101 protein-coding genes and 1 pseudogene (2 of these 102 running past the window's edge) are annotated in these 115343 nt (G+C 64.6%); 56 read left to right on the top strand and 46 right to left on the bottom strand.

The window, feature by feature from the left end; genetic code table 11:
* Positions 1-512 carry the 5' portion of an FMN-binding protein gene (locus CK228_RS17090; protein ID WP_095788605.1) on the bottom strand. 325 nt of this gene lie to the left of the window's left edge, so 512 of the gene's 837 nt are visible here — the first part of the coding sequence; its start codon is at positions 510-512; the stop codon falls past the left edge of the window.
* 233 nt (positions 513-745) lie between these two features.
* Here CK228_RS17090 and CK228_RS17085 point away from each other — a divergent pair, with 233 nt between their 5' ends.
* Entirely contained in the window at positions 746-2428 is a 1683-nt protein-coding gene (locus CK228_RS17085) for a cyclic nucleotide-binding domain-containing thioredoxin-disulfide reductase (RefSeq protein ID WP_095773380.1), read from the top strand.
* A 57-nt stretch (positions 2429-2485) separates the two neighbouring features.
* Positions 2486-2794 (top strand): UBP-type zinc finger domain-containing protein, encoded by a 309-nt coding sequence (locus CK228_RS17080; RefSeq protein WP_095773379.1) that lies wholly within the window; start codon positions 2486-2488, stop codon positions 2792-2794.
* 94 nt (positions 2795-2888) lie between these two features.
* Here CK228_RS17080 and CK228_RS17075 read toward each other — a convergent pair whose 3' ends face one another.
* The 3 genes from CK228_RS17075 to CK228_RS36320 form a co-directional block, all read right to left on the bottom strand.
* A complete protein-coding gene (locus tag CK228_RS17075; RefSeq protein WP_095788604.1) occupies positions 2889-3266 on the bottom strand; it encodes a YkvA family protein in 378 nt (125 codons plus the stop codon).
* Between the two features lie 124 nt (positions 3267-3390).
* A complete protein-coding gene (locus CK228_RS17070; RefSeq protein ID WP_179295948.1) occupies positions 3391-3570 on the bottom strand; it encodes a hypothetical protein in 180 nt (59 codons plus the stop codon).
* Positions 3571-3666: 96 nt separating this feature from the next.
* Positions 3667-3792 (bottom strand): hypothetical protein, encoded by a 126-nt coding sequence (locus CK228_RS36320; protein WP_280951026.1) that lies wholly within the window; start codon positions 3790-3792, stop codon positions 3667-3669.
* 144 nt (positions 3793-3936) lie between these two features.
* Between CK228_RS36320 and CK228_RS17065 the strand changes: the two genes are divergently transcribed.
* Positions 3937-4293 (top strand): hypothetical protein, encoded by a 357-nt coding sequence (locus tag CK228_RS17065; RefSeq protein ID WP_095788684.1) that lies wholly within the window; start codon positions 3937-3939, stop codon positions 4291-4293.
* Positions 4294-4425: 132 nt separating this feature from the next.
* On the opposite strand, the gene CK228_RS17060 is transcribed toward CK228_RS17065, so the two are convergent.
* Positions 4426-5940 carry a winged helix-turn-helix domain-containing protein gene (locus CK228_RS17060; protein WP_179295947.1) on the bottom strand — a complete coding sequence of 505 codons (1515 nt, stop codon included), beginning with the start codon at positions 5938-5940 and terminating at the stop codon, positions 4426-4428.
* A 230-nt stretch (positions 5941-6170) separates the two neighbouring features.
* Between CK228_RS17060 and CK228_RS17055 the strand changes: the two genes are divergently transcribed.
* From CK228_RS17055 to CK228_RS17015, 8 genes are all read left to right on the top strand, one after another.
* Positions 6171-6413: a DUF1127 domain-containing protein gene (locus CK228_RS17055; protein ID WP_245318143.1), complete on the top strand. Its 243-nt coding sequence runs from the start codon at positions 6171-6173 to the stop codon at positions 6411-6413.
* Between the two features lie 142 nt (positions 6414-6555).
* Entirely contained in the window at positions 6556-6927 is a 372-nt protein-coding gene (locus CK228_RS17050; RefSeq protein WP_095773373.1) for a hypothetical protein, read from the top strand.
* A gap of 111 nt (positions 6928-7038) precedes the next feature.
* Positions 7039-7665, top strand: a complete 627-nt coding sequence (locus CK228_RS17045; RefSeq protein ID WP_095788602.1) for a CDGSH iron-sulfur domain-containing protein — start codon at positions 7039-7041, stop codon at positions 7663-7665.
* A 58-nt stretch (positions 7666-7723) separates the two neighbouring features.
* Positions 7724-8026, top strand: coding sequence for a cupredoxin family copper-binding protein (locus CK228_RS17040; RefSeq protein WP_095773371.1), 303 nt, complete (start codon positions 7724-7726; stop codon positions 8024-8026).
* Between the two features lie 176 nt (positions 8027-8202).
* Positions 8203-10245, top strand: a complete 2043-nt coding sequence (locus tag CK228_RS17035; protein ID WP_095788601.1) for a hydantoinase/oxoprolinase family protein — start codon at positions 8203-8205, stop codon at positions 10243-10245.
* Positions 10246-10545: 300 nt separating this feature from the next.
* Entirely contained in the window at positions 10546-12729 is a 2184-nt protein-coding gene (locus CK228_RS17025) for a malate synthase G (protein WP_095788600.1), read from the top strand.
* 379 nt (positions 12730-13108) lie between these two features.
* Complete coding sequence (locus CK228_RS17020; protein ID WP_095773368.1) at positions 13109-13699, top strand: DUF308 domain-containing protein; 591 nt, start codon at positions 13109-13111, stop codon at positions 13697-13699.
* Positions 13700-13829: 130 nt separating this feature from the next.
* On the top strand, positions 13830-14417 hold the full coding sequence (locus CK228_RS17015) for a TetR/AcrR family transcriptional regulator (protein ID WP_095788599.1): 588 nt from the start codon (positions 13830-13832) through the stop codon (positions 14415-14417).
* 60 nt (positions 14418-14477) lie between these two features.
* On the opposite strand, the gene CK228_RS17010 is transcribed toward CK228_RS17015, so the two are convergent.
* On the bottom strand, positions 14478-16010 hold the full coding sequence (locus CK228_RS17010) for a YifB family Mg chelatase-like AAA ATPase (protein ID WP_095788598.1): 1533 nt from the start codon (positions 16008-16010) through the stop codon (positions 14478-14480).
* 181 nt (positions 16011-16191) lie between these two features.
* Positions 16192-17136, bottom strand: coding sequence for a glutathione synthase (gene gshB, locus CK228_RS17005; RefSeq protein ID WP_095773365.1), 945 nt, complete (start codon positions 17134-17136; stop codon positions 16192-16194).
* 650 nt (positions 17137-17786) lie between these two features.
* Between gshB and CK228_RS16995 the strand changes: the two genes are divergently transcribed.
* From CK228_RS16995 to CK228_RS16955, 9 genes are all read left to right on the top strand, one after another.
* Positions 17787-19031: a glycosyltransferase family 2 protein gene (locus CK228_RS16995; RefSeq protein ID WP_095788596.1), complete on the top strand. Its 1245-nt coding sequence runs from the start codon at positions 17787-17789 to the stop codon at positions 19029-19031.
* Positions 19028-19435 carry a GtrA family protein gene (locus CK228_RS16990; protein ID WP_095788595.1) on the top strand — a complete coding sequence of 136 codons (408 nt, stop codon included), beginning with the start codon at positions 19028-19030 and terminating at the stop codon, positions 19433-19435. The genes CK228_RS16995 and CK228_RS16990 overlap by 4 nt, the downstream gene beginning before the upstream one ends.
* 115 nt (positions 19436-19550) lie before the next feature.
* Positions 19551-21368, top strand: a complete 1818-nt coding sequence (locus CK228_RS16985; RefSeq protein WP_095788594.1) for a polysaccharide biosynthesis protein GtrA — start codon at positions 19551-19553, stop codon at positions 21366-21368.
* 210 nt (positions 21369-21578) lie between these two features.
* Complete coding sequence (locus CK228_RS16980) at positions 21579-22928, top strand: EAL domain-containing protein (protein ID WP_095773360.1); 1350 nt, start codon at positions 21579-21581, stop codon at positions 22926-22928.
* Positions 22929-23195: 267 nt separating this feature from the next.
* The gene (locus tag CK228_RS16975) at positions 23196-23963 is read left to right on the top strand and encodes an SDR family oxidoreductase (protein WP_095788683.1); all 768 of its coding nucleotides are present in this window, start codon (positions 23196-23198) and stop codon (positions 23961-23963) included.
* Entirely contained in the window at positions 23960-24919 is a 960-nt protein-coding gene (locus tag CK228_RS16970) for a 2-dehydro-3-deoxygalactonokinase (protein ID WP_179295946.1), read from the top strand. The genes CK228_RS16975 and CK228_RS16970 overlap by 4 nt, the downstream gene beginning before the upstream one ends.
* A complete protein-coding gene (locus CK228_RS16965) occupies positions 24916-25554 on the top strand; it encodes a 2-dehydro-3-deoxy-6-phosphogalactonate aldolase (RefSeq protein WP_095788593.1) in 639 nt (212 codons plus the stop codon). Before CK228_RS16970 ends, CK228_RS16965 begins: the two co-directional genes overlap by 4 nt.
* On the top strand, positions 25551-26426 hold the full coding sequence (locus tag CK228_RS16960; protein ID WP_095788592.1) for an SMP-30/gluconolactonase/LRE family protein: 876 nt from the start codon (positions 25551-25553) through the stop codon (positions 26424-26426). Before CK228_RS16965 ends, CK228_RS16960 begins: the two co-directional genes overlap by 4 nt.
* Before the next feature lie 159 nt (positions 26427-26585).
* Entirely contained in the window at positions 26586-27659 is a 1074-nt protein-coding gene (locus CK228_RS16955; RefSeq protein WP_095788591.1) for a D-alanine:D-lactate ligase-like protein, read from the top strand.
* Between the two features lie 2 nt (positions 27660-27661).
* Here the strand turns inward: CK228_RS16955 and CK228_RS16950 are convergent, their stop codons facing one another.
* Positions 27662-28198: an autotransporter gene (locus CK228_RS16950; protein ID WP_095788590.1), complete on the bottom strand. Its 537-nt coding sequence runs from the start codon at positions 28196-28198 to the stop codon at positions 27662-27664.
* An 82-nt stretch (positions 28199-28280) separates the two neighbouring features.
* Between CK228_RS16950 and CK228_RS16945 the strand changes: the two genes are divergently transcribed.
* Positions 28281-29027 carry a GntR family transcriptional regulator gene (locus tag CK228_RS16945; protein WP_095788589.1) on the top strand — a complete coding sequence of 249 codons (747 nt, stop codon included), beginning with the start codon at positions 28281-28283 and terminating at the stop codon, positions 29025-29027.
* Positions 29028-29049: 22 nt separating this feature from the next.
* Here the strand turns inward: CK228_RS16945 and CK228_RS16940 are convergent, their stop codons facing one another.
* From CK228_RS16940 to dnaK, 6 genes are all read right to left on the bottom strand, one after another.
* A complete protein-coding gene (locus tag CK228_RS16940) occupies positions 29050-29337 on the bottom strand; it encodes a DUF1330 domain-containing protein (RefSeq protein ID WP_095773354.1) in 288 nt (95 codons plus the stop codon).
* Between the two features lie 15 nt (positions 29338-29352).
* Entirely contained in the window at positions 29353-30066 is a 714-nt protein-coding gene (gene pyrF, locus CK228_RS16935) for an orotidine-5'-phosphate decarboxylase (RefSeq protein WP_179295957.1), read from the bottom strand.
* An 11-nt stretch (positions 30067-30077) separates the two neighbouring features.
* Positions 30078-30674, bottom strand: coding sequence for an NADPH-dependent FMN reductase (locus CK228_RS16930; protein WP_095788588.1), 597 nt, complete (start codon positions 30672-30674; stop codon positions 30078-30080).
* A 153-nt stretch (positions 30675-30827) separates the two neighbouring features.
* Complete coding sequence (gene pmtA, locus CK228_RS16925) at positions 30828-31433, bottom strand: phospholipid N-methyltransferase PmtA (RefSeq protein WP_095788587.1); 606 nt, start codon at positions 31431-31433, stop codon at positions 30828-30830.
* A gap of 151 nt (positions 31434-31584) precedes the next feature.
* Positions 31585-32715, bottom strand: a complete 1131-nt coding sequence (dnaJ, locus tag CK228_RS16920) for a molecular chaperone DnaJ (protein ID WP_095788586.1) — start codon at positions 32713-32715, stop codon at positions 31585-31587.
* Positions 32716-32938: 223 nt separating this feature from the next.
* The gene (gene dnaK / locus CK228_RS16915) at positions 32939-34855 is read right to left on the bottom strand and encodes a molecular chaperone DnaK (protein WP_010912682.1); all 1917 of its coding nucleotides are present in this window, start codon (positions 34853-34855) and stop codon (positions 32939-32941) included.
* 212 nt (positions 34856-35067) lie between these two features.
* Between dnaK and CK228_RS16910 the strand changes: the two genes are divergently transcribed.
* The 5 genes from CK228_RS16910 (at position 35068) to CK228_RS16890 (ending at position 44832) form a co-directional block, all read left to right on the top strand.
* Positions 35068-37305, top strand: a complete 2238-nt coding sequence (locus CK228_RS16910) for a hypothetical protein (RefSeq protein WP_095788585.1) — start codon at positions 35068-35070, stop codon at positions 37303-37305.
* 10 nt (positions 37306-37315) lie between these two features.
* Positions 37316-41173, top strand: coding sequence for a hypothetical protein (locus CK228_RS16905; RefSeq protein ID WP_095788584.1), 3858 nt, complete (start codon positions 37316-37318; stop codon positions 41171-41173).
* A 189-nt stretch (positions 41174-41362) separates the two neighbouring features.
* Positions 41363-42040, top strand: coding sequence for a ribulose-phosphate 3-epimerase (rpe, locus tag CK228_RS16900; RefSeq protein WP_019862369.1), 678 nt, complete (start codon positions 41363-41365; stop codon positions 42038-42040).
* A 354-nt stretch (positions 42041-42394) separates the two neighbouring features.
* Positions 42395-43138 carry a GntR family transcriptional regulator gene (locus CK228_RS16895; RefSeq protein ID WP_095773348.1) on the top strand — a complete coding sequence of 248 codons (744 nt, stop codon included), beginning with the start codon at positions 42395-42397 and terminating at the stop codon, positions 43136-43138.
* Positions 43139-43317: 179 nt separating this feature from the next.
* Positions 43318-44832, top strand: a complete 1515-nt coding sequence (locus CK228_RS16890) for a malonyl-CoA synthase (protein WP_095788583.1) — start codon at positions 43318-43320, stop codon at positions 44830-44832.
* A 19-nt stretch (positions 44833-44851) separates the two neighbouring features.
* On the opposite strand, the gene CK228_RS16885 is transcribed toward CK228_RS16890, so the two are convergent.
* From CK228_RS16885 to CK228_RS16860, 6 genes are all read right to left on the bottom strand, one after another.
* Positions 44852-46909, bottom strand: coding sequence for an ABC transporter ATP-binding protein/permease (locus CK228_RS16885; protein ID WP_095788582.1), 2058 nt, complete (start codon positions 46907-46909; stop codon positions 44852-44854).
* A 75-nt stretch (positions 46910-46984) separates the two neighbouring features.
* The gene (locus CK228_RS16880) at positions 46985-48097 is read right to left on the bottom strand and encodes an NAD(P)/FAD-dependent oxidoreductase (protein WP_095788581.1); all 1113 of its coding nucleotides are present in this window, start codon (positions 48095-48097) and stop codon (positions 46985-46987) included.
* A 9-nt stretch (positions 48098-48106) separates the two neighbouring features.
* On the bottom strand, positions 48107-49279 hold the full coding sequence (gene nagA, locus CK228_RS16875; protein ID WP_095788580.1) for an N-acetylglucosamine-6-phosphate deacetylase: 1173 nt from the start codon (positions 49277-49279) through the stop codon (positions 48107-48109).
* Complete coding sequence (locus tag CK228_RS16870) at positions 49276-50310, bottom strand: SIS domain-containing protein (protein WP_095788579.1); 1035 nt, start codon at positions 50308-50310, stop codon at positions 49276-49278. The genes nagA and CK228_RS16870 overlap by 4 nt, the downstream gene beginning before the upstream one ends.
* Positions 50307-51089, bottom strand: a complete 783-nt coding sequence (locus CK228_RS16865) for a GntR family transcriptional regulator (protein WP_095773342.1) — start codon at positions 51087-51089, stop codon at positions 50307-50309. The genes CK228_RS16870 and CK228_RS16865 overlap by 4 nt, the downstream gene beginning before the upstream one ends.
* Complete coding sequence (locus tag CK228_RS16860) at positions 51086-51967, bottom strand: N-acetylglucosamine kinase (RefSeq protein WP_095773341.1); 882 nt, start codon at positions 51965-51967, stop codon at positions 51086-51088. Before CK228_RS16860 ends, CK228_RS16865 begins: the two co-directional genes overlap by 4 nt.
* 198 nt (positions 51968-52165) lie before the next feature.
* Here CK228_RS16860 and CK228_RS16855 point away from each other — a divergent pair, with 198 nt between their 5' ends.
* The 6 genes from CK228_RS16855 (at position 52166) to CK228_RS16830 (ending at position 58515) form a co-directional block, all read left to right on the top strand.
* Complete coding sequence (locus CK228_RS16855) at positions 52166-53125, top strand: N-acetylmuramic acid 6-phosphate etherase (protein ID WP_095788578.1); 960 nt, start codon at positions 52166-52168, stop codon at positions 53123-53125.
* 2 nt (positions 53126-53127) lie between these two features.
* Positions 53128-54387 (top strand): ABC transporter substrate-binding protein, encoded by a 1260-nt coding sequence (locus CK228_RS16850; RefSeq protein ID WP_010912695.1) that lies wholly within the window; start codon positions 53128-53130, stop codon positions 54385-54387.
* 234 nt (positions 54388-54621) lie between these two features.
* The gene (locus CK228_RS16845) at positions 54622-55551 is read left to right on the top strand and encodes a sugar ABC transporter permease (RefSeq protein ID WP_095788577.1); all 930 of its coding nucleotides are present in this window, start codon (positions 54622-54624) and stop codon (positions 55549-55551) included.
* A 9-nt stretch (positions 55552-55560) separates the two neighbouring features.
* Positions 55561-56400 (top strand): carbohydrate ABC transporter permease, encoded by an 840-nt coding sequence (locus tag CK228_RS16840; protein WP_010912697.1) that lies wholly within the window; start codon positions 55561-55563, stop codon positions 56398-56400.
* On the top strand, positions 56397-57458 hold the full coding sequence (locus CK228_RS16835; protein ID WP_095788576.1) for a Gfo/Idh/MocA family oxidoreductase: 1062 nt from the start codon (positions 56397-56399) through the stop codon (positions 57456-57458). The genes CK228_RS16840 and CK228_RS16835 overlap by 4 nt, the downstream gene beginning before the upstream one ends.
* 58 nt (positions 57459-57516) lie before the next feature.
* Positions 57517-58515, top strand: coding sequence for an ABC transporter ATP-binding protein (locus CK228_RS16830; protein WP_095788575.1), 999 nt, complete (start codon positions 57517-57519; stop codon positions 58513-58515).
* A gap of 211 nt (positions 58516-58726) precedes the next feature.
* Here CK228_RS16830 and CK228_RS16825 read toward each other — a convergent pair whose 3' ends face one another.
* The 5 genes from CK228_RS16825 to CK228_RS16805 all read right to left on the bottom strand — a co-directional run bounded on the left by CK228_RS16825 (position 58727) and on the right by CK228_RS16805 (position 65186).
* Positions 58727-59572: a fumarylacetoacetate hydrolase family protein gene (locus tag CK228_RS16825; RefSeq protein WP_095788574.1), complete on the bottom strand. Its 846-nt coding sequence runs from the start codon at positions 59570-59572 to the stop codon at positions 58727-58729.
* Positions 59573-59764: 192 nt separating this feature from the next.
* Positions 59765-60496: an SDR family oxidoreductase gene (locus CK228_RS16820; RefSeq protein WP_095788573.1), complete on the bottom strand. Its 732-nt coding sequence runs from the start codon at positions 60494-60496 to the stop codon at positions 59765-59767.
* A gap of 191 nt (positions 60497-60687) precedes the next feature.
* Positions 60688-63060 (bottom strand): aldehyde dehydrogenase family protein, encoded by a 2373-nt coding sequence (locus CK228_RS16815; RefSeq protein ID WP_095788572.1) that lies wholly within the window; start codon positions 63058-63060, stop codon positions 60688-60690.
* 67 nt (positions 63061-63127) lie between these two features.
* Entirely contained in the window at positions 63128-64174 is a 1047-nt protein-coding gene (gene deoC, locus CK228_RS16810; protein WP_010912704.1) for a deoxyribose-phosphate aldolase, read from the bottom strand.
* 184 nt (positions 64175-64358) lie between these two features.
* Positions 64359-65186, bottom strand: coding sequence for a ferredoxin--NADP reductase (locus CK228_RS16805; protein WP_095773334.1), 828 nt, complete (start codon positions 65184-65186; stop codon positions 64359-64361).
* A gap of 220 nt (positions 65187-65406) precedes the next feature.
* Here CK228_RS16805 and CK228_RS16800 point away from each other — a divergent pair, with 220 nt between their 5' ends.
* From CK228_RS16800 to CK228_RS16780, 4 genes are all read left to right on the top strand, one after another.
* Positions 65407-67491: a hydantoinase/oxoprolinase family protein gene (locus tag CK228_RS16800; RefSeq protein ID WP_095788571.1), complete on the top strand. Its 2085-nt coding sequence runs from the start codon at positions 65407-65409 to the stop codon at positions 67489-67491.
* A 16-nt stretch (positions 67492-67507) separates the two neighbouring features.
* Positions 67508-69193: a hydantoinase B/oxoprolinase family protein gene (locus tag CK228_RS16795; protein ID WP_095788680.1), complete on the top strand. Its 1686-nt coding sequence runs from the start codon at positions 67508-67510 to the stop codon at positions 69191-69193.
* Between the two features lie 271 nt (positions 69194-69464).
* Positions 69465-69671, top strand: coding sequence for a hypothetical protein (locus tag CK228_RS16785; protein WP_095773331.1), 207 nt, complete (start codon positions 69465-69467; stop codon positions 69669-69671).
* A gap of 3 nt (positions 69672-69674) precedes the next feature.
* The gene (locus CK228_RS16780; protein ID WP_095788569.1) at positions 69675-70235 is read left to right on the top strand and encodes a Fic family protein; all 561 of its coding nucleotides are present in this window, start codon (positions 69675-69677) and stop codon (positions 70233-70235) included.
* 9 nt (positions 70236-70244) lie between these two features.
* On the opposite strand, the gene CK228_RS16775 is transcribed toward CK228_RS16780, so the two are convergent.
* From CK228_RS16775 to CK228_RS16755, 5 genes are all read right to left on the bottom strand, one after another.
* Positions 70245-70901: a methionine ABC transporter permease gene (locus tag CK228_RS16775; protein ID WP_095773447.1), complete on the bottom strand. Its 657-nt coding sequence runs from the start codon at positions 70899-70901 to the stop codon at positions 70245-70247.
* On the bottom strand, positions 70882-71979 hold the full coding sequence (locus CK228_RS16770; RefSeq protein WP_095788568.1) for a methionine ABC transporter ATP-binding protein: 1098 nt from the start codon (positions 71977-71979) through the stop codon (positions 70882-70884). Before CK228_RS16770 ends, CK228_RS16775 begins: the two co-directional genes overlap by 20 nt.
* Before the next feature lie 92 nt (positions 71980-72071).
* On the bottom strand, positions 72072-72926 hold the full coding sequence (locus CK228_RS16765; protein ID WP_095788567.1) for a MetQ/NlpA family lipoprotein: 855 nt from the start codon (positions 72924-72926) through the stop codon (positions 72072-72074).
* A gap of 241 nt (positions 72927-73167) precedes the next feature.
* Complete coding sequence (locus CK228_RS16760; RefSeq protein WP_095788566.1) at positions 73168-74655, bottom strand: aldehyde dehydrogenase; 1488 nt, start codon at positions 74653-74655, stop codon at positions 73168-73170.
* A gap of 55 nt (positions 74656-74710) precedes the next feature.
* On the bottom strand, positions 74711-76159 hold the full coding sequence (locus tag CK228_RS16755) for an APC family permease (protein ID WP_095788565.1): 1449 nt from the start codon (positions 76157-76159) through the stop codon (positions 74711-74713).
* Between the two features lie 187 nt (positions 76160-76346).
* On the opposite strand from CK228_RS16755, the gene CK228_RS16750 reads away from it, so the two are divergent.
* The 6 genes from CK228_RS16750 to CK228_RS16725 are packed head-to-tail and all read left to right on the top strand — an operon-like array spanning position 76347 to position 82797.
* Positions 76347-77117, top strand: a complete 771-nt coding sequence (locus CK228_RS16750) for an IclR family transcriptional regulator (RefSeq protein ID WP_095788564.1) — start codon at positions 76347-76349, stop codon at positions 77115-77117.
* Complete coding sequence (locus CK228_RS16745) at positions 77117-78397, top strand: Tm-1-like ATP-binding domain-containing protein (RefSeq protein ID WP_095788563.1); 1281 nt, start codon at positions 77117-77119, stop codon at positions 78395-78397. Before CK228_RS16750 ends, CK228_RS16745 begins: the two co-directional genes overlap by 1 nt.
* On the top strand, positions 78394-79062 hold the full coding sequence (locus CK228_RS16740) for an HAD-IA family hydrolase (RefSeq protein WP_095788562.1): 669 nt from the start codon (positions 78394-78396) through the stop codon (positions 79060-79062). Before CK228_RS16745 ends, CK228_RS16740 begins: the two co-directional genes overlap by 4 nt.
* A 21-nt stretch (positions 79063-79083) precedes the next feature.
* Positions 79084-80433 (top strand): aminotransferase class III-fold pyridoxal phosphate-dependent enzyme, encoded by a 1350-nt coding sequence (locus CK228_RS16735; protein WP_095788561.1) that lies wholly within the window; start codon positions 79084-79086, stop codon positions 80431-80433.
* Positions 80434-80464: 31 nt separating this feature from the next.
* A complete protein-coding gene (locus tag CK228_RS16730) occupies positions 80465-81778 on the top strand; it encodes an aminotransferase class III-fold pyridoxal phosphate-dependent enzyme (RefSeq protein ID WP_095788560.1) in 1314 nt (437 codons plus the stop codon).
* Positions 81775-82797, top strand: coding sequence for a phosphotransferase (locus CK228_RS16725; RefSeq protein WP_095788559.1), 1023 nt, complete (start codon positions 81775-81777; stop codon positions 82795-82797). The genes CK228_RS16730 and CK228_RS16725 overlap by 4 nt, the downstream gene beginning before the upstream one ends.
* A gap of 9 nt (positions 82798-82806) precedes the next feature.
* On the opposite strand, the gene hpaH is transcribed toward CK228_RS16725, so the two are convergent.
* The 5 genes from hpaH to CK228_RS16700 all read right to left on the bottom strand — a co-directional run bounded on the left by hpaH (position 82807) and on the right by CK228_RS16700 (position 87638).
* A complete protein-coding gene (gene hpaH / locus CK228_RS16720) occupies positions 82807-83613 on the bottom strand; it encodes a 2-oxo-hept-4-ene-1,7-dioate hydratase (RefSeq protein ID WP_095788558.1) in 807 nt (268 codons plus the stop codon).
* Positions 83610-84482, bottom strand: a complete 873-nt coding sequence (locus CK228_RS16715; protein WP_095788557.1) for a fumarylacetoacetate hydrolase family protein — start codon at positions 84480-84482, stop codon at positions 83610-83612. The genes hpaH and CK228_RS16715 overlap by 4 nt, the downstream gene beginning before the upstream one ends.
* 243 nt (positions 84483-84725) lie before the next feature.
* Positions 84726-85706, bottom strand: a complete 981-nt coding sequence (gene hpaD / locus CK228_RS16710) for a 3,4-dihydroxyphenylacetate 2,3-dioxygenase (RefSeq protein WP_095788556.1) — start codon at positions 85704-85706, stop codon at positions 84726-84728.
* 15 nt (positions 85707-85721) lie between these two features.
* Positions 85722-87239, bottom strand: coding sequence for a 5-carboxymethyl-2-hydroxymuconate semialdehyde dehydrogenase (gene hpaE / locus CK228_RS16705; protein WP_095788555.1), 1518 nt, complete (start codon positions 87237-87239; stop codon positions 85722-85724).
* A gap of 12 nt (positions 87240-87251) precedes the next feature.
* Complete coding sequence (locus CK228_RS16700; RefSeq protein WP_095773317.1) at positions 87252-87638, bottom strand: 5-carboxymethyl-2-hydroxymuconate Delta-isomerase; 387 nt, start codon at positions 87636-87638, stop codon at positions 87252-87254.
* Positions 87639-87850: 212 nt separating this feature from the next.
* On the opposite strand from CK228_RS16700, the gene hpaR reads away from it, so the two are divergent.
* A complete protein-coding gene (hpaR, locus tag CK228_RS16695) occupies positions 87851-88246 on the top strand; it encodes a homoprotocatechuate degradation operon regulator HpaR (protein WP_245438054.1) in 396 nt (131 codons plus the stop codon).
* Positions 88247-88277: 31 nt separating this feature from the next.
* Here hpaR and CK228_RS16690 read toward each other — a convergent pair whose 3' ends face one another.
* Both CK228_RS16690 and CK228_RS16685 read right to left on the bottom strand, forming a co-directional pair.
* Positions 88278-88787, bottom strand: coding sequence for a flavin reductase (locus tag CK228_RS16690; RefSeq protein ID WP_095788553.1), 510 nt, complete (start codon positions 88785-88787; stop codon positions 88278-88280).
* A 6-nt stretch (positions 88788-88793) separates the two neighbouring features.
* Positions 88794-90338, bottom strand: a complete 1545-nt coding sequence (locus CK228_RS16685; protein ID WP_095773445.1) for a 4-hydroxyphenylacetate 3-hydroxylase N-terminal domain-containing protein — start codon at positions 90336-90338, stop codon at positions 88794-88796.
* 95 nt (positions 90339-90433) lie between these two features.
* Between CK228_RS16685 and CK228_RS16680 the strand changes: the two genes are divergently transcribed.
* The 8 genes from CK228_RS16680 (at position 90434) to CK228_RS16645 (ending at position 99503) form a co-directional block, all read left to right on the top strand.
* Positions 90434-91300, top strand: a complete 867-nt coding sequence (locus tag CK228_RS16680; protein ID WP_095788552.1) for a helix-turn-helix domain-containing protein — start codon at positions 90434-90436, stop codon at positions 91298-91300.
* A 152-nt stretch (positions 91301-91452) separates the two neighbouring features.
* Complete coding sequence (locus tag CK228_RS16675) at positions 91453-92547, top strand: transporter substrate-binding protein (protein WP_095788551.1); 1095 nt, start codon at positions 91453-91455, stop codon at positions 92545-92547.
* On the top strand, positions 92544-93161 hold the full coding sequence (locus tag CK228_RS16670) for an ANTAR domain-containing protein (protein ID WP_095773312.1): 618 nt from the start codon (positions 92544-92546) through the stop codon (positions 93159-93161). Before CK228_RS16675 ends, CK228_RS16670 begins: the two co-directional genes overlap by 4 nt.
* A 19-nt stretch (positions 93162-93180) precedes the next feature.
* A complete protein-coding gene (locus tag CK228_RS16665) occupies positions 93181-94047 on the top strand; it encodes an ABC transporter permease (protein WP_179295954.1) in 867 nt (288 codons plus the stop codon).
* On the top strand, positions 94044-94964 hold the full coding sequence (locus CK228_RS16660) for an ABC transporter permease (protein ID WP_095773310.1): 921 nt from the start codon (positions 94044-94046) through the stop codon (positions 94962-94964). Before CK228_RS16665 ends, CK228_RS16660 begins: the two co-directional genes overlap by 4 nt.
* A gap of 34 nt (positions 94965-94998) precedes the next feature.
* Positions 94999-96642, top strand: a complete 1644-nt coding sequence (locus CK228_RS16655) for an ABC transporter substrate-binding protein (protein WP_095788550.1) — start codon at positions 94999-95001, stop codon at positions 96640-96642.
* Entirely contained in the window at positions 96632-97576 is a 945-nt protein-coding gene (locus CK228_RS16650; protein WP_095788549.1) for an acetamidase/formamidase family protein, read from the top strand. Before CK228_RS16655 ends, CK228_RS16650 begins: the two co-directional genes overlap by 11 nt.
* 163 nt (positions 97577-97739) lie before the next feature.
* Entirely contained in the window at positions 97740-99503 is a 1764-nt protein-coding gene (locus CK228_RS16645; protein ID WP_095788548.1) for an ABC transporter ATP-binding protein, read from the top strand.
* Between the two features lie 10 nt (positions 99504-99513).
* On the opposite strand, the gene CK228_RS16640 is transcribed toward CK228_RS16645, so the two are convergent.
* The 3 genes from CK228_RS16640 to CK228_RS16630 are packed head-to-tail and all read right to left on the bottom strand — an operon-like array spanning position 99514 to position 104345.
* Positions 99514-102150 carry a glycoside hydrolase family 99-like domain-containing protein gene (locus CK228_RS16640; RefSeq protein WP_142876700.1) on the bottom strand — a complete coding sequence of 879 codons (2637 nt, stop codon included), beginning with the start codon at positions 102148-102150 and terminating at the stop codon, positions 99514-99516.
* A gap of 10 nt (positions 102151-102160) precedes the next feature.
* Positions 102161-103447, bottom strand: coding sequence for a rhamnan synthesis F family protein (locus tag CK228_RS16635; RefSeq protein ID WP_179295945.1), 1287 nt, complete (start codon positions 103445-103447; stop codon positions 102161-102163).
* Between the two features lie 22 nt (positions 103448-103469).
* The gene (locus CK228_RS16630) at positions 103470-104345 is read right to left on the bottom strand and encodes a glycosyltransferase family 2 protein (protein WP_245438051.1); all 876 of its coding nucleotides are present in this window, start codon (positions 104343-104345) and stop codon (positions 103470-103472) included.
* Between the two features lie 371 nt (positions 104346-104716).
* On the opposite strand from CK228_RS16630, the gene CK228_RS16625 reads away from it, so the two are divergent.
* Genes CK228_RS16625 through CK228_RS16605 form a run of 5 tightly spaced genes read left to right on the top strand, consistent with a single transcriptional unit; the run spans position 104717 to position 109297 of the window.
* Positions 104717-105925 (top strand): ABC transporter substrate-binding protein, encoded by a 1209-nt coding sequence (locus CK228_RS16625; protein ID WP_095788544.1) that lies wholly within the window; start codon positions 104717-104719, stop codon positions 105923-105925.
* A 12-nt stretch (positions 105926-105937) separates the two neighbouring features.
* Positions 105938-106717: an ABC transporter ATP-binding protein gene (locus CK228_RS16620; RefSeq protein WP_095788543.1), complete on the top strand. Its 780-nt coding sequence runs from the start codon at positions 105938-105940 to the stop codon at positions 106715-106717.
* Entirely contained in the window at positions 106710-107420 is a 711-nt protein-coding gene (locus CK228_RS16615; protein WP_064985307.1) for an ABC transporter ATP-binding protein, read from the top strand. Before CK228_RS16620 ends, CK228_RS16615 begins: the two co-directional genes overlap by 8 nt.
* Positions 107421-107427: 7 nt before the next feature.
* Positions 107428-108315, top strand: coding sequence for a branched-chain amino acid ABC transporter permease (locus tag CK228_RS16610; RefSeq protein WP_095788679.1), 888 nt, complete (start codon positions 107428-107430; stop codon positions 108313-108315).
* 22 nt (positions 108316-108337) lie between these two features.
* Positions 108338-109297: a branched-chain amino acid ABC transporter permease gene (locus CK228_RS16605; RefSeq protein WP_095788542.1), complete on the top strand. Its 960-nt coding sequence runs from the start codon at positions 108338-108340 to the stop codon at positions 109295-109297.
* Positions 109298-109383: 86 nt separating this feature from the next.
* Here the strand turns inward: CK228_RS16605 and CK228_RS16600 are convergent, their stop codons facing one another.
* The 6 genes and pseudogenes from CK228_RS16600 to CK228_RS16575 all read right to left on the bottom strand — a co-directional run.
* Positions 109384-109776 (bottom strand): lysozyme inhibitor LprI family protein, encoded by a 393-nt coding sequence (locus CK228_RS16600; protein ID WP_095788541.1) that lies wholly within the window; start codon positions 109774-109776, stop codon positions 109384-109386.
* A gap of 141 nt (positions 109777-109917) precedes the next feature.
* Positions 109918-110898, bottom strand: a complete 981-nt coding sequence (locus CK228_RS16595) for a 2-dehydropantoate 2-reductase (protein WP_095788540.1) — start codon at positions 110896-110898, stop codon at positions 109918-109920.
* A 2-nt stretch (positions 110899-110900) separates the two neighbouring features.
* Positions 110901-112426 (bottom strand): annotated as a pseudogene (locus CK228_RS16590) (acyl--CoA ligase).
* A 102-nt stretch (positions 112427-112528) separates the two neighbouring features.
* The gene (ggt, locus tag CK228_RS16585) at positions 112529-114115 is read right to left on the bottom strand and encodes a gamma-glutamyltransferase (protein WP_095788539.1); all 1587 of its coding nucleotides are present in this window, start codon (positions 114113-114115) and stop codon (positions 112529-112531) included.
* Positions 114116-114245: 130 nt separating this feature from the next.
* Positions 114246-114938, bottom strand: coding sequence for an ABC transporter permease (locus CK228_RS16580; protein WP_095788538.1), 693 nt, complete (start codon positions 114936-114938; stop codon positions 114246-114248).
* Positions 114935-115343, bottom strand: the 3' portion of a protein-coding gene (locus CK228_RS16575) for an ABC transporter permease subunit (RefSeq protein WP_095788537.1). 305 nt of this gene lie beyond the right edge of the window; the window shows 409 of its 714 coding nt (coding positions 306-714); its start codon lies beyond the right edge, outside the window; its stop codon occupies positions 114935-114937. The genes CK228_RS16580 and CK228_RS16575 overlap by 4 nt, the downstream gene beginning before the upstream one ends.

Here is a 115343-nt window from a genome sequence, read left to right as displayed (position 1 = left end):
ATGGCGGCCTTGAAGACCCGGGCGTGTGCTTGCGGATAATCCGGTCTCGGCTGGGGAATCGGGATATAGACGGCCGGGGTTATGGTGAAGGACGCCGTCCGCGGCGCGGCATCGGCGACAGTTTGAGCTGACGCCTGTTCTGGCTGGGCTGCGGGCGCTTGAGAAAGCCGAGGAGGGCCGGCTGAGAGCGGCGGCTTGGTCGCCTGCTGCTGCCTTGGCGCGGGCGCGGAGATCGCGGCGGTGGTTTCGCCGCCGACCGATGTCGGCGTGGTCGCGGGAGGATCGAGCCGCGCACTCTGCTGGCGGATCCCGGGCGATGGCGGTGGAGGCGCTGGAGTGGGATCAGTTTGAACGGGGCTGGCCGGAGCAGGGGGCTGCGCCACACTGTCCTCGGCGGCATTGGCGGAACCCGCCGTGTCGATCATGTCGCCGGCAGGACCCTTGCCTGCCTGGTCCCAGACATAGGCGCCCGAAGACGCGATCACGAAAAGCGACAGGGCAATCTGTTTCATTGGCTCGTTTCACCTTCAATCCCGTGCCGGCGAATCGACTTCGCGGCAATTCGGAAACAATGTCTCACGATCCAGCTGACAATTGGCTGTCAGGCGCGGACACCGTCGACAGCACCGATCCTTGAACCTCCAGTCGCACGAATGGGACGACGGCCGTCAACCAAACCTGCCCTCGCGGCTAGGCGCCGAACAAACCACTTCAAACCGGGTCGCGGCTTCGCTACGCTTGCGGCATGTCTCAATCCAGCACTGCAATCTTCGGCGCCCGGCGCGACCAGGCATTTCCCACGCTGAGCGAGGCGGACATCGACCACATGCGCCGTTTCGGCGAGGCCAGCGCCTATGCGGCCGGCGAGCACATCATCAAGGCTGGCGATGTCGCGCCCGGCCTGATCGTCGTTCTGTCGGGCAAGGTTGATATCATCCAGGATGGTCTTGGCCGGCGCGAGACGATCGTCAGCCATGGCCCGGGCAGTTTCGTCGGCGAGCTGGCGCAGCTTTCGGCCCGTCCCTCATTGGTCAATGCCGAGGCCGCCGAGCCGGTCGAGGCCTTCGTCATTCCCTCGCGGCGGGTGCGCGACCTGATGGTGCAGGAGGCCAATCTCGGCGAGCGCATCATGCGGGCGCTGATCCTGCGCCGCGTCGGGCTCCTGGAAAGCGCCACCAGCGGGCCGATCATCATCGGACCGCTCGGCAACGTCGACGTGCTGCGGCTGCAGGGCTTCCTGGCCCGCAGCGGCCAGCCGCACCGCGTGCTCGATTCCGGCAGCGATCCGTGCGCCAAAACCCTGGTCGAGCGTTTCGATGTCGATCCGCACCATTTGCCCGTCGTGTTGTGCCCGAACGGCAGGCTGCTGATGAATCCGAGCGAGAAAGACCTCGCCCGCTGCATCGGCCTGCTGCGGCCGATCGATGCCGATACGCTGTATGATGTCGCCATTGTCGGCGCCGGGCCGGCGGGGCTGGCGGCGGCGGTCTATGCGGCCTCCGAAGGGCTGTCGACCATCGTGCTCGATTGCCGGGCCTTCGGCGGGCAGGCTGGCGCCTCCTCGCGCATCGAGAACTATCTCGGCTTCCCCACCGGCATCACCGGCATGGCGCTGATGGCGCGCGCCTACAACCAGGCGCAGAAATTCGGCGTCGAAATGGTGATTCCCGACGAAGCGAAGCTTTTGAGCGCGGCGACCGACAATTCGGGCGCCGGCTACCTGCTCGATGTCGGCGACGGCGAAACGGTGCGCACGCGCAGCGTGGTGATCGCCAGCGGCGCGCGCTATCGCCGCCTCGACGTCGCCAATTTGTCGCAGTTCGAGGGCACGTCCGTGCACTATTGGGCCTCGCCGATCGAAGGCCGGCTTTGCGCCGGGCAGGAGGTCGCGCTGGTCGGCGCCGGCAATTCGGCCGGGCAGGCGGCGGTCTATCTGGCCAGCCATGCGCGCAAGGTGGCGCTGCTGGCGCGCGGCGGCAGCCTCGATGCCTCGATGTCGCGTTACCTGGTCGAGCGCATCAAGGCGCAGCCGAACATCGAGGTGCTGACCGAGACCGAAATCGAGGCGCTGGAGGGCGAGGAGGGAAATCTTGCCACTGTCCGCTGGCGCAACCGCGTCAGCGGCGAAGAGACGACACGCCCGATCCGCCACCTTTTCCTGTTCATCGGCGCCGACCCGAACACCGACTGGCTGGCGCAATGCAATGTGGCGCTGGATGCCAAGGGCTTCATCCGCACCGGATCGGAACTCGGACCGCAACATGGCCTGATGGAAACCAGCCGCAGCGGCGTATTTGCCATCGGCGATGTGCGTTGCGGCTCGGTCAAGCGCGTCGCGGCCGCCGTCGGCGAGGGCGCCCAGGTGGTCGCCGCCTTGCATGCCTATCTCGCGCGGGACGGCAGCCCGCCGTCACGCCTCAAAGCATGATCCCGAAAAGTCGGTTTTCGGAAAAGCTTCAACGAAGAGATAGTTCAGGAGAGAGTGATGGCGGACGAATGCAGGCATGCGGCCGGGATCAAGGATGTGACGCCGAGCGCGCTCGGCTGCGAAGAATGCCTGAAGAGCGGCTCGTGGTGGGTGCATCTGCGGCTCTGCCGCACCTGCGGCCATGTCGGCTGCTGCGACGACTCGCCCAACCGCCACGCAACCAAACATTTTCACGCCACCAGCCATCCCGTCATCGAGGGCTACGATCCGCCGGAAGGCTGGGGCTGGTGCTATGTCGACGAGGTCTTTCTCGACCTTGGCGACCGCACGACGCCGCAGAACGGTCCGATCCCGCGCTTTTATTGAGGCGCCGTGCCACGCAGCCGGGCCGGGCGCTGCTCAAGGACGCGTTCGCGAACGCGATCGGGCTGTTTCCAGGCGACGGGACTCGGCTTCAGGATCAGCCTACGAAGTACCGATACCCCAGCCGTCCCGCCAGCGCCACCGAAGCAACCCAGATACAGGCGATGATCAGCGCCGCGCCGCGGCTCACCGGCCTGTCGACGGCAAGGGCGGCGGCCTGCCTGTGTTCTGCCATGACCTCGGGCGGTATCATCTTGACCACGGCAAGGATGCCCAAGGGGACCAGGATCGCATCGTCGAGGTAGCCAACCACAGGGATGAAATCGGGAATCAGGTCGATTGGCGACAAGGCGTAGCCAGCGACGCACACGGCAAGCGCCTTGGCATACCACGGCGTTCGCGGATCGCGCGCGGCAAGGTAGAGCGCATGCACGTCGCGCTTGATCGCCCGGGCCCATTCGCTCAATGTTGCCATTGGATGACCTTAGCGCCAAAGGATGACGCACCCAAGAGCGCACGCTGAGCGCCTGGCAGGATGGTTGGCGGCCCTCGACATGCACGGCCGTCCAACACCGGTTCGCGGCCGGCTGTTGTGCCGCCTATCGCACCGACCCGGTGACCGTGCGGTCTACATCGGGAACGGATCTGCGTTCGTTGCCGGCAAGCGCGGCTATGAGCAGCAGGCTGGCCACCACCGGAACGAACAGGACGGCGACACGAGCCTGTATATGAAGAATGGCGCGCCATTCGTTGCTGCGCTTGTCGGGGCTGTCGCTCATCATACTCACTTTGCCATGGACCCCCCGAGGGGTCACATAGAGGCGAACTGTTAAGCAACTCCTTCCGACTTCGTTAACGGGGCTGCAAGCGCGAAATCAGCTGAGCCCGATGCGCCTTGCGCCTTGCCGGAACAGCGCCTCGGCGTCCGGATCGAAGCGGAACGTGCCGATGAAATCGTCGGCGCGGTAGTCCGGCAATGTCTTTGCGGATCGCGGCGGCAAAGCCGCGCGCCTCGTCGAGCCGGCCGGCCAGCGCGGCTGGGCGGCAGATCGCGGCGGAAGGTCCTTCCGTGAAATAGTTCCAAAAGCCAGCGACAGGCATGGGCGGCCATGCGATTCTGCGGCGGTGATTCGGGAGGTCCGACCGTGACGCTGTTTCGTGTGGCCGTGCTCGCGGCGCTGGTCTGCGCCAATTCGGCCGAGGCCGCCGACATGGCCTTCTTCGTCAAGAACCTGCGCAAGGAAGCGGTTGCGGTCGAACTGTTCAGCCGTGACCGCGAGACGGTCTGGCCGGGCAACGGCAAGGTGTTCCTGATCGACCCGACCTCCCAGAAATCGGTGCCGCTGTCCTGCAATCAGGGTGAGCGCATCTGCTATGGCGCCTGGGTCGACGGCAATGACAAGATCTCGGCCGGCGTCGGGCCTGACAACGACCAGCCTTGCGACGACTGCTGCTTCATCTGCGTGGAACACACGACCGAGACGATCGATCTGGTGCCGTGATTGGCCGGGGCATCACCAGGGCAATTCCAGGAAATTGTGAAACGGTCTCCGTCCGGAAACGCTCTGGAGCAATTCCAAGAAAAGTCTGAGCGCGTAGAGCGGTTCGCCGTTTCCATGAAACGGTGAACCGCTTTAGGGAAGACCGGCCTTGCGAAAACCATCGACGAAATGATCGCGCATCGCGGTATCGCGGAATGGCTCCGTCCAGACCCAGTAGCTGGTCGTGAAATGCGGGTTGCCGATGAGGAATAATTCGACTTCTGCGCGCGCCTCGTCGAGCCGGCCGAGTTGCGCCAGGCTCGCCGCCAGGAAGCGGCGTGAGCTCGTCCGGTAGGTCTCTTCCCGACGCAAGGTCTCGACGGCGGCTTCGTAGTCGCGCGCCGCATATTGCGCCTCGCCGAGCGTCAGATAGTACCAGCTTGCCGGATAGGGATTGAGCCGGAACGCCTTGCGGATATGCTCGAGGCCTTCCTCGACCTTTCCGGCCAGCACCGCGATGTCGGACAAGGTCGCCCAGGCGTCGGCCTCGTTCGGGTCGAGTTCGAACGCTTTGGCGAATTCGGCATCCGACTCTTCGAAACTGTGTTCATAGGCGAGCAGATTGCCGAGCACCCAACGGCAGCCGGCATCGTTGGGATCGATCGCCACCGCCTTGCGCGCCAGGTCCAGCGCGATGCGACGGTTGGGTTCGACCGGCTCGCCCCAATGCACCCATCCCATCCAGTGGTTCATGGCAAGCCAGCGATGGGCCTCGGCGTAGTCCGGATCGAGGGACACCGCGCGCGTCAGCAACAGATGCGCTTCCCGTGCCGTCTGCGGTGATTCGTCGATCAGCTTGCGCGCCCGCACGCACAGATCGTAGGCCTCGAGATTTGTCGGCCGGTTGCGTGGCGGCGGCGCCCGCAGCCGTCCGAGCAGCGCCTCCACGATCTTGGCCGTGGCCTCGTCCTGAACGGCAAAGATATCGTCCAGGCCGCGATCGAAGCGTTCGGCCCACAGATGCTCGCCGCTTATCGCGTCGACCAGCTGGGCGTTGATGCGCACGCGCCCCGCGGCGCGTCTGGCGCTGCCTTCCAGGAGGTAGCGCACGCCAAGTTCCTCGGCGATCGCGCGCACGTCCATCGCCTTGCCCTTGTAGGCAAAGGTCGAGTTGCGCGCGATGACGAACAGGCCCGGGGCCCTGGACAGGTCGGTGATCAAATCTTCGGTCAACCCGTCGGCGAAGGCCTCCTGCTCGGGGTCGTTGCTGAGATTGACGAAAGGCAGCACCGCTATCGATGGTTTGTCCGGCAGCGGCAAGGGTTTTCGCTTCACGCGATCAAGCTGTTCGATGGCGCCCGTGAAGCGGTAGCCGACGCGCGGAACCGTCGATATCCATTCGCCGCCATCGGCGGGCGAACCAAGCAGCTTGCGCAACTGCGCGATCTGGACGGTGAGGTTGCCTTCCTCGACCGCCGTCCCCGGCCACGCCGCGTCCATCAGCTCGGCTTTCTCAAGGATTTCGCCAGGCCGTCCGACGAGCGCGGCAAGCAATTTCAGTCCGCGATAGCCGACGGCAACGGGATCGTCGTTCCGAAGCAGCGTTCCCGCCCCCGGATCAAGCACGAACGGACCAAAGGCAAAGCGCGATCCCTGCATAGGGCGCATCTATAGAGCAATTCCGGGAAAAGTGTGAGGCGGTTTCACCGGGAAAAAGCGCACCGCCCTTTCTCAGGGAATGACGCCAAAACAACGCGTTAGGGCATGTTTGGAACTTTTGAGAACTATTTGGCAGGGCTTAATTACGGCGCCCTTCATATCCTGCAGAATTCAGCCTCGTTCAGATCGAAGGCCGCCCATTCTCAAGCCTGTGGGCGCCAAACCATATGGAGGTTGTCATGACCAATATTCTTGCATCGGCTCCCCATCGGGCAGTGCGGCGGGGAATGGGGCAGGCATCGCGCCGGCGCTACAGCCTTGCCACCCTGCGCAACACCATCGCGGCCTGGCGTCAACAGACACGCTTTCGCTGGGATCTCAAGCGGATCTCGGAAGTCAACCCGCATCTGATCGACGATATCGGCCTGACCAGACGGCAGGTCGATGAAGAGATCGCCAAGCTGCCTTTCTGGCAACGATAGGCGAAGGGCGCAATGGCGCCGGTTCGTCGTTTAACTCCTGCGATTATTTCAGGGATTGTCGTCATCCCCCTTTAGCACCGGCCCCCGTCATGGCATGATGACCCCATCGGCCGTGGGGGCCGATTCTTCATCGGGGGTTTCCATGTCTTTCATACCAGCGCGCCGGCTTGCCGCCGCGTTTTCTCTCGCCATCCTGTTTGCACCAGCCGCCCATGCCGGCGACGTCACCTTCGCCGTCAAGAACAGCCATCCCAACGCCATGCGCCTCGAGCTCTACAGCCAGGACCGCGACTATGTCTGGCCGGGCAACGGCAAGGACTTCTATCTCGATGACGGCGAGACCAAGTCGCTGCCGATCTCCTGCAACGAGGGCGAATCGATCTGCTACGGCGCCTGGGTCGATGGCGATGAGGGCACCTATTGGGGCGTCGGCCCCGGCAACAAGGAAAAATGCGAGGATTGCTGCTACACCTGCAGCGGCGGCGAGACCGAGGAGATCAATCTCGTCCCCTGACCGGTTTGCCAGCTTGACGGTTTTCCCCATGGGAGCCATAGCCTGTGCCGATACCCAAAGCGCGCCGCGTCTGTTCAGCCGCGACGCGGCCCAGGCAAGAGGAGCACGGCAATGGCAGGCACGGTCGAGGGCGGGAAGATCGACGTCGGCTTTTCCGGCAAGCGCTGCATCCACTCGCGCAATTGCGTGCTCGGCGACCCGCATGTCTTCGAGCCCAACGCGCCGGGACAATGGATTCATCCCGACGCGGCCGGTGTCGAGAAGATCGTCGCCATAGCCGAAAGCTGTCCGTCCGGCGCCATCACCTATGTCAGGAAGGATGGCGGGCCGCAGGAACAGCCGCCGGTGGTCAACACCGTGCGGCTGCGCGAAAACGGCCCGCTCGCCGTGCATGCCGAGATCGTGCTCGACGGTGAAACCTTCTATCGCGCCACGCTGTGCCGCTGCGGCGCGTCGGAAAACAAGCCGTTCTGCGACAGCAGCCACAGCAAGGCCGGCTTCACCGCCACCGGCGAACCGGCGCTGAAGGACGCGCCGGCGCTAGAAGCGCGCAATGGCCCGCTGAAAGTGACGCCGACCACCAACGGCCCGCTCAAGCTCGAAGGCAATGTCGAGATCGTCACCGGCACCGGCCACACGATCGACCGCACGCAACGCACCTTCCTCTGCCGCTGCGGCCATTCGGCCAACAAGCCGTTTTGTGACAATACGCATAAGAAGATCGGCTTCGTGGGATAAAAGGCCGTTCGCCAGCGTTAGTGCAGGATGAGGGTTCGCGTTCAGGAGGAAATCCATCATGCGCACCATGCTCGTTCTTGCTCTGCTTGCCTTTGCCATGCCCGCCTATGCCGCCAATCATGCGGTCCAGATCAAGGGCATGAAATTTAACCCGGCGAAAATCTCGGCCGCCGTTGGCGATACCATCACTTTCACCAATGCCGACCCGATGACGCACACCGCCACGGCGCTCGACGGCTCCTTCGACACGGGCCACCTCGCCACCGGCAAGAGCGCCAAGGTCAAGGTATCGGCTGCCGGCGCACATCCATTCCATTGTGCGATCCACAGCTCGATGAAGGGCATTGTCACGGCCAAATAGCGGCATCCTCGCCAGAGGGTCCCTGGCGCTGTGGTCAAGGCCGCCGATCTCCTCCCAGGGGGAGATCGAGGCTCCTATTGCGGTCATCGCGTGTTGGCCCAGCGCTCGTGGCTTTATCGGCCGGCCGCGATAGGCTAAGGGCGGGGAAGCAAAATTCCCCACCGCCCGGACTGCCAATGACCGCCAAGACCAAGCCAAAACCCCTGTTCCTCGGCATCGACACCGGCGGCACCTATACCGATGCCGTGCTGTGGTCCGAGACCGAAGGCCCGCAGCAGGAGCCGAACAAGGGCAAGGTGCTGGCCAAGGCCAAGGCGCTGACCACCAGGCATGATCTCGCCGTTGGTATTTCCGGCGCGGTCGACGCGGTGCTCGAAAAGGCCGGCACCGATCCGGCCGCGATCAAACTGGTCTCGATGTCGACGACGCTTGCCACCAATGCGCTGGTCGAGGGCCAGGGTGGCCGCGTCGCGCTCGTCATGATCGGCTTTTCCGAAGCCGACCTCGCCCGCGACGGGCTGAAGACGGCGCTCGGCACCGATCCGGTGGTGTTTTGCCCGGGCGGCCACGATGTCCACGGCAATGCCGCCAACCTTGATCTGTCAGAACTGGAAGAGGCCTTGCCGGAACTCGGCGCCTCGGTGTCCGGCTTTGCCGTCTGCGCCTATTTCGCCACCCGCAACCCGGCGCACGAGATCGCCGCCCGCGAGCTGATCCGCGACAGAACCGGCCTGCCGGTCACCGCGAGCCATGAACTGTCGGCCAAGCTCGGCGGCCCGCGCCGGGCGCTGACCACGCTGCTCAACGCCAGGCTGATTTCGATGATCGACCGGCTGGTGGCCGCGACCGAAGGGTTTTTGCAAGCCCGCGACATCGCCGCCCCGCTGATGGTGGTGCGCGGCGACGGCGCGCTGGTCTCGGCGGCGTTCGCCCGCCAGCGGCCGATCGAGACCATTTTGTCCGGTCCGGCTGCCAGTCTGGTGGGCGCCCGCCACATGACCGGGCTCGACAACGCCGTGGTCTCCGACATTGGCGGCACCACCACCGATGTCGCCGTGCTCGACAAGGGCCGGCCGCGCCTGGATCCCGAAGGCGCCACCGTCGGCGGCTTCCGCACCATGGTCGACGCGGTCGCCATGCGCACGTTCGGCCTTGGCGGCGATTCCGAAGTGGCGCTGGAGGACGGCGCGCTCAATCCAAAGATCCTGCTTGGGCCGCGCCGCCTGGTGCCGCTGGCGCTGGCTGGCATGGCGCATGGCGAGGCCGTCAAACCGGAGCTCGAACGCCAGCTGCGTTCGCCCAATCCCGGCCGCATGGACGGCCGCTTCGCGGTGCGCACCGGCGTGCCGGACAGGCTTGCCGCCGGGCTGACCGCTCCGGAAGCGCGGCTTTACGAGGCGATCGGCGCGACCCCGCTGGCCCTCGACAGGCTGCTGACGTCGAATGCCCAGAACGCCACCTTGAACCGGCTGGTCTCGCGCGGCTTGGTGCATATCTCAGGCTTCACCCCCTCGGACGCGGCGCATGTGATGGGTAAACAGGCCAATTGGGATGCCGCCACCGCGCGCCTCGGCGCCGAGCTGTTCGCCCGCAAGCGCGATGGCCGCGGCCAGCCCATTGCCGCGTCGCCGGAGGTGATCTCAGAGCGCGTACTGGTGACGCTGACGCGCTGGTCGGCCGAATACATACTCGAAACCGCCTTCGCCGAGGACGGGCTCGATGGCGCGGCGACAGTGGCACACGCGCTGGTGCAGCGTGCCGTCGATGCCCATCCCGGCATCGCCCGGCTGAGCGTCGCGCTCGACCGCCCTGTCATCGGCCTCGGCGCCTCGGCGCCGCTGCACTATGCCGGCCTGGCGCCCCTGGTCGGCAATGACTGCGTGGTGCCCGAGGACACCGATGTCGCCAACGCGCTTGGCGCCGTCGTCGGCCAGGTCAGGGTCTCGGCCGAGGCGCGGGTCAGCCAGCCAAGGGAAGGGCTGTTCCGGCTTGCCTCGGGTGAGACGGTGCGTGATTTCCTCGACGAGGCGGCGGCGATCGCGGCCGCCGAGGCCGATGTGCGGGCCATCGTCGCCGGGCGCGCCCGGGACGCCGGCACCGACAATGCCGAGATCGACGTCGCGACCGAATTCAAGGTTTCCACGGTGGAAGCCCAGCGCATGTTCATCGAAGCGCATGTGGTGGCGGTGGCCTCGGGCAGGCCAAGGATCGCCGTGTGAGGATGAGAGCGATCTCCCCCTTTGTGGGGGAGATGGCCGGCAGGCCAGAGGGGGGGCGCTGTCCCGCCGACCTATCAGTGGTTTTCAATCAAGCCTTTTGGCCCGGTCTCAAATCGATCACAGGGTAAAGGTTGCGATCCTTCACGCCCCCCTCTGCCCTGCCGGGCATCTCCCCCACAAGGAGGGAGATCGGCTGCTTCGCCAACCTTGCCTAAACGTCCCCTTCACCTTAAGCCGAATTGACCCTGTAGACCTGACATGCCAAAGGCGCGCCCGAGCCTTTCGTCTGGAGACAAACTGATGACCGATCGCATCGAGATCGCCGGATTGCGGATTGCCCGCGAGCTGCATGATTTTGTGGCTGGCGAGGCCCTGCCCGGCACCGGCATCGCCGCCGATGCGTTCTGGAATGGTTTTTCGGCCGTCGTCCACGACCTGGCGCCCAAGAACCGGGCGCTGCTCAAAAAGCGCGACGCCATGCAGGAAAAGCTCGACGGCTGGTATCGCGACAATGGCGCGCCCGTCGACATGGAGGCTTACAGGGGCTTCCTGAAAGAGATCGGTTATCTCGTTCCCGAGGGGCCGGCCTTCAGCGTCTCGACGGAGAATGTCGATCCCGAAATCGCCGTCGTCGCCGGTCCGCAGCTGGTCGTTCCGGTGATGAATGCGCGTTATGCGCTCAATGCCGCCAATGCGCGCTGGGGCTCGCTCTACGATGCGCTCTATGGCACCGATGCCATTCCCGAGACCGGCGGCGCCGAAAAGGGCAAGGGCTTCAATCCGGCGCGCGGCGCCAAGGTCATCGCCTGGGCCAAGGATTTTCTCGACCAGTCGGCGCCGCTCACCTCGGGCAAATGGGCCGGCGTCAACGGGCTGTCGTTTGTCAACGGCATGCTGCGGCTGGGCGAGGGTGCCGGTGTCACGGCACTCGCCAATCCCAAGCAATTCGCCGGCTATCGCGGCGACGCCGCCAACCCCGATGCCGTGTTGCTGGTGAAGAACGGGCTGCATGTCGAGATCGTCATCGACCGCGCCAACCAGATCGGCCGCACCGATCCGGCGGGCATTGCCGACGTCATCCTGGAATCGGCGCTGACCACCATCCAGGACTGCGAGGATTCGGTCGCGGCGGTGGATGCGCAGGACAAGGTCGTCGTCTACCGCAACTGGCTCGGCCTGATGAAAGGCGACCTCGCCGAGGAGATCAGCAAGGGCGGCAAGACGTTTGTCCGCAAGCTCAACCCCGACCGCGCCTACACCGCGCCGGCTGGGGGCCAGCTCACCGTGCCCGGCCGCTCGCTGATGCTGGTCAGGAATGTCGGCCACCTGATGACCAATCCGGCAATCCTGGACCGCGACGGCAACGAAGTGCCCGAAGGCATCATGGACGCCGCGCTGACGGCGCTGATCGCGCTGCACGATGTCGGGCCGAAAGGCCGCCGCGCCAATTCCCGCGCCGGCTCGATGTATGTCGTGAAGCCCAAGATGCACGGGCCGGAGGAAGTCGCCTTCGCCGTCGAGATCTTCGACCGGGTCGAGGCGCTGCTCGGTATGGCGAAAAACACCATCAAGATGGGTATCATGGACGAGGAGCGGCGCACCACCGTCAACCTCAAGGAGGCGATCCGCGCCGCGCGGGAACGCGTGGTGTTCATCAACACCGGCTTCCTCGACCGCACCGGCGACGAGATCCACACCTCGATGGAAGCCGGCCCGATGATCCGCAAGGGCGACATGAAGCAGGCCGCCTGGATCTCCGCCTACGAGGCGTGGAATGTCGACACCGGGCTCGAATGCGGGCTGGCCGGCCATGCCCAGATCGGCAAGGGCATGTGGGCGATGCCGGATTTGATGGCGGCGATGCTGGAACAGAAGATCGCGCATCCCAAGGCCGGCGCCAATACCGCCTGGGTGCCGTCGCCGACGGCCGCGACGCTGCATGCCACGCACTATCACAAGGTCGACGTGCACGCCGTGCAGGCGGCGCTGAAGAACCGGCCGAAGGCCAGGCTCGACGACATCTTGTCCGTGCCGGTGGCCGTGCGGCCGAACTGGACGCCGGACGAAATCCAGCGCGAACTCGACAACAATGCGCAAGGTATTCTGGGCTATGTCGTGCGCTGGATCGACCAGGGCGTCGGCTGCTCGAAGGTGCCCGACATCAACGATGTCGGGCTGATGGAAGACCGCGCCACGCTGCGCATCTCCTCGCAGCACATCGCCAACTGGCTGCGCCACAAAGTGTGCTCGGAGATCCAGGTGCGCGATTCCCTGCAGCGCATGGCGGCCATCGTCGACCGCCAGAATGTCGGCGATCCGCTCTACCGGCCGATGGCGCCGGATTTCGACACGTCCATCGCCTTCCAGGCCGCCTGCGACCTGGTGTTCAAGGGCACCAGCCAGCCCAACGGCTATACCGAGCCGGTGCTGCACGCGCGGCGGCTGGAGCTGAAGGCGAAGCAGGATCAAGCGGATTTGCGTTGAAACGGCCTGACGCAACGGGTCGACCAAGTATCGTCGGTCCGCGTTGCCCCTCAATTGCCCTGCCGGGCATTTCTCCCCGTAGTGACACCGTAGTGACGGGGAGAAAGACGCTTCTATCGCCGATTCGCCAATCACCAATGTCGCAAGAAGAGCGCCGAGGGCGCAGCAGCTCCCTTCTCCCCGTCACTATACGGGGAGAAGGTGCCGGCAGGCGGATGAGGGGCGGCGCTACAATTGGTTGGACAGCGAACTGGCGCCACGAGATCGAGCGCCGATCACACAAATGCGATGTCGAGGTGACCGGCAATCGTTTCCAGGCGCCTTGACGGTCACTGGGCTACCTACTAGTTGGTAGGAAGTGAAACGAGAGATCCCCACCATGTCTGGACAAATGAATGATCAGAGCCGCGCCGCGACATCGAACGGCTGGCTCAAAAGCTATTATTATCTGCGGTTTGCCGTATCGGCGGCCTGGGTTGCGGTGGCTTTCACCGTCGCGAAAGGCAGCCCGCCGCTCGCCGCCGCCATGCTGGTTGCCTACCCTGCATGGGACGCGCTCGCGAATTACATCGACGCCCAGCGTACCGGCGGGCTCGGCCGCAACAAGTCGCAGTTGCTGAACTTCGCCGTCAGCATCCTCGCCACGATTGCGGTCGCCATCGCGCTCGGTCACAGCATGAACGCGGTGCTTTCGGTCTACGGCGTCTGGGCCGTTGTCTCCGGCGTGTTTCAGCTCCTGACCGCGGCGCGGCGCTGGAAAACCAACGGTGCGCAATGGCCGATGATCCTGAGCGGCGCCCAATCGGCGCTGGCGGGTCTCTTCTTCGTCAAGATGGCCGGCGGCACGGAGATCATTGGCATCGCCAATGTCGCGCCCTATGCCGCGTTCGGCGCCTTCTACTTCCTCGTGTCCGCTCTATGGCTGTCGGTCGGCGACATCCTTCGCAAGTCACCGCGGGTCGCAGGTTAGGATAATACCAGGAAAAGTGTGAGCGCTTTCCCTTGGGAATTGCGTCAAAACAAGAGTTAGAGCGGTTCGCCGGTTTCCATGAAACGGCGAACCGCTCTAAGTGCAGAGGAGCCCTCCGCCGGAGCAAGTCATGAGCAAGCCTTCGAACACCGCCGATGAGATCCTGGCCGCCGCGCGAAGCTTCATCGTCGCCGGCGGCTACAATGGCTTCAGCTACGCCGATATCGCCGAGGTGGTTGGCATCCGCAAAGCCAGCATCCATCACCATTTCCCCAGCAAGGTCGACCTCGTGCAGACCCTTCTCAAGCGTTACCTCGAGGATGCCGTCACGGGCATGGCAGGGCTCGAGCGCGATGTCCCCGAGCCGCCGGAGTTGCTTCGCACCTATGCCGGCATCTGGGCCCGGTGCATCGAGGATGCGAGCATGCCGTTCTGCGTCTGCGCACTGCTTGCCAGCGAGCTGCCGGCCCTTCCACCGGAGCTTGCCGTTGAAGTCCGGGCGTATTTTCAGTTTCTCTCGGGATGGCTGACTGGCGTCATCGAGCGCGGTGCCGACAAAGGCACGCTGGCAATTTCCGCTTCGCCACGCGTTGAGGCCGAGGCCTTCATGGCGACCGTGCATGGCGCAATGCTTTCCGCGCGAGCCTATGGCGATGTCTTGACCTTCGGCATGATCCTGACGCCGACGCTTCAGAAGTTGATCCCCGCGACCGACTGATCCGGGCAAAGATGGATCGGCCCGGAGAAACGGACCTGGCGTAGCTGCAGATGCCTTCGCCTACGCCGCCTGCGCCACGCGCTCCGAACTCATGCGATAGGAGATCGCCTCGGCCAGATGGATGCGGCCAACGGTTTCGCTGGCGTCGAGATCGGCCAGCGTGCGCGCCACTTTCAGCACGCGGTGGTAGGCCCGCGCCGAAAAGGCGAGCTTTTCGCTGGCGTCCTTGAGCAGCGACAGGCCTGACGCGTCGGGCATGGCGATCTCCTCGATGACGGAGGGCGCGCAATGGGCGTTGGTGGTGGCGCTGGCCACGCCGAGCCGTTCGAAACGCTCGCGCTGGAGGGTGCGGGCGCGTGCCACGCGCAACGCCACATCAGCACTCTTCTCCGCCCGGTCCGGCCTTATCAGGTCGCTGGCCGAGACCGCAGGCACTTCGATCCGCAGGTCGATGCGGTCGAGCAGCGGACCGGAAATGCGTGCCTGATAATCGGTGCGGCAGCGCTCGCCGCGCAGGCAGCGATAGCCCGGCTCGCCGGCCATGCCGCAGCGGCACGGGTTCATCGCCGCCACCAGCTGGATGCGCGCCGGATAGGTGACGCGGTGGTTGGCGCGCGCGATCATGCAGTCGCCGGTCTCCAGCGGCTGGCGCAGCGCATCGAGCGTCTGCGGCGCGAATTCGGGGAACTCGTCGAGGAACAGCACGCCGTGATGGGCGAGCGACACTTCGCCAGGCCGGGCGCGCAACCCGCCGCCGACCATCGCCGCCATCGAGGCCGAATGGTGCGGGGCGCGGAACGGCCGCCGGTCGGTCAGCTTGCCTTCGCCGAGCTCGCCCGCCACCGAGGCGATCATCGAGACTTCGAGCAATTCCTTCGGCATCAGGGGCGGCAGGATCGACGGCAGCCGCTGCGCCAGCATCGACTTTCCCGATCCGGGCGGCCCGACCATCAGAAGATTATGGCAGCCGGCCGCCGCCACTTCCAGCGCCCGCTTGGCCGTCTCCTGGCCCTTGATGTCGGCGAGGTCGGGCAGGTCGCGCGCCGCGGCGTGGATGCCGGCCTCAGGGCGCGACAGCACCTGCGTGCCGCGGAAATGATTGGCGATGGCGATCAGGCTGCGCGGCGCCAGAATGTCGAAATCCTTGCCGGCCCACGCCGCTTCCGGCCCGCAGGCGAACGGACAGATCAGGCCCTTGCCCTCGGCATTGGCGCCGATCGCCGCCGGCAAGGCACCGGCGACGGCGGCAATGGTGCCGTCGAGCGACAATTCGCCAAGCACGACATAACCGGCCAGCATGTCGCCCGGAATGGCGCCAAGCGCGGCCATCAGGCCAAGCGCGATCGGCAAATCGTAGTGGCTGCCTTCCTTGGGCAGGTCGGCCGGCGCCAGATTGACCGTCACCTTCTTCGACGGCATCGACAGGCCCGACGCATGGAGCGCGGCCTGCACCCGCTCGCGGCTTTCGGCCACCGCCTTGTCGGGCAGCCCGACGATCTGCATGCCGACCTTGCCGGGCGCGATCATCACCTGCACGTCGACCGGCACGGCCTCGATGCCCTGGAAAGCGACCGTGCGAACCCGCGCCACCATTTTCCCACCCCGGATATGGGCCGCAACCCATGCGATAGGCCTGGAACGTGGCCCTGGCAGAAGACAATCACAGATTGCCGGTCAAATCAAGAACATTACAAGAACAAAGCAATCGCTCTGGTTGCAGCCGGATTGAGCCCGGTTGAAAAGGCGGAACATGGTTAATACGACCGAAAACGGCCTACTTGCGCCGCTTCCCCTCGACCGCGTCCCAGAACAGGCTGGCGATGTCGGCGCCGCCAAAGCGCTGCACTTCGCGCACGCCGGTCGGCGAGGTCACGTTGATCTCGGTCATGTAGTCGCCGATGACGTCGATGCCGACCAGGATGAAGCCGCGTTCCCTGAGCGACGGCCCGATGCGGGCGCAGATCTCGCGCTCGCGCTCGGTCAGTTCGGTCTTTTCGGCGCGGCCGCCGACATGCATGTTGGAGCGGGAATCGTGCTCGGCCGGAACGCGGTTGATGGCGCCGACCGGCTCGCCGTCGATCAGGATGATGCGCTTGTCGCCCTTGCGCACGTCCTTCAGGTAGCGCTGCACGATGTAGGGCTCGCGGAACATCTGGCCGAACATTTCGAGCAGCGAGGCGAGGTTGCGGTCGGCCTCGTGCAGATGGAAGATGCCGGCGCCGCCATTGCCGTAGAGCGGCTTGACGATGATGTCGCCGAACTCCTTGCGGAAGGCGGCGACTTCTTGGCTGTCCTTGGTGATCAGCGTGTCCGGCATCAGGTCGGCAAACTCGGTGACGAAGATCTTTTCCGGGCTGTTGCGCACCCAGGCCGGGTCGTTGACCACCAGCGTCTTCGGGTGGATGCGCTCGAGGATATGCGTGGTGGTGATGTAGTTCATGTCGAAGGGCGGATCCTGGCGAAGCAGGACCACGTCCATCTCCGACAGGTCGGTGCGCACCTTCTCGCCCAGCGAGTAATGGCTGCCCTTCTCGTCGCGCACCTGCAATTCCTCGATGCGCGCAAACACCTTGCCGTCGCGCAGCGACAGCCGGTCGGGCGTGTAGTGGAACAATTGATGGCCGCGCCTCTGCGCTTCCAGCGACAGCGCGAACGAAGTGTCGCCGGCGATCGACACGGTGGAGATATGGTCCATCTGGACGGCGATTTTCAGCTTCATGGCGGGTCCCCAGCGCAGTCGACGAGAGCGATATAGGGGTCACGGAGCCATCTGCCAATCGGGCCAGAGCCTGTTATGGTACGGGATGGCGGCGCTTCGCTTGGTGCAAGCAACCTTGGTGTGGCCTATTAAAGGAACAAAATGCCTAAGCAGCTGATGAGGTATCTATTTACATCGGCGGCTGCCATATTTGCAGCGGCGATATTCTATAACACTCTCATTGACAACGAGTATGTATATTTTATCAGGATGCCTGATCCAGAGGTGGGGAAAATAGTACCATATCACGTGAAAGGAATTTCTGTATACATAACGATTGAGCAGTACAAATTTATTTACTGGTTACGATTCGTCGAAATTATATCCGGGGCCTTAATCTTGATAGGTGCCCTAATTTCCAAAATCAACAACAATGAGAGCTGATTTAAGGTCCGCAAATGGCAAGGCAATTCCGTCTGCCAATCGCGACATTTTGAAGATTGGCATCAGGTAATCGCACGCCCGGCCTCACCTTCTGGTTGGAGACGCCTTCCGGTTGAAGACAAGGCGAGCGGCCGCGTCATCGTTTTCTTAAGCCTTGCCGTACAAGAATAAGCCTCGAATACCCCAACGGCAGGCGCCGGATGGGGGTCCTCGATGGAACAACGACCATGAACGCGCTCACCGCCATCCGCGCCGCCGCGACCGAACAGCTTGAACTCACCATCCTGATGCCGTGCCTCAACGAGGCCGAGACGCTGGCCGTTTGCGTCGGCAAGGCCAGGGCCTTCCTCGACAAGGCCGGCATCCTGGGTGAGGTGCTGATATCGGACAATGGCAGCACCGATGGCTCGCAGGAGATCGCGGCCCAGGGCGGCGCCCGTGTCGTACCGGTGGCGCAGAAGGGCTATGGCGCGGCCCTTCTGGGCGGCATCGCCGCCGCCAGGGGACGCTTCATCATCATGGGCGATGCCGACGACAGCTACGATTTCGGCGCGCTGGATGCCTTCATGACGCGCCTGCGCGACGGCGCCGACCTGGTCATGGGCAATCGCTTCCAGGGCGGCATCGAAACCGGCGCCATGCCGCCGCTGCATCGTTATCTCGGCAATCCGGTGCTGAGCTTCGTCGGCCGCCTGTTTTTCCGCATCAGGACCGGGGACTTCCACTGCGGCCTGCGCGGCTTCAACGCCGAGAGCATCCGCAAGCTCGACCTGCAGACGACCGGCATGGAATTCGCCAGCGAAATGGTGGTGCGCAGCGCGCTTGCCGGGCTGCGCATCGAGGAAGTGCCGACCACGCTCAAGCCCGACGGCCGCAGCCGGCCGCCGCATCTCAGGACCTGGCGTGACGGCTGGCGGCATCTCAAATTCCTGCTCGTCTACAATCCGCGCTGGATGTTCTTCATCCCGGGCGCGGCGCTGTGCGGCCTGGGCACGCTGTTCGCGGCCCTTCTGGTGTTTGGACCGCTGCGGGTGATCGACAATCTTTCGCTCGACCTCAACACCTTCGTCGCCGCCTGCTTCATGATCATCACCGGCATCCAGCTCATCACCTTCGGCGCCATATCGCGATACTATGCCGAGATCACCGGCATCCTGCCGCGCAGCCGCGGGTCCGACTGGCTGAGAAGGACCATCAGCACCGACCGTCTTGCCGCCAATGCCGGCATCTGCTTTGCCGGCGGTGTCCTGTTCTTCGGCTATGCGGTGCTGCGCTGGGCGCATCTTGGCTTCGGCCCGCTGAACGATTCCGAAATCCCGCGCATCGTCGTGCTGGGCCTGAGCCTGATCGTCATTTCGTTCCAGGCCTTCTTTTCGGCATTCCTGCTCGGTGTCCTGGAGATTCCGGTCAAGCGGCTGAAAGCCGGCCAGCCCGGCGGATCAGGCGAAGCCGCCGCGACTGCTGAAAAATGAGCCGGCTTCTACGAAAATTCGCCGCCATACGGCTTGTCCGATTTGTCATCGTCGGCATTGGCGCGGCGCTGCTGCTCTTCGTACTGTCATGGGCGTTGGTGTCGGCCGGGATGCCGCCATTCGTCGGAAGCGTCATCGCCTACATGCTGGCCTTTGTCGTGGCGTATTCGGCACAGCGTGGCTGGACGTTCGAGGGACGGCACGACCACGCCCATGCGCTGCCACGGTATCTCGCCACCCAGCTGGTCTGCGCAGGGTTTGCAGGCCTGTCCGCCCATGTCGCGGTGTCGATATTTTCCGCCTCGCCGCTGATCATGTCAGCCATCATCACGATCGCCGCAAGCGCCGCGAGCTATGTGCTCTCATCGGTCTGGGTTTTTCGCGACGATCAAAGAGCCGCGTGAAGGCATTCGACGGCGGCCCGCCGGCGCGATGCGACGAAGCGCAAGGCTGGTTTAAGATTTGCGCAGTGAGTTCGCGATAACTTCCGTCACGAAAAGAGCGCCCAGAGGCCGTCCCTTGACTCCTGCCGATACCATGGTCTCCGCCGAGGCCACGCCACTTCCGTCACGGCGCAACGACCTCGCGCTCGTGCTCGTCGCCACGCTGGTGATGGTTGCCGTCAGCGCCCTCAGCGGATTCCGTGACTTGACCGACGCCGGCGGCGACAATGACAATCTGCTGCGCCTGGTAGAGGTTCGCGACATGCTGGCCGGCCAGGGCTGGTTCGACCTGCATCAGTACCGGATGGGTCTCGAAGGCGGCTTCGTCATGCACTGGTCGCGGCTGGTCGACGCACCGCTTGCCGCCATCGTTCTCGCAGCCTCGCCGCTGACCGGCAGCATGGCCAGGGCCGAGACCATCGCCGAGGTGCTCTGGCCGGCACTGCTCTTCTACCTCGCTTTGCTCTTTACCGCCCGCGCGGCGCGCAGTTTCGCCGGTGCCGCCGCCGTGCTGCCGGCCGTCGTCATCGGCGCCGCGGCGCTGCACTTCATCGGCATCTTTTCGCCCGGCTCGCTCGATCATCACAATGTCCAGCTGACGCTGACCATGGCCTGCCTGAGCCTGCTGCTCGACGCACCCATGCAGCGCTGGGCCGCGCTGCTCGCGGGCCTGTGCGCGGCGCTGATGCTGGCCGTCGGCATGGAAACGGCGCCCTACGTCGCCACCATCGGCGCGTGCATTGCCCTGCTGTTTGTCGCCGACCCTGGCGGCGAGGGGCGGATCGCCAGGGATTTCGGCCTTGGCTTTGCCGGCGTTTCAGGGCTGGTCTTCGTCACCACCATCGCCCCATCGGCGTGGGGCCAGCCACAATGCGATGCCTTTTCGACAGTGCAGTTCGTGGTGGCCGCGCTCGCCGGATGCGGCCTCGCCGCCGTGGCATCGCTCGATATGGCCAAAGCCACGCTCGGCCGGCGTCTCGTGGCACTCGGCCTGCTTGGCGTGGTGCTTGCCGCTGTCGTGGTGTCGCTTTTCCCGCAATGCCTGGCGGCTCCCTATGCGAACCTCGATCCGCGCCTCAGGGAATTATGGCTCGATAACATCGAAGAGGCGCAGTCGCTGTACCAGCTTGTCATCTACAATCGGGTCGCGGTGGTAGAGCGTTTTGCCACGCCACTGGTGGCGATCATGCTGATGGCGCTTGGCCTCGGCCGTGGCGGCTCGCGGCGGCAGGACAGCCTCGTTGGCGCGCTGCTGGTGGTGGCGTTCCTGGTCAGTGCCTGGCAAGTGCGCGGCTCGACCTTTTCCATTGCCCTGGCGGTGATCCCGCTTTGCGCCTGGATCGCCAAATGGCGGCAGCGGGCCGGAGCCAGCCCGTCGCGCGGCTCCGCGCTCAGGGTGGCCGCGGCTTGGCTGGTCTCGGTCAATGCACTCTGGGCGTGCGCGGCCGTGGCTGCGTCAAGCGCCTTCGAAACCAGTGCGGCCGGCAACGGCGCCAGTGTCAATGGGAACTGCCAAGGCAAGACCTCGTTTGCGGCGCTCAGCCAGCTGCCGGACACCACCGTGCTCGCTATTTCCAATCTCGGATCGCCCATCCTGGCCTATTCCGGACATCGCGTTTTCGCCGGGCCGTATCATCGCAACGTCGCGGGAAACCTGCTTGCACTCGATACCTTCCTCGGATCGGACGCCGATGCCAGGTCGGTGGTCGAAAGCCACCATGTCGGGCTTGTCGCGCTCTGCAGTGGCAACCCGGAAACCCGCCTGCTCGTCGGCAGGGCGCCGGACGGCTTTCTGGCCAGGCTGGCGCGCGGCGACGTGCCGGACTGGCTGGAGCCGGTGGCGGAGACAGGCGGGCCCCAGCTTGAGCTCTATCGCGTCACGCTTGGCGGCTGAAAATCACCGCGAAAACAAGGGTTTGACGCTCAGCTTAGCCGGCTTTCCCTGGGCGTCCGGCTCTTTGCCGCGGCAACATTGCCGGGGAAAACCGGATTGCGTTTTCCGGACCGTGTCCCGGCCGAAAAAAATCGATTTTCGAGATACGTTTCCTAAAGGGTTTGCTGCCAGTCTCCGATATAAATTCCGACGTCAAAAACAGGGACACCGATGCAAACTCCGTTTGGCACCGGTCAGGCAAACAGGGAGAGCACGGATCTGGCCTTCACCGATCCGTTGACCGGGCTTGGCAACCATCGCCGCTTCTTCGACAAGGTCGATCGCCTGATCAGCGACCGCGCCGATGATCCCGCGCCTTTCACCGTCGGCATTCTCGACCTCGACGGCTTCAAGCCGATCAACGATCTGTTCGGCCACAAGGCCGGCGACGACATCCTGATCCAGGTCGCCATGCGGCTGCGCGCCTCGATGGACGGCCATTCGACGGTCTGCCGCATCGGCGCCGACGAATTCGCCTTCCTCTATCCGCTGGTGTTCTCCGAGGAAGCGGCGGCGGAAAAATCCCGCATGCTGATCGAGATCCTGTCGGCGCCATACGATGTCGGCGAACGCACCGCCAGGCTGTCGGCCTCGGTCGGCTGCTCGCTGTTCTATTCCGGCGACGAGACCACCGAGATCCTCATCAACAAGGCCGAAACGGCTCTCTACCACGCCAAGCGCTCCGGCCGTGGCCGGGTCGTCGTCTACACCCGCGAGATGGAAGAGGCGGCCAAGCGCGTCACCCGCATCGAACAGGCGCTGCGCCGCGCCGTCTCGGCCGGCGAGGTGGAGCCGCATTTCCAACCGATCGTCGACCTCACCACGCGCCGCACCATCGGCTTCGAGACGCTGGCGCGCTGGACCGATCGGGACCTCGGCGCCGTGCCGCCGACCGTCTTCATCCCCATCGCCGAAGAGCGCGGCATCATCGGCCCGCTGTCGCAGCTCGTGCTGCGCAAGGCGACCGAGGCGGCCAGGAACTGGCCGAGCGACCTGTTCCTGTCCTTCAACCTGTCGCCCTCGCAGCTCGTCGACCAGAACACCGGCCTGCACATATTGGCGATCCTCGACCGCACCGGCTTTGATCCGCGCCGCCTCGAGATCGAGATCACCGAGACCGGCCTGATGAACGACCCGGCCTCGGCCGCGCAGATCGTCGAGGATCTGCGTCGCGTCGGCATCCGGGTCTCGCTCGACGATTTCGGCACCGGCCAGTCCTCGCTCGGCCGCCTGCGCGAATTCCATTTCGACAAGCTCAAGATCGACCGCGCCTTCGTCTCCTCCATTCTCGACGACCGCCCGTCCGAACACATCATCCGCGCCATTCTCGCCATGTGCGAAGGGCTTGGCATGGATGTGGTCGCCGAAGGCATCGAAGAGGAAGCGCAGGCCGATCGCCTTGTCCAGTTCGGTTGCGCCGGCGGGCAGGGCTATCTCTTTGGCAAGCCGGTCGATGCCGACGCCACGCTCGGCTATCTCCGCGATTCCTTCCGCGGCGCCCTGCGCGCCAAGGCGATCTGACCGGCGATTTCGACGTAATCAGCATTCCGCCGATGTCGCGGCGCGCTTCCACTGCGGCGCATTGTCGTTTTGTCCGACATGAGCCTGCAAATCCGACGTTTCGCCCTTGCCCGCGCGACTTGCGTGGCTAGGATGCGCGCCGTTCACGCCTACAGCGCCGTGCGTCCTTGGGACGCGCAAAGGACGCTGTTGCAACTTATGTTTGCGCATGATCCCTATCCGAAAATCGATCCGATTTTCGGGGTCATGCGCTGGGAGACAAGAAAGATGATGCCATCGGCGGATTTTGCCGACCTCAAGGGCGCCTCGGTGCTGATCACCGGCGGCGGTTCCGGGATCGGCGCGGCGCTGACCGAGGGTTTCGTGCGCCAGGGCGCCAATGTCGCCTTCATCGACATCGCCGAGGGTCCGAGCACGCTGCTTGCCGACCGCATCGAGAGGGAATTCGGCCGGCCGCCGCTCTATCTCAAGACCGATCTGCGCGACATCGAGGCGCTGCGCGCCTCGGCGGCCAAGGCGGCACAGGCGCATGGCGATGTCACCGTGCTGATCAACAATGCCGCCTGGGACGAGCGCCACGCCGTCGAGGACGTGACGGTGGAGTTCTGGGACAACAACCAGGCGATCAACCTCAGACCACATTTCTTCACCGCGCAGGCGGTGGCGCCGGGCATGAAGCGGGCCGGCGGCGGCTCGATCATCAACTTCACCTCGACATCCTACCTCATCAACCATCCCGACATGCCGGCCTACACCGCCGCCAAGGCGGGCATCCTCGGCCTCACCAAAGGGCTGGCCGGCAAGCTCGGGCCCGACCGTATCCGCGTCAACGCCGTCGCGCCCGGCTGGGTGATCACCGAGCGGCAGCAGGAACGCTGGGTGACCGAAGGGGCGCTTGCAGCCCATGTCGCCAAGCAGTGCATCAAGGAGGTCATGCGCCCGGACGACATGGTCGGCACGGTGCTGTTCCTGGCCTCGGATGCCTCGCGCATGCTGACCGCGCAGATGCTGATCGTCGACGGAGGTTTTCTGTGAGCCCGGAATTTGCCGGCGATATGCCGGCGGTAGCCGCGTTTGATTGGGGCACGACCCGGCTTCGCGCATGGCTGATCGACGGCAGCGGCAAGGTGCTTGCCGAGCGCCGCGGCGATGACGGCCTGATCACCGCGCGCGAAAAAGGTTTTTCGAACGTTCTGGAAGGCCATCTGGCCGCCCTGGGCGCGCCGGAAACACTGCCCGTCATCATCTGCGGCATGGCCGGCTCCCGTCAGGGCTGGATCGAGGCGCCCTATGTGAGCGTGCCGGCGCCCATCGGCGCCATCCTCGGCGGTGCCGCCCGCGTGGCTGATCACAAACGCGACATCCGCATCGTGCCGGGCCTTGCCCAGCGCCTGGCCGATGCGCCCGATGTCATGCGCGGTGAGGAAACACAGCTTGCCGGCGCCGGTTTGCCGGCAAAGGGGCGGCATCTCGCCTGCATGCCCGGCACCCATTCGAAATGGGTGCTGGTCGAGGACGGCGCGGTTGCCGGCTTCGGCACATGGCCGACCGGCGAGTTGTTCTCGGTGCTTTCAGCGCATTCCATCCTCAAACATTCGCTGGGCGAGCATCCGGCTCCCGTCGCTGCGGGCAATCCGTTCTTCCGGCAGTGGTGCGAACGCGCGCTCGGCGAGGGCGGTGACGTCACCTCGAAGCTGTTTGCCATCCGCGCCGCCGGGCTCCTGCAGGACCTGAAGTCGGAAGATGCGGCTTCCTGTCTGTCCGGGCTTCTGATCGGCGGCGAGATCGCCTCGGCGAAGCGCCGCTATGGCGCCGGCGCTGCGCCCGTCGTGCTGATTGCCTCGGGCGCGCTCGCTGTGCTCTACCAGGCCGCACTCGGCTTTGCGGGGCTTGCCGTCCGCACCGTCGACGCCGATGAAGCGGTGCGCGCCGGCCTCATCGAAGCCGCGCGCGAAAACGGCATGATCGCCAGAACCGGAGCCTTGGCATGACCGAGACCGCAGCCTTTCCAAGACTCAAGCGCGGGCTGGTCGCCATCCTGCGCGGCCTGAAACCCACGGAGGCGATGGCCATGGGGCAGGCGCTGTTCGATGCCGGCATCGAGGCGATCGAAGTGCCGCTCAACTCGCCCCAGCCATTCTCGTCGATCGCCAGGATTGTCCAAGTGCTGCCGAAAACCGCCCTGGTCGGTGCCGGCACGGTGCTGACGGCGGCCGACGTCGACGGCCTGCACCAGGCCGGCGGGCGGCTGCTGGTCAGCCCCAACATCGATGCCGAAGTGATGGCGCGCGCCATGCACTACGGCATGGTGACCATGCCCGGCGTGTTCACGCCGACGGAAGCTTTTCAGGCGATCCGGCTGGGCGCTTCGGCCCTGAAATTCTTTCCGGCGAGCGCGCTCGGCGCATCAGGCATTTCCGCCATCCGGGCGGTGCTGCCGGCGAAGACCCTGGTCGGCGCCGTCGGCGGCGTTTCGGAGAAGGACTTTGCCGCCTACAAGGCGGTGGGCGTCTCGGTCTTCGGCCTGGGCTCCAGCCTGTTCAAACCGGGCATGAGCGTCGACGACGTCGCCGCCCGTGCGCACGCCGCCGTTGCGGCCTGGGATGCGGTGTTCGGAGAAGCATGATGAGCGCGGTTTCGATTTTTTCCGATCACATCTGCCAGCTCGGCGAAGGCCCGAGCTACGATCCCGCTACCGATGCGCTGTTCTGGTTCGACATCGTCAACAGCCAGCTTCTGGAAAAGCCGCTCACGGGCGCCCTGAAGATCCACGAGCTTGGCCAGATGGCCAGCGCCATTGCCATCATCGACGAGCAGCGCCAGCTGATCGCCACCGAGACCGGGCTTTTTGTCCGCGATGTCGCGACCGGCACGATGACGCTGCACACGCCGATCGAGGCCGATAACCCGCTCACCCGCTCCAACGATTCCCGCGTCCATCCCTGCGGTGCCTTCTGGGTCGGCACGATGGCCAAGGACGAGAGCAAGGGCGCGGGCTCGATCTACTGGTTCTCTAAGGGCGAACTGCGCCGCCTGTTTTCGGACATCACCGTGTCGAACTCGATCTGCTTTTCCGAGGACGGAACGATCGCCTACTACACCGACACCGCGACCGGCCTGTTGATGCGCGTCGGCTGCGATCCCGTGACAGGCCTGCCGGTTGGCGAACCGAAAGTGTTCGTCGACCATCGCTCCTCGAAGGGCTACGTCGACGGCTCCGTCGTCGACCGCGACGGCGTGCTGTGGAATGCCGTCTGGGGCGGCAAGGCGGTGAAGGCCTATTCGCCCGATGGCACATTGTTGCGCGAAATTCCCATGCCGGCGACGCAGGCGTCCTGTCCGGCCTTTATCGGCGCCAAGGCCGACCGGCTGGCGGTGACCTCGGCCTGGAAGGGCAAGGACGACAAGCAGCGCAAGCTCGATCCACAGGCGGGCATGACCTTCCTCGTCGATATCCCCGTCAACGGTCGGTTCGAACCGCGCGTGCTGATCGCCTGAACACCCGCGGCAGGTAATTGTTTTCGCCGGGCGTTGTCACGCAACCGCCCGGTACGGTCGGTTTCGCGAAAGCCGATGGCAGGCGCTGTGTGATGGTAATGCAATGTCGTTTCGACGCGACGCGCTCCAAGCCATCGCACCGCTGGAATCCGCCCCATCATGTCAAAGCATAAGCCGAAGCTGATCCTTGTCTACGAGCCGGAGAAGGCTTGTTTCGATCGTCTGATCGCCGACGGCTTCCCATCGCAGCGCGCCACCGAGATCTCATCCTACCTCGCGCAGTCGACGGACATCGCCCCCGAATTTGCCGCACTCGCCGCCGCCTGCGAGGCGCGGGGTCTCGCCTTTGCGCCGGTGGCGCTCGACGATGCCGCCGAGGCGCTGGAGGGTGCGGATGCGCAGAGCACGCTGGTCTGGACATTGTCCGACGGCGTCGCCTATTTCCGTGGCGGCGCGGCTCCCGCACTGGCCCGGCTCAAGGGGTTGCGGACGATCGGCGCCGATGATTCGCTGTTCGCGCTCTGCCAGGACAAGTTCCGCTCCGGTGCCGTGCTTGGCGCGCTCGGCCTGCCGGCGCCGCAGGCTGGCCTTGCCCGTGATGGCAAATGGCTGGTCGAGCCGCCGGCCTCCGCCGCCGGCTGGTTCGTCAAGCCCAACCGGCTTGGCGCCAAGATCGGCATCTGGCCGGATTCACGTGTGGCTGATCTCGGCCACGCGCTGGAGCTTAGCCGGCGGGTCTTCGCCGCCTATCGCGACGATGTCGTCGTCCAGCCCTATGTCGCCGGCCGCAATGTGCGCGCCAGCTTTCTCGCACTGACGCCGCAAACCGGTGTCGAGGCGCTCGGCGTCGCCTTTGTCGATTCCGGCGCGGATTTCCAGACCATGGCGGACAGTATGGCGCTCTACGGCGAAACCGGCGAGGCGGCGAAGGCGGCAGGATTTTATGCCGAACCAGAGCTCGTCGCCGTCGCCGATGTCCAGCCGGTCGCCGACGCCAGGATCAGAGCGATCGCCGGGCGGCTGATCGGCGGGCTCGGCCTGCGCGACGTGTTTTCCATCGACCTGCGCGTCGAGGCCGACGACACGGTTCACCTGATCGAATTCGAGGTCTGCCCCGGCCTTCCCTGCTTCGATTTCCGCACCTACTGCCGCCGGCAATGGGGCCTGGAGCTTGCCGAGGCCATGGCCGAGACGGCGGCAAGCCGATTTATCGGCGAGCGCCGCGGCGGCTAGGCCTATATCGGCCGTGCGCCGGCCATGTACCTGGCGTTGTCGAACGGTTCCGGCCGGTTGTCGGCCAGGCTCCACAATTGGCGGTCGGTGCCGGGCAGATCGCCGAGATAGACATGCAGGGCTCCGGACCGGGCACTGCCGGTATTGGCGACCGAGTGAATGGTGCTGGAAGACATGTGCAGCAGCGCGGGCGCCGAAAAATCCTGCCGCTCAGGCTCGTCGACCTTTTGGCCGGCGAGCGGGTAGATGAAATTGGTCTCGCCGCCCCAATAGATGCCGATCAGGGCGTCCATCAGATGGTTATGTGGCGGATACTGCACCCCGGGCGAGAGCGTGATGTGATAGATCGTCAGCTGCGGGCTGGCATGCAGCAAAAGCTCGTCGTCCTCCTCCTCGTGAGCCAGTCCGCCGCGCGCATGGAAGCGGTTGGTATAGTCGCTCAGCACGGCCTTGACGTCCTCGAAGGGATTGGCGCCAGCCGCCGCGTTGACGATATCCCTGATCGCGGGGTAGAGAGGGGAGTCGGCCAATAGCGGCATGCCACAGCTCCTGACTGAGATGCTCAGCGAGCATAACTAAGATGGCCAATGCGCGTCAAGGCCGACGCGAAGCGAGAGAAGCATGGGGCCGACCAAAACCACGCCATCGAAATCGGCCGCGTCCCCGGACGGGACGCCGGCGCTGTCGACGGCCGATGTGCTGCGCAGCGAACAGGCCTACGAACAGCTGAAGAGCGACATCGTCGCCTGCGTCCTGTCGCCCGGTGAAGCCTTGACCGAAAAACAGATCGAGGCGCGCTACGGCATCAAGAAGGCGACGATCCGCTCCGCACTTGCCCGACTCATGCAGGAAGGGCTGGTCAGGAGCGAGCCGCGTCGCGGCTATGTCATCACCACGCTGACCCTGCGCGATGTCAACGAGATCTTCGACGTGCGCGGCCTGGTCGAGCCGGAAGTGTTCCGGGTTGCCACCACGGGCATTACCGAGCGCGGGCTGGACGAGATCAGGCTGGCGGCGAGAAAGGTGCTGAAGCCGGAGACGCTGCGCAGCCCCGTTGCGTTCCTCGCGGCCGACCGTGCCTTCCGGCTGGCGATTGCCGAGCTTTCCGAGAATTTGCGGCTGGTACAGCTGCTCAGCCAGATCCTCGACCAGTCGGAACGGGCGCTCCATCTCGGCTTCAAGTCGCGCGATTTCATGCCGCTGATCATCGAACAGCAGAGGCAATTGCTGCAGGCATGCGAAAAGAGCGACGTTCCCGGCATCGTGAAACTTGCCCGCTCGCAGTGCCTTGCCCTCAAGCACCAGCTGGTCGGGGCGCTGCTTGGCGGGGCCAAGCTGCGGGACGTGAACCTCCAGGACTTCGTCTGAAGCCTGTGGGCCGCGATAGGCTTCAGGCCCCTTCGACCAGCACGATCTCACCGTCGGCGACCTTCTGCCGAATGGCCACCGCGCGCTGATATTCCGGCGAGTGGTAGCAGTCATGCGCGATCGCAAGCGATTCGAATTCGATGATCACGTTGCGGGCGCGGCCAGGCCCTTCGGCCAGCTCATGGGCTCCGCCGCGCGCCAGGAATTTCGCGCCAAAACGGTCGAAGGCGAGCTTCGAAGCGGCGATATAGGCCTTGTAGCCTTCGGCATCGCGTACATCGACGCGGGCGATCCAGTATCCCTTCGGCATTGTTCTCTCCCTTGTCTACGCAGAGCGCATTTCGTCGAGGATCGCCTGCGCTGCCGCGCGGCGGTCGTTTGCCGCGACGATCGGGCGGCCCACCACAAGATGGCTGGCGCCGTTGCGGACTGCTTGCGCCGGCGTCACCACGCGTTTCTGGTCACCATGGTCGCTGCCGGCCGGCCGGATGCCGGGCGTCACCACCGCCATGTCGGGGCCGACGATGCGGCGCACCGCTTCTGCCTCCGCCGCCGAGCAGACGATGCCGCCCATGCCGGCATGCAGCGCCTGTTCCGAGCGCCTCAGCACCAGCGTGTGCGGGTCATATTCGTAGCCGACATCGATCATGTCCTGCTCGTCCATCGAGGTCAGCACGCTGACGGCGAGCAGGCAAAGGTCGCTGCCCCTGGCCGCTTCCACCGCTGCATGCATCGCCTTGGGATAGGCATGGATGGTCAGCATGGTCATGCCCATCTTGACGATGTTCTCGACGCCCTTGGCCACCGTATGGTCGATGTCGAGCAGCTTCATGTCGAGGAAGATCTTGGTTCCGCCGCTCGCCAGTTCCCTGGCGAAGTCGAGCCCGCCGGCGAAGGCCAGCTGATAGCCGATCTTGTAGAAGGAGACGACGCCGTCGAGTTCGCGCACCGCCTGCTCGGCTTCCCGCACGGTCGGCACGTCGAGGCCGACGATCAGTCTTTCCTGGATGGACTGGGCCCGGATGGATTTGGCCTGCATGGTCGTGGCGGTCACGCCTCGATCCGGGTCGACAGCATGCGCGAGGTTTCGATCAGCGTGCGGCATAAATGCTCCATCGATTTGTACAGTCTTTCGTCACGGAAATTGCCGCCTTCGTCGAAGGCATCGCCGCCGTCCGGCACCGAGCATTCCGGTGTCACCACCTCCATCTGGCAGCGTACCAGCACGGCGCGCAGATGGTTGATGCAGCGTATGCCGGCAAAACGGCCGTTGGAGGACGAGCACAGCCCGGCGACCTTGCCGGCAAGCGGCCTCACCGATCGGCCGCCATCGCGGCGCACCCGGCTCACCCAGTCGATCGTGTTCTTGAGCAGCGGCGGGATCGAGCCGTTATATTCGGGCGTGGCGATCAGCAATCCGTCATGGGCTGATATCAGACGGCCGAGTCTGGCGGCGTTTTCGGGAACGCCTTTTTCCTTCTCGAGATCCTCGTCGAGGATCGGCAAGGGATAATCGGCGAGCGAAATGCGGGTCACCTCGGCGCCTTGCACCGCAAGTTCCTTCTGCGCCACATCGGCGGTCCTGCCGCTATAGGCGCCGCTGCGCACCGAGCCGGCGAAGACGAGGATTTTCGGGATCACTGCCATTGGCCACCCTTGTTCCCGGACAGGTACAGCCAGAGGCAGCTCAAATCAACGGCTGGGTCGGTGAATAGGGGAGTAAGGCGGTAAGGCAGTAGGTCAGCAGGCAACAGTCCGGAAATTGAATCGTCATTTCCTACTCCCTTACTCCCCTCTCACTTAATGCGCTTCGCGGCGGTAGATCCACAGCTGCGTCGGCGGGATGTTGCGGAAGATGAAATCGAAATGCTTGACCGTATAGTCGCCGCGACCGGCCGGGATTGGCGACATCGGGCCATAGGTCAGCTGCACGATCGGACGGCCCGCCGGAATGCGGTCGAGCAGGCTCTCTATATAGGCGATGCGCTGGGCGACCGGGAAATTAAGCAGCGGCACGCCGGACACGACGGAATCGAAAATCATCCCGCTCCTCTCGCCAAGCGTGGCGTTGAGGTTGAAGGCGTCGCCCTCGATGACGTTGACGCCGGGATAGAGCTGGCGCAGATGGCGCACGAAATCCGTGCTGTATTCGACGGCATAGAGATTTTCGGGCCGCACGCCCTGGGCGAGGATGGCACGGGTAATGACACCGGTGCCGGGACCGACCTCAAGCACCGGCAGGCCGGACCTGGGGTTGACGATCGAGGCCATCTTGCGCGCGGTGATCGAACTGGTCGGCACGATCGAACCGACCGTCTTCGGCTTGTCGATCCAGCCCTTGAAGAATTTGAGTTCGTCGTCGAACTTCTCGGCAAGCGCCTTCCGCAGTCCGTGACCACGTGTCATGCAAGCTCTCCTCAAGGCTCCCCCGCAAAGCTACTTAACACCTGGTTGACGCAAGGCAAGGCGTTGCGAGACGCATGTCGTGGATAAGATAGATTTCGTCGCGTCTCAAAACACGGCGCGTTTCATCGATTCCCGCGCCGTTCTTGCACCATCAACGTTCGCTGAAGGATTCGAAGAAATCCTTCATGCGGGCGAAAAACCCGCTCGATTGGGGCGAATTGTCCTGCGAGGACAGCTGCTCGAACTCCTCCAGCAACTCGCGCTGGCGGCGCGACAGGTTCTGCGGCGTCTCGACAGCGGTCTGGATATAGAGGTCGCCGACATTGGGCTGGCGCAGCACCGGCATGCCCTTGCCCTTGAGGCGGAACTGGCGGCCGTTCTGCGTGCCTTCGGGCACTTTCACCTTGGTCTGGGTTCCGTCCAGCGTCGTCACCTCGAAGGAGCCGCCAAGGGCCGCCGTCGTCATCGAGATCGGCACCTTGCAATAGAGATCGGCACCATCGCGCTGGAAGAATTCATGCGGCTTCACCGCCAGGAAAATATAGAGATCGCCCGAGGGCCCGCCGCGCAGGCCGGCCTCGCCCTCATTGGCAAGGCGGATGCGGGTGCCGTCCTCGATGCCGGCCGGAATGTTGACCGACAGCGAACGCTCCTCGGTGACGCGGCCCTGGCCGGCGCATTTCGGGCACGGATCCTTGATCGTCTGGCCGCGGCCCTGGCATTGCGGGCAGGTGCGCTCGATCGAGAAGAAGCCTTGCGTCGCCCGCACCTTGCCATGGCCATGGCACATCGAGCAGGTCACCGGCTGGGTGCCGGGCTTGGCGCCGCTGCCGGAGCATTCCGAGCACGAGATCGAGGCCGGCACCCGGATCTGCGCGGTCTTTCCCGCGAAAGCCTCTTCGAGCGAGATTTCCATGTTGTAGCGCAGGTCGGCGCCGCGCTCGCGGCCGCCCGACGAGCGGCGCTGGCGCCCACCCATCATGTCGCCGAAAATATCCTCGAAGATGTCGGCGAAACCGCCGGCGCCAAAGCCCTGCGCCCCGCCATTCATGCCGCCCTGTTCGAAGGCGGCGTGGCCGAAACGGTCATAGGCCGCGCGTTTCTGCGGGTCTTTCAGCGTCTCGTAGGCTTCGTTGATTTCCTTGAACTTGTGCTCGCAGGAGTGATCGCCGGGGTTGCGGTCAGGATGGAACTGCATGGCGAGCTTGCGGAAAGCGCTCTTGAGCTCCTTCTCGTCGGCGCCCTTTTGTACGCCCAGCGTTTCGTAGAAATCAGCTTTCATTTTTTCCCGCTGTCCGGATGCTCAACGTCTTGATGCATTGTTGCGTCGTTTGCCGGCACGTCGCCTCGATTTAGGAGCGGTGCTGCCCCGATGCTAGGGCCGGCGCGAACTTGTCCGTGGTTTTCAGTGATTTTTTCGGCAGGCCCCGCACTTTTTTCAGCGAGGGTTGCAAAAAAGCCCGGCTTTACGCCGGGCTTTCCGCTTTATCTTGCCGTCAAGCGGCTCAGGCCGACTTCTTCTTGTCGTCGTCCTCGTCGATTTCCTCGAAATCGGCATCGACCACGTCGGAGTCCTTGGCGGCATCCGCCTTGGCGTCGGCTTCCGCCGCTTCCTTCTGCGAGGCCTCGTACATGGCCTGGCCGAGCTTCATCGAAGCTTCGGCGAGCGCCTGGCTCTTGGCCTCGATGTCGGCCGCGTCGTCGCCCTCGGCGGCGGTCTTCAGTGCCGCGATGGCATCGGAAATCGCCGTGCGCTCGGCTTCCGAGACCTTGTCGCCATATTCCTTCAGCGACTTCTCGGACGAATGCACCAGCGCCTCGGCCTGGTTGCGGGCCTCGACCACGGCGCGCCGCTTCTTGTCGGTCTCGGCATTGGCTTCGGCGTCCTTCACCATCTTCTCGATGTCGGCGTCCGAAAGGCCACCCGAGGCCTGGATGCGGATCTGGTGCTCCTTGCCGGTGCCCTTGTCCTTGGCCGAAACGTTGACGATGCCGTTGGCGTCGATGTCGAAGGTGACCTCGATCTGCGGCACGCCGCGCGGCGCCGGCGGAATGCCGACCAGGTCGAACTGGCCGAGCGCCTTGTTGTCGGCGGCCATTTCACGCTCGCCCTGGAAGACGCGGATGGTCACGGCCGACTGCGAATCTTCAGCGGTCGAGAACACCTGGCTCTTCTTGGTCGGGATCGTCGTGTTGCGCTCGATCAGCCGGGTGAACACGCCGCCCAGCGTCTCGATGCCGAGCGACAGCGGCGTCACGTCGAGCAACAGCACGTCCTTGACGTCGCCCTGCAGCACGCCGGCCTGGATGGCGGCGCCGAGAGCAACGACCTCATCCGGGTTGACGCCCTTGTGCGGCTCCTTGCCGAAGAACTGCTTCACGATCTCCTGGATCTTGGGCATGCGGGTCATGCCGCCGACCAGGACCACTTCGTCGATCTCGCCAGCCTTCAGGCCGGCATCCTTGAGTGCTGCCTTGCACGGGTCGATGGTGCGCTGGACGAGATCCTCGACCAGGCTTTCGAACTTGGCGCGCGTCAGCTTCAGCGTCAGGTGCTTGGGCCCGGTCGCGTCGGCGGTGATGAAGGGCAGGTTGATTTCGGTCTGCGTGGTGGACGACAGCTCGATCTTGGCCTTTTCAGCCGCCTCCTTGAGGCGCTGCAAGGCGAGCTTGTCGTTCTTCAGGTCGATGCCCTGTTCCTTCTTGAACTCGGCCGCCAGATACTCGACCAGGCGCATGTCGAAATCCTCGCCGCCGAGGAAGGTGTCGCCATTGGTCGACTTCACCTCGAACACGCCGTCGCCGATTTCGAGCACCGAAATGTCGAACGTGCCGCCGCCAAGGTCATAGACGGCAATGGTCTTGCCATCCTTCTTGTCGAGGCCGTAGGCGAGCGCGGCGGCCGTCGGCTCGTTGATGATGCGCAGCACTTCGAGGCCGGCGATCTTGCCGGCGTCCTTGGTGGCCTGGCGCTGGGCATCGTTGAAATAGGCCGGAACGGTGATGACCGCCTTCTCGACCTTCTCGCCGAGATAGGCTTCCGCCGTTTCCTTCATCTTCTGCAGGATCATGGCCGAGATCTGGCTGGGCGACTGCTTCTTGCCGCCGGCTTCGACCCAGGCATCGCCATTGTCGCCCTTGACGATCTTGTAGGGGACAAGCTTCTTGTCCTTTTCCGTCACCGGATCGTCATAGCGGCGGCCGATCAGGCGCTTGACCGCGAAGATGGTGTTTTCAGGATTGGTGACCGCCTGGCGCTTGGCCGGCTGGCCGACCAGACGTTCGCCGTCGCCCGAGATGGCGACGATGGAAGGCGTCGTGCGCGCGCCTTCCGCATTCTCGATAACCTTGGGCTCCTTGCCATCCATGATGGCGATGCAGGAATTGGTGGTTCCGAGATCGATACCGATTACTTTTGCCATTTTTCTAGTCTCTCCGCTAAGCAGGCTTTCAGGACCCGTGAAGGCGTTCCGACGAAAGCCCCTGTTCACAAGAAATCCCGTCCGGCCACCGGAGTTCCGGCGTCGGACGGCTTGGCGCGTATATAAGAACACGCGACAGCGGGCGCAAGCATTCTGCGCAAGGCTTCCATGAACCTTTCCACCTCCGTCCGCGACAGAGGTCAAGGTGCCGCATGGTGCGGCCCGGAAAGGAAGCCCCCATGACCAGCAACCCAGAGACTCCCAGGTCTCCGGGAACAACAGGAACTCGGCGCGACCACCGCCTTCGGGACGGGGTCGATGCGCTGGGCTTCCTGCTGATTCCGTTGACCCTGCGTAAGAGCAGGCGTATCGTGACAATGAGGAAAGCAGACAATTCGAGCAGGGAAGAACGAGCCGGACCGCCGCGCCTTGCCCTGGTTCGCGCGGCACAGCCGGAGGCTCCTCCCGCAGACTTCGGGGGGAGTTCCATGTCTTGCGATCACGGCCCGTTCGTGCCTTCTCGCGCCAGCCGTTTGCACCGCCTGATCAAGGCAACCGGCGGACTTCTTGCGATTGCCCTGACCGCCGGCCTTTGGCTTGGCGGCGTCGCCCGGGCGCAGGACACCCAGGTCATCTATCCCGGCTCGATGGCGGTCACCGGATTTTCCGGCACCGTCATTCCGAACTTCGACGAAGGCCTGCCGCCCGGCGTCGATCCGGTCGACGAAACCTTCATCGACACCACGCGCGTCACCTTGCGCGTTTTCGACGTTTCGCATCTCGGCGGGCCGGCCTCGGGCCAGCTCGTCTTCACGCCGCCGCCCTTCGAGGTGACGGCCGGCCAGATCGGCCAGGTTTTCGGCCTCACCTATGATGACGGCGTGCGCGGCGGGGTTCCGTCGGGCGTTCCCAATCTTTACGCCGCCGCAACCTCGCTGCACGGCATCCGCATCGTCACGCCGGACGCCGACAGTGACGGCAGGCCGGAGCGGCAGCGCCGCGGCACGGCAGGCGCCACTTTCATGGATGGCCAGTTCGGCACCGAAAACGGCGGCGGCCCGGGCACCATCTGGAAGATCGACGGCATCACCGGCCAGGTCGCCAAATTCGCCGACATCGACACCGACAGCGGTCCCGGCATCGGCAATCTCACCTTCGATCCCAACCACCGCCAGTTCTTCGCCTCGGATCTCGACACCGGCCTGATCCATCGCATCGACGCCACCGGCAGATTGATCGACACGTTCGATCATGGCGTCGCCGGGCGCCCGGCGCATGGCCTGGCTCCCGTCGCCGACGATGCCGCGGTGATGGACATTCAGGGTGCCGCCTTCGACACGGAAGACCCCGAGACCTGGGGCTACACCCAGGACGAGCGCCGCGTTTGGGCCGTCTCCTACCATGGCGGCCGGCTCTACTATTCGGTCGGCGAAAAGTCGGAAATCTGGTCGGTGGGCATTGCCCGCGACGGCGGCTTTGCCGGCGACCCGCGCTGGGAACTGACGGTCAAGGCCGACAAGGACTACGCCGTCACCGATATCGCCTTCGACAACAGCGGCTTCATGTATCTCGCCCAGCGCGGCCCGGTCGAAAACCGCTATGATTACAGCCAGTTCGCCGATTCCGGCAAAGGCGAGGTCATCCGCTACTGGCACGAGAATCCGGACGATCCGGCAACGGAATCGGTCTGGGTGGAAGTGCCGCAGGAATATGCGGTCGGCTTCCCGCAAGGCAACCGGCAGTCGGCCGGCGGCCTCGACCTGCAATATGGCTATGACGCCGACGGCGATCTCGACACCTCGGTGTGCACGCAGACGCTGGTCAACACCGGCGACAAATTGCGCGACAATCCGACGCTTGCCGAGCAGCTCTCAGCCGGCGGGCCGCTCGCCGTGCATGGCGTGCAGATCACGCCCAAGGACCTGGTCAAGCCGGCCAACGTGCCGCCCTTCGGTTCCTGGTTCGTCGATTTCGACGGCTATTTCGAAGATCCCGAGGTGGAAGGCCATGTCGGCGACGTCGCCGTCTGGCACCCCTGCGAGGGCCGCGCCGGCTATTATGAAGAAATCCCGGGCGGCTATCTGCCACCCTTCTACCCGCCGGACTTCCCACCGCCCGGCAACCTGCCTCCCTGTCTCGATGTCGAGGACGTCCAGTATTACTGCACGCCTTCGGGCCTCGAGGCCGATCTCTATCTCCATGACCATGCCGGCTTCGGCGGCGATTCGATCAAGGCCCAGTCCAGGACGCCAGGCGTCGCGGTGACCTCACCCATGTCGCATGCGCCCGGCACGCCTTACACGATCGGCATCACCGGCCACTATCCGGGTGACAGAGTGGATGTTGGACTATGCTTCTACAGGAAGTCCGACAAGGACAAGGGTGGCTACTACCCTTGCTGCAAGATGACCTTGCCGCTCCGCACCCCAGCCGTCAGCTGCGAACGTTGAGGAGGGGAAGATGAACAATCTCGCACTCTCCCCGTTCGCGCAAAACCACTCAACCGTCATGGAGACGATCATGAAACCCCTGTCATATGCCAGGCGCGGCGCGCGCTGGCTGATGGCGGCCGGTATCGCGGTCGCCATGCTCACCCCGGTGCACGGCTTCGCTGAAGACCTTGCTCCGGCCGGTCAACTCGAAACCGTCAGTCCGGAGCCACGGCTCGAACTCGACAATCCCCGGGTGATCAATCCGGAGCCCGGCCGGATCGTGCCCTTCTTCACCAAGAAAGGCGGCCAGCGAAGCTGCGACTATGTCGAATATTTCCTGAGCTTCGGCCTGCGCGGCGATCCGAAAGGCTTCGACAATCCGAGCCTCGCGGCCTTGCTGAAAGCCGCAAGGATCGACTTCAAGGACCAGCTGCCGCACGGACTGTCGATCGTCAACGTGCAGGTCGCCGGCGACGGCACGGACGCTTCTGGCGGACCGCTGCCGGCGGCCGTCATCAGCAATTCGGCCGGACCCGACGATACCGCCGATGTTTCCGATTTCCGGATTTCCGCCTCCGACCTCGACGGGTCAGGCGCCGTGAACGAACGCATCATCACCTTCCGGATCACCGCCAAGATAGACCATGCGGCGTTTCCTGCGCCGACGACGGTCGACAACCAGGGCCAGATCAGAGTGAGCCTGAGGGGCGGCCCGGCGACCGTCATCCCGTCGCAGGATCCGGGCAAGCCGGACGACGGCGACTATAAGACCGGTGTGAAGACCTCGATCAAGATCGACGTCACCAAATGCAACCCGCCGCCGCCACCTCCCGGCAAGGAATGCTTCAAGGTGGAACGCGGCACCGTCGATTGCGTGCCCGGCGGCGGTGCCTTCATCTACCACATGCCGGTCGGCCCGGAGATGGGCGGCAAATGGGTGCAGGTTTCGACGACGACGCCCGGCATCACCATCATCCCTGACACCCAGCTGGTGCCTCCAGGCGGCGGCGTGCTGAACTGGAAGATCGTCGGCGCATCGCCCGGCGACGTCATCCACCTCATCGTCACCGGCATCGAGACCTATGCCGGGCCGAAGGAAGGCTGGGGCCTGTGCTGCACGCAGACCATCGACATCGTCATCCCGCGCGACGTCAGATGCCCGCCTGAAAAGCAGCCGGACCTCAAGGTCGAGAAACGCGCCGACGTGCCACGTTGCACGATGGCCGGCGGCTGTGACTTCACCATCCGGGTCACCAATGTCGGCACCGCACCCTACAACGGCAAGATCGTGCTCGACGAGGTGACGCTGCCGGCCGGCTCGACGCTGAGTTCGGGGCCCAATCCGCCCTGGGTCTGCGTGCCCGGCACCACCCCGATGACGTGCACCTATCCGGTGACCACGCTCAACCCGGGGGCCTTTGTCGACCTCAAGCTCGGCTTCAAGCCGGCCGGGGGCTGGCAAGGCAGTGCACTGCGCAACTGCGCGACCTACAACTATGCCGCCAGCGGCAAGCCGTTGTTCGGCAGCCAGTCGAACGACCGTGGCTGCGCCTCGATCCCGATCTGCCGCCGTGGCGATCGTGACCGTGACTGCCAGCCGCCGGTCCAGAAGAAGGTCGACCTGATCCTGAAGAAGCGGGCCCGTACCGAAATCTGCACGCCGGACGGCGTCTGCACCTTCGTGATCGACATCATCAACAACGGAACATCGACCTATAACGGGCCGTTGACGGTGATCGACAACTATCCCGGCGGCGCGCCGAGCTCCTCGACCTTCGGGCCGAGCCCGCCCTGGACATGCGGTCCGAACGGCCCCGGCCAGTTCCGCTGCGACAATGCCGGCATCTCGCTGCCCGCGGGCGCCTCGACGCCGATCTTCGTCAAGGCGGTCATGCCGGCCGGCTACCAGTCGGATACGGTCGAGAACTGCGCCGCGGTGAAGGCCATTCCCGGTGAGGTCGACCTCACCAACAACAAGGCCTGCGCCAAGGAACGCATCCGTCGTCCCAATGGCGGCAAGCCTGGCCTGCGCATCACCAAGGTGTGCAACGGTTCGCTGGCCGGTGCCGCGGTCGTCTCTTGCCGCGTCACCGTCTCCAACGCCGGCACGGCCGCCCCCACCGGCCCGGTGCGGGTCAACGATGCCGCCACGCTGGTGTCGGGCGGCGCGCCCGCCCAGGTCCAGACCGTCACCCCCGACGGCGCGGAATGGGCGTGCGGACCGGTTCCGGCCAACACGCTGTCGTGCCAGATTCCCGGCGCCGTCATGACGCCCGGAACCAGCAGGCACTTCGACGTCACCGTCTCGGCCAATGGCGAGTTCGAGAACTGCGCGCGCGGCTCCTATGGTCCTGCGCCTGGCGACGACATCGTCTATCCGATCGGCCAGGCCTGCGCCAAGGGTGGCGGCTCCTCGACCATCCGTGTCGAGAAGACCGGCGACCGCGAATGCCGGCTCGGCCGGCCCTGCTCGTTCGACATCACCATCACCAATGACGGGACGAGTCCCTTCTCCGGTCCGGTTCGCATCGGCGATGCGATCGGCGTGGAGGGTCTCGGCCGGCTGGACGGCGTTGCGATCACCTCGATCGACCCGCCCTTCGGCTGCTCGCCCGAACCGGCGACCCTGCCTCTGTCCTGTATTGCCAACTTGACGCTCGGCGCCGGCGAGAGCCAGTCGCATCACGTCACCGTGGTCATTCCCGACGACGGGCGTCTGGCCAATTTGCAAGGCAACGTCAATGGCCAGAACTGCGTTGGCGTCCTGTCTCCCGATACACGGGTGCAGGGCGGCGGCGATGTGCTGTCCAAGGATGCGGCCAATGTGCTGGGCGATCGCGGCAAGGCCTATGCGTGCCATCCCTTCAACATCACCCATGAGGTGAAGAAGGAATGCTCGCCGGGCTTCGTCATGAACGATGCCGGCCGCTGCGTCTGCCCGGAAGGCACCACCTTCCGCAACGGCCAGTGCACCGGCGGCGGCACCAACATTCTGCCGACGCCACCGCCGAAGCGCTGCGTGCTGCTCGAAGGCCAGATCCGCACCGAGGACGGGCGCTGCATCTGCCCGCGCGGCACGGCGCTGGAGAACGGCAAGTGCGTCAGGACCGACAGGCCCGAACAGTGCACCATCCGCGGCCAGATCCACAATGCCGATGGCGATTGTGTCTGCCCGCAAGGGACCGAGGTGCGCAACGGCGCCTGCCGCCCGGTGCGGCCAAAGCCTGAGGAGTGCCGCATCCCCGGCCAGATCCGCAATGGCGATGGCGACTGCGTCTGCCCGCAAGGGACCGAGGTGCGCAACGGCGCCTGCCGTCCGGTGCGGCCGAAGCCTGAGCAGTGCCGCATCCCCGGACAGATCCGCAATGGCGATGGCGATTGCGTCTGTCCACAGGGCACCGAGGTGCGCAATGGGGCCTGCCGGCCGGTCCGGCCGAAGCCCGAGCAGTGCGCTATCCGCGGCCAGGTGCACGATGCCAATGGCGATTGCGTCTGCCCGCGTGGGACCGAGGTGATCGACGGCGCGTGCCGGCGCAAGCAGCCGCAACTGGAGCAATGCGACATACGCGGCCAGGTCCACAACAAGCGCGGCGAGTGTGTCTGTCCGCGCGGCACCGAGGTGATCGACGGCGCATGCCGCAGGCCCAGGCAGCAGACGGAGTGCGCGCCGGGCACGCAGATGATCAATGGCCAGTGCCAGCCGATCTTCAAGCGGCGCTGCCCGGAAGGCACGATTGGACGGTATCCGAACTGCCGGCCTATCCGGGGACAACCATCGCTGGAGATCAACCCGGGACTGCTGCTGCAGCAGGTGCTGCCACGGCGTCAGCCGCAGGTCGACCAGCAGCAGGATCCAAACAGAACCCTGAAGCTCCAGCAGCAGTAACCAAGCTGTTCGACACCAGACCAGAAACCCGCCGGAGCGATCCGGCGGGTTCTTTTTTGATCCTTGGCAATCCTGCCGCGCCATACGCTGCAGGCGGCGCCCGTACCTGCGCCCTCGACAAGTCATCTGGAGCGCATTAGGCAGTCGGTTCACAGCCCGATGAAAAAGGACGCTTGGAAAGGCCGCAGGATGAGCAGAAAGACCTTGATCGCACCGTCGGTGCTGGCTTCGGACTTTTCGAGGCTCGGCGACGAGGTCGAAGCCGTCGCGGCGGCAGGCGCCGACTGGATCCATCTCGATGTCATGGATGGCCATTTCGTCCCCAACATCACCTTCGGCCCGCCCGTCATCAAGGCGATCCGCAACCGCACCAAGGCCTTCTTCGACTGCCATCTGATGATTGCGCCGGCCGATCCCTACCTGGCCGCCTTCGCCGAGGCCGGCTGCGACGGCATGACCGTGCATGCCGAGGCCGGACCGCATCTCGACCGCTCGCTGCAGACCATCAGGAATCTCGGCAAGAAGGCTGGTGTTTCGCTCAATCCGGCGACGCCGGAAACGATGATCGAATATGTGCTCGACCGGCTCGACCTGATCCTGATCATGACCGTCAATCCGGGTTTTGGCGGCCAGGCCTTCATCCCGGGGATCGTCGACAAGGTGAGAAGGGTCAAGGCGCTGATCGGCGACCGGCCGATCCGCATCGAGATCGACGGCGGCGTTTCGCCCGAAACAGCCCCCCTGGTCACGGCAGCCGGCGCCGATGTGCTGGTGGCGGGCGCGGCCATCTTCAAGGGCGGCAGCGTCGAAGCCTACCGCGCCAACATCGAGGCGATCAGGACAGCGGCCGACAAGGCCGCCGGCTAAGGATTCGTGCGGGCCGCCTTGTGCATCCATGCGCCGAGTGTCGAGCCCGGACAGGGGCTGATTCGGCCGCCCGGTTCGGCATCTTTGCGCGCGGCAGAAAAGACGCTCGCACGAGCACACGAAGAACAGATGATTCTGCGTGCATACGAAACACGTTAAGTTTCCGCTGGTTGTGGAGATGAGCGAGTTTGCCCGACCCGCCAGCGGTCTGGGGTATATTTCTTTGTGCTAAAGTACAATAACGCGATCTTCTGCTTGAGCGCCCGACGGCAGAGGCTGTATAATACATGTACGGAGAGGGACGTTTTTTCGGACTCGAATTGCCCAGGCCAGAAATTGGGACGAGGAGTCGCTTTGACGTACGGAGCTGCCAATCTGAACGACGACGGCACAGGATCCAAAAGCACGCTTGCCAGCACCGTCTATCATCAACTGCGGGAGGATCTGCTCAGCGGCGCTCTTGAAACCGAAAGCAAGCTGCGGGTCGAGTGGGTTGTTTCCAAATATGGCGCCGGCGCTTCCCCGGTTCGCGAAGCTCTCAATCGTCTTGCCTCCGAAGGACTTCTTGGTCGCCACGACCAGCGTGGCTTTTTCATCATGCCGGTCAGTGCGGCGGAGCTCGAGGAGCTGACGCGCACCCGCTGCTGGCTCGAGGAGCGGGCGCTGCGCGAATCCATCGACCATCGCACCGCCGAATGGGAGGAACAGCTGGTGCTGGCGCTGCATCGCCTGGGCCGCGCCTCGCGTCTTTCGCTGCAAAATGCCACGTCGCTCGATTCCGATTGGGAGAAACTGCACCGCACCTTCCATCGGGTGCTGATTTCGGCCTGCCGGTCGCACTGGCTGGTGGGTTTCTGCGATCAGCTTTCCGATCACGCCTACCGCTACCGGCAAATGGCCAATGACGGCGAAAGCATCCCGCGCGACGATTTCGCCGAACACCGGCTGATCGCCGAATGCGCACTGGACGGCAATGCCGACGGCGCGGTCAAGGCCTTGATCGAGCACTACCAGCTGACCGCTTCCATATGCATGGAGCGTTTCAAGCAAGGCGAAGTCTCAAAGGTCGCCGCCTCGGCCGCACGCGCCCGGCCGTAACGATCTTTTCCCTTGGCGCCTTGTCGCGATCCTTAGCCACCTTTCGGCGGAGGTGACGTGCTGGACCGCCGTTTGCGGCCTTGACGGCATGGCCGGGAAACGCGAACTCTTCGCCGCCGACTCATGTCGCCCCAGAGGCACTGCCGGCGTCGCCATTGCCGTCACCGCAGGAAGACTTCATGAGCAATCATCTGTTCGACGCGTTCCGGTCCCGGATGCCGGCGCCCGGGCATCTGTTGATGGAAACCGATGACGGGCGCGCGCTCGGCTATGGCGACATGCTGGCGCGGTCGGCGCAGCTCGCGCATGCGCTCCTGCAGTTGGATGTCGAGCCCGGCGACCGGGTCGCCGTGCAGGTCGAGAAGAGCCCGGAAGCGCTGCTGCTCTATCTCGCCTGCGTGCGCGCCGGCGCCGTCTTCCTGCCGCTCAACACCGCCTACACGCTGACCGAGCTCGACTATTTCTTCTCGGATGCAGCGCCGCGCGTCATCGTCTGCGATCCGGCAAAGGCGGCCGATATCGGCCGCATGGTCGAGCCATCCGGCGCCGTCGTCGTCACGCTCGACCGCTATGGCCGGGGATCGCTGGCGGACCAGGCCTCGCATCTGCCGTCGGATTTTCACGATGTGGTGCGCGGGCCGGATGATCTCGCGGCAATCCTCTACACGTCGGGAACGACAGGCCGCTCGAAAGGCGCCATGCTCAGCCACGAAAACCTGGCCTCGAATGCGCGGGTGCTGGTCGAGCAATGGCGCTTCACATCGGGCGATGTGCTGATCCACGCTTTGCCGATCTTCCACACCCATGGCCTGTTCGTCGCCACCAATGTCGTCCTGATGGCGGGCGCCTCGATGCTGTTCGAACAGAAATTCGATCCGGCCCGCATCGTCGCGCTGCTGCCGCGCGCCACCGCGCTGATGGGCGTGCCGACCTTCTATGTGCGGCTGCTGCAGCAGGATGGACTGGACCGACAGGCGACGAAGACCATCCGGCTGTTCGTATCCGGTTCGGCGCCGCTGCTGGCCGACACGCACAAGGCCTGGCGCGAACGCACCGGCCACGCCATCCTCGAACGCTACGGCATGACCGAGACCAACATGAACACCTCGAACCCCTATGAGGGCGAACGGCGCGCCGGCTCGGTCGGCTTCCCCTTGCCTGGCGTGTCGCTGCGCATCGCCGACCCGGACAGCGGCAAGCCGCTGGCCCAAGGCGAGGTCGGCATGATCGAGGTCAAGGGTCCGAACGTTTTTGGCGGCTACTGGCGCATGCCGGAAAAGACCAAGGCGGAATTCCGCGCCGACGGTTTCTTCATCACCGGCGATCTCGGCATGATCGACACCGACGGCTATGTCCATATCGTCGGCCGTGGCAAGGACCTGATCATTTCGGGCGGCTTCAACATCTATCCGAAGGAACTGGAAAGCGAGATCGACGCGCTTGACGGCGTGAGCGAGAGCGCCGTCATCGGCGTCGCCCATCCGGATTTCGGCGAAGGCGTCACCGCGGTCGTCGTGCGGGCGCCGGGGGCGGCGATCAGCGGAGCCGAAATCCTCGGCGCCATCGCCGAGCGCCTGGCCAGGTACAAGCACCCGAAGCAGGTGATCTTCGTCGACGAATTGCCGCGCAACACGATGGGCAAGGTCCAGAAGAATCTTCTGCGCGACGCCTACAAGGATCTCTACACATCCTAGGTAGCGGGGGGACTCCCCGTTACTTCGTCTTACGCGGCTTTTCGGTCCTCGTGCTGGAGCCCCACAAGGCGCGCTGAAATAGGCCGCGTTTGCGGTTGCGCGGCACGAGGTCGATATCCCCGACCAGTTTCGCGCCGCCCTTGCGCCGCTCCAGCGTGATCTTGCGGGTGTGGAACGCTTCCAGTTCGGCGCGATGCGCCACGCTGACGATGGTCACCTCAGGCAGTTCGCGGATCACCGTTTGCATCATCTGGTCCTGGCTCTTTTCGTCCAGCGCCGACGTCGCCTCGTCCAGCACGACGATGTCGGGGCGATGCAGCAAAAGGCGCGCGAAGGCGACACGCTGTTTTTCGCCGCCCGACAGCGTCTGGTCCCAGGGCGCTTCCTCCTTGATCCGGTCGGCGAGGTAGCCGAGGCCGACCTTGTCGAGGGCGGCCTTGATCTGGTCGAGCTTCCACTTGTTGGGGGCCGCTGGGTAGGCGACCACCCGGCGCAGTGTGCCCGAAGGGACGTAGGGCCGCTGCGGCAGCATGAACAACCGCTTGTCGGGATGGAAATCGACGCTGCCGCTTCCCCACGGCCACAGGCCGGCGAGCGCCCGCACCAGCGTTGACTTGCCCGAGCCGGATTCGCCTGAAACCAGCACCCGTTCGCCCGATTCGACGGCGACCTCCGTCTCCTTGACCACAGACGTGCCGTCGTCGAGCGTCACGCAGAGCTCGTTGAGGGAAAGCATCGTATCGCCCTTGGTCTCGCCGTGCTGGATGCGCCCGAGCTCGTCGCTCTGCTCGGCGCGCTCCAGCCCATCGAGCGACATCATCAGCGAGGCGATGCGGCGCGCGGAGGCGTTCCAGTCGGCGAGGCGCGGATAATTGTCGACCAGCCAGCCGAAAGCGCCCTGCACGATGGCGAAGGCGGAGGCCGCCTGCATGACCTGGCCGAGCGACATCGAGCCTTCAAGGAACTTTGGAGCACAGAGCAAGACCGGCACGACGGGTGCGAATAGGCTCGAGCCCTGCGAGACCAGGGCCGTGCGCATATGCTGGCCGGTCAGTTGCGCCCATCGCTTCAGCACGCCGCCGAAGGTCCTGTCGATGCCGCTGCGTTCCTCCTCCTCGCCGCCGAGCAAGGCGATGCTCTCGCCGTTTTCGCGCACGCGCGTCAGCACGTAGCGGAATTCGGCTTCCGTCTGGTTCTTCTCTTCGGACAGCCGCACGAAATCGCGGCCGATGACGAACATCGAGGTGGAGGTGATCGCGGCATAGATCACCGCCGTGACGACGAGGAAGCCGGGCACGGTGAAGGTCGAGCCTCCCAGGGTGAAGCTCAAGGCCCCGCCAATCGTCCACAGCACCACGATGAAGGTCGACGCCGACAGGGTGGCAACGATCACGCCGGCGACGAAATCGACCGGCGCCTCGGTGGCGACGCGCAGATCTTCCGAGAGGCGGGCCTCGGGGTTCTGGTGGTCGCCCTGCACGAGATTCAGCTGGTAATAGCGGCCGTTGGCGAGCCAACGCGCTATAACCGAGGCGGTCAGCCAGGAGCGCCAGCGGCGCTGCATGGTCATGCGCAGATAGACCTGCGCGACGACAAGGCTGATGCTGCCAAGCACGACAGGCACGAACACCGCGCTCAGGAAATAGACGGTGTGGGCGTCGCGCTTCTCGATGGCGTCGAAGATCGAGCGGTTCCAGACGTTGATCCCGTACTGGAAGCCGAGATTGACGACGATCAGGACCAGCAGTCCGACCGTCAACGGCCAGCCGAGCTTGTCGCCGTGCCGTCCCCAATAGCCGCGTCCGCTGATCCAGAATCGCTTCAGCAGGTACTTCTTGCGCGCCTCCTCTGCCTGCTTGGGCGTCAGTTCGGGATCGGGTTCGACGGCTTCCGGCGGCGGAGCTTCGCCGGCAGTCCCGGACGCGGCCGCTTCGACGGTCGACATCCTCTTGTTGCGTGGCTTCTTTTCGCGCGGCTCCTCGGCGCGCGAGCGATCGTCACGCTGCCGTCGCGGCTTGGGGGCGCCGCGCGGTTTGATGCCGTCGGCCGGTCTGGATCTGGGTTTCGCCTCGGACATACGCCCCGACAACGAGCTCGAAATCAAAAGGTTTCATGATGGCCGCTTGAGATGACAAATTCCTGACCGCGCCCGTTATCGCGGGTGCAGCAGTTCGACGACATGGTCGGCGATGGCCAGGCTTGCCGTCAGGCCGGGGCTCTCAATGCCGAACAGATTGACGATCCGCCCGGCGCCATGATCGGCCGGACCCTGGATGATGAAATCGGCGGCAGGCTGGCCGGGGCCAGACAATTTCGGCCTGACGCCGGCATAGGCCGGTAGCAGGGCGCCCTCGGCAAGGTCGGGCCAATAGCGCCGGATCGCTTCGTAGAAGACGGCGCTTCGGCCGGGGTCGACCGTATAATCCACACGGTCGATCCATTCGACATCGGGCCCGAAGCGCGCACCGCCGCCAAGGTCGAGCGTCAGATGGACGCCGAGGCCGCCGTCGACCGGAACCGGATAGATCAGCCGCGAAAAAGGCGAGCGGCCGGGAAGCGCGAAATAATTCCCGCGCGCCGGCCACTGCCGGGGGATGAAATCCTCGGGGAAACCGTCGATCCGGGCGGCCAGGGCCTGAGCCTCGAGGCCCGCGGCATTGATGAAGGCAGCCGCTTCCAGGGCGAAGGTCTCGCCATTGGCATCGCGCGTGTCGATCCGGATCCCGCCGGTCCCGATCGTCGCCCCGGCAACGGTGGTCAGGAAAGCCAAGGACGCACCGGCGGCTTCGGCCTCGCCGCGCAGCGACAGCATCAGCGCATGGCTGTCGACAATGCCCGTCGATGGCGACAGGAGCGCGCCCGCGCATATCAGTGCCGGTTCCAGGTTTTCGGCTTCGTCACGCGTCAGGAATTGCAGGTCGTCGACCCCGCAGCATCGCGCATTGGCCTCGATCTTCCGCAATCCGTCGGTCTGGCTTGGCTCGCTGGCGACGATCAGCTTGCCGGTACGCTTATGGGCGATGTCGTGCTCGGCGCAGTAGGCGTAGAGACGCCGGCGCCCTTCGACGCAGAGCCGGGCCTTCAGGCTTCCCGGCGCATAATGGAGCCCGGCATGGATGACTTCGGAATTGCGTGAACTGGTGACGGTGCCGATCGCATCCGCCTGCTCGACCACCACCACCTCGCGGCCCGACACGGCAAGCGCCCTGGCGATGGCAAGCCCGACGACGCCTGCTCCGGCGACGACACAATCGATTGTCTGCATGGCCCGCCTTCAGCGTGAAGCGCCGGCCTCGAACACCTTGTCGCCGCCGATCCAGACGCTTCCTATGCCAAGATCGTCCGACAGCGCAACGATGTCGGCCGCCGTGCCGTTGGCCAGGCGGCCAAGCCGGTGCGATTGGCCGATCGCCTGCGCCGGATAGAGCGAAGCCATGCGCAAGGCCTCGGACAGATCGACACCGACGACATCGTGCATGAACCGCACAGCCGAGATCATGTCGAGATCGGCGCCGGCCAGCGTGCCGTCGGCAAGTCGGAGGCTCCCGTCCTTGCGGTAGATGGTGCGGCCGTTGAGCGTGAACGAGGTCATGTCGGTGCCGATCGTCGCCATCGCATCGGTGACCAGCACGATCTTGCCCGGCCCCTGTTTGGCGTCGAGCGCGATCCGGATGGTTGCCGGATGGACATGGATGCCGTCGGCGATCAGCCCGGCTGACAATATGCCGATGCTGACAGCCGCGCCGACGAGGCCGGGCTCGCGGTTGCCGATCTGGCTCATCGCGTTGAACAGATGCGTGACCACGCCGGCACCGGCCTCGGCAAAGGCTTTTGCCGTGGCATAACCCGTGTCGGAATGGCCGAGGCTGACGATGATGCCGGCCTTGACCAAGGCCGCAACGCGCGCCGGATCGACGGATTCCGGCGCGATCGTGGTGAGCAGCACCGGTAGTTTCGGCCGCGCCGCGATCAGCATTGCCTGGTCGGCATCCGTCATCGGCCGGATCAGCGCCGGATCATGCGCGCCCTTGCGAGCGATCGACAGATGCGGGCCTTCGAGATGAAGGCCGAGGAATCCCGGCACCTTTTGTCGAGCGGCGGCCGCGCCGGCGGCGATGGCGGAAGCGGTGATCGCCGGCGTGTCGGTGATCAGCGTCGGCAAGAGCGCCGTCGTGCCGAAGGGCGCATGCGCCCGGCAGATGGTCTCGATCGAGGCCACATCGGGATGGTCGTTGAGCATGACGCCGCCGCCGCCATTGACCTGGATGTCGACGAAGCCCGGCACCAGCATGCCGCCGCCGGTGTCGACGGCGCGGATATCCGAGGGAATGGCGCCCGAGGGCAAAATAGCCTCGACCAGGCCGTCGCGCACGACTAGGGCGTGGCCTTCATGCCAGTCGTCACCGTCGAAAATGCGGGCGCCAGTCAGGGCAAAACGGTCGCTCATACGGTCTCCGTCACCTTGCGAAGATTGCGCGGCGTGTCCGGGTCGAGGCCGCGATGGCGCGCGAAGGCCTCGACGAACACGTAGAACGAAACGATCAGCGTCAGCGGATCGGTCAGCGGGTGGCCGGTGGCGACATGCGGCAGGCGGGTGGCGCGGTTGGCGAGCGCTGAGGTGACGAACACCGGCGCCCCCTTGGCCGCCAGGCCGTCGGCTGCTTCGGCGACGGACGGTTCGGACGCATCGCGCGCGGCCAATGCCAGCACCGGGAAGTCGGGGCCGATCAGCGCCAGTGGGCCATGCATGACTTCGGCCGCGCTATAGGCCTCGGCATGCATGCCGCAGGTTTCCTTGAACTTCAGCGCCGCCTCGTTGGCCATCGCCGCCGACGGGCCGCGGCCAAGGATGAACAGCGATTTCTGCTTCTCGATGGTTTCGGCCAGCACGCTCATCCAGTCGCAGGCGATCGCCTTGCCGAAATGCTCGGGCAAGCGGGCCAGCGCTGCCAGAAGCGCTTCGTCGCCGGTGGAATGCGCCATCAAGGCGAGACCGGCGACGGCGGAATTGACGAAAGTCTTGGTCGCGGCGACGCTGCGCTCGGGTCCGGCAAGAATGTCGATCGAATAGTCGCAGGCGCGCGCCAGCGGCGAGTCGGCGGTGTTGGTGACGGCGATGGTCAGCGCGCCGCCGGCGCGGGCGGTTTCAGCCATGGCGACGATGTCGGGGCTCTTGCCCGACTGCGAGATCGCCAGACACGCCGAGCCGTCGAGCCTCAGCTTGCGGCCATAGATCGAGGCGATGGACGGACCGACCGAAGCGACGGCAAGGCCCGCGGTCAGCTCCACGGCATATTTCATGAAGGTCGCCGCATGGTCGGACGAGCCGCGCGCCACGGTGACGACGAAATGCGGGTCGCGCTCCTTGATACCGCGCCCGGCCTCGGCGAGCACGGCGCCGGAGCCGTCGAGCAGGCGGGCGACGGCCTCGGGGATCTCCTCGATCTCGCGCTGCATATGGGTGATGTTGGAGATCATGGTCGGCCCTCTTCGCTCGGCCCTGTCAGCCGCAGTTCGGCGACGAAATCATAGGCGTCGCCCCGGTAGATGGAGCGGGTGAATTCGATCACCTTGCCGCTCGCCAGATAGGAAATGCGTTCAATATGCAGGCCGGCGATACCCGGCGGCACCTCGAGCAGGCGCGCATCGCTGTCGCCGAGATTGGCGGCCGAGATGCGCTGCACCGCCCGCACCGGCCGGTTGCCGGTCAATTCCAGCGCGGCATAGAGCGAAGAGCCGATACCCGCCGGGTCGGGCAGCACGCTGGCCGACAGCGAGGCGCGTTCGATCGCCAGCGGCGTGTCGTTGGCGATGCGCAGGCGCGCCACGCGCGCCACCAACTCGCTCGACGACAGGCCAAGCACCATCATCTCGTCGGGCGAGGGCGCATAGAGGCCGCGGTCCAGCCATGCCGAACGCACCGCCATGCCGCGCCGCGCCATGTCTTCGGTAAACGAGGTCAGCCGCGACAGCGATTGCTCGACGCGTTCCATGCGCGGCGCCACGAAAGTGCCGGAGCCGTGGCGCTGGACGAGAATGCCGCCCTTGACCAGGTCCTGCACCGCCTTGCGCACGGTGACGCGCGAAATATCGGCCTTGGTGGCGATGTCACGCTCGGAGGGCAGCGCATCGCCCGGCCCGATCAGGCCACGGTTGACGGCGTCCTCGATGCTCTTGCGCAGCTGCAGATAGAGCGGCGCGCCGCTTTGCGCGGATTGCCTCAGCGTGGCGAAGATCTGGTCGGCGGCGTCGCTCATCGCGCCGCCTCCACCGGTTTGGCGAAAAGCCGGACCGCCATCTGCACCGCGCCGCCCAGCGCGTCGTCGAGCGGCGGCTTGAGCAGTGCGCGGTAGCGCGCCGACAGGCGCGGCGCATAAAGCGGCGCCAGCCCGCCAAGCAGGCAAAGCGGCGCGTCATCCGAAAGGTCGAGTGCGCCCAGCGAGGCCTCGACATCGCCGACCGCCTTGTCGACGATCCAGTTGGCGACGGCATCGCCCTTTTGCGCATGCTCGAACACTTTGGGCGCGAAGCCGCCGAAATCGCCGGGCTTGGCGTTGGTGGTGAATTCGACCACGTCCTCGGGATTGTTGCGGAAGATCGCCATCATGGCGTCGGTCAGCGGCGAGCGTGCGCGCACGCCGTCATAGGCAAGCAGCGTTTGCTCCAGCAGGTCGCGGCCGATGCGGGCGCCGCTGCCCTGGTCGCCGACCTGGAAGCCCCAGCCGCCGATGGCGCGCGACGTGCCATGCTTGCGCGCCATATAGGCGGTGCCGGTGCCGAGGATGGCCATGGCGCCGTCACCGGAGCCGACGGCCCCTTCGAGCGCGATCTCGGCATCGGTCTCGACACGGCTGATGCTGAACGGCAGGATGGCTTCGAGCTGCTGCCGGTAGGTGCCGACATTGGCGCCGGCAAGGCCGAGAATGGCCGGTGTTTGCGGGATGAGTTCGGGATCCTGCCCGGCGGCAATGAAAGCCTGCCGCGCGGCGTCGACAATGTTCGAGCGCGCGCCGGTGAGATCGGTGCGGATGTTGGCGGCGCCGCTTTTGGCACGGCCAATGACCGAACCTTCAACTGTTGCCAAGGCGGCCCTGCAGCTGGTGCCGCCGCCATCGATGCCGAGCACGAATTTCACGCGATTTCTCCTCCGGGCGGATAATACCAATAAAATACCAATAGCCAAGAGTTAATTTTCGTTTCAAAAAGATTAAGCCGTATTTTATTGAAAACCCTGCACATTTCGCCGGCTCAGCGATTTCCTCTCCGCGAATTCGTTAATGCATGTGGACAAGTGGTATTTTTTTGGTATTGTTCTGGTATTGGAGGAACACGGATGGCTGAAACGCGCACCGAAGCGCTTCACAGGAATGCCGAGGGGCTGGATATCCAGGCTCCGGAAGCCATCCTTGTTTCGCTGGCCGATGCGCAGATCGAAGCCGCAAAGGCCGTCCGCCACGCTATCCCCGCCATCGCCAAGGCAGCCGAGATCATCGCCGGCCGGTTGAGCGGCGGCGGCAAGCTTGCCTATGCCGCGGCCGGCAGTTCCGGCCTGATGGCGCTGGCCGACGCCCTGGAACTTCCCGGCACTTTCGGCATCCGCCGCGACCGCATCGCCATCTTGATCGCCGGCGGCGACGAGGCCTTGAGGACACTGGCCGGCGGCCCGGAGGATGATACGGAGGAGGCGGCGGCTGCCGTCGCCAATGCCGGTATCGGCGTGGGCGATTGCCTGATCGCCCTTTCCGCCAGCGGCGCCACGCCCTATGCAGTGCGCGCCATCGAGGAAGCTGCCAGCCAGGGTGCAGCCACCATCGGCATTGCCAACAATCGGGACTCGGCCCTGCTGCGCCAGGCCGAAACCGCCATCCTCTTGGAAACGCCGCCGGAAGTGATCGCCGGCTCGACGCGCATGGGCGCCGGTACCGCGCAGAAGATCGCGCTCAACATGCTGTCGACGCTGACCGCCGTCCATCTCGGCCATGTCCATGACGGGTACATGGTCAATCTCCTGGCCGACAACATCAAGCTGCGCGACCGCGCCGCGCGCATCGTCGCCGCCATCAGCGGGCGCGACAGGGACGAAGCCGCCCGGCTGCTCGAAAAGAGCGGCGGCGCGGTCAAGACCGCCATTCTGCTCGCCGCCGGCGCCGACAGCGCCGACGCGGCGGAGAAACTGCTGGAAGGAACCGGCCAGAGGCTGAGGCCGGCGCTTTCCGCGATCGAGGGGAGCAAGGGGCGCACTGCCTCCGTTCTCATCAAAACCGAACCTGAAAAAGGTCAACAGGGAGACTGAGCATGACAACGAAACTACTGACGGCACTGCTTCTGGGCACCAGCATTCTCGGCTCGGCCGGGTTGGCTCACGCCGAGGACGTAACGCTCAACATCGAAAGCTGGCGCGGCGACGACCTTGCCATCTGGAAGGACAAGCTGATCCCGGCCTTCGAAGCCAAGAATCCCGGCATCAAGGTGGTGTTCGCACCATCGGCTCCGACCGAATATGACGCCGCCCTTGGCGCCAAGCTCGCCGCCGGCTCGGCGGGCGACCTGATCACCTGCCGCCCCTTCGACAAGTCGCTTGAACTCTACAAGAAGGGCAACCTCGCCGATCTTTCGGCGCTGCCCGGCATGGAGAACTTCTCGCCCGTCGCGAAGTCCGCCTGGCAGACCGATGACGGCAAGGCGAGCTTCTGCGTGCCGATGGCGTCCGTCATCCACGGCTTCATCTACAACAAGGACGCCTTCGACAAGCTCGGCATCAAGGTGCCGACGACCCGCGACGAGTTCTTCGCCGCGCTTGACAAGATCAAGGCCGACGGCACCTACATCCCGATGGCGATGGGCACCAAGGACCTCTGGGAAGCCGCGACCATGGGCTACCAGAACATCGGCCCCAACTACTGGAAGGGCGAGGACGGCCGTCAGGCGCTGATCAAGGGCACGCAGAAGCTGACCGACAAGGACTGGGTCGCTCCCTATGAGGAACTGGCCAAGTGGAAGCCGTATCTCGGCGACGGCTTCGAGGCGCAGACCTATCCGGACAGCCAGAACCTGTTCACGCTCGGCCGCGCCGCCATCTACCCGGCCGGCTCGTGGGAAATCGGCCTGTTCAACACCCAGGCCCAGTTCAAGATGGGCGCCTTCCCGCCGCCGGTCGAGAAGGCCGGCGACACCTGCTACATCTCCGACCATACCGATATCGGCATGGGCCTGAATGCAGCCTCCAAGCATGCCGACGCGGCCAAGACTTTCCTGTCGTGGGTCGCCTCGCCGGACTTCGCCACCATTTACGCCAACGCGTTGCCGGGCTTCTTCAGCCTGAACTCCTCGCCGGTGAAGATGGCGGACCCGCTGGCGCAGGAATTCGTCTCCTGGCGCGGCAAGTGCAAGTCGACGATCCGCTCGACCTACCAGATCCTGTCGCGCGGCACGCCGAACCTCGAAAACGAGACCTGGGTTGAATCGGCCAACGTCATCAACGGCACCGACACGCCGGAAGCCGCGGCCAAGAAGCTGCAGACCGGTCTCGACAGCTGGTATAAGCCGGCGAAGTAAGAGCTCAGGCAACGGAGCCGGCCGGGCGCATGCCTGGCCGGTTCCGGATACCCCGTTCAGATAGCGATTGTCGGCACCGCCTCGCGGCCTTACCCTTGCTCGTCTTGGGGAAGGCTAGCTGATCAGTCGCAGGCCTCTGTTCTTGCCGCACCGGTAAGGATGTCTGGGCCGTGCATCGAGGCATCATCTAGCAACAACATCGTCTGGAACCGAGAGACGGCGGGAACCGAACTCATGGCCGCAGATATCCGACCGAAAAGACCGTTTCGCTGGCACATCGCCATCTTCCTGGCGCCGGCCGTGCTCGTCTATACGGCAATCATGATCCTGCCGCTCGCCGGCACGCTGCAGCTGTCGCTGTTCCGCAACATCGAGCAGCACCAGGTCTTTGTCGGACTGGACAATTTCCGCACGCTGTTCGGCGACCCCAACTGGTCGGTGAATTTCTGGAATGCGCTGCGCAACAACGTCTGGTTCTTCATCATCCATATGCTGGTGCAGAACCCGATCGGCGTGATGCTGGCAGCCCTGTTGTCCAGCCCGAGGCTCAGATTCGCGGCCTTCTACCGCACGGCGATCTTCGTGCCGACCATCCTGTCCTTCGTCATCGTCGGCTTCGCCTGGAAGCTGATCCTGTCGCCGCTCTGGGGCGTGGCGCCGCACATGCTGGACCTTATCGGCCTGAAAAGCCTGTTCACGCCGTGGCTCGGCAAGGAAGAATACGCGCTGACCGCGCTCAGCCTGATCTCGGTGTGGCAGTTCGTCGGCATCCCGATGATGCTGATCTACGCAGCACTCCTGTCGATCCCCGACGAGGTGATCGAGGCCGCCGAATGCGACGGCATCACCGGCATGTCGCAGTTCTGGAAGATCAAGCTGCCGCTGATCCTGCCGTCGATCGGCATCATCTCGATCCTCACCTTCGTCGGCAATTTCAATGCCTTCGACCTGATCTACAGCGCACAGGGCGCGCTCGCCGGGCCGAACTATTCGACCGACATTCTCGGCACCTTCCTCTACCGCGCCTTCTTCGGCTTCCAGCTGCAGGTCGGCGACCCCAACATGGGCGCGGCGATCGCCACGATGATGTTCCTGATCATCCTCGGCGGCGTCTGTGTCTACCTCTTCCTCGTCCAGACGCGCCTGCGTCGCTACCAGTTCTGAGGGCAAGAGATGAGCACTGCCACCCGTTCGCTGCCCCGCACCATCGGCGCCCACGCGATTCTGTTGACCTATACGGCGATCGCGCTGTTTCCGGTGATCCTGGTCATCATGAATTCGTTCAAGTCCCGCGCCGGCATCTTCGGCGCGCCGCTGACGCCGCCGACGCCGAAGACATTCGACCTGATCGGCTACACCACGGTGATCGGCCAGGGCGACTTCATCCACTATTTCCAGAACAGCCTCGTCGTCACCGTCGCCTCGCTGTTCTTCGTGCTTTTGTTCGGCGCCATGGCGGCCTTCGCACTGTCGGAATACCGCTTCCGCGGCAATTCGCTGATGGGGCTCTATCTGGCGCTCGGCATCATGATCCCGATCCGCCTCGGCACCGTCGCCATCCTGCAATTGATGGTGGCGAGCGGGCTGGTCAACACGCTGACCGCACTCATCCTGGTCTACACCGCGCAAGGCCTGCCGCTCGCCGTCTTCATCCTGTCGGAATTCATGAAGCAGGTGTCCGACGACCTGAAGAATGCCGGCCGCATCGACGGCCTGTCGGAATACACCATCTTCTTCCGGTTGGTGCTGCCGCTGGTGCGGCCATCGATGGCGACGGTCGCCGTCTTCACCATGATCCCGATCTGGAACGATCTGTGGTTTCCGCTGATCCTGGCGCCCTCGGAAGAGACCAAGACGGTGACGCTCGGCGCGCAGCTCTTCCTCGGCCAGTTCGTCACCAACTGGAACGCCATCCTGGCGGCACTCTCGCTGGCGATCATGCCGGTGCTGATCCTCTACGTCATCTTCTCGCGGCAGCTGATCCGCGGCATTACGTCTGGAGCCGTCAAGTGAGCTCAAAACCACCCCTTCGCGTCGTCGTCGCCGGCCTCGGCAATATGGGCCGCAGCCATGCGCTGGCCTATCACACCAATCCTGGCTTCGAGATTGCGGCACTGATCAACCGTTCCGACGTGCCGCTGCCGGAAGGCTTGTCGGCCTATGGCATCAGGCGTTCCTTCGACGAGGCGCTGCGCGACGAAAAGCCTGATGTCGCCTGCGTCGCCACCTATTCCGACAGCCATGCCGACTATGCCGTGAAAGCGCTCGAGGCCGGCTGCCATGTCTTTGTCGAGAAGCCGCTGGCAACGACGGTGGCCGACGCAAAACGCGTCGTCGCGGCCGCCAAGGCCAACGGCAAAAAACTGGTGATCGGCTATATCTTGCGCCACCACCCGTCCTGGATCCGGCTGATCGCCGAGGCGCGCAAGCTCGGCGGCCCCTATGTCTTCCGCATGAATCTCAACCAGCAGTCCTCAGGCCCTACCTGGGAGACGCACAAGCAATTGATGCAGACGACGTCGCCTATCGTCGACTGCGGCGTCCACTATCTCGACGTCATGCTGCAGATCACCGACGCCAGGCCGGTCGAGGTGCGCGGCATGGGGCTGCGGCTGACGCAGGAAGTGGCGCCGACGATGTACAATTACGGCCACCTGCAGGTGCTGTTCGATGACGGTTCGGTCGGCTGGTACGAAGCCGGCTGGGGGCCGATGATTTCCGAAACCGCCTTCTTCGTGAAGGACGTCATCTCGCCGAATGGCTGCGTGTCGATCGTCATGAAAGAAGGTGTGAAGTCGGACGACATCGACACCCACACCAAGACCTCGACCATCCGCCTGCACGGTGCGGCGACCGGTCCGGACGGCAAATTCATCAAGGCGGACGAGATGCTGTCCATGGCCGGCGAACCCGGACATCAGGACCTCTGCGACCTCGAACAGGCCTTCGTGCTGAAGGCGATCCGCGAGGATATCGACCTCAATAGGCACATGGACGACGCAGTGAGATCGCTCGCCGTCTGCCTTGCCGCCGACGAGAGCGTGCGCAGCGGAAAGGCGGTGCGATTGTGACCGGGGCATTGTCATCGGGGGGTGCCTTGGCGCTCACTCATCAATTTGGAGGACCGCTGTGGGCTCGCTGAAGATCGAGAATGTGAAGAAGGCCTTTGGGCCCGTCGAGGTGCTGAAAGGCATCAACCTCGAAGTGACGGATGGCGAATTCGTCGTCTTCGTCGGCCCGTCGGGCTGCGGCAAGTCGACCTTGCTCAGGGTCATCGCCGGGCTGGAGGATTCGACCTCGGGCCGGGTGGTGATCGACGGCGCGGATGTGTCGGCCACACCGCCGGCCAAGCGCGGCATCGCCATGGTGTTCCAGACCTATGCGCTCTACCCGCATCTGACGGTGAGGAACAATATGGGCCTCGGCCTGAAACAGGCCGGCACGCCGGCGGCCGAGATCGACCGCCGCATCGGCATCGCCTCGTCCATGCTGTCGCTGGAGCCGTATCTCGAAAGGCGGCCTGCCGAACTCTCCGGTGGTCAGCGCCAGCGCGTCGCCATCGGCCGCGCCGTGGTGCGCGAGCCAAAACTGTTCCTCTTCGACGAGCCGCTGTCGAACCTCGATGCGGCACTGCGCGTCAACACCCGGCTTGAGATCGCACAGTTGCACCGCCGGCTGAAGGCAACGATGATCTACGTCACCCATGACCAGGTCGAGGCGATGACCCTGGCCGACAAGATCGTCGTGCTGAACGCCGGCAGGATCGAGCAGATCGGCGGTCCGATGGAGCTCTACAATTCACCGGCAAACGAATTCGTCGCCGGCTTCATCGGCTCGCCGAAGATGAATTTCATCGACGGCGCTCGCCTTGGCGAGACGGCCAAGACCATCGGCGTGCGGCCGGAACATCTGACCGTCGACACGAAGTCAGGCGCCTGGAAGGGCACGGTGGTGCATGCCGAACATCTCGGCGCCGACACCAATCTTTATCTCGACTGCGAAAAGGCCGGGCTGATTACGGTGCGCATCTTCGGCGTCTATGACGCGGAGCCAGGCGCGACGCTTTATGCGACACCGGATCCGGCAAAGACCTACCGGTTTGGCGCGGATGGGAAGACGATAAAGTAGCGCCCTGACCTTCTCCCCTTGTGGGAGAAGGTGGATCGGCGCGCAGCGCCGAGACGGATGAGGGGTGTTCCAGCGGAGTGAGGCGTGAAAAGATCGAAAGATTTCAGGCGCTTACTTCTGCAAACCTGAGATCCTTCGCGCACCCCTCATCCGACCTCGCTTCGCGAGGCCACCTTCTCCCGCAAGGGGAGAAGGTCAGGAGCCGCCGCGCCTACAAATCAGCCTTGAACGTCTGCTTCTGCTGGCCCAGGCCCTCGATGCCCAGTTCCACCACATCGCCAGCCCTGAGGAACACCGGTGGCTTCATGCCGAGGCCCACGCCGGGCGGGGTACCTGTCGAAATGATGTCGCCGGGGTGCAGCGACATGAACTGGCTGAGGTAGGACACCAGATATTTGACACCATAGACCATGGTCTTGGTCGAGCCGTTCTGCATGGTCTTGCCGTTGACGGTCAGCCACATCTTCAGGTTCTGCGGATCGGCGACTTCGTCCTTGGTCACCAGCCACGGGCCGGTCGGGCCAAACGTGTCGCAGCTCTTGCCCTTGGTCCACTGGCCCTGACGCTCGGCCTGGAAGGCGCGCTCGGACACGTCATGCGCAACGGCATAGCCGGCGACATAGTCGAGCGCATCGGCTTCGCTGACATATTTGGCTTTTCTGCCGATAACCACGGCGAGCTCGACTTCCCAGTCGGTCTTTTCAGAGCCGCGCGGGATCAGCACGTCATCATCCGGACCGACAATGGCCGAGCTTGCTTTCATGAAGATGATCGGTTCCGGCGGCACGGTGGCGCCGGTTTCGGCGGCGTGGTCGGAGTAGTTGAGGCCGATGCAGATGAATTTTCCGGTGCCGCCAACGCAGGCGCCGAGGCGAGGCTTGCCGGAAACCGCCGGCAGCGACTTCGGATCGAGCTTGCCCAGCATCTCCAGCGAGGCCGGATGAAGCGTGGTGCCGGCAATGTCGGCGACATGGGCGGAGAGATCGCGGATCGTTCCATCCGCATCGAGCAGGCCGGGGCGTTCGCTCCCCGCCTCGCCATAGCGCAGCAGTTTCATCTAAATCCTTCTCCTGGTTGCGGCCTCGCGGCCTTTTGCAAACTCTCCGCCGAGGCGATGGCTCCCCAGGGAGCCGGGCGGACCGTACCCATCGACCTCTTCCCGGGCAAGCACGGACAGCTGTTGGGCGGGCCGGCGCGCCGGATTTTCAGACTTCCCGATCCACGGCAGACGTTGGAGCGGAACCCGATCTCAGATCGACCAGCCGCCGTCGATATTATAGGCCTGCCCGGACGTGTAGGTCGCGCCGGCCAGATAGACGGCGAGATCGGCGATTTCCTCCGGCGTGCCGAGCCGGCCCATCGGCTGGCGGGCGATGAAGGCGGCGCGGGCGGCTTCGTAGTCGCCCTGCGCATGCATGCGGTCCTGCAGCGACGGGCTCTCGACGGTGCCTGGGCAGATGGCGTTGCAGCGTATGCCCTTGCCGACATAGTCGGCGGCAATCGCCTTGGTCAGGCCGATGACAGCGGCCTTGGTGACGCCATAGGCAAAGCGGTTCGGCACGCCTTTGCCGGCGCCGGCGACGGAAGACATGTTGACGATCGATCCGTCGCCGCGCTCCAGCATGCCGGGCAGCACGGCCCGGATGGTGCGGATCATGGCGCGGACATTGAGGTTGAAGGCGAAATCGAGATCGCCATCCTTCATCTCCAGGATCGATCCGGAATGGACGAAGCCGGCGCAGTTGAACAGCACGTCGACGCGGCCGATCTCGGCGAAGGCGGCGTTGACCGCCTCGTCGTTGAGGACATCGAGCTTGCGAGTTTTAATCCCCGGCGTCTTGGCGAGTTCGGCGAGAAGCGTCTCGTTGATGTCGGTGGCGTGGACGGTGGCTCCAGTCTTGGCGAAGGCCAGCACGCTCGCCTTGCCGATGCCTTGCGCCGCCGCCGTGATGACAACGACCTTGCCTGCCAGATCCGCCATGCCTTTTTCCTCGCCTGCTTGGGTGTCAACTGCCTTTATCGGCGACCGGCCGAGGCGTCATGTGCCAGTCAGGCTCGATTGTGCGGCCTGTGGCGCAGCCAGTTCACTGATAAAGATGTTTTTTCTCGTTAAAGAACATATGTCCGGGCGTCAAGCCCGAACACGATCACCATTGCGACAGCCGGGAAATGTCAGTCGCCGTAAGGCACCCAGACATTCTTGACCTCGACGGCGCGGCGCAGGAAAGCATCGCCGGCCGCCTCGTCGGATGCCCAGTCGAGGCCGCGGCCATTGCCGCTCCAGACGCGCTTGAGGTTGCCGATGGACTCGGCTTCCGCCTTGGCGCAGGTCTCGGCATCGGCGAACACCCAGAGCCCGTCGACATCGTCATGCTTGGCCAGCACGCCGGCAAGCTCGGCGGTGCGGCCGGTGACGATGTTGATGGCGCCGGCCGGAACGTCCGAATATTCGATCACCTGATAGAGATCGGTGGCGAGCAGCGGATAGCGTTCCGAAGGCACCGCGACCACCGTGTTGCCCATGGCCAGCGCCGGCGCCACCAGCGAGATCAGGCCAAGCAGCGGTGATGCGTCCGGTGCGACGATGCCGACGACGCCGACCGGCTCATGCAGCGCCAGCGTCACCGCGCGGGCCGGCGGCTGGTGCACGCGCCCCTCGAACTTGTCGGCAAGACCAGCATAGAGGAACAGTCGTTCGATCGATTGGTCGACCTCCTCGCGCGCCGCCTTGGGCGTAGCCCCGGTCAGCTCGCTGAGACGGGCGGCAAACTCGCCAGCGCGGCCGGAAAGATTCTCGGCCAGGTAATAAAGCACCTGGGAGCGATTGTAGGCGGTGGCTTCCGGCCAGCCTTTGCAGGCGCGGGCGGCCGCGACGGCGTCACGGACATCCTTGCGGTTGCCAAAGCCGACTTCGCCGGCCAGCTTGCCCTTGGCGGTGGCGACAGCCAGCGAATAATTGCCGTCGGGCCGAATTTGCTTGCCGCCGATGAACAATTTTGCCGTGCGGTCGATGGCCGCGCCGTCAGCCTGCTCGACCGGTTGCGCCGAGACCACCGCCGGCTTGATGACCGGTCCGAGCGGCAGATTTGCCGCGAGATATTCGAACATGCCTTCGCGCCCGCCCTCGCGGCCGAAACCGCTTTCGCGGTAGCCGCCGAAGCCGCAGGCGGCATCGAACATGTTGGTGCCGTTGACCCAGACGACGCCGGCCTTCAGCTGCGGCGCGACATGGAGCGCGAGGTTGACATTCTCGCTCCACACGCTCGCCGCGAGCCCGTAGCGCGTGTTGTTGGCAAGCTCGATCGCTTCCTCGGTGTTGCGGAAGGTCATGGTCGCCAGAACTGGCCCAAACACCTCTTCCTGCGCCAGGATGTTAGCCGGCGAAACACCGGTGGCGAGTGTCGGCAGGTGATAGTAGCCGGTGGCCGGCAGCGCCGCATCCGGCTGCCAACAGACGGCGCCCTGCTTCGCGCCTTCGGCGACCAGACCCTTGACGCGGTCGAGCTGCGTCGGATCGACCAGCGGGCCGATATCGGTGTTCTTGTCGAGCGGACTGCCGACGCGCAGCCGGCTCATCCGCGTCTTGACCTTGGCGATCAGGGCTTCGGCAATGCCTTCCTGCACCAGGAGCCGCGATCCGGCGCAGCAGACCTGGCCCTGGTTGAACCAGATGCCGTCGACCAGACCTTCCACAGCGCTGTCGAGATCGGCATCCTCGAAGACGATGAAGGCCGATTTGCCGCCGAGCTCCAGCGACAGTTTCTTGCCCGATCCGGCGGTGGCCTTCCTGATGATCTTGCCGACTTCCGACGAGCCGGTGAAGGCGATCTTCTGGATGCCGGGATGGTTGACGATGGCCGCGCCCGCTTCCGGTCCACCCTGCACGATGTTGACGACGCCCTTCGGTACGCCGGCACGCTCGCAGATCTCGGCGAACAGGATGGCGGTGAGCGGCGTGAACTCGGCCGGCTTCAGCACCACCGTGCAGCCGGCGGCCAGTGCCGGCGCGATCTTCCAGGCCAGCATCAGCAGCGGGAAATTCCAAGGGATGATCTGGCCGACGACGCCGACACCCTTGTGCCCGGGAAAATCCTTGTCCAGCGCCTGCGCCCAGCCGGCGTGATGGATGAAATGGCGGATCGCCAGGGGCACGTCGATGTCGCGGCTTTCGCGGATCGGCTTGCCGTTGTCGGTGGACTCGAGCACCGCGAACAGGCGCTGATGCCGCTGCATGGCACGGCCGATGGCATAAAGCACCTTGGCGCGCTGGTAGCCTGAACTGGCACTCCATTTCGGCAGCGCCTTCGTGGCGGCCGCAACCGCCGCGTCGATATCGGCGGCACTGGCGTCGGAGACCTTGGCCAGAAGCTTGCCGGAAGACGGCTCGCTGGTTTCGAAAGTCTTGCCGCCGGAAGCGGCTTTCCAGCCGCCGTCGATGAACAGCGCCTTGCCGAAATCGCGCGCGGCAAGCCACGCATCGGCCTCGTTGCGGGCTTCCGGCGCCGGTCCGTATTCCATGGCGTGATAGCGGTCGAGAATATTCATGGGGTGCCTCCTTCACCCTTCCCCTTGGCGGGGAGGGTCGATCGGCCAGGCCGATCGGGGTGGGTGCTCAAGCCATTGCGTGGCGGTGATTGGCCGAATAGTGCCCGGTCAGATGATGCTCGAGCTGCCGCTCGATGTCGGTCAAAAGGCTCGACGCGCCGAAGCGGAACAGTTCCGGTTCCAGCCATGGCCGGCCGAGCTCTTCCTTCATCAGCACCAGCCAGTCGAGCGAGGCTTTTGCCGTGGATATGCCGCCGGCCGGCTTGAAGCCGATGAGATAGCCGGTTTCCTCGAAATAGGCCCTGATGGCGCGCACCATGGCGAGGCCGACGGGCAGCGTGGCGTTGACGCTTTCCTTGCCGGTCGAGGTCTTGATGAAATCGGCGCCTGCCATCATCGCCACCATCGAGGCCAGCATGACATTGCGCAAAGTGGCGAGGTCGCCGGTGCCCAGAATGACCTTCAGATGCGCATCGCCGCAGGCAGCACGCATCGACACGATCTCATTGTAGAGCTCCCGCCACTTGGCGCCGAACACCAGCCCGCGCGGAATGACGACGTCGATCTCGTCGGCGCCGTCGCGCACCGAAGCCTCGATTTCCTGCAGCCGGGTCGACAGGGGTGCCAGGCCATGCGGAAAGGCGGTGGAAACGGCGGCGACGTGGATGCCGGTGCCGCGCACGGCATCGACGGCCGTGGCGACGAAGGGGTGGTAGACGCAGACGGCAGCCGGCCGGATGGTTTCACCTGCGATGCCGAGGCCTTCGACGATATCGCGGCGGAAGGGATTGATCGCCTTGGCGCAGAGTCGGCGCACCCGCTCCTCGGTGTCGTTGGAGTTCAGCGTCGTCAGATCCATGCAGGCGACAGCGCGCAGCAGCCAGGCCGCCTGGTTGTCGGCCTTGATCGAGCGCCGCTTGGTCAGGCTGGCGACGCGCCGTTCCAGTGCGGAGCGGTTGACGCTACGCACCGATTCCATGAAGCCGAGGTCGAGTTTCATGCCCGGATTGCGCGCAATGCGATGGTCCAGTGGCACGGGGGTGTTGGCGGCGGCGCGGGCCGGCAGCGGCGTCACCTTGGTGCCAAGATCGGCTTCGCGGATTGTGCTGCTCATCTCCTGCCCTTTCATTCAGCGACTTGCGCTTATGTCTTGGTGCGCGTCGTTTCCCGACAAGATAGCCCGTGAAGCCACGCTTCACGAGTCCTCAAGCGAGGGATAGCTGAAAAAGGCCGCAAAAGCAGCTAGTTTTTGACCGCATGGTCAAAATGCGGGTCTTGAGGTGCCGGGCGTGCGGCCCTCAGCCGACGAAGGCGCGCTCGACGACGAAGGTCGCGGGATGGCTGAGCGAGCCTTCCTGGAAGCCGAGGCTTTCGGCTAGTTCCTTGACGTCCTTGAGCATATGCATCGAGCCGCAGATCATGATGCGGTCCGTTTCCGGATTGAGCTTCTCGATACCGAGATCGGCGTAGAACTTGCCCGAGCCGATCAGCGCGGTGATGCGGCCCATGCGGGCCGATTCTTCGCGGGTCGTCGAATTGTAGAGCGTGACGCGCCCGGTGGTCAGTTCGCCGATCAGCGGATCGCTTTCCAGCGCCGCCACCAATTCCTGGCCATAGGTCAGTTCGGCATTGTCGCGGCAGGTATGGGTCAGGATCAGCTGGTCGAATTTCTCATAGGTGTCGGGGTCGCGCAGCAGGCTGGCGAAGGGCGCGATGCCGGTGCCGGTCGAGATCATGAACAGCCGCTTGGCCGGGGTCAGCGCGTCGATCACCAGCGTGCCGGTCGACTTCTGGCGCATGATGACGGTGTCACCGACCTGGATCTTCTGCAGTTCCGAGGTCAGCGGGCCGTCCGGCACCTTGATCGAGAAGAATTCCAGCTCCTCGTCCCAGGCCGGGCTTGCCACCGAATAGGCGCGGAACACCGGCTTCTCGGCATTGGGCAAGCCGATCATGACGAATTCGCCGGAGCGGAAGCGCAGCGACTGCGGGCGGGTGATGCGGAACGAGAACAGCCGGTCGGTGTAGTGCTTCACCGAGACGACGGTTTCGGCATAGACATTGGCCGGTATAGGAAACTGCAGCGGGCGGGCGCCGGCGGTGTTGAAGGCGGATGTGGTGTTCATCAAATCCAACTTTCTGGCCCAGCCGGGGACGCGGGCGCCAAACCTTTTCCTGCGCGCCCGGACCGTTCAGGTCCCGGCGTGCTGCTCGCACACTCCAAAGCGGTAAGCTCTTGTGTCCGGAATTTATTAGTATACAAACGATATTTGCGTCAAGATACCGTCGCGAAACACCTTTCCAAACTGTGCCATATCCGTAGTCCCAGCATTTCGGGTTTCGACAATGAAAGAGAATTTTTCGGTGCGGCCGCCGGATTCCCTGGGCAGCGTCGTGGCCGGCATCGATGTCGGCGGGACCTTCACCGACCTGCTTCTGATCGACGGCAAGCACGGCGGCAAGGTGCATATCGCCAAGACCCCGACGACCGTCGACAACCAGGCCTTCGGCGTGGTTTCGGCACTTGGCGCCACCGGTTTTGCGATCGACGGCATCGACCTCATCGTGCATGGCACGACCACCACCACCAATGCGGTGCTGGAGCGCCGGCTGGCCAAGACCGGCATGATCACCACGCGCGGCTTTCGCGACGTGATCGAGCTTGGCCGGCGCACGCGGCCGCAACCCTATGGCATGACCGGCACTTTCGTTCCCGTCATCCCGCGCAATCTCAGGCTCGAAGTGTCGGAACGCGTCGAGGCTTCCGGCGCGGTGCGCACGCCGCTCGACGAGGCCGGGATGCGCGAGGCGGTGAAGGCGCTGATCGCGGACGGCTGCGAATCCCTCGTCATCCATTTCCTGCATTCCTACGCCAACCCTTCGCACGAGCGGCGCGCCGCCGAGATCGCCGCCGAGCTCTGGCCGAACGGCTACATCACCACGGGCCATGCGCTGCTGTCGGAAGCGCGCGAATTCGAGCGTGGGGTGACGGCTTCCGTCAACGCCTCCGTGCAGCCTATTCTCGAGCGCTATGTCGAGCGGCTGCGCAAGGAATTGGCCGCCAAAGGCTATGCCCGCGACTTCCTGATCATGAACGGCAATGGCGGCATGATCTCGGCCCGCTTCGTCACACGTGAATCGGCCAAGACAGTGATGTCCGGCCCGGCCTCGGGCGTCATCGCCGCCGCCTATACGGGCAAGCGTGCCGGCTTCGAGAACCTCGTCACCTACGACATGGGCGGCACCTCGACCGACGTGGCGCTGATCCGCAACGCCGAGCCGGCGGTCTCCAACGAGATCGAGATCGAATATGCCATGCCGATCCATGTGCCGATGGTGGCGGTGCACACGGTCGGCGCCGGCGGCGGCTCGATCGCCCGCGTCGACGCCGCCGGCCTGATCCAGATCGGTCCGGAAAGCGCCGGCGCCAATCCCGGGCCGATCTGCTATGGCCGCGGCGGCCTCGAGACGACCATCACCGACGCCAATCTCGTGCTTGGCCGGCTGGCGCCGAAGAAGCTGCTGGCTGTCGAAAACCCGGTCACCGTGGAGCGCGTCACCGGCATCTTCGAGGACAAGATCGGCAAGGCGACCGGCCTGTCCGGTGTCGAGGCGGCGGGTGCGGTGCTCAGGCTCGGCAACATGAAGATGGCCGGCGCCATCCGCATGGTCTCGGTGTCGCGCGGCCATGACCCGCGCGATTTCGCGCTGTTTGCCTTCGGCGGCGCCGGGCCGCTGCATGCGACGGCGCTGGCGCGCGAACTCGGCCTGCCCCGTGTGCTGGTGCCGGCGCGCCCCGGCATCACCAACGCGCTCGGCTGCGTCGTTGCCGATCTGCGCCATGACTTCGTCAACACCATCAACCAGCCGGTCGCGGTTCTGGACGAAAGCCAGCTTCGCCAAGTGTTGGAACGGCACCGAAACGAAGGCGAGGAGCTGATCGGCAAGGAAGCGGTGAAGCCGGAGACGATCCGCGTCACCCACTCCGCCGACATGCAGTTCGTCGGGCAGACCCATATCATCAACGTGCCGCTGCCGTCCTCGTCCGTGACCCGGCAGGAGCTGCAGGCCCTGTTCGAAAAGGCCTATTTTGCCCGCTTCAAGGTCGAGCTGCCGGAAATCCGCGCCAACCTCGTCAACCTCAACACCTCGGTCACCGGCGTGCGCCCGGCGATCGACCTGTCGCGGCTGATCGACCCGGCCGGGCGCGCCGAGACGCTGGACGAGGCGCGGCGCGAGATCCGGCCGGTCTGGTATGCAGGCCAGTGGCACGACACGCCGGTCTATATCAGGGAAAAACTGCCGCTCGATGCCGTCATCGAAGGCCCGGCGATCCTCGAACAGATGGACGCCACCACCGTGCTCGAGCCCGGCGACCGCGCAAGGTCGGACGCCGACGGCAACATCATCATCGACATTGGCGAGGCCTGAGATGCCTGACATTGACATGGCAAAGCTCGACGCCATCACCCTTTCGGTCCTCCAGGCGGCCTTGCAGCAGGTCTGCGACGAGATGGACCTGACATTCTCCCGCGCTGCCTTCTCTCCGGTCATTGCGGAAGCCAACGACCGCTCCGACGGCATCTATTCGGCCGTCGACGGCTCACTGATCGCACAGGGAAGCCAGGGCCTGCCGGTGTTCGTCGGCGTCATGCAATATTCGACGAAAACGGTGATCGAGATGATCGCCGACGGCCGTTGCCTGGCCCCTGAGCCGGGCGACATCTACATCGTCAACGATCCCTATCTTGGCGGCACGCATCTGATGGATGTGCGCTTCGCCATGCCGGTCTACCGGGACGGCAAGATCTTCTGCTGGCTGTCCAACACCGGCCACTGGCCCGACATTGGTGGCTCGGTGCCCGGCGGCTTCTCGGCCTCGGCGACGGCGGTCGAACAGGAAGGCCTGCGGCTGCCGCCGGTCAAACTGTTCAAGAAGGGTGTGCTCGATCCCGAGATCTACGCCATCATCTGCTCCAACATCCGCGTCGCCGACCAGCGCATCGGCGACATCAGGGCCCAGGCCGCCGCGCTGCTGATCGGCCAGGATAGGCTCAATGGAATACTGGATCGTTACGGGGACGAAACCGTTGTCGAGGCGATCGCCGAACTGCGCCGCCGGGCCGCCGAGCAGATGCGCGCCAACATAGCGGCCATTCCCGACGGCACCTATCGCTCGAAGGCCTTCGTCGATTCCGACGGCGTGGTCAACGAGCCGCTGACCATCGCCCTTGCGGTGGAAAAACAAGGCGACACGCTGGTCTTCGATTTCGCCGGCTCGTCCAAGCCTTGCGCCGGACCGATGAACAGCGTGCTGGCGACGACCCTGTCCTCGGTCTATCTCGCCATGCGCCACATCTTTCCGGACGTGCCGATCAGCGCCGGTGCCTTCGAGCCGTTGATCGTCAAGCGGCCGGAAGGCACCTTCCTCGACGCCAAGTACCCAAGGCCGGTTTCGGGCTGCGCGGCGGAAGTCTCGCAGCGCATCGCCGAGGCGGTGTTCGCGGCCATGGTGCAGGCATTGCCCGACAAGGTGACGGCGGCGCCCGCCGGCTCCAGCGGCAATTTCGCGCTCGGCGGCAACGATCCGGCGCGCGGCCGCGATTACGTCATGTACCAGATCTCCGGTGGCGGCTATGGCGGCAATTCGGGCCATGACGGGCTGACCAATGGCTGCTCGACCATCGGCATTTCAAAATCGCCGCCGGTCGAGATCATGGAGCAGGCCTTTCCGGTGCTCTATCGCCACTACGCCTTGCGCGAAGGCTCTGGCGGCGCCGGCAAGCATCGCGGCGGTTTCGGCCTCGCCTATGAGGTCGAGATCCTGCGCGGCGATGCGCGGGCCTCCTTCGTCATGGATCACGGCCGTTTCGGCCCGCAAGGCGCGCTCGGCGGCAAGGACGGCGCGGTCAACAGCGTGACCGTCTTCCGTGGTGGCGAGGAACACGTGCCGCCGCATCTCTCCAAGGAACAGGACATTCCGCTCAAGGCCGGCGACCGCGTGCGCGTTGGCACGCCCGGCGGCGGCGGTTACGGCGACCCGCGCCAGCGCGACCCGGAATTGGTCGCGCGCGACGTCCGGCTTGGCTATTATACAGCCGAGCAAGCCAAGGATTTGTTCGGGACCACATGAACCCTCAGGGGAAGTTCAAGTGCCGTGTCTGCGGCCTCGATCAGTCCCCCGATATGCCGTGGGGCGAGAGCGGCAGAGAACCCAGCTATGCCATATGCTCCTGTTGCAGGGTGGAGTTCGGCTACGAAGACGACGGCAAGGCGCTGGCGACCGCGCATCTGCGCTTGGCGCCGATGCCGTTCTTCGATCCCGAGGGTATGAGATTGAGGGGGTAGCCCGGCTTGCCTGGAATCGTTTTGGTTCCCCTCCGGGTCCATGATATGATTTGCGAATGAAGGCTCCCAATTCAAGAATCATCCGTTCGGCCAAGACAGGCCAGTTCGTCTTGACGAGCGTGCGCGGCGAGAAAATCAGCGCCGTGGAAGGCATGAAGCTCTCCCCTCGCATGGGTGAAATACTTAGCCAGGGCGTGCGGCGCGGACTGTCCGGTGATGAGCGGCGTTCGCTCATCAAGGAAGAAATCCGCAAAAAGAAATAGACATTGGCCTACGCTGCCGAGTTCGATCCGCTCTGCTATCCCGGCACGACGGTGCTCATCAATCTGCTGGACGTCCGCGATCAGGCCGAACTCGATGAGGTTGAGCTCGCCCTGTTCCTGACTCGCGCCGATGAGCCTCTTCCGGCAGGCGAACTCGACTACGTGCACCAGCACTTGTTCCAGGATGTCTATGGCTGGGCGGGTCAGGCGCGCACGATCCGCATCGGCAAGGCCGGCAGCTGGTTCTGTTATCCTGAGCACATAGCCAGTGAGATGGCTCGGGTGTTCCGCGAACTCGGCAACCCCGACCACCTGGCTGATCTTGACAGAGTCAGCTTTGCGAAGCATCTGGCGCACATCATCGCGGAGATCAATGCCGTTCACCCATTTCGTGAAGGCAATGGCCGTACCCAGCTTACATTCCTGGCCATGCTCGCCGAGCACGCAGGCTTCACGTTCAACGCCGATATCCTCGACCGTGACCGGGTGATTCAGGCCATGATAGACAGTTTCAGTGGGTCCGAGGCACCACTACAGGCTCTCATCGAAGACATCATCGCGTAGCTCGCCGGGTCATCCCCGCCGATCCAGCCGCGCCACCAATCGATCCCCCGCCCACTGGATGCCACACACCAGGATGATCAGCACGATCACCACCGCGACCATCACCGAGGTCTCGAATCGCTGATAGCCATAGCGGATGGCGAGGTCGCCGAGGCCGCCTGCACCGATGGCGCCAGCCATGGCCGAGGCGCCGATCAGCGTCACCAGCGTCACCGTGAAGCCGGCGACGATGCCGGGGAGCGCCTCCGGCACCAGCACCTCGCGGATGATCGTCCAGCGGTTGCCGCCCATGGCGCGCGCCGCCTCGATCAGGCCGTGGTCGACCTCGCGCAGCGACACTTCGGCGATGCGCGCATAGTACGGCGTGGCGGCGATCGACAGCGGCACGATGGCCGCCCATGTGCCGATCGAGGTGCCGACGATCAGCCGCGTCAGCGGGATCAGCGCCACCAGAAGGATGATGAACGGCACCGAGCGGAAGCCGTTGATGATTGCGCCGAGCACGCGGTTGACCCACAGGCTCTCCGCGATGCCGCCGCGCTCGGTGGCGATCAGGGCAAGTCCAAGCGGCAGGCCGAAGACCAGCGAGATCAGACCGGAGGCGGCCGTCATCAGCACCGTCTCCCAGATCGACCGCAGCAGAAGCTCAAACAGGACTGGCGACATGGCCAAGCACCTCCACCCGCGCCTGGCGGGCCTTCAGGAATGTGATGACGGCAGCGAGGTGGCTTGCATCGCTGCCAGCGACAGAGAGAAACAGCGTCCCGACCGGCTGCTGCTGGATATGGTCGATGCCGCCGTGGACGAGGCGGAAGGCGCCCGGAACAGCAATGGCAAGGTCGGACAGCAGCGGGCCGCTTGCCGCTTCGCCGGCCACGTCCACGCGCAGGATCGTCTCCGCGCCGGAAGCCGGCAGCAGCCGCGCCGCCAGTTCGGCCGGCAGTTGCGGCCGGATGGCGCCGAGCAGGCTTTTGGTGATGTCCGACTGCGGCTCGGCGAACACCGACCAGACCGGGCCTTGCTCGACGATGCGCCCGGTGTCGATCACCGCCACGCGGTCGGCGATAGAGCGGATCACTTCCATCTCATGGGTGATCAGCAGGATGGTCAGTCCAAGCTGCCGGTTGATGTCTTTCAGCAGCGCGAGGATCGAGCGCGTCGTCTCCGGGTCGAGCGCCGATGTCGCTTCGTCCGACAACAGCAGCGCCGGCCGCGCTGCCAGCGCCCGGGCGATGCCGACGCGCTGCTTCTGGCCGCCTGACAGCGATGCCGGATAGGCGCGGGCTTTCTCCGACAGGCCAACGAGCTCAAGCAGCTCCGCCGCCCGCGCCAGCCGCTCGGCCTTCGGACGGCCCTCGATCTTCAGCGGCAGCGCCACATTGTCCTCGACCGTCTTGGCCGACAGCAGGTTGAAATGCTGGAAGATCATGCCGATGCGCCGCCGCAACGGCTGCAGGTCGCGCTCGCCAAGCCGGCTGATCTCGCGGCCCTCGATGAAGACCTTGCCGGAATCGGGCCGCTCCAGCCCGTTCAGGCAGCGGATCAGCGTCGACTTGCCGGCGCCACTGCGGCCGATAATGCCGAGGATCTCGCCCTTGCGCACCGTCAGCGAGATGCCGTCGATCGCCGGCGTGGCACCGAAGCGGCGCCTCAGGTCGACAAGGCGCACAACGTCTTGCGACAGGTCGGGTCCGGCGTGGGGCGGATCGGCGATCTCCCTGGATGCCGTGATATGCTGGTTCATACGGTTTCCTGTTCTCGCCATCGAAAACGCAAGTGCGGCCCGCGCTCAGGCGCGGACCGCATTTGCTCTCGAACCGGGCGTCCGGTCGCGGATCAATAGGCGCTGAGGCCGGTGCCCCTGTAGACCTTGTCGAACTCGGCCTTCACCGCGTCGTTCTGGTAGGAGGCCACCAGCGTCTTCACCCAGGCCGAGTTCTCGTTGCCGACCTTGACAGCGATAAAGTTGCGGTAGGGATTGTCAGCGATGGGCTCCTGCGCGATGCGGTTTCCCGGCGTCAGGCCGCTTTTCAGCGCCCAGTCGGTGTTGACCACGGCGGCATCGAGATCCTCGACCGAGCGGCCGACGATGCCGGCGTCGAGTTCCTTGATCTCGACCTTCTTGGGGTTCTCCGCGATGTCGGCCGTGGTCGCCAGAATGCCGGTGCCGTCCTTCAGCTTGATCACGCCCTCGTTCTGCAGCACGCGCAGCGCCCGGCCTTCATTGGACGGGTCGTTCGGCACGCCGATCACCGCGCTCTCGGGCAGATCGGCGACCGCCTTGTACTTCTTGGAGTAGAGGCCGATCGGCCAGACGCCGGTGTAGCCGACGCGCACGATGTGATAGCCTTGAGTCTTGATCTGGTTGTCGAGATAGGGCTGGTGCTGGAAGGCGTTGGCGTCGATCTCGCCGCGCTCCAGCGCCTCGTTCGGCTGGGTGTAATCGTTGAACACTACGGTCTCGATGGTCAGGCCTTTTTCGGCGGCCTGGGCGACCACGACGCGCCAGACATCCTCGTCCTCGCCGCTGATGATGCCGACCTTGATCGCCTTCTTGTCCTCGGCGAAAGACGCATGCGGCGCCATCAGGCTGCCGACCGCGACGGCCGATGCGAACAGCAGAGCCAGGCCGCTGCGACGGTGGATGGTTGACCAAAGGGAAGATGGCAAAGTGTTGTTGACGTCGGACATGATTGATCTCTGCGGTTGTGAAGTCATGACAGCAAGGCGGATCGCCCAGGCTTGGTCACATCGTCAGAAATTCTATCGGTTTTATCAAAGAACGTGTTTCGCCGTTCTCGGCAAAGCCCGGAATATTCTCTCAAAAATTTGAAGGGCGGGAGCACAAGACGCCATTGGATCGACCGCGGCGATGTAGCGCTGCGATCCGGGGCAATCGGGAGGGATCAGATTCTGGAGGCCTAGCGGGTCCTCACAGCGCGATCCAGGCGGTCTTCAGCTCCAGATATTTCTCCAGCGCGTGCAGTGACTTGTCGCGGCCGAAACCGGACTGCTTGACGCCGCCGAGCGGCACGGTGATGTCGGCGCCGCCATAGGTGTTGACGTGGACGACGCCGGCATTGATGGCGCGCACCATGCGGTGCGCGGTGGACAGGTTGGCGGTCCACACCGCGGAGGCGAGCCCGTAGACTGTGGAATTGGCAAGGCGCACCGCTTCCTCCTCGGTGTCGAAACGCATGACGCCGAGTACCGGCCCGAACACCTCCTCGCGGGCAAGCTGCATGTTCTGCGTGACGTTTTCGAAGATCGTCGGCGCCATGTAGCTGCCGCCGGTCTCGGCCAGGATGCGTTCGCCGCCGGTGACCAGGCGTGCGCCTTCGATTTGCGCCCGGGCGACGAAGCCGAGGTTCTTGTCCAGCTGTTCCGCGCTCGACACCGCGCCGATGTCGCTGGTGAGATCGAGCGGATCGCCGACCTTCAGCCGCGTGGTCGCCGAGACAAGCTCGTCCATGAAACGGTCATAGACCGATGCCTGGACGAGCAGGCGCGAGCCGGCGACACAGACCTGGCCGGAATTGCGAAAAATGCCGTTGGCCGAGACGACCGCCGCCTGCTTCAGGTCCGGGGCGTCGGCGAAGACGATGTTGGGCGACTTGCCGCCGAGTTCGAGGAAGACGCGCTTCACATTGGAGCGGGCGGAATAGTCGAGCAGCCGCCGGCCGACCGGCCCCGAGCCGGTGAAGGCGATGGCGTCGACATCCATATGCAGCCCGAGCGCCTCGCCGGTGACCGCGCCCCGGCCGGTGACGACGTTGAGCACGCCGGCGGGCAGGCCGGCCTCGGCCGCCAGTTCCGCCAGCCGCAACAGCGTCAGCGAGGCGATCTCCGGCGGCTTGACCACCACGCAATTGCCGGCGGCAAGGGCGGGCGCGACCTTCCAGGCGCCGATCATCAGCGGAAAATTCCACGGCACGATGACGCCGACGACGCCGAGCGGCTCCTTGTGGATCAGGCCCAGCACGTTCTCTGCCGTCGGCGCGATCTCGCCATAGACCTTGTCGATCGCCTCGGCGTAGTAGCGGATGGTGCCGGCCGCGGACAGCGGCTCTGCCTTGTAGGCCATGCCGATCTCGGTGCCGTTGTCACGCACGCCGAGCACCGCCAGTTCGTCGACATGCTTTTCGATCAGTTCGGCGAGCCTGCTCAGCACCTTCTTGCGGAAGGCGGGGGCGGCGCGCGACCACGAACCCTTTTCGAACGCCTTGCGCGCCGATGTCACCGCGCGGTCGACATCAGCGGCATTGCCGTCGGCGATGCTGGCGAAAACGCGGCCGTCGATCGGCGATATCACCGGCAGCGTCGCGCCGGCTATTCCCTGCGATTGTGCGCCATCGATGAACAGGCCGCGCGTGCCGATCTCCGTGTGGCACAGCGTGTCGATGGCATTTTGACTGATCATGATCTTCTCATTTCAGGTGGGCTGGGCGGCTTGGTACGCCGCCCAGATATTTCGCTCAATCCTTCAGCGGCAGGCCGAGGCTCTCGAAGGCGACCGGGTCGCGGCCTCGCAGGGCGCCGGCCAGCAGCAGGCCGACTACCGCGGCGATCAGCACCAGCCCCGGCAGGAACACGCCGAGGAAGCCGCCGGCTCCGGACAGGCTGCCGAAATTGATGACGATCAGATAGATGATGATGACGAAGGCGATGAAGGTCAGCCCGGGCAGGATGGTGGTCTTCACCGCGTTCTCCTGCGCCGACGGGTTGGCGCGGAAATACATCACCACGGCCAGCGAGGCCACCGCCATCATGACGATGACGCCGAGCGTCGCGACATTGGTCAGCCAGGAAAACAGCGCCAGCACCGGATCGAGGCCGAGCACGGCGAATAGGCCGACGACGAGGGCAGCAAGCACGCTCTGGATCACCGAGGCGACATGCGGGCTCTGATGCGCCGAATGCGTCACGCCGATCGACTGCGGCAACAGCTTCTCGCGGCCAGAGACATAGATGTAACGGGCGACCGCATTGTGGAACGCCAGCACGCCGGCAAACAGGCTCGACACGAACAGGATGCTCATGGCGTGGGTCAGCAGCGTTCCGGCGTAGCGGTCGGACAAGCCGAACAGGAAGGTCGTCGGATCCTGCAGGCCTTGCAGCGCCGGCAGCAATTTGTCGACGCCGGCGCCCACCGCCATCAGCCAGGCGGTGACCATGTAGAACACGCCGATCAAAAGCACCGAGAAATAGGTGGCGCGCGGAATGGTGACCTTGGGGTCGCGGGCTTCCTCGGCATAGATCGTCGTCGCCTCGAAGCCGATGAAGGCGGCGAAGCAGAACAGGATGGCGATGGCCGGTGCGCCCGAAATGATCTGGCTCCAGCTGAACGGCGCGGCCGACAGGCCGCTGTCGCCGCCGGTCTTGAGGATCGTCAGATCGAGGATCAGCACCACGGCATATTCGCACAGCACCAGAACCGTCAGGATCTTGGCCGACAGGTCGACCTGGCGGTAGCCGAGCACGGCGACGATGGCGATGGCGATGAAGCTCCACACCCACCAGGGCAGGTTGATGCCCCAGCCGGCGAACAGGCCGGAGGTGGCTGCACCAAGCATGCCCATGACGCCGATCTGCATGGCATTGTAGGACAGGATGGCGATCAGCGCCGTGGCGCCGCCGGCGAAACCGCCCAGGCCGCGCGCGGCATAGGCATAGAAGGCGCCGGCATTGCCGACATGGCGCGACATGGCGACATAGCCGACCGCGAACAGCAGCAGCAGCACCGTCACGATCAGGTAGGTGCCGGCAAAGCCCGCGCCATTGCCCATCAGCATGCCGAGCGGCGTGCCGCCGGCCACCGCCGTAAGGGGCGCGGCCGCCGAGATCACCATGAAGGTGATGGCGCCGACGCCGAGACTGTTCTTGCGCAGCCTGTTGGCCGGCGCCTGTTCCGAAACTGCTGTCATTGATCCCTCCTGTTTGCAAACCGGTTTGGCTTGCCGGCCGAATGGCCTGTCCCATATGCTCTGGATATTGGTTCATTATTTGAACCGTTATTTTGAATATAGACTTGCAAACCAAGCGGCTTGCTGTCAAGTTAATTCACACGTTAATTGATTGCCCCTGCTGGGAGGCAAATGCCGGGAGGACGCATTGGGTACGGTCGGCAAGGCGATTTCACTTCTGGAGCTGTTCACCGTGGCCGAACCCGAACTCGGGCTGAGCGATCTGGCGCGCCGCTCGGGCTTCGACAAGGCAACGACGCGGCGGCTGCTGGTGGCGCTGACGCGTCATGGCTTCGTCGAGCAGGACGCCGCCACGCGGCACTACAGGCTCGGTGCCGGCCTGTCGCGGCTGGCACGCATCCGCGAGGCGCGCTTCCCTTTCCTGCGGACCGCGGTACCGCTGGTGCGGGATCTGGCCAGCGCCACGGCCGAGACCGTGCATCTGTCGGAATTCGGCATCGACAGGCTGGTCACCGTCCATGTCGAGCATCCGGCCCGGGCGAACCGCGTCAACATCGATATCGGCCAGCTTCTGCCCCTGCATTCGACCGCGTCGGGCATCGCCTATCTGGCCTTTGCCAGGGATGAGGCCGTCAAGGCATGCCTGGCGGGTCTTCTCGAAGCCTTCACGGCGCACACGCTGACCGAGCCCGCGGCCATTTCCCGTTCCATGGCCGAGGCGCGCGAGCGCGGCTATTCGATCTGCGATCAGGGCCTGGAAGAAGGCGTCATATCCGTCGCGGCGGCAATCCTGGCGGCGGACGGCTTCGCGCTCGGCACCATCGCCGTGGCCGCGCCGAAGGCCAGGACGACGACGGCCGACATCACGCAACGCGGACTTGCGGTCATGGCAACGGCACGGGAGATTTCGATGCGCCTCAATGGCGACAATCTGCAAAGTCTAAGGAGGCAGGCCTAATGTCCGCAGAGACCGCGCCCCGCATTCTGGTTATCGGCACCGGCGACACCAAGGCCGACGAATTGCTGTTCATGAAAGCCTGCATCGAGGCATCGGGCGGCAGCGCCGTGATGATGGATGTCAGTGTGCTGGGCAATCCGCCCTACAGCCCCGATCACGACAAGCACGCCGTGGCCCGCGCCGTCGACGTGACGATCGAGGAGATCGTCGCGAGCGGTGACGAGAACACCGCCATGACGCTGATGGCGGGCGGGGCCGTGCAACTGGTGCGCCAGCTGCACCGCAATGGCGAGATCGACGCCTTCATCGCCATAGGCGGTTCAATGGGTACTGACCTGGCGCTCGACGTCGCGCTTTCCCTGCCGCTCGGCGTGCCGAAATTCGTCGTCTCCACCATCGCCTATTCGCACCTGATCCCGCCCGAACGCGTCGCGCCGGACCTGATGATGATCCTCTGGGCCGGCGGGCTCTATGGCCTCAACTCGATCTGCAGACTGGTCCTGTCGCAGGCCTGCGGCGCGGTGGTCGGCGCGGCCAGGATCGTTCTGGAGAACCGCGCCTCGGCCCCGGCGATCGGCCCCACCATCGGCATGACGTCGCTCGGCAGCTCCTGCCTGCGCTACATGAAGACGCTGAAGCCGGCGCTGGAACGCCGCGGCTATGATGTCGCCGTCTTCCACACCACAGGCATGGGCGGCCGCGCCTTCGAATCGATCGCCGGCCAGGATCATTTCTGCGCCGTCTTCGATTTCAGCCTGCAGGAGATCACCAACCATCTGGCCGGTTCCGTCGTCTCCTCCGGCAATGACCGGCTGGAAAATGCCGGCGCTCGCGGCATTCCGCAGATCGCCGCCCCTGGCGCGGTGGACATGGTCGACCTGCCGACCTGGCAGGATTTGCCGGCTAAATTTTCCGAGCGCCCGTTTCACGCCCATAACAGGCTGATCGCCTCGATCACCGTCGATGCCGACGACCGCCGCGAGGTCGCCAGGACCATCGCCGCCAAGCTCGACGCCTCGAAAGGGCGCTCCGCCCTCATCCTGCCTTCCCAAGGCATCCAGGAGTGGGACATGCCGGGCGAGCCGCTTTATGAGCCGGAAGCCCTCGCCGCCTTCGTCGACGAGATGCGCAAGGCGATTTCCCCCGAAGTCGAGTTCCACGAGATCGACGCCCATATCAACAGCGACGATTTTGTCGCCAAGGCACTCGAGATCTTCGACCGCTGGGTCGAGGAAGGCATCATCCCGCGCGGCATGCCGGCCAAGGGGGTGGCTGCGTGAGCGCTGCTCCGGCCCAGGCGCTCGTCCTCGATTTCGGCGGCGTCGTCACCCGCACGCTATTCGAGACCCATGCCCTGACCGAACAGGCGCTCGGCTTGAAGCCGGGAACGCTGCAATGGCGCGGCCCGTTCGATCCAGCCAGCGATCCGCTGTGGCGCTCGATGCAGGCCGACGAGATCAGCGAGCGTGACTATTGGCGCACCCGCACCAGTGAGGTCGGGCGTCTCGTCGGAGAGGACTGGCAGGCAATGGAAACCTTCGTCCAGCGCGCACGGGGGGCCGAGCCGGAAAAGGTGGTGCGGCCCGAAGCCGAACATGCCATCCGCGCCGTTCATGCCGCCGGCTTTCGCCTGGCGATCCTGTCCAACGAACTCGACCTGTTCTACGGTGCCGATTTTCGCCGGCGGCTGCCGCTGCTCGGCCTGTTCGACGTGATCGCCGACGCCACCTATACCGGCATCCTCAAGCCCGACGCGCGCGCCTATGGTTTCGTCACCGAGGCGTTAGGCCTGCCTGCCGAGGCTTGTGTCTTCGTCGACGACCAGCAGCGCAATGTCGATGGCGGCCATGCCGCCGGCATGCGCACGGTGCATTTCGACGTTGCCCGGCCAGCGCTTTCCTACGCCGAAGCCCTTGCCCATTTCGACCTCGTCCCAGTTGCCTGAGACCATTTGCGGAGCCTTGTGATGCGCGACATCAATTTCCTCACCGAGACCAATGCCAAGCCGATCTGGCATCCCATGGCGCATCCGGCCGAGATGCGGGCCAATCCGCCCAAGGTGATCATGAAGGGTGAGGGCGTCACCGTCACCGATATCGATGGCAGGAGCGTGCTCGACGCGGTCGGAGGCCTGTGGAACGTCAATCTCGGCTACAGCTGCGACCCGATCAAGAAGGCGATCGCCGACCAGCTCGGCGCGCTGCCTTACTATTCAGGCTTTCGCGGCACCTCGACCGGGCCGTCGATCGAGCTCGCCTACGAACTCGCCGAATGGTTCGCACCGGAAGGCATGGTGCGGACCTTCTTCACCTCGGGCGGCTCGGATTCGGTCGAGACGGCACTGCGGCTGGCGAGGCAATACTGGAAGATCCGCGGCCAGGGTGATCGCACCAAGTTCCTCGCCTTGAAGAAGGGTTATCACGGCACGCATTTCGGCGGCGCTTCGGTCAACGGCAACGCGAATTTCCGCCGCAACTACGAGCCGCTGCTGCCCGGCGTGTTCCATATCCCGGCACCCTGGACCTTCCGCAACCCGTTCGACGAGACCGACCCGGCGCGGCTGGCCAAACTCTGCGCCAAGGTGCTGGAGGAGGAGATCGCCTTCCAGGGCGGCGACACCATCGCCGCTTTCATCATGGAGCCGGTGCTCGGCGCCGGCGGCGTCATCGTTCCACACGAAAGCTTCATGCCGCTGGTGCGCGAGATCTGCGACCGCCACGAGATCCTGCTGATCGCCGACGAGGTGGTGACAGGCTTCGGCCGCACCGGCGCCTGGTCGGGCTCGCGGCTGACCGGTGTGAAGCCGGATTTCATGACCATCGCCAAGGCGATCACCTCCGGCTATTTCCCGCTCGGCGCGACCTTGATCGGCGCCAGGGTTGCCGATGTCTTCGAGGCCGACAAGACCAGTTTTGGGTCGATCGGCCATGGCTACACCTATTCCGGCCATCCTGTCGGCTGCGCGGCGGGATTGGCGGCACTTGCCGAGACCAAACGGCTCCGTCTGAACGCGAACGCGGCCGTGCGCGGCGTCGAGCTTGGGGCGGTGCTGGAAGGGCTGAAGGCCCGGCACGCCATCGTCGGCGATGTCCGGTACAAGGGGCTGATGGCGGCACTGGAACTGGTTTCCGACCGCGCGACCAAGAAGCCGACCGACAAGAAGACCATGGCCTTGGTTTCGGAGGCGGCCTACGAGGCCGGCGTCATGCTGCGCGTCTCCGGCAACAACATTATCCTGTCGCCGCCCCTCATCATCAGCGCCGCCGATGTCGCCAAGATTGGCGAAGCGCTGGACGCCGGCCTCTCGAAGGTCTGACGAAGCGGCTGATACAACGGAGTTTTGGTACATGCAGATAGCTCAATCCCAGAAGAAACCGGCTGGAGAAACGCTGATTGGCCGGCGTGGCCGCCTGCTCGGCACGAAATCGCAATTGTTCTATGAAGAGCCGGTCCATCTGGTGCGCGGCGAAGGCGTCTGGCTCTATGACGCTGACGGCCGCCAATATCTCGATGCCTACAACAATGTCGCCCATGTCGGTCACTGCCACCCGCATGTGGTCGAGGCGCTGTGCCGGCAGGCAGGCCTGCTCAACACCCACACGCGCTATCTCCACACCGCCATCCTCGACTATGTCGAGCGGCTGACCGCGACATTCGATGCCGGCCTGTCCACCGCCATCCTGACCTGCACCGGCAGCGAGGCCAACGACATCGCGCTGCGCATGGCGCAGGCGACGTCGGGCCAGATGGGTATCATCGCCACCGACGCCACCTATCACGGCAACACTTCCGCCGTTTCGCAGGTCTCAACGCGCATGCCTCCGGTCGGCGGCCGTGCGCCCTATGTCAGGCTGGTGCCGGCGCCCGACAGTTATCGCCATCCCGACGCCATGGCCAACGGCAAGGCGTTCGGCGACGCGGTGCGCGAAGCCATCGCTTCGCTGGCAAAGGACGGTATCGGCCTGTCCGGCATGATCCTCTGCCCGTTGCTCGCCAATGAAGGTTTCCCGACGCTCCCCACCGGATTCTTCGACGACGCCGTGGCGGCGCTGCGTGAGGCCGGCGGTCTGGTCATCGCCGACGAGGTGCAGCCCGGCTTTGGCCGCACCGGCAGCCATTTCTGGGGCCATCAGCGCGCCGGCTTCGTTCCCGACATCGTCACCATGGGCAAGCCGATGGGCAATGGCCACCCGGTCGCCGCTGTCGTCACCACCACAGAGATCCTGTCGACGTTCCGCAACGCCTTCCGCTACTTCAACACCTTTGGCGGCAATCCGGTTTCCTGTGCGGTCGCCAATGCCGTCCTCGATGTCCTGGAAGACGAAAACCTCGTCGCCAACGCGTGCGATGTCGGCGCCTATGCGCTCGGCCTGCTGCGGCCGCTGGCCGATCGGCATGACTGCATCGGGGAGATCAGGGGCGCCGGCCTGTTCTTCGGCGCCGAGCTGGTCCACGACCGCGAGACGCGCGAGGCCGCGCCCGACATCGCCGGGCGCGTCATCAACGCGATGCGCGACCGTGGCGTGCTTATGGGCAAGACCGGCATCCACGGCAATGTGCTCAAGATCCGCCCGCCCATGCCGTTTTCCCGCGCCCATGCCGATCTGCTGATCGGCACGCTCGACGAAGTGCTCGATGAAGTCGACGGAGGGACGGCGTGAACGTGGTTTCCGAGCGATCCGAGCCCGAGACGGAAGCGCATGTTACCGCACTTGCCCGGCATGCGCTCACCCATTGGGGCGTCCGCGACGGCGAACCGGAGCTGCTGAAATACCGCGAGAATGCGGTCTTCCGCGTCTCTCTGCCGGACGGCCAGCCGGCCGCCATGCGCATCCATCGGCTTGGCTACCACACGGATGCCGCGCTTCGCTCGGAACTGCAATGGATGAGTTTTCTGCAATCCGCCGGTATCGCCACGCCGTCTCCGGTGCCGACACCGGCCGGCGATCTGTTCGTGCTTGTCAGGAAGGCCGCCTCAGGACCGCCTCGCCAGGCCGATTGCCTGAGCTGGCTCGAAGGCCGCGCCGTCGGCGCGCGGGGCGTACCCCTGGCCTACACTCCTGAACAGGCAAGGCAGGTCTTCACCGCGATCGGCCGAACCATCGCGCAGATGCACAATATCAGCGCCAGCTGGACGCCGCCCGCCGGTTTTGCCCGCCATGCCTGGGATTTCGACGGCTTCTTCGGCCCGAGCCCGACCTGGGGCCGCTTCGAGACCTCGCCCTTTCTCGATGGCCCGCGCCGCGGCCTTGTTTTGCAGGCACGGGACAAAGCCGTGAAGGCGCTTTCGGAGCATGAGCGCAGCCCTCGCAACTTCGGCATCATCCATGCCGATCTGGTGCGCGAGAACGTGCTGATCCATGACGGCGCGGTGCGCATCATCGACTTCGACGATTGCGGCTTTGGCTGGCATATGTACGACCTTGCCGTCGCCCTGTATCAGAACCGGCAGGAGCCGCTCTATCCGCTGATCGAGGCATCGCTGCTCGAGGGCTACCGGCAGGAGCGGACGTTGACGCCGCACGATGTCGCCGCGCTACCGCTGTTCGCCGCGCTGCGGTCATTCGCCTTTCTGGGCTGGGTGCAGAGCCGCGTCGAAGGCGACATCACCAGGGAGGTCGGCCTGCGCATGTCCAACATCGCGGCCGATGTGGTGATCGCCTATCTGCGCGGCGAATAGGCGGCACCGTCAGCCCTTGGCGAAATGAATGCTGACCGTGCCTGAACTGCCAAAATCGGCGACGATCGTGTCGCCGGGCCGCGCCTCCACAGGACGCACGAATGAGCCCGACAGCACCACTTCGCCGGCGGCGATCGACATCCCGTAGCGGGCGAGCCGGTCGGCCAGCCAGGCAACGCCCATGGCCGGGTGGTTGAGCACGCCGGCGCCGAGCCCGGTTTCCTCGACCTCGGCATTGCGCGAGACGATGGCGCCGATCCAGCGCATGTCGGCTTCATCGGGCCGCTGCGGCCGCCCGCCGATAACGATGCCGGCATTGGCGGCGTTGTCGGAGATCGTGTCGAAGAAGCTGCGCGCCTTCTTCGTCTCGGCGTTGACGCGTTCGATGCGCGTGTCGAGGATTTCCAGCGCCGGCGTGATGTAGTCGGTGGCATTGAGCACGTCGAAGAGGGTCACCCCTGGCCCCTTGAGCGGCGCTTTCATGACGAAGGCGATCTCGGCCTCGACGCGCGGCTGGATGAAGCGGCCGGCCGGAACCGTCGCGCCGTCGTTGAAGAACATGTCGTCGAACAGCACACCGGAATCCGGCGTGTCGATAGCCAGCGCATATTGCATCGCCTTGGAGGTCAGGCCGATCTTCCAGCCCTTCGGCTTCAGCCCGGCATCGATCTTGCGCGTCACCAGCGCCGCCTGGACGCGATAGGCGTCCTCCATGGTGGCGTCGGGAAAATCGAGGCTGAGCAGCCGGATCTGGCGGCGCGAGCGCTCGGCCTCGAACAGCCGGTTGGCGGCGTCTTCCACTTGTTCCGGGGTCATGAAGCTGCCTCGTCGACGACGCTGTTGCGCAGCACGCCGATGCCGTCGGCCTCGACCTCGATCACGTCGCCCGGCTTCAGCCAGACCGGCGGGTCGAAGCGGGCGCCGGCGCCGGTCGGCGTGCCGGTGACGATGATATCGCCTGGCACCAGCGTGGTGAAGGTCGAGATGTAGTTGATGATCTTGCGGAAGGAAAAGATCATGCGGCTGGTGCGGTCCTGCTGGCGCAGCTCGCCATTGACCCGGGTGGAGAGCGTAATGTCGGCGACCTGCGCCTCGCCGGTGAACGGCACCAGCCACGGGCCGATCGAGCCGGTGCGGTCAAAATTCTTGCCTTGCGTGACGTTGAACTTGGCATGCCGGACCCAGTCGCGGATGGTGCCTTCATTGCACAGCGACAGTGCGGCGATATGGCCGAGCGCTTGGGTCTCCGCGATGCGCCGGCCGCCCTTGCCGATGACGATGACGATCTCGCCCTCATAGTCGAGCTGTGGCGATTCGGGCGGCCGCACCAGCGGCGCGCCGTGTCCGACGAAGGAGCGCGGGAAGCGGATGAAAAGCGACGGGTTGGCCGGCGCCGCCTGCCCGTCCTTGTACTCCTCGTTGCGGTCCGGATAGTTGACGCCGACGCAGATGATCTTTTCCGGCGACGGGACAGGGATGTCGTAGGCGACGGCGTCGAGCGGAAAATCGGCGGCAAACCCCTCCGCCTCTTCCGCCAGCCGCCGCAAGGCGCCGGCCTCGATCACCTCGCGCAATGTCGGCCACTGGCTGTAGCGGGCCGACAGGTCGACGACGCCCTTGCCTGTGACCGCGCCATAGCGCGCCTTGCCGCCGGCGGTGAAGGTGGCGAGGCGTGACGGGGTCATGCGGCGGCTCCGCCGATGGTGATGCGGAATATCGGCGAGGTTGGAGCCCTACGGCGCCCCCCTCTGTCCTGCCGGACATCTCCCCCACACGGGGGGAGATTGGCAGCTCGGACGGATGGCGCTCTTCTTGCAGCGTTGGAGATTGGCGAAGGCGGAGATGACGTCCAATCTCCCCCCTCGTGGGGGAGATGTCCGGCAGGACAGAGGGGGGCGCGAAGGAATGCCGTCATCGATCAAATCTCATCAGGGCGCCACAATCGGCGAGGCCGTCAAATCCGGCTGGCGCACCTCCGCTCCGGCAAAAACACTGCCTTCCTCGAACCAGCTTTTCGGCGCCGGCGCGCCCCACAGCGTCTGGCGCTGCGGGTCCTTGAGGTCCCATTTGATCGGCTCGAGGTCCGGATCGACCGTCTGGTAATCCGAACAATAGATCTCGATGCGGTGGTTGTCTGGGTCGCGCACATAAAGGAAGAAGGCATTGGAAATGCCGTGCCGGCCCGGGCCGCGTTCGATGTTCGCGAGATAGCCGGTCGTTGCCATCAGGTCGAGCAGGTCGATGATGTTGAGCGGCGTCGGCACCCAGAAGGCGACATGGTGCAGGCGCGGTCCGATGCCGTTGGTGAAGGCGATGTCATGGACGCCGCCCTTGCGGTGCGTCCAGGCCGCCCACAGCTTTCCGCTCGAGGCATCCTCCGTGTATTCGGTGACGCGGAAGCCGAGCTCGTTGTAGAAGGCGACGGACTCGTCGACATTGGGCGAGAAGCAGTTGAAGTGGTCGATGCGCAGCGGCTTCACGCCGCGATAGAGCGCGTATTTCTGATGGATCGGCGCAAGCCTTGCCATCTCGGCATAGAATTCCAGCGGAATGCCGTGCGGATCGCGCGTGCGGAAGGTGCGCGACTGATAGGGCCGCTCGACCCAGTCCACCGGCAGGCCCTTGCCCTTGAAGAAATGCGCCGCCTTGTCGAGGTCCTCATCCGAAAAGACCTTGAAGCCGAGGTCGCGGGCTTCCGGCGTCGTCGCCTTGCGCAGCACGATGCAGTGATGGCCGCGCTCCTCCATGGCGCGCAGGTAGATGGCGCCCGATGTCTCGTCGGTGACCTGCAGGCCGAGCGTGTCGACATAGAAGGCGCGCGATCTGGCCAGATCGGTCACCGCCAGCTCGACATGGCTGAGGCGCACGATGTTGAAGGCCGGATAGAGGTTGGGCTTGGGCAAGGGCATTCTGATCTCCTCCGGTCAGCCGCCGAGTTTCTGGATCGCGTGTGCCGTCGTGGCGAAGGCGATGTTCTTCGTCTCCATGTAGAAATCGAAGGAATGGTCGCCGCCGTCACGCCCGATGCCGGAATTCTTGACGCCGCCGAACGGTGTCGGCAGATGCCGCACATTCTCCGAATTGACCCAGATCATGCCGGCATCCAGCGCGTCGGTGAAGCGAAAGGCGCGTGTCACGTCGGAGGTCCAGAGATAGCCGGTCAGGCCGTATTGCGTGTCGTTGGCCAGTGCCAGCGCCTCGGCCTCGTCCTTGAAGGCGATTGCCGTCAGCACCGGCCCGAAAATCTCCTCCTGGGCTATGCGCATCCGGTTGGTGGCGCCGGTAAACAGCGTCGGGCTGACATAGCAGCCGCCGCCGGGGCCAGCGAACTTGCCGCCGCCGGCAGCGACCACGGCGCCCTCCGATTTGCCGATCTCGATATAGGACAGCACCTTCTCCTCATGCACCGGATGGATCAGCGGCCCGACCACGGTCTTCGGATCGAGCGGATGGCCTATTCTGATGCGCTTGGCCTTCTCCGCCACCAGATCGGTGAACCGGTCGTAGACCGAGGCTTCAACCAGCAGCCGCGACGACGAGGTGCAGCGCTCGCCGTTGAGCGAGTAGATCATGAACACCGCCGCATCCGCGGCGCGTTCGAGATCGGCATCGGCAAAGACGATCACCGGGTTCTTGCCGCCGAGCTCGAAATGCACACGCTTCAGCGTGTCGGCGCCCTGTTTCATGATCATCGAGCCGGTGCGGCTCTCGCCGACGAAGCCGATCGCCTTGATGTCGGGGTGCTCGGTCAGCGCCTTGCCGGCATGTTCGCCAAGCCCGTTGACCAGGTTCCAGACGCCTTTCGGCAGGCCGGCCTCCTCGGCGATCTCGACCAGCAGGCGCGCCGTCAGCGGCGAGAACTCAGCCGGCTTATGAACCACCGTACAGCCCGCCGCCAGCGCCGGCGCGATCTTCCAGGTCGACAGCATGAACGGCGTGTTCCAGGGCGTGATGATGCCGACCGGGCCGATCGGCACCCGGGTGGTCATATTGGTCTGGCCGGTCGTCCGCAGCGTCTCGCCGTCGCGCGCTTCCGGCGCGCGGTCGGCGAAGAAACGGAAATTCTCCGCACCGCGCAACGCAGCCTTGGCCATGAATTTCAGCGCCTGGCCGGTGTCCATGCATTCGACGAAGGCGATCTCCTCGGCGCGCGCCTCGATCGCGTCGGCGATTTTGTGCAGCAGCTTTTTGCGCGCTTCGCCAGGCATGGCCGCCCAGGCCGGAAAGGCAGCCTTTGCCGCCTTGGCGGCGCGGTCGATGTCGGCACTGCTGCCGCGCGCGACCTTGGCCAGCGGCTTCAAGTCGACTGGCGACAGCGTCTCGAAGGTCGAGCCGTCAGCGGCCGGCACCGCCTCGCCGCCGATCTGGTTCAGCACGCCGTCGCTCTTGAAACGGGCCAGATAGGCCTCGGCCTTCTTCAGATTGCCTTCGAGGTCGGACATGTCAGCTTTCCGTCACTTGCCGCGCAGCCGCGGGTGGATGGCATTCTTCTTCCAGCTCAGCGCCGGATCGATTTCTCTGATCTCCAGGGACAAAGCGAAATGCGGGGTCTCGAACAGCGGCGCCAGATATTCGCTCACCGCCTTGAAGACGGCATCGCCGGTGCGTTTCTTGTCCTCGGCGCTGCGGCCCGCGCCGACGCGAAACGACATGTCGAGAAAGCCATTTTCCGGCAGATTGTCGGCTATGGCGTAGGCCTCGGCGCGGAAGGCCCGCACCCGCACCGCCCCGGTCTCGAACAGCCCGGTGTCGAGCACGGTGCGCAGCACCAGCGCGCACAATTCGGCCATGTCGACCTTGGCATCGAGATTGGCTGAATACTCGATGGAGAAGTGAGGCACCGCGTCTCGTTCCCTGGAACATTACTTGTTGTAGTTAACGCGTTAATTACATGTGATGTCGCCGAAGTCAAGCCTTGCATCCGGCCCGAGGCGACGATACGGGATGACAGGCTTTGACGGCCAGCGCTGCCGGGCAAAGCCCGCCGCCGATCGCAAGCCAGCGCTGGAGAGAATTTTACTTGCTGCCCGAGAACACCCGCCGCTCCTTGCCAATGGCGCTCCTTCATGCCCGCGAAGTGGTGATGGCGCGGTTTCGCCCGATGCTCGCCGCGCATGACGTGACCGAACAGCAATGGCGCGTGTTGCGCGTGCTGAGCGAGGCCGGCCCGGTCGAGGCGACCGAGCTTGCCGATCGCGCCTCGGTGCTGCCGCCGAGCCTGACGCGCATCATCAAGGCGCTCGAGGGCCGAAAGTTCATCACCCGGAACAAAGCGGAAGGCGACGGCCGCCGCGTCATCCTGACCATCGCTCCGGCCGGCTCTGCCCTGATCGACGCCCTGTCCCCCGAACGCCGCGTCATCTACGACGACATCGAGCGGCGGTTTGGCCATGAGCGGCTGGAGCAGTTGCTCGATCTGCTGGAGGCGCTGATCGACGGCGAGAGTTGAGCGCTCTCCGTCCCGCGCCGTTCGCCCCGCCTCACCCGCCAAAACTGCCGAGCCGTGTCGGCTGCGTGTAGTTGCGGTCGACATAGAGCAGCGCCGAGCCACCGCTGCCGTGCCGGACGTCGATGACGCGGCCGATCATGACATTGTGCGTGCCGACGATATGCACGTCCTCGATCTCGCAGTCGAAATTGACGATCGCGTCCGATAGCGCCGGCGTGCCCGAGGTCAGCGTCTGCCAGCGCGCCGCCGAATAGCGGGCCTCCATGTCCCTTGTCGCACCGGCGAACTTTCCCGCCAGGTGCATGTGGTCATGCGTCAGCACATTGACGCAGAAGCGTCGGTTGGCGAGGAACATGGCGGCCTGCGTCGAACGCCCGTTCATGCAGACCAGCAGCGTCGGCGGCTCGTCGGAAACGCTGCACACAGCGGTGGCGGTGAAGCCGCCGCGCCCGGCCGGACCGTCGGTCGTGACGATGTTGACCGGCGCGCAGACCCTGGCCATGGCGTCGCGGAAATCGGTTTTCGAGATCTGCGTGGCCATCGGAGTTCATCCAGCCGTCGAGGTCAGCGGCGGCAGCCAGGTGTCGCCAGTCCAGCCATTCTCGTCATAGTCGGCCATGCAGGTGTCGACCAGTTCTTCCATCGCCTTCAGCCGCCCGCCGCGTTCGGCGCCCTTCAGCACCTGCAGCCGCACCTCTTCCGGTGCGCCGGCATAGTTGAGCTCATAGAGCGCGTGGCGGCCGCCGAACTCGGTGCCGGTCGCGTCCCACAACAGCTTCATGATCTTGATGCGCTCGACATGGCCCATATCGTTGGAGCCGCGCACATATTGCGCGAGATACTTGTCGATCTCGGGATTGTTGAAGTCGCGCACAGATGACGGCAAATAGATCAACCCCGATGCGATCACCCGGCGCACCGTGTCGATGACGCGCGGATAGGCTTCCGACATGAAGGTACGGTAGGCGAGGGCGGCGTCGAGATTGGGCAGCACCGCGCCATTCGCCCACGGGATCGGGTTGTAGGCCATGGCGTTGGAAAAGCTCCAGAACATGTGCCTGAGCGCAATCACCTCGCCAAGTGCCGCCTGATTGCCGCGGAAGGCGTCGCCGCCGGTGGCGCGCAGCGCCTTGGCGAGCAGACCGGCGAGGAAGTCGAGCTTGACGGCGAAGCGCGTGCAGCCCTGGAAACAATAGCCATGCATGAAGCCCGACGCCGGGTGGAACGACAGGATCTTCTGCGCGTCGCGCAGCACCAGAACATCCTCCCAGGGGATGAAGACATTGTCGAGCACCAGGATCGCGTCGTTCTCGTCGAAGCGCGACGACAGCGGATAGTCGAAGGGTGCCGCCACCGTATTGGCCGTCTGTTCATAGGAGACGCGGCAGAACATCTTTATCCCCGGCGCGTTCATCGGCACGATGAACATCACCGACAGCGACGGATCCTCGGTGACCGTCGCCGAGCCCTGCGCCAGGAAATTGTAGTGCGTCAGCGCCGAGGACGTCGCCACCACCTTGGCGCCGGAGACATGGATGCCGGCATCCGTCTCCTTGGTGATGTGGACGAACACGTCCTTCACCTGTTCGGCCGGCTTGTGGCGGTCGATCGGCGGGTTGACGATGGCATGGTTCATGAACAGCACGGCGTCCTGCGCCCGTTTGTGCCAGGCGAGCGCATTGTCCTTGAACGGTCCGTACCAGTCGGCATTGGCGCCGAGCGTGTTCATCAGCGCCGCCTTGTAGTCGGGCGTGCGCCCCATCCAGCCATAGGACATGCGCGACCACTGCGCGATCGCCGTCTGCTGGGCGGCGAGTTCGCCAGAGGATTTGGCGACGCGGAAATATTTGTGCGTGTAGCCGCCCGAGCCGGTGTCGGTCGGCGAGGTCAGCGCCGCTTGCCGCGCCGGGTCGTGCAAGGCATCGTAGAGGCGGGCGAGCGAGCGGACCGAATTGCGCATCGCCGGATGCGTGGTGACGTCGGCCACACGCTCGCCGTTGATATAGACCTCGCGGCCGTCGCGCAGGCTCTCCAGATACTCGGCCCCGGTGAACGGGCGTTTCGTGTCGGCCCGGAAATCTTCCGATCGCATCATCATCATCCTCCCTTAACGTGTTAACAATAGCGCTGGCCGTTACAAAGGTTTATGGACAAAAGCACGAATCCGCTTGGACTTTTTCCACTGGCATGAGCGAAACTGGTATTCCCGATTTCTTCGTCTATGGCGAGCCGGTGCGGCCGCTCGATGTCGGCTTCCTGCATGTCGAGACAGTGCTTGCGCGCAGCAACATCCATCTCGGCCAGGTGGCGGCGCACAAGCATCCGCAGATGGGTCAGATCACCTATTGGACCAGCGGCTCCGGCACCTACCGCATCGAGGACCGCGCCTGGGACTTTTCGGCGCCGGCCGTCAGCTTCGTGCCGAGCACCATCGTGCATGGCTTCTCGATCGGCCCCGGCACCGACGCCATCGTCGTCTCCGTCGCGGACGATGCGCTCGCCGCCCTGGCCGGCCATAGCCTGTTGCCGCTGGACAGGCCGGTCTTTGCCGACGGCCTGCCGCGACACGCCGCATGGAAAAAGCTGGCGACGGTGCTGGAGATGATCGCAGCCGAATATGCCGAGGCGCAGGCCGGCAATGACAAAATCTTGCCGTCGCTGATTGCCGTCGCGCTCTCCCACATCGCGCGTCTCGCACCGGCGACTGTCGCCGCCGCACCGTCTTCCGATGCGTCGCTGGCCATGGGCCTGCGCCGGCTTGTCGATGCGCATTTCCGCGACAACTGGCCGGTCGACCGCTACGTCGCGACGCTGGCCACCACACCGCATCTCCTCGACAAGGCTGCCCATGCGGTGCTGGGCAGCGGCGTCAAGCGCGTCGTCAGCGAGCGGCGGCTGCTGGAAGCCAAGCGGCTCTTGCTGTTCACCGTGCGCACGGTCGAGGACATCGCTTACGAGATCGGCTTAGACGACCCCGCCTATTTCTCGCGTTTCTTCCGCGAACGGATAGGCGAAGCGCCTGCCGCCTGGCGGCGCAAGCAGCTGCAGGGCTGAGGCAAGCCCTCGCACTTTCCCGCTTGACTGACCAGCCGGACCGAATACCCTAAGGCCAAATACCGGCCCTGATCGCCGGGCGGCAAGAATGCCTCGTATGCCTCGCCCTTGCGGCGCTGGCTGCGGGGCATTTTCATTTTCTGGGGTCCTGTTTGAAACGGCGCATCGAGATCGGTATCCTCTATTCCCGTTCGGGGAGCTATCAGCTCGTCTCCGATGCATGCCGCATGGGTGCCATGCGGGCGATCGCCGACATCAATGCCGACCGCGGCTCAGGCATCGAGCTGGTGCCGGTCGAGCGCGATCCGCAAAGCAATGCCGACCGCTACGCGACGCTTTGCGAAGACATCTTCAAGACCAGCAGCGCGCGCCATGTCGTCGGCTGCGTCACCTCCTGGAGCCGCAAGGAGACCATTCCGGTGCTGGAGAAGGCCGGCGGCATGCTCTGGTATGCATGCCCCTATGAAGGCTTCGAGGCCAACGAGCATGTCGTCTACATGCATGCTTGTCCCAACCAGCATCTGGTGCCGCTGATGGCCCATGTCGTGCCGCGCTTCGGCGCCAACGGCTTCCTGCTCGGCTCGAACTATATCTGGGGCTGGGAGATGAACCGCGTGGCGCGCGACCTGATCGCCGACGCCGGCGGCAAGGTGCCGGGCGAACGCTATCTGCGCATCGGCGAGACCGACGTGTCGCGCCTCATCGGGGAAATCCGGGCGACGCGGCCGAGCTTCATCCTCAACAATCTGATAGGCACCTCGTCCTACGCCTTCCTCGCCGCCTATCGCGATTTGGGCGACGAGGATGCCGCCTTCCGTCCGGAAAATTGTCCTGTCATCTCCTGCAACCTCACCGAGGGCGAACTGCCGGCGATCGGCGAGACGGGGAGAGGCCATCTGTCCGTCGGCCCGTATTTCGCGCCGCGGCCGGCGGCCTTCGCGTCGTCCTTCGAGGCCTCGGCCTATGCCTCGGTGCAGGTGATGGCCGACGTGCTCGCGCGCAATCCCGAAGCTGGACCCGCGGAATTCTCCAAGGCTTTCGCCGAACGGCGCTTCTCCACCCGGCTTGGACCGATCGTCATCGACGCCAACACCCAGCACGCGACGCTGCCTGTCATCATCGGCCGGATCGCCGATGGGTTCTTCGAGGTCGTCAGCCGTGAGGATGAGGTCGCGCCGGATCCCTATCTGTCGCGCTATGATCCTGCCAGGACGTTCGGGCGTCCGCGCCTGCGGGTGGTGTCGTGACCAGGACGCCGCGCATTCCCAACCTCGGCGGCGCCAGGGCCTTCATCCTGCATCGCCCGCATTCGACGGTGCAGGCCATCACCAGGCAATTGTCGGCGATCGGCCTGATCGCGCTCGACTGCTGGCCGGAACTGCCGCCGGAGGCGCTGGCCGCCGATTTCGTCTTCTTCGATGCAGATCTCGGTTTCGACGAGCAATTCCCCTGGAAAGCCGGTGAAGCGCCGATGCCGCTGGTGGCGCTGATCGGTTCCGAGGCGCCCGGCCGCATCGAATGGGCGCTCTCGCACAAGGCCGACGCGCAACTGCTTAAGCCGGTCGGCACTGCCGGCGTCTACAGCGCGCTATTGATCGCAAGGCAGAGTTTCGAGGCGCGTAAACACTTAGCCGGCGAAATTGCATCGCTGCGCCAGCGTGTCGCGGAGCGGCAGACCATCGTGCGCGCGGTGGCGGCGTTGTCGAAAGGCTCGGACGACGAGCGCGCCTATGCGCAGCTGCGCTCACTGGCGATGAGCTGGCAGATCAGCGTCGAGGATGCCGCGCGCCGGATCGTGGCGATGACCGATGAGGAAGCAACGGGTGAGGAAGGCGGCGATGACCAGTCCCATCGCGCCTGACCTCCCGGCCACGGCGCGCATGCCGGCCAAGCCGCGCGCCGGCGTCTGGCGCCGGCTGGTCAAACGTCGCCTGGCGCTGCTCGGCCTGGTCATCGTCGCCATTGTCGTCTCCGGCGCCGTGCTGGCACCGTGGCTGACCGGCTATGATCCCAACGGGCAGATGTTCGACGGCCTGACCATAGAGGGCTCGCCGCTGCCGCCGGATGCCAAATTCTGGCTCGGCACCGACCTGCTCGGTCGAGACCTTCTGACCCGCATCCTCTATGGCGCCCGCACCTCGCTGATCATCGGTATCGTCGCCAATGGGGTGGCGCTGTTCATCGGCACACTGGTCGGCGTCACCGCCGGCTATTTCCGCGGCTGGATCGGCAGTGCGCTGATGCGTTTCACCGATCTGATGATGGCGTTTCCGGCGCTGCTGCTCGCCATCTGCCTGGCGGCGGTTTTCCAACCGAGCCTGTGGATCGTCGCCATGGTCATCGCATTGGTCAATTGGGTGCAGACCGCGCGCGTCATCTACACCGAAACCTCCTCGCTTGCAGAGCGCGAATTCATCGACGCCGAGCGCACCATCGGCGCCGGCGCGCCGCGCATCCTGTTCCGCCACATCCTGCCGCATCTCCTGCCGACCATCATCGTCTGGGGCACGCTCGGCATTTCGACGACGGTGCTGCTCGAAGCGACGCTCTCCTTTCTTGGCATCGGCGTGCAGCCGCCGACGGCGTCCTGGGGCAACATCATCTTCGAGAACCAGACCTATTTCCAGGCCGCACCCTGGCTGGTGTTCTTCCCCGGCGCCGCGATCCTGGCGCTGGCGCTCGCCTTCAACCTGATCGGCGACGCGCTCCGCGACATCCTCGATCCGATGCAAAGGGGCCGGGCATGATCGCCTACCTCGGCCGCCGCCTCATCCAGTCGCTGCTCATCCTGCTTGGTGTTTCGCTGATCACCTTCGCGCTGCTCTATCTCTTGCCCGCCGACCCGGTCCGCCAGATCGCCGGCCGCAGCGCCACGCCGCAGACGGTCGAGAACATCCGCCAGCAGCTCGGCCTCGACCAGCCCTTTGTCGTCCAGTACTGGCACTATCTGACCAGGCTCGTCAGCGGCGATCTCGGCCGCTCCTACATCCAGCGCTCCGAAGTCACCGAACTCATCGTCTCGCGGCTGCCGGCCAGCCTGCTTTTGATGGTCGGTGCCATCCTGTGCGAATTGCTGATCGGGCTGAGCATGGGCCTCATCGCCGCCGTCAAGCGCGGGACCGCGACCGACCAGACCTTGATGGTCGCCTCCTTCGTCGGCGTCTCGGCGCCGCAATTCGTCGTCGGGCTTTTGCTGCTTTACGTCTTTGCCGTCAGGTTGAGCTGGTTTCCGATCGGCGGCTACGGCACCTGGCGTCATCTGGTGCTGCCGTCGCTGACCATGGGCATCCTCGGCGCCGGCTGGTACGCCCGCATGATGCGCTCGTCGATGATCGACGTGCTGCGCCAGGATTATGTGCGCACCGCGCGTGCGAAAGGCCTGGCGCGCGGCGCCATCATTTTCCGCCATGCGCTGCCCAACGCCATCCTGCCGGTCATCGCCATGATCGGCATCGATATCGGCATCTTCATGGGCGGCATCGTCGTCGTCGAAAGCGTGTTCGGCTGGCCCGGCATCGGTCAGCTCGCCTGGCAGGCAATCCAGCGCGTCGACATCCCCATCATCATGGGCGTCACGCTGGTCTCGGCCTTCGCCATCGTGCTCGGCAACCTCTTGGCCGACATCATCGCGCCCTTCATCGACCCCCGCATCAAGCTCAGATGAAACCAAGAAAACAATCAGAGAAAGGGAACACCAAATGAAAAGATTTCTGGCCACCACCGTGGCGGCATCGGCTCTGGCGCTGATGCTCGGCATGGCAAGCGCCCGCGCCGAGGACACGATCGACCCCAACGCCAAGCAGGGCGGCGCCATCACGATCACCTACAAGGACGATGTCGCCACCCTCGATCCGGCGATCGGCTATGACTGGCAGAACTGGTCGATGATCAAGAGCCTGTTCGACGGCCTGATGGACTACGAACCGGGCACCACCAACCTCAAGCCCGACCTTGCCGAAAGTTACGAGATCTCGCCAGACGGCAAGACCTTCACCTTCAAGCTGCGGCACGGCGTGAAATTCCACAATGGCCGCGAGATGACCGCCGACGACGTGAAATATTCGCTCGATCGCGTCACCAATCCGAAGACGCAGAGCCCGGGCGCCGGCTTCTTCGGCTCGATCAAGGGCTATGACGATGTCGCCGCCGGCAAGGCCGAAAGCCTGTCCGGCGTCACCGTCGTCGATCCCTATACGGTCAAGTTCGAGCTGACCCGCCCCGACGCCACCTTCCTGCATGTGATGGCCATCAACTTCTCGCATGTCGTGCCGAAGGAGGAGGTCGAGAAATATGGCGCGGATTTCGGCAAGCATCCGGTCGGCACCGGTGCCTTCAAGCTCGCCGAGTGGACGCTCGGCCAGCGCATCGTCTTCGAGCGCAATGCGGACTACTGGCACAAGGGTCTGCCGCATCTCGACAAGATCACCTTCGAGATCGGCCAGGAGCCGATCGTGGCGCTGCTGCGCTTGCAGAAGGGCGAGATCGACGTGCCCGGCGACGGCATTCCGCCGGCAAAATTCCAGGAGGTGATGGCCGATCCCGAGCAGAAGGCGCGCGTCGTCGAAGGCGGCCAGCTGCACACCGGCTATGTCACCATGAACACCACCATGGCGCCGTTCGACAATGTGAAGGTGCGCCAGGCCGTCAACATGGCGATCAACAAGGCGCGCGTCATCCAGATCATCAACGGCCGCGCCGTGCCGGCCAACCAGCCGCTGCCGCCATCGATGCCGGGCTACGACAAGGAGTACAAGGGTTACCCGTATGACGTCGCCAAGGCCAAGGCACTGCTGGCCGAGGCCGGCCATCCCGATGGCTTCGACACGCAATTGTTCGCCATGAACACCGACCCGAACCCGCGCATCGCCCAGGCGATCCAGCAGGATCTGGCGGCGATCGGCATCAAGGCCAGCATCCAGTCGCTCGCCCAGGCCAACGTCATCGCCGCCGGCGGCGACAAGGCCGGCGCGCCGATGATCTGGTCGGGCGGCATGGCCTGGATCGCCGACTTCCCCGATCCGTCCAACTTCTACGGCCCGATCCTCGGCTGCGCCGGTGCGGTACCGGGCGGCTGGAACTGGTCGTGGTATTGCAACAAGGACCTCGACGCCAAGGCGGCCGAGGCCGACTCCGTGGTTGACCCGGCCAAGGCCGTGGAGCGCGGCAAGATGTGGAGCGCCATCTACGACAAGATCATGGAGGACGCACCCTGGGCGCCGGTGTTCAACGAGCAGCGCTTCACCATGAAATCGGCCCGCATGGGCGGTGCCGACAACCTTTATGTCGACCCGGTCCATATCCCGATCAACTATGACAATGTGTACGTAAAAGATGTGCAATAGTTGCGACTACACCATCCATGGGCGCCATCACCATTTCGGCTGGGACAATTCCTTTGCCCCGGCCGAGCGGGTGGCGCCCGGATCGACCATCGAGTTCCAGTGCCTGGATTCCGCCGGCGGCCAGCTGAAGCCCGACAGCACGGTCGCCGACATCGCCAAGCTGGACTTCGCCGGCATCAACCCGGTGACCGGGCCGATCTTCGTCGAAGGTGCCGAGCCCGGTGACGCGCTGAAGGTGACGATCGAGCTGTTCAAACCGTCCGGCTTCGGCTGGACGGGGAACATTCCGGGCTTCGGCCTGCTCGCCGACGACTTCAAGGAGCCGGCGCTCAACATCTGGAAATACGACGCCGCCTCGCTCGAGCCGGCGCTGTTCGGCAAGAATGCCCGCGTACCGCTGAAGCCGTTCGCCGGCACCATCGGCAATGCGCCGGCCGAGATGGGCCTCCACTCGGTGGTGCCGCCGCGGCGCGTCGGCGGCAATCTCGATATCCGCGATCTCGCCGCCGGCACCATACTGTACCTGCCGGTGGAGGTGACCGGCGCGCTGTTCTCGGTAGGCGATACGCACGCCGCGCAAGGCGACGGCGAGGTCTGCGGCACGGCGATCGAAAGCCCGATGGACGTCGTGCTCAAGCTCGACCTGCTCAAGGATGCCAGGCTGAAGACGCCGCGCTTCACCACCCCTGGCCCGGTGACGCGTCACCTCGACGCCAAGGGTTATGAAGTGACGACGGGTATCGGCCCCGACCTGATGGCCGGCGCCAGGGAAGCGGTTGCCCAGATGGTCGACCTGATTGCCGGGCGCTACCAGATCGACCCGGTCGAGGCCTATATGCTCGCCTCGGTGTGCGGCGATCTCAGGATCAGCGAGATCGTCGACATGCCGAACTGGGTGGTGTCGTTCTACTTCCCGCGCTGCGTGTTTGAATGACGCGAGGTTGGCGCCGCACCCCCACGCCGCTGCTTCGCAGCGACCCTCCCCACAAGGGGGAGGGTGAAGCGCTGGCGCCCTACCGCCCCCTTGTGGGGAGGACGGACCGAAGGTCCGGGTGGGGGGCGTGCCCGAATAAACCTCTCAGAACCCTGCTCTCCCAATGAACTCAGCCCCCAAGACCATCCTCGACATCGCCAACCTCTCCGTCAGCGTGCGCGGCGAGGATGGCGAGCGCGAGGTCGTGTCCAACCTGTCGCTGACGCTGGCGCGTGGCGAAACGCTTTGCATCGCCGGCGAATCCGGCTCCGGAAAGTCGATGACCGCGCTGGCGATCATGCAGCTCCTGCCTCAGCCTGCCGCCCGCATTTCATCTGGAAAGATCCGACTTGGCGATACCGACCTGGCTGACCTCGACGAGCGCCGGATGCGCCGCATTCGAGGCGACCGCATCGCCATGATCTTCCAGGAGCCGATGACCTCGCTCAATCCGGTGTTGTCGATCGGCCGGCAGCTCACCGAATCCATCGAGGCGCATACCAGCCTCTCGCCGGCCGAAGCCCGCCAGCGCGCCATCGAGGCGCTGAAGGCGGTGCGCATTTCGGAAGCCGAAAGCCGGCTAATTCAGTTCCCGCACGAGCTGTCCGGCGGCATGCGCCAGCGGGTGATGATCGCCATGGCCCTGGCGCTCGAGCCCGACGTACTGATCGCCGACGAGCCGACGACCGCCCTCGACGTCACCGTGCAGGGCGAGGTGCTGGAACTGCTGCGCGACCTGCAGCGCCAGCACGGCACCAGCGTCATCCTCATCACCCACGACATGGGCGTGGTCGCCGAAATGGCCGATCGCGTCATCATCATGCGGCATGGCCGCATGGTCGAGGAGGGCAAGACACCGGACATCTTCGCCCGGCCGCAGGCGGACTATACGCGCGAACTGCTGGCCGCCGTGCCGCGCATCGGCAGCGGCGTCGGGCGGCAGAAATCAAGGCATGTGGAGACGGCAACGCCAGCCAGCGTCGCCTTGGTCAAAGACCTGCATGTCCGCTTCGACCTGCGCGGAGGCGTCTTCGGCCGGGTCACCCGCCGGGTTCATGCGGTCGAGGGCGTCAGCTTCTCGGTCGCGCCCAACGAGACGCTGGCGCTGGTCGGTGAATCCGGCTGCGGCAAGTCGACCACCGCCAAGGCGCTGGCCGGGCTGGTACCTTACAGCGGCGACATCATCGTTGGCGGGCGCAATTTGTCGGGCCTCGGCCGCGACGAACGCAAGGCGGTGCGCCGCGACGTGCAGATGATTTTCCAGGACCCTTTCGCCTCGCTCGATCCGCGCATGCGCGTCGGCGACCTCGTCGCCGAGCCGCTGGTGATCCACGGCATCGCCTCCAGGGAAGAGCGCAGCCAGCGCGTCGCGGCCCTGTTCGAGCGCGTCGGCCTCTCGGCCGATCAGATGGAGCTTTATCCGCACGAATTCTCCGGCGGACAGCGCCAGCGCGTCTGCATTGCCCGCGCGCTCGCCTTGCGGCCGAAGCTGATCATCGCCGACGAAAGCGTTTCGGCGCTCGACGTCTCGGTGCAGGCGCGCGTGCTCGATTTGTTGAAGGAATTGCAGCGCGAATTCGGCGTCGCCTATCTCTTCATCTCGCATGACATGGCGGTGGTCGAGAACATCTCCGACCGCGTCGCTGTCATGTATCTCGGCCAGATCGTCGAAATGGGCACGCGCGACCAGGTCTTTTCCAACCCGCGCCATCCCTACACCAGGCGGCTGATCGAAGCCGTGCCGGTGCCCGATCCAGCGCGGCGCAGAAGCCGCTTCGCCCGCCTCGACCAGGAAATCCCGAGCGCCACCCGCAGGATCGGCGAGGCGCCGCTGAAACTGGCGCTGCAGGATGTCGGCAACGGCCACCTCGTCGCTGCGGACAGGTAGCGGGCATAATTTAAGTCGGCACGATGATCGGGACAGCGGGCGGCTGGCCTGCAACCTTCCGCATGGTCGACAGCAGGCGCGGAAAGACCTGGTCGGTGGAAAAATGCCGCCGCGCCTTGGCGCCCGCCTGCCTGCCGAGCTTCGTCCGCAACGGCTGGTTCCGGATCAGTTTCAGCGTGGCATCTGCCATCGCGGCCGGATCGGCCCGTTCGACGATGATGCCGGCATCGTCCTCGACGAAATCCGGCGCCCCGCCGCTGCCAGCGAAGCAGATTACCGGCAACTCGGCGAATGCCGCCTCCAGCATGACGCGGCCGAACGGCTCTTCGCGGGATGTCAGAAGAAACAGATCGGCAGCCCGAAGATAGCCGCGCACATCGTCGACATCGCCCAGAAATGTAACTTTTTCGTCCAACCCGTCCGCCCGCATCCTGTCGAGGTGCTGCGACCAGGTGCCGAGAGCTTCATCCCGTTCCCGCTCCGGAAACGAGCCGAGCCAGTAGAAATGATAGTCCTCGACCCCACGGGCCCGAAGAATTCGGGCCACCTCGATAAACAGGTCGGCACCCTTGCGGAATGGCATTGCGAGGCCGGATCCCAGGACGATGGTCTTGTCCACGGGCCAGCCGGCCAGTCGGCGACGTTCAAGACGCTGGGTTTCCTGACCGGGATCGGCGCCGGGCTGCGGAACCGCGCTTGGAATGACGTCGATGGCGTTCGTTTCGACCTTGTGCTCGGCCACCAGGTAGTCCCGGACGCTTGGCGAACACGCAACGAATCTCCGCGTGTGGGAAACCACATCCTCCATGTCGTCCTTGGCGTATCGGGCGACGCTCGTTGCCAATTCCCTGGCATGCGTCAGGATAGGAATGCCCAGTTCCCCAAGCAGCGCATGCACACGGCCGGTGGCCAGGCTGTTGCAATAGATGAGGTCCGGTCTGCCACCGTACCAATCGGCGATGCGGGCCAGCTTCGTGGCGGTCATCTCGGTTGGCGAAACCAGATCGTCCAGAAGGGCGGTATCGACAATGCGTCGAAACTGTTCGAGCCGTTCACCGCCTGCCAGGCACAGCACCTTGATCTCCAGCTCGGTGTGCGATTGCAGCCATTGGACGATGTCGATCAACGAAGCCTGCGCCCCACCGAGAGCCGCATCGTGCGAAACGAACAGAACGCGCCAGGACGCGCCCCCGGGGAATTTGCCGGCCGCTGACGGAGCCGACAGGACGTTCCGCGTCTCTTGCAGATAGGCGTAGCCATAGCGGGCGTCAGGCTCGAGATAGGCTCCCTCCGCCCACTCGTTCCAGGCATTGACGAAGATCAGGCGGCTGTCGAAATCGGCGAAACGATCGCATGTATCGGCGACCGCGTTGGCGAGCCATTCTGCGTAGCGGGGCGGCGATGCGTTCACCAGAATGTGGGCTGCCTCCATCCTCCGTGCGGTGTTGTCCCAGGAAGGGCAAAGTCCGCGAAACAGCGTGTAGGGAACCTGTGGGTAGGCGCGGCTGCGTTTGAGGAGCTCCGTCCAGTCGAAGATCTTTCCCCTGAAGCCGCTCTTGAGCGTTGGAATTCTGCCGCTGATCTCGCGAAATTTCCCAAGATTCGGTGGGAATTCGACGGCGGCGTCGAATCCGAATTCGGCGGGATCGTCCTTGTCGAACGACTGCGGGTAGGCAAGAAAAATCTCGCCGATGCCGGCTTCCCGGCAATAGGCTCTCCAGCGTTGTGCTGTTTCAGCGGCCGACGGAAACAATCCTGGCCGGTAAATCATCAGAAGAGGCTTGCCGCCGATGCGGATGTATCGCCGGTCGCGAAAATAGCGGGATACATATTCGATGAAGGCCAGGTCGTCCTCGGGTGAATGCGATTGCGCAATCAGCACCTCCTGTTCGAGCCCATGCCAACGGCGGCTCCAGGGTTCATTTGCCCAATTGATGCAGAAGCCCAGTTCGTGCGCATCGTTTTCGACGAATTGCCTGATCGGCATCTCAAGGACGCGCTTGCCGTTGAACCAGTAGAAGTGAAAACAGAACCCCGAGACGCCGTACTGAAGGGCAATCTCGATCTGTTCCTTCTGGATGTCCTTCACTCTCAGGTCGTAGAAGCCGAGGTCCGCCGGCCGCCTGGGCTGATAATGATCATCGAACTGCGGCGCCGCGCGTGTCACATTCGTCCATTCCGTGAAACCCTTTCCCCAAAAGGCGTCATTTTCAGGAATCGGATGAAACTGTGGTAGGTAGAAGGCAATGAGGCGCGCCTTCAGTGCGACGGGTCGCCTCTCGCTGGATCGCGGCACGTAGGTGGCGGGTCTCTGGATGGCGCCGGCATTTGTGCCCGGAGCACGTCGGGGGCTGCGCCCCTCGATCTTGCCGAAACGAATGTAGTGATCCAACGGATTCATCGAGGCGGCAGCCACGTCGGGATTTTTCGTCAGATAGTATTCGTTGTCGAAGTTCGGACTCGGGTTTCGCGACTCCGCGACACCATGCCTGATGTAATGCAGGATCGGATCTTTCCCGCTCCGGGCTACATCCGGATTTTGAACCAGATACCACGACACATCGAACAGACCGCTGGCTCGAATTCGTTGCCGCAGGCGAAATCTCTTCCATCGGCTTCTGCTGGTGAGCGATCTTACCAAGACCAAGAATTCGGATCTATCCAATCGGGTCTGCCTCGCGGGAATCCGTCGTCATGTCACCATCCGAGGCAACGCCGATCTTTGTGCAGATCATTCCAAGAACACGCTCGAGGGCATGCTGCAATGTGCCGTCTTGTTGGCCTGTCTCCTCGGGAAAGGCTGCCAAGGGCAGATCGAGCCGTCGCAGCGGTTCCAGCGCGTCGCGACGAACCCAGAACATCGTCCCGGCAAAGAAATCGAGGGGAGAACTGGAGGGCATCCCCATTGCCTCCAGCAGATTGAGGGCCATCGCCCTGTTCTCGCCCCACGCAGCCTTCTCCCCCTTCCATTCATTGGGCATCCGAAAGCGTCCGGATCCAATCATCTGGATGTCGGGAGAACGTTCGAACTTGGCGATGATGCGGTCGACCACGCCGCGGGATCCGATCAGGTCGAACGCACTCGCCTGGCGCCAGATCTCGCCGAGAACCATGCGCGGCCCGCTCTGCCCCGACTTCTTGCCATGCAGCTTGCAGATAAGATCGAAGGGATCGAACTTTCCTTCGCGAAGCAATTGGATGAAGGGGCCGACGTCGCGGCCACGATTTTCGTAGACCGTGATCTCGGCACCCGGAAATCTCGCCTGAACGCGTTGCGCGAGTGCCGCGTCAGGCCGGGTCAGCGTGAGAAAGAGCTGGAATTGACGACCGGTCGCTTCCAGCAACGCCTCGAACTCGGGCCAGAGATCGGGGTAATGCAGGTGAAGCGCCACGGCAATCTTCGGCTCGGCGGTGGGCCGGCGTTCGAGGGCCTCGGCTGGCGGACCATCAAAGTGCCGCAACAGGGTCTTCTGCAGATTGTCGCTCGCAGGGCCAAAGCCCCAACCGGCAAGACTGCCGAGGGCGCGGGCCAATTCACGCCCTTGCGGTCCCGAGATGTGCAAGAGAGGCTGCAAGACCAGGCCTTCGCCGAGCGGCAGCTGAAATCGCTTATGGCGACGACGCCGACGCAGCAGCGCGCCAATATCCCCGATGGCTAAGGGCCGAACACTCGCCGCGACGACGTCGCCTCTATCAAATTGCAGTCCCAGGCCGCCTTCGCTGCTTGTGAGCAGATAGGACGTGCGCGTGGTGACCGGCACATAGACGACCCTGTCCGCATGTGCTGGGCGGCGAACATCGAGCCGGAGAAACGGCATCGACCTCACTGTCGGCCAAAGCTCGACGACATAGCGTCCCGGCGCGTGGATGTGGATTTCGCCCACGGCACTGCTTGGGTCGACGCTGTCGCCTTTTCGCGGCTCGCGGGACAGGACATCAGGCAAGGCAACGCTCGTGTCGGCAGCGTCAGGCGACATAGCCGCCGTTCCGATTCGCGCGCGATCGGTCAAGGATGCTGTCGAATATGCCAATCAGCCGGCCCAGGGAATTGATCAATCTGTTTCGATTAAGCGTCAGGCAATAGAAGCCTATTTTCGTCAAGTAACGGAGTATGTCCACAAATGGGCTATAGGCGATGCCGTATTTCTTGCGCAAGTGGATCTCCGATCGCATCTTAGAGCGATACCGGAAAATACGCGCCCGGGTTGATTGCGCAACCGATGTGCCAATGTCGTGGACAGCATGCGCGCCACTGACAAGGATCATGGGCTCGTCACGCTGCAGCAGACGATATGAAAGGTCGTCATCCTCGAAATACAGGAAAATATCCTCGTCAAACCCGCCCGTATCGAGGAAGAGCGTTCGTTTGATCATGAACACGCCGCCATTGACGAAGCGGACGCAACAATCTCCCCAGACCTGCCGGATGCGTGTGGGCAGAGACATGCCTGAAAGACGATCGATCTCGCTCTCCTCGCGAAACCAGAGCCGGCCATCCACCGTATTGGTGCGCGGCACGAAGACGTTGCAATTTGGATAGCGTTCAGCAGCCTGCATGAGCGCATCGACGGCGTCCGTCCCAAGACGCACGTCAGGGTTGACGAACAGCAGATACTCACCCGTCGCCGCAGCCGCCCCGATGTTGCAGGCGCGCCCGAAGCCGAGGTTTACAGGATTGTCGATACGATGAATGGCAAGGCCGGACAGCGCGGTGGATAGATCGTCGGTACTTGCATTGTCGACGCATACGATCTCCACCCCTGGAGGCAGGCGAGCGAGCGCGCCCCGCACGGTATGCGCGCTGTTATGCGTCACAGTAATGGCAGTTATCGACCTGTTCATTGCCAAAGCCATCCTGATATCTCAGTTGGCTTCCCCCGTGGAAAGACTAGTGATCCGTACGCAATCTAAGCGCTGTGACTCCGGTGGTCGAGTCAATACTCCCGACTAAGTTCGTGGGCATGGACGCGCGGTCTCGCCAGGCCGCCGGTCACGGTTCACATGGTCTTGCTGCTTCCGAGGTTTCCGGCTGGCGTGATGGCCAGTCGCCTTGGCTGCCCTCGTGGCGGTAAACTCCCGGCGAGGAAGGGCTGCTTCGAACCAGAAATCCGCAACGGCCCCTTGCCGTTATTCCCCATCTTGCTCATGTTCAATACCGCTTGCTGGTGATCGTCCGGGGGAACGGTCGGATTCATCATGGGAGGAAGTCGATAATGAAGGTATGCTATTTCGTTTCCGCCGCGCTTCTTGCCGCGGCCGCTATCCCCGCCTCGGCCGCCGAAATTTCCGATGGAAAAGTCAAGATCGGCATCCTCAATGATCAATCCGGCGTCTATGCCGATTTCGGCGGCAAATGGTCGGTCGAGGCGGCCAAGATGGCGGTCGAGGACTTCGGCGGCAAGGTACAGGGCGTGCCGATCGAGATCATCAGCGCCGACCACCAGAACAAGCCTGACATCGCCTCCAACATCGCGCGGCAATGGTACGACACCGAACAGGTCGATGCCATCATGGAGCTGACGACCTCATCGGTCGCGCTCGCCGTCCAGGGGATCTCCAAGGAAAAGAAGAAGATCGACATCGTTACCGGCGCGGCAACCACCGATCTCACCGGCAAGCAATGCTCGCCCTACGGCTTCCACTGGGCCTATGACACCCATTCGCAGGCGGTGGGAACCGGGGGCTCCCTCGTGCAGCAGGGCGGCGACAGCTGGTTCTTCGTCACCGTCGACTATGCGTTCGGCTATTCGCTCAAGGAGCAGACCGCCAAATTCGTCGAGAGCCACGGCGGCAAGGTGCTTGGCGAAGTGCGTTATCCCCTGGGGTCAACCGATTATTCATCCTTCCTGCTGCAGGCGCAGTCGTCGGGCGCCAAGGTCGTCGGGCTGGCCAATGCCGGCCTCGACACCTCCAACTCCATCAAGCAGGCGGCCGAATTCGGCATCGTCCAGGGCGGCCAGCGCCTTGCCGCGCTTCTGTTCACGCTGGCCGAGGTGCATGGGCTGGGCCTTCAGGCCGCGCAAGGAGTCGTGCTGACCGAGGGCTATTACTGGGATCGCGACGACAAGAGCCGCAAATTCGGACAGCGCTTTTTCAAACGCACCAACCGCATGCCGAACATGGTCCAGGCCGCGACCTATTCGGCGGTGACGCAGTATCTGAAGGCGATCGACAAGGCCGGCACCGACGCGACCGAGGCCGTCGCCAAGCAATTGCATTCGATGCCGGTTGACGACGCCGTGACGACCAACGGCAAGGTGCAGGCGGACGGCAACATGGTCCACGACATGTATCTCTACCAGGTCAAGGCGCCCGGCGAGAGCACCAAGGACTGGGATTATTACAAATATCTCGCAACCATCCCCGGCAACCAAGCCTTCCTGAGCGAGAAGGAAAGCGGCTGTCCAACCGCGGCCCAGTGATCGGTGCGGCCCGTGGCGCCGTCTGATCTCAACGCCAACGAGCCGCCGGTGGTGCTCTCCGCCCGCGGGCTGCGGCGCGATTTTGCCGGCTTCGTCGCCGTCAGGAATGTCGACCTCGATGTCCGCCATCGCAACATCCATGCGCTGATCGGGCCTAACGGCGCCGGCAAGACGACTGTCTTCAACCTGCTCACCAAGTTCCTGGCGCCGACCAGCGGCAGGATCGAACTGCTCGGCCACGACATCACCCGCACGCCACCGGCAAGGGTGGCGCGCATGGGGCTGGTACGCTCGTTCCAGATATCGGCGATCTTTCCGCATCTCAGCGTGCTGGACAATGTGCGCGTCGCATTGCAGCGGCCGGGTGGGCTCGGCGTCCAGTTCTGGCGTTCCCTGGCAGCGCTCGATCGGTTGACGCCGCGAGCCGTCGAACTGTTGCACGCCGTTGGTCTCGACGACGCCAGGAACAGGCTGGCCGGCGATCTGTCCTATGGAAGGAAGCGCGCGCTGGAGATCGCCACGACCCTGGCCCTCGACCCGAAGGTGCTGCTGTTGGACGAGCCGATGGCCGGCATGGGGCATGAGGACGTGGCCATGGTTTCCGACCTCATCCGTTCGGTGGCGAGCGAGCGCGCGGTGCTGATGGTCGAGCACAACCTGACTGTTGTCGCCGATCTCTGCGACTGGATAACCGTCATGCAGCGCGGCGAGGTGCTGGCGGCCGGCGACTACGCGACGGTCAGCCGCGACGAGCGGGTGAAGGTCGCTTATATGGGCACCGCAGATGACTAGTGCCGCCCCCCTGCTTGCGGTCCGCGGCCTCAACGCCTGGTATGGCGAGGGCCATGCGCTGCACGGCGTCGATCTGGAGGTGTTTGCCGGCGAGACGGTCACGCTGCTCGGCCGCAACGGCGTCGGCAAGACGACGACGCTGCGCGCCATCATGGGGCTGATCCGCACGCGGACCGGCGAGGTCGTTTTCGACGGCGCGGATCTGATGCGCCTGCCGCTGCACCGCACCGCGCATCAAGGCATCGGCTTCGTGCCGGAGGAGCGCGGCATTTTCGCGACGCTGACGGTCGACGAGAATCTGGTGCTGCCGCCGGTCGTCGCCGAGGGCGGCATGAGCGTCGCGGAGATATTCGACCTCTTCCCCAATCTGAAGGAGCGCCGCAACAGTCCCGGCACGAGGCTGTCGGGCGGCGAACAGCAGATGCTGGCGATCGCCCGCATGCTGCGAACCGGCGTCAAGATGCTGCTTCTCGACGAGCCGACCGAGGGCCTGGCTCCCGTCATCGTGCAGCGCATCGGCGAGTTGCTGGTGACGTTGAAGAAGCGCGGCATGACGATCCTGCTGGTCGAGCAGAATTTCCGCTTCGCCAGCCGTGTCGCCGATCGCTTCTACCTGATGGAGCACGGCAAGGTCGTCGCCGGGTTCCCGGTCGGCGAACTGACGAACCGCATGGGGCAGCTCCACGACGTTCTGGGTGTATGAGGACGCCATGACGATGATCTTCGGAATCCCCGTCCAGGCACTGCTTGGCCAATTGCTGGTGGGGCTGATCAACGGCTCCTTCTACGCCATGCTGAGCCTGGGGCTGGCCGTCATTTTCGGCTTGCTGCGCGTCATCAATTTCGCCCATGGCGCCCAGTATATGCTCGGCGCCTTCGTCGGCTACCTGCTGCTCACCTATCTCGGCATCGGCTACTGGCCCGCGCTGATCCTCGCGCCGCCGATCGTCGGCCTCTTCGGCATCGCGGTCGAGCGCCTGGCGCTGTCGCGGCTTTACGACACCGATCCGCTCTACGGCCTGCTTTTCACCTTCGGTCTCGCGCTCGTGCTCGAAGGCATATTCCGCTATTACTACGGCGTGTCGGGAAACCCTTACGCCGTGCCGCCGCTGCTTGCGGGCGGCACCAATCTCGGCTTCATGTTCCTGCCCAACTATCGCGGCTGGGTCGTGGTCGCCTCGCTGATCGTCTGCTTCGGAACCTGGGCGCTGATCGAGAAGACCAGGCTCGGCTCCTATCTGCGCGCGGCAACCGAGAATCCCCGTCTCGTCCAGGCCTTCGGCGTCAACGTGCCGTTGCTGCTGACGCTGACCTACGGTCTCGGTTCCGCCCTTGCCGGGCTTGCCGGCATTCTGGCCGCCCCGGTCTATCAGGTGAGCCCGCTGATGGGATCGGATCTCATCATCGTCGTCTTCGCGGTCGTCGTGATCGGCGGCATGGGGTCGATTCTTGGCGCGATCGTCACCGGCTACATGCTCGGCCTCGCCGAGGGCCTGACCAAGGTCTTCTATCCCGAGGCCTCCAACCTCGTGGTCTTCGTCATCATGGCGATCGTGCTTCTGGTCCGGCCGGCCGGTCTGTTCGGGAGGGATGCCTGACATGTCGGAAGGGACATCTGACATGGCCGGGCCGTCGCCTCGCGAGACAGCAGCCGGAACCCCGGCATGGCCCGAATGGACGCTGGTCGGGCTCGCCATAGCGGCGCTGCTGGTTGCGCCCTTCCTGGTTTATCCGATCTTCCTGATGAAGATGCTGTGTTTCGCGCTGCTGGCCTGCGCGTTCAATCTCCTGCTCGGCTACACCGGCCTGCTGTCGTTCGGCCACGCCACCTTCTTTGGCGGCGCCGCCTATTTCACCGCGCATGCCGTCAAGGTGTGGGGCTGGCCGCCGGAAGCCGGCATCCTGCTCGGCATGGCGGGCGGCGCGCTGCTCGGCCTGGTCATGGGCTTCTTCGCCATTCGCCGGCAAGGCATCTATTTCGCCATGATCACCCTGGCGCTGTCGCAGATGTTCTTCTTCTTCTGCGTGCAAGCGCCTTTCACCGAGGGCGAGGACGGCATTCAGGGCGTGCCGCGCGGCATGCTGTTCGGCGTCCTCGACCTGAACGTCTCGCTGAACATGTACTACTTCGTGCTCGCGGTATTCCTCATCGGCGTTTTCGCCATCTGGCGCATCGTCAATTCACCCTTCGGCATGATCCTGCGCTCGATCCGGGAGAACGAGAGCCGCGCCATTTCGCTGGGCTATTCCGTCGCCAACTACAAGCTCGGGGCCTTCGTCATGTCGGCGGCGCTGGCCGGGCTGGCAGGCTCCCTCAAGGCGATCGTCTTCCAGTTCGCCACGCTCACCGACGTCACCTGGCAGATGTCGGGCGAGGTGATCCTGATGACGCTTCTGGGCGGTATCGGCACCATGGTCGGGCCGATCGTCGGCGCCAGCCTCGTCGTCGGGCTGGAGAACACGCTTGCCACCTCCGGTTTCCCGGTGACCATCGCCACCGGGCTGATCTTCATGGTGTGCGTGCTGGTCTTCCGGCGCGGCATTGTCGGCGAACTTTATGCACGGCTTCTCAAACGATAGGGCAAGCACTGATCAGTCCCAGATCGACCGGGCGCGATTGATCGGGCCGCGCCAGGGCGCCGGCCAACGATAACCCGTTTGAGTGGCTACGGGCTTTGCTGCACACGCTTTTCGAGTTCGGCGGTGCGCGCGCTCAGATCGTCCAGTTCAAACCCTTGAGATGTGAAGAAGGCGGCTTCTCCGTTGTCGGGATCGGCGGCAAGACGGTGCGTTTCCCGCAGATGATGTTTCAGCCAAGCGCGCTGCTCGCGCTGCAACCGGGCACGTTGAGGGCCATGCTCACGACGCATCAAGGTGTTGTAAGCGGCGTTCAACCTGGCATCGTACTTGTCGATCTCGACTTTCCCGCAATCCAGCATTTTCCCCGTGTAGCCGCCGGACTGGCTGACGCACGCCCTCATTTCATCATCGGTCTGTGCCATCGCGGGATGAGCCGTTGTCATGGCTAAAATTCCGAGGAAGCAGGCATGTCGGAGCATGGAGGCGGTTCCTTGAAACCAAAGGCTGGATGCGGGTCAGGGTCTCTCTGTTTCGGCACGTCCTCTGGATCGGCAACAAGGGCGCCCACGATATGTTGGGCAGGCCGCGAACGCGTCAAGGTTTGGCCCGCCGTGCCCCCATCACCCGTAACACCTGCGCTCCACCGCCAGCCGGCGCACCAGTGCCGACACCGCATCTATGGTTGGCGTCGGCTTGTCCGTCAGCCGGCCAAGCTCCTGCACCGCGCTCACCAGCGCGTCGATTTCCATCGGTCGGCCGCGTTCCAGGTCCTGCAGCATCGAGGTCTTGTGCTCGCCGACATCGCCGGCGCCCTTGATGCGGCGGTCGACCCCGATCGGAAAGCGCACGCCGAGGCTTTCGCCGATCGCCTGGGCTTCCAGCATCATGGTGCGGGCAAGCGCGCGGGTGCCTTCGTCGGCGACGATTCCCGCCAGCGTGGAGCCGGTCAGCGCCGAGATCGGGTTGAAGGAGAGATTGCCCCACAGCTTCACCCAGATTTCGCTGCGTATGTCGTCGCGCACCGGCGCCTGCAGGCCGGCCTTGACCATTTCCTCCGCCAGTCGCGTCACCCGTTCGCTGCGTTCGCCCGAGGGTTCGCCGAGCGAGAAGCGCTTGCCCTCGACATGGCGGATGAGGCCGGGCGCGTCGACCTCGACGGCGGGATAGACGACCGAGCCGATGACGCGCTCCGGCCCGATCCGCTGCCAGATCGCCCCTGCGGGATCGACCGCGTTCAGCCTTGTGCCTTCGAGCGGCCCGCCCAGTTGATGGAAATACCACCACGGCACGCCGTTCTGCATGGTGACGACGGATGTATGGTCCCCGAGCAGCGGCGCGATCTGGTCCAGCGCCGGGGTCAGCGAATGGGCTTTCAGCGCCAACACGACAGTGTCCTGCACGCCGAGCTCCTCGGCCCTGGCGGCGGCTCTTACCGGCGCCACCAACTCCTCGCCGTCCTCGAACAGGCGCAGTCCGTTCGCCCGGATCGCTTCCAGATGCGCGCCGCGCGCGACGATCGACAGGTCGGTGCGGCCGGCGATCGCCAGCTTGGCGGCGAGATAGCCGCCGATCGCACCGGCGCCGAAAATGGTGATCTTCATCGTCAAAGCCCGAGTTTGGCGGCGAGCCCGATGCGCTGCAGCTTGCCGGTCGCGCCCTTGGGGATCTCGTCCAGGATCAGGACCTTGCGCGGCACCTTGAAGTCGGCGAGCCGCGTCGCGGCATGGCTGCGGATGTCGCTCTCCGTGGCGCTCATGCCTTCGCGCAGCACCACGGCCGCCGCCACCTCCTCGCCAAGCTTGTCATGCGGCATGGCGAACGTGACGACCTGCGCGACCGCAGGATGGTCCATCAGCACGTCGTCGACCTCGAGCGGCGAGATCTTTTCGCCGCCGCGGTTGATGATCTCCTTCAGCCGGCCGGTGACGCGGAGATAGAAGTCCTCGTCGAGCACGCCCTGGTCGCCGGTGTGGAACCAGCCATGCGCGAAGGCCGTGGCATTGGCATCCGGGTTCTTTTCATAGCCTGCGGTGACATTGGGTCCGCGAATGACGATCTCGCCGGTCTCGCCGGCTTCCATCAGCCGCCCGTCCGGCGCCATCACCGCGACCTCCGGTCCGGCGCCGGCGCCGACGCTGCCTGGCTTGCGCAGGCCCGGTGGCAGCCGGTTCGACGCCATCTGGTGGGCGGCCTCGGTCATCCCGTAGGATTCGATCACCGGGCAGCCGAAGGTCGCTTCCAGTTCCGCCATCACTTGCGCCGGCAGCGACGCCGAGGACGAGCGGATGAAGCGCAGGCGTGCCGCGGCCAGCACCTCTTCATTGCGCGCGGCCCGCGGCAGGATCGCCTGGTGCATGGTTGGCACCGCCGTGTACCAGCTTGGCTTGGCATCGCCCAGCCACTGGAAGAAGCGCAGCGCGTTGAAACCCGGCGTGCAGTAGATGCTGCCGCCCGCTGCCAGCGACGACAGCACCGCCGCGATCAGGCCGTGGATGTGGAACAGCGGCATGATGTTGAGGCAGCGGTCATCGGCGCCCAGGCCGAGCGTGGCGCCGATATGGCGCGCCGAGGCGGCGATGTTGGCATGGCTGAGCGGTACCAGCTTGGGGCGCGATGTCGTGCCTGACGTGTGCAGCAGCAGCGCGATGTCGCTATCCCCTGCCATGTCGGGCGCAGCCTGCGGACCGATCGCCGCGCCCTCGATGGTGAAGGAGCCGGCGGGCATGCCCGGCGAAACGATAGCCGCAGCACGCCGATGCCGAGACGTTCGGCAACCGCCACCGCCGGACCGCTCTCGTTTTGCGCGACGAGGATCGCCTTGGCGCCGATGTCGGTGAGGTAAAAATCGAGCTCGTCGGCACGATAGGCGGGATTGAGCGGCGCCGTCGACGCGGCGGCGGCCACTGCGACGAAGGCGGTGGCCATCTCCGGTCCGTTCGGCAGCACGATCGCCACCCGGTCGCCCCGGCCGATGCCGAGCGCATGCAGCCGCTCGGCCGTAATTGCGATCAGGCGGCGCAGCCCGCCATGGCTGAGCGTCGCCCTGTCGGGCGCCAGGATCGCCGGCGCGTCATCAGCGCCGGCGGCGAGACGATGGGAGAGGTCTTTTGAATTCGTGCTCATGGTCATCGACTATGTTTCAAACGACTGCTTCTAGAAAGCCCTGGGAATGGTTCCGACCCCGGACAATTGTCCACGACCGGAAGCCGGTTCTCCAATCCCCGAATCACCTCAATATCCCAGCGCCATCCCATCCTTGCGCGGATCGGAGGCGCCGGTGAGCGTGCCTTTCTCCCAGTCGATCAGCACCGCCTGCCCGCCGCCAAGCGGATGCTGCGGTTCGACGACGCAATGGCCGCGCTTGCGCAAGCCTTCGATCGTCTCGGCGGGAACGTTGCGCTCAGCCTCCACGGTATCATCATTGTAGAACACACGCGGCGCATCCAGCGCTTGCTGCGGATCCATGCCGAAGTCGATCATGTTGGTCAAAAGATGGACATGGCCGAAAGGCTGGTAGCCGCCGCCCATGACGCCGAACGGCATCACCACGCGGCCGTCTTTCGTCGCCATGCCAGGCATGATCGTGTGCATCGGCCGCTTGCCGGGCGCGATCGCGTTCGGGTGCGCCGGGTCGAGGCGGAAGCTCGAGCCACGGTTCTGCAGCACGACACCGGTCTTCGGGCCGACGACGCCGCTGCCGAAGGAATAGTAGGTCGAGTTGATGAAGGAGACCGCGTTGCGGTCGCGGTCGACGATCGAGATATAGACCGTGTCGCTGCCGGGCAGCTCCAGGCGCGGCAGACGCGTCATGGCGCGGTCGCGGTGGATTTCGGCGCGCAGCCGGTCGGCATAGGCGCCGGACAGAAGTTGCCGCACCGGCACATCAACCTGGTCCTGGTCGGCGACGAAGCGATCGCGGTCCTGATAGGCCAGGCGTCCGGCTTCGATCTCCAGATGCAGGCGCTCGGCGCCGTTGGGGTCGAGCCCGCCGAGCTTGAAGCCCGACAGCACGTTCAGCATGAGCAGCGCCGTCAGCCCCTGATTGTTCGGCGGCATCTGGTGGATCTCATAGCCGCCATAGGTGGTCCCGACCGGCGTCACATAGTCGCCTTTGGTCGCCGCGAAATCCTCGTGGCTATGCAGCCCGCCCAGTTCATTGAGCCGGCGCACCATGTCGTCGGCAACGGCGCCCTCGTAGAAGCCGGCGCGGCCCTGCTTTGCGATCACCCGCAAGGTGGCGGCGAGTTCCGGTTGGCGGTGGACATCGCCGGCCTTCGGCGCCTGGCCGCCCGGCAGGAAGATGCGCGCGGCATGCTCGTCGGCCGACAGGTCGGTCTCCGGATCGGCCCAGTCGAAGGCGACGCGGTCATGCACGACATAGCCGTTCTCGGCATAGTGGATGGCGGGCGCCAGAACTTCGGCCAGGCTCTTGCGGCCATGGTCTTCCAACAGACGGCTCCAGGCATCGACGGCGCCCGGCACGGTCACCGCGTGCGGTCCCTGTTTCGGAAGTTCGTTGAAACCCTTGTCGAGGTACCAGTCGACAGTCGCCTTGGCGGGCGCGCGGCCCGAACCGTTGAAGGCCAGCACGTCGCCTTGTCCCTTCGGGCAGTAGAGGACAAAGCAATCGCCGCCGATGCCGGTCGATTGCGGCTCGACGACGCCCTGCACGGCGGCGGCGCAGACGGCTGCGTCCATGGCATTGCCGCCGGCGCGCAGCATGTCGATCGCGGCAAGGGTCGCAAGCGGGTGCGAGGTCGCGGCAACCGCTTGCGTGGCACGAACCGGCGAGCGGCCGGGAAACTGGAAATCACGCATTCTGTCTTTGTATCCCTTGGTCTGATGGATGCGACGTTGCCGCCATGGCGTAACACGACACGGCAACGGATCGCTTCGGCTTCTCGACACTGCTCATTTTGCCAATTCTCCTCGTTACGCCAGACGCCTATCAGGCTCGGCCTCGATAAGGCGTTAGCCAGATTTCCAGCGCGTTCAGTGCCGAGATGATCGTGAAATTGATGGTGAGATAGATCGTGCCCGCGGCCACGAAAACCTCTACGGCGCGATAGGTCTGCGAAATAAGCCCCTGGGCGATGCCCGTCACTTCCATCAGGGTGACGATCGATGCAAGCGACGTACCCTTTACCATGAGGATGATCTCGTTGCTGTAGCTCGGTATGGCTTGGCGCAGCGCCAAAGGCAGAACGACGAGACGCAGGGTCTGGAGCCGTGTCATGCCAAAGGCAGAGGCCGCCTCGACAAGGCCGCGCGGCACACCCTGTATCGCACCCCGCAGGATTTCGCTGCCATAGGCCGCGGTATTGAGACTGAGCGCGATGATGGCGCACCAATAGGGCTCGCGAAACAGCCACCAGAGCCCAACTGCCTGAAGTGTGGGGCGGAACTGGCCGAGGCCGTAATAGATGAGGAATATCTGGACGAGCAATGGCGTGCCGCGGAAGACGGCAACGAAGGAGCGTATGGGCCAGACCAGCATCCGATGATTTCCCTGCTGCGCCAGCGCGAGCAACAGGGCCAAGGCGAAGCCTATTCCGATCGACAACCCCGCAAGTTGCAAGGTTAACGGCAAGCCGGAGAGAAGGGTGGGAATGATCTCGACAAAGAAGGCGAAGTCGATCATGCGTGGACCGTGCCTCGCCGCGCCCGTGCCTCGCCGTAGCGGAAGACCGATCCGGTCACGGTAGCGATGAGGAAATACAGCGTCGCGGCTGCTATATAGAAGACGAAGGGCTCCCGCATCGATCCCGCGCCGATTTGAGATTGCCGCATCAATTCCACCAAGCCGATCACGGAGATCAAGGCCGAATCCTTGAGCACAAGCTGCCAGACATTTCCGAGGCCCGGCAGGGCGTGCCGCATCAGTTGAGGCACGATGACGAGACGCAGCGATTGGAACCGGGACAGGCCGAGCGCCTTGCTAGCCTCAAGCTGGCCGAGATCGACGGCGAGATATGCTCCGCGATAGACCTCGGCTTGATAGGCGCCCGAAATGATGCCGATCGCCAGGACGCCAGTCGCAAATGTC

The organism is Mesorhizobium sp. WSM4312 (assembly GCF_002294875.1).
GTDB lineage: Bacteria > Pseudomonadota > Alphaproteobacteria > Rhizobiales > Rhizobiaceae > Mesorhizobium.
This window is presented reverse-complemented; position numbering and strand designations above follow the sequence as displayed.

What these genes read in the sequence shown, in the direction of transcription:
- CK228_RS16690 (WP_095788553.1), bottom strand. Translation starts at nt 88,787, where the DNA reads ATGGCCACGCAGATCTCGAAAACCGATTTCCGCGACGCCATGGCCAGG.
- CK228_RS16950 (WP_095788590.1), bottom strand. Translation starts at nt 28,198, where the DNA reads ATGCCGCTATTGGCCGACTCCCCTCTCTACCCCGCGATCAGGGATATC.
- CK228_RS16800 (WP_095788571.1), top strand. Translation starts at nt 65,407, where the DNA reads ATGAAAGAGAATTTTTCGGTGCGGCCGCCGGATTCCCTGGGCAGCGTC.
- CK228_RS16910 (WP_095788585.1), top strand. Translation starts at nt 35,068, where the DNA reads ATGGTGCGGCCCGGAAAGGAAGCCCCCATGACCAGCAACCCAGAGACT.
- hpaH (WP_095788558.1), bottom strand. Translation starts at nt 83,613, where the DNA reads ATGACCCCGGAACAAGTGGAAGACGCCGCCAACCGGCTGTTCGAGGCC.
- CK228_RS16840 (WP_010912697.1), top strand. Translation starts at nt 55,561, where the DNA reads ATGAGCACTGCCACCCGTTCGCTGCCCCGCACCATCGGCGCCCACGCG.
- CK228_RS16600 (WP_095788541.1), bottom strand. Translation starts at nt 109,776, where the DNA reads ATGCTCCGACATGCCTGCTTCCTCGGAATTTTAGCCATGACAACGGCT.
- CK228_RS16980 (WP_095773360.1), top strand. Translation starts at nt 21,579, where the DNA reads ATGCAAACTCCGTTTGGCACCGGTCAGGCAAACAGGGAGAGCACGGAT.
- hpaE (WP_095788555.1), bottom strand. Translation starts at nt 87,239, where the DNA reads ATGTCCGACCTCGAAGGCAATCTGAAGAAGGCCGAGGCCTATCTGGCC.
- CK228_RS16770 (WP_095788568.1), bottom strand. Translation starts at nt 71,979, where the DNA reads ATGAACCAGCATATCACGGCATCCAGGGAGATCGCCGATCCGCCCCAC.
- CK228_RS16660 (WP_095773310.1), top strand. Translation starts at nt 94,044, where the DNA reads ATGATCGCCTACCTCGGCCGCCGCCTCATCCAGTCGCTGCTCATCCTG.
- CK228_RS17085 (WP_095773380.1), top strand. Translation starts at nt 746, where the DNA reads ATGTCTCAATCCAGCACTGCAATCTTCGGCGCCCGGCGCGACCAGGCA.
- CK228_RS16795 (WP_095788680.1), top strand. Translation starts at nt 67,508, where the DNA reads ATGGCAAAGCTCGACGCCATCACCCTTTCGGTCCTCCAGGCGGCCTTG.
- pmtA (WP_095788587.1), bottom strand. Translation starts at nt 31,433, where the DNA reads ATGACACGTGGTCACGGACTGCGGAAGGCGCTTGCCGAGAAGTTCGAC.
- CK228_RS17070 (WP_179295948.1), bottom strand. Translation starts at nt 3,570, where the DNA reads ATGAGCGACAGCCCCGACAAGCGCAGCAACGAATGGCGCGCCATTCTT.
- CK228_RS16655 (WP_095788550.1), top strand. Translation starts at nt 94,999, where the DNA reads ATGAAAAGATTTCTGGCCACCACCGTGGCGGCATCGGCTCTGGCGCTG.
- CK228_RS16975 (WP_095788683.1), top strand. Translation starts at nt 23,196, where the DNA reads ATGATGCCATCGGCGGATTTTGCCGACCTCAAGGGCGCCTCGGTGCTG.
- CK228_RS16805 (WP_095773334.1), bottom strand. Translation starts at nt 65,186, where the DNA reads ATGAACACCACATCCGCCTTCAACACCGCCGGCGCCCGCCCGCTGCAG.
- dnaK (WP_010912682.1), bottom strand. Translation starts at nt 34,855, where the DNA reads ATGGCAAAAGTAATCGGTATCGATCTCGGAACCACCAATTCCTGCATC.
- CK228_RS16825 (WP_095788574.1), bottom strand. Translation starts at nt 59,572, where the DNA reads ATGAAACTGCTGCGCTATGGCGAGGCGGGGAGCGAACGCCCCGGCCTG.
- CK228_RS16650 (WP_095788549.1), top strand. Translation starts at nt 96,632, where the DNA reads ATGTGCAATAGTTGCGACTACACCATCCATGGGCGCCATCACCATTTC.
- CK228_RS16630 (WP_245438051.1), bottom strand. Translation starts at nt 104,345, where the DNA reads ATGAACAGGTCGATAACTGCCATTACTGTGACGCATAACAGCGCGCAT.
- CK228_RS16990 (WP_095788595.1), top strand. Translation starts at nt 19,028, where the DNA reads ATGAGCCGGCTTCTACGAAAATTCGCCGCCATACGGCTTGTCCGATTT.
- hpaD (WP_095788556.1), bottom strand. Translation starts at nt 85,706, where the DNA reads ATGCCCTTGCCCAAGCCCAACCTCTATCCGGCCTTCAACATCGTGCGC.
- CK228_RS16595 (WP_095788540.1), bottom strand. Translation starts at nt 110,898, where the DNA reads ATGAAGATCACCATTTTCGGCGCCGGTGCGATCGGCGGCTATCTCGCC.
- CK228_RS16730 (WP_095788560.1), top strand. Translation starts at nt 80,465, where the DNA reads ATGCAGATAGCTCAATCCCAGAAGAAACCGGCTGGAGAAACGCTGATT.
- CK228_RS16685 (WP_095773445.1), bottom strand. Translation starts at nt 90,338, where the DNA reads ATGCGATCGGAAGATTTCCGGGCCGACACGAAACGCCCGTTCACCGGG.
- CK228_RS16870 (WP_095788579.1), bottom strand. Translation starts at nt 50,310, where the DNA reads ATGATCTCCAACATCACCCATATGCAGCGCGAGATCGAGGAGATCCCC.
- CK228_RS16855 (WP_095788578.1), top strand. Translation starts at nt 52,166, where the DNA reads ATGGCTGAAACGCGCACCGAAGCGCTTCACAGGAATGCCGAGGGGCTG.
- CK228_RS16605 (WP_095788542.1), top strand. Translation starts at nt 108,338, where the DNA reads ATGGCCGGGCCGTCGCCTCGCGAGACAGCAGCCGGAACCCCGGCATGG.
- CK228_RS17045 (WP_095788602.1), top strand. Translation starts at nt 7,039, where the DNA reads ATGGCAGGCACGGTCGAGGGCGGGAAGATCGACGTCGGCTTTTCCGGC.
- CK228_RS17060 (WP_179295947.1), bottom strand. Translation starts at nt 5,940, where the DNA reads ATGCGCCCTATGCAGGGATCGCGCTTTGCCTTTGGTCCGTTCGTGCTT.
- CK228_RS16865 (WP_095773342.1), bottom strand. Translation starts at nt 51,089, where the DNA reads ATGAGCGACGCCGCCGACCAGATCTTCGCCACGCTGAGGCAATCCGCG.
- CK228_RS16785 (WP_095773331.1), top strand. Translation starts at nt 69,465, where the DNA reads ATGAAGGCTCCCAATTCAAGAATCATCCGTTCGGCCAAGACAGGCCAG.
- CK228_RS17050 (WP_095773373.1), top strand. Translation starts at nt 6,556, where the DNA reads ATGTCTTTCATACCAGCGCGCCGGCTTGCCGCCGCGTTTTCTCTCGCC.
- CK228_RS16880 (WP_095788581.1), bottom strand. Translation starts at nt 48,097, where the DNA reads ATGCAGACAATCGATTGTGTCGTCGCCGGAGCAGGCGTCGTCGGGCTT.
- CK228_RS16580 (WP_095788538.1), bottom strand. Translation starts at nt 114,938, where the DNA reads ATGATCGACTTCGCCTTCTTTGTCGAGATCATTCCCACCCTTCTCTCC.
- CK228_RS16715 (WP_095788557.1), bottom strand. Translation starts at nt 84,482, where the DNA reads ATGACCCCGTCACGCCTCGCCACCTTCACCGCCGGCGGCAAGGCGCGC.
- CK228_RS16680 (WP_095788552.1), top strand. Translation starts at nt 90,434, where the DNA reads ATGAGCGAAACTGGTATTCCCGATTTCTTCGTCTATGGCGAGCCGGTG.
- hpaR (WP_245438054.1), top strand. Translation starts at nt 87,851, where the DNA reads ATGGCGCTCCTTCATGCCCGCGAAGTGGTGATGGCGCGGTTTCGCCCG.
- CK228_RS16945 (WP_095788589.1), top strand. Translation starts at nt 28,281, where the DNA reads ATGGGGCCGACCAAAACCACGCCATCGAAATCGGCCGCGTCCCCGGAC.
- CK228_RS17025 (WP_095788600.1), top strand. Translation starts at nt 10,546, where the DNA reads ATGACCGATCGCATCGAGATCGCCGGATTGCGGATTGCCCGCGAGCTG.
- CK228_RS16745 (WP_095788563.1), top strand. Translation starts at nt 77,117, where the DNA reads ATGTCCGCAGAGACCGCGCCCCGCATTCTGGTTATCGGCACCGGCGAC.
- CK228_RS16625 (WP_095788544.1), top strand. Translation starts at nt 104,717, where the DNA reads ATGAAGGTATGCTATTTCGTTTCCGCCGCGCTTCTTGCCGCGGCCGCT.
- CK228_RS16755 (WP_095788565.1), bottom strand. Translation starts at nt 76,159, where the DNA reads ATGACAGCAGTTTCGGAACAGGCGCCGGCCAACAGGCTGCGCAAGAAC.
- CK228_RS16615 (WP_064985307.1), top strand. Translation starts at nt 106,710, where the DNA reads ATGACTAGTGCCGCCCCCCTGCTTGCGGTCCGCGGCCTCAACGCCTGG.
- CK228_RS16850 (WP_010912695.1), top strand. Translation starts at nt 53,128, where the DNA reads ATGACAACGAAACTACTGACGGCACTGCTTCTGGGCACCAGCATTCTC.
- CK228_RS16890 (WP_095788583.1), top strand. Translation starts at nt 43,318, where the DNA reads ATGAGCAATCATCTGTTCGACGCGTTCCGGTCCCGGATGCCGGCGCCC.
- CK228_RS16815 (WP_095788572.1), bottom strand. Translation starts at nt 63,060, where the DNA reads ATGAATATTCTCGACCGCTATCACGCCATGGAATACGGACCGGCGCCG.
- CK228_RS16760 (WP_095788566.1), bottom strand. Translation starts at nt 74,655, where the DNA reads ATGATCAGTCAAAATGCCATCGACACGCTGTGCCACACGGAGATCGGC.
- CK228_RS16665 (WP_179295954.1), top strand. Translation starts at nt 93,181, where the DNA reads ATGCCGGCCAAGCCGCGCGCCGGCGTCTGGCGCCGGCTGGTCAAACGT.
- CK228_RS16735 (WP_095788561.1), top strand. Translation starts at nt 79,084, where the DNA reads ATGCGCGACATCAATTTCCTCACCGAGACCAATGCCAAGCCGATCTGG.
- CK228_RS17075 (WP_095788604.1), bottom strand. Translation starts at nt 3,266, where the DNA reads ATGGCAACATTGAGCGAATGGGCCCGGGCGATCAAGCGCGACGTGCAT.
- CK228_RS16940 (WP_095773354.1), bottom strand. Translation starts at nt 29,337, where the DNA reads ATGCCGAAGGGATACTGGATCGCCCGCGTCGATGTACGCGATGCCGAA.
- pyrF (WP_179295957.1), bottom strand. Translation starts at nt 30,066, where the DNA reads ATGCAGGCCAAATCCATCCGGGCCCAGTCCATCCAGGAAAGACTGATC.
- CK228_RS16930 (WP_095788588.1), bottom strand. Translation starts at nt 30,674, where the DNA reads ATGGCAGTGATCCCGAAAATCCTCGTCTTCGCCGGCTCGGTGCGCAGC.
- CK228_RS17020 (WP_095773368.1), top strand. Translation starts at nt 13,109, where the DNA reads ATGTCTGGACAAATGAATGATCAGAGCCGCGCCGCGACATCGAACGGC.
- CK228_RS17080 (WP_095773379.1), top strand. Translation starts at nt 2,486, where the DNA reads ATGGCGGACGAATGCAGGCATGCGGCCGGGATCAAGGATGTGACGCCG.
- CK228_RS16765 (WP_095788567.1), bottom strand. Translation starts at nt 72,926, where the DNA reads ATGTCCGACGTCAACAACACTTTGCCATCTTCCCTTTGGTCAACCATC.
- CK228_RS16645 (WP_095788548.1), top strand. Translation starts at nt 97,740, where the DNA reads ATGAACTCAGCCCCCAAGACCATCCTCGACATCGCCAACCTCTCCGTC.
- CK228_RS17010 (WP_095788598.1), bottom strand. Translation starts at nt 16,010, where the DNA reads ATGGTGGCGCGGGTTCGCACGGTCGCTTTCCAGGGCATCGAGGCCGTG.
- CK228_RS16955 (WP_095788591.1), top strand. Translation starts at nt 26,586, where the DNA reads ATGTCAAAGCATAAGCCGAAGCTGATCCTTGTCTACGAGCCGGAGAAG.
- CK228_RS17040 (WP_095773371.1), top strand. Translation starts at nt 7,724, where the DNA reads ATGCGCACCATGCTCGTTCTTGCTCTGCTTGCCTTTGCCATGCCCGCC.
- CK228_RS16995 (WP_095788596.1), top strand. Translation starts at nt 17,787, where the DNA reads ATGAACGCGCTCACCGCCATCCGCGCCGCCGCGACCGAACAGCTTGAA.
- CK228_RS16775 (WP_095773447.1), bottom strand. Translation starts at nt 70,901, where the DNA reads ATGTCGCCAGTCCTGTTTGAGCTTCTGCTGCGGTCGATCTGGGAGACG.
- CK228_RS17035 (WP_095788601.1), top strand. Translation starts at nt 8,203, where the DNA reads ATGACCGCCAAGACCAAGCCAAAACCCCTGTTCCTCGGCATCGACACC.
- CK228_RS16905 (WP_095788584.1), top strand. Translation starts at nt 37,316, where the DNA reads ATGAACAATCTCGCACTCTCCCCGTTCGCGCAAAACCACTCAACCGTC.
- CK228_RS16885 (WP_095788582.1), bottom strand. Translation starts at nt 46,909, where the DNA reads ATGTCCGAGGCGAAACCCAGATCCAGACCGGCCGACGGCATCAAACCG.
- dnaJ (WP_095788586.1), bottom strand. Translation starts at nt 32,715, where the DNA reads ATGAAAGCTGATTTCTACGAAACGCTGGGCGTACAAAAGGGCGCCGAC.
- gshB (WP_095773365.1), bottom strand. Translation starts at nt 17,136, where the DNA reads ATGAAGCTGAAAATCGCCGTCCAGATGGACCATATCTCCACCGTGTCG.
- CK228_RS16960 (WP_095788592.1), top strand. Translation starts at nt 25,551, where the DNA reads ATGATGAGCGCGGTTTCGATTTTTTCCGATCACATCTGCCAGCTCGGC.
- deoC (WP_010912704.1), bottom strand. Translation starts at nt 64,174, where the DNA reads ATGAGCAGCACAATCCGCGAAGCCGATCTTGGCACCAAGGTGACGCCG.
- CK228_RS16820 (WP_095788573.1), bottom strand. Translation starts at nt 60,496, where the DNA reads ATGGCGGATCTGGCAGGCAAGGTCGTTGTCATCACGGCGGCGGCGCAA.
- CK228_RS16845 (WP_095788577.1), top strand. Translation starts at nt 54,622, where the DNA reads ATGGCCGCAGATATCCGACCGAAAAGACCGTTTCGCTGGCACATCGCC.
- CK228_RS17015 (WP_095788599.1), top strand. Translation starts at nt 13,830, where the DNA reads ATGAGCAAGCCTTCGAACACCGCCGATGAGATCCTGGCCGCCGCGCGA.
- rpe (WP_019862369.1), top strand. Translation starts at nt 41,363, where the DNA reads ATGAGCAGAAAGACCTTGATCGCACCGTCGGTGCTGGCTTCGGACTTT.
- ggt (WP_095788539.1), bottom strand. Translation starts at nt 114,115, where the DNA reads ATGCGTGATTTCCAGTTTCCCGGCCGCTCGCCGGTTCGTGCCACGCAA.
- CK228_RS16965 (WP_095788593.1), top strand. Translation starts at nt 24,916, where the DNA reads ATGACCGAGACCGCAGCCTTTCCAAGACTCAAGCGCGGGCTGGTCGCC.
- nagA (WP_095788580.1), bottom strand. Translation starts at nt 49,279, where the DNA reads ATGAGCGACCGTTTTGCCCTGACTGGCGCCCGCATTTTCGACGGTGAC.
- CK228_RS17055 (WP_245318143.1), top strand. Translation starts at nt 6,171, where the DNA reads ATGACCAATATTCTTGCATCGGCTCCCCATCGGGCAGTGCGGCGGGGA.
- CK228_RS16610 (WP_095788679.1), top strand. Translation starts at nt 107,428, where the DNA reads ATGACGATGATCTTCGGAATCCCCGTCCAGGCACTGCTTGGCCAATTG.